Origin of the sequence: Occultella glacieicola (genome assembly GCF_004353825.1) — a bacterium.
Lineage (GTDB): Bacteria > Actinomycetota > Actinomycetes > Actinomycetales > Beutenbergiaceae > Occultella > Occultella glacieicola.
This window is the reverse complement of sequence record NZ_SMNA01000003.1, coordinates 1-112,039: the sequence shown is the minus strand read 5'-3', so window position 1 is coordinate 112,039 and position 112,039 is coordinate 1. Positions and strand designations below refer to the sequence as shown.

Annotated in this window: 105 protein-coding genes, 2 tRNA genes and 2 pseudogenes (1 of these 109 cut by a window edge); 59 read left to right on the top strand and 50 right to left on the bottom strand. The window is 72.2% G+C overall.

Translation table 11 applies throughout. The features are described from left to right. A protein-coding gene (locus EXU48_RS06115; protein WP_133106763.1) for a hypothetical protein crosses the window boundary here: on the top strand, positions 1 to 26 show its final stretch. Its footprint begins 367 nt before the window's first position; the window shows 26 of its 393 coding nt (coding positions 368-393); the start codon falls outside the window, past its left edge; it ends in the stop codon at positions 24 to 26. Positions 27 to 155: 129 nt separating this feature from the next. Next, the gene (locus EXU48_RS06110; protein ID WP_133106762.1) at positions 156 to 980 is read left to right on the top strand and encodes an aldo/keto reductase; all 825 of its coding nucleotides are present in this window, start codon (positions 156 to 158) and stop codon (positions 978 to 980) included. An 80-nt stretch (positions 981 to 1,060) separates the two neighbouring features. Here the strand turns inward: EXU48_RS06110 and EXU48_RS06105 are convergent, their stop codons facing one another. Beyond that, positions 1,061 to 1,396: an ArsR/SmtB family transcription factor gene (locus EXU48_RS06105; RefSeq protein WP_133106761.1), complete on the bottom strand. Its 336-nt coding sequence runs from the start codon at positions 1,394 to 1,396 to the stop codon at positions 1,061 to 1,063. Further along, positions 1,393 to 1,884, bottom strand: coding sequence for an SRPBCC domain-containing protein (locus EXU48_RS06100; protein WP_133106760.1), 492 nt, complete (start codon positions 1,882 to 1,884; stop codon positions 1,393 to 1,395). The genes EXU48_RS06105 and EXU48_RS06100 overlap by 4 nt, the downstream gene beginning before the upstream one ends. 191 nt (positions 1,885 to 2,075) lie before the next feature. On the opposite strand from EXU48_RS06100, the gene EXU48_RS06095 reads away from it, so the two are divergent. Further along, positions 2,076 to 2,486, top strand: coding sequence for a hypothetical protein (locus EXU48_RS06095; RefSeq protein WP_133106759.1), 411 nt, complete (start codon positions 2,076 to 2,078; stop codon positions 2,484 to 2,486). 24 nt (positions 2,487 to 2,510) lie between these two features. Here EXU48_RS06095 and EXU48_RS06090 read toward each other — a convergent pair whose 3' ends face one another. The 3 genes from EXU48_RS06090 to EXU48_RS06080 form a co-directional block, all read right to left on the bottom strand. After that, positions 2,511 to 5,291, bottom strand: a complete 2,781-nt coding sequence (locus EXU48_RS06090; protein WP_133106758.1) for a DUF222 domain-containing protein — start codon at positions 5,289 to 5,291, stop codon at positions 2,511 to 2,513. Between the two features lie 168 nt (positions 5,292 to 5,459). Further along, the gene (locus EXU48_RS06085) at positions 5,460 to 6,377 is read right to left on the bottom strand and encodes an acyl-CoA thioester hydrolase/BAAT C-terminal domain-containing protein (RefSeq protein ID WP_133106757.1); all 918 of its coding nucleotides are present in this window, start codon (positions 6,375 to 6,377) and stop codon (positions 5,460 to 5,462) included. A gap of 136 nt (positions 6,378 to 6,513) precedes the next feature. Next, positions 6,514 to 8,091 carry an ATP-dependent DNA ligase gene (locus EXU48_RS06080; RefSeq protein WP_133106756.1) on the bottom strand — a complete coding sequence of 526 codons (1,578 nt, stop codon included), beginning with the start codon at positions 8,089 to 8,091 and terminating at the stop codon, positions 6,514 to 6,516. A gap of 62 nt (positions 8,092 to 8,153) precedes the next feature. On the opposite strand from EXU48_RS06080, the gene EXU48_RS06075 reads away from it, so the two are divergent. After that, positions 8,154 to 8,981: an endonuclease/exonuclease/phosphatase family protein gene (locus EXU48_RS06075; protein WP_133106755.1), complete on the top strand. Its 828-nt coding sequence runs from the start codon at positions 8,154 to 8,156 to the stop codon at positions 8,979 to 8,981. 111 nt (positions 8,982 to 9,092) lie between these two features. After that, positions 9,093 to 9,533 carry a hypothetical protein gene (locus EXU48_RS06070; protein ID WP_133106754.1) on the top strand — a complete coding sequence of 147 codons (441 nt, stop codon included), beginning with the start codon at positions 9,093 to 9,095 and terminating at the stop codon, positions 9,531 to 9,533. On the opposite strand, the gene EXU48_RS06065 is transcribed toward EXU48_RS06070, so the two are convergent. From EXU48_RS06065 to EXU48_RS06025, 9 genes are all read right to left on the bottom strand, one after another. Beyond that, positions 9,519 to 9,911: an NUDIX hydrolase gene (locus tag EXU48_RS06065; RefSeq protein WP_207947641.1), complete on the bottom strand. Its 393-nt coding sequence runs from the start codon at positions 9,909 to 9,911 to the stop codon at positions 9,519 to 9,521. The two genes, EXU48_RS06070 and EXU48_RS06065, sit on opposite strands and share 15 nt — an antisense overlap. A gap of 35 nt (positions 9,912 to 9,946) precedes the next feature. Further along, positions 9,947 to 11,401, bottom strand: coding sequence for a hypothetical protein (locus tag EXU48_RS06060; RefSeq protein ID WP_133106753.1), 1,455 nt, complete (start codon positions 11,399 to 11,401; stop codon positions 9,947 to 9,949). Positions 11,402 to 11,464: 63 nt separating this feature from the next. Next, a complete protein-coding gene (locus tag EXU48_RS06055) occupies positions 11,465 to 12,181 on the bottom strand; it encodes an ABC transporter ATP-binding protein (protein WP_133106752.1) in 717 nt (238 codons plus the stop codon). Further along, on the bottom strand, positions 12,178 to 13,197 hold the full coding sequence (locus EXU48_RS06050) for an ABC transporter ATP-binding protein (RefSeq protein WP_133106751.1): 1,020 nt from the start codon (positions 13,195 to 13,197) through the stop codon (positions 12,178 to 12,180). Before EXU48_RS06050 ends, EXU48_RS06055 begins: the two co-directional genes overlap by 4 nt. Beyond that, on the bottom strand, positions 13,194 to 15,920 hold the full coding sequence (locus EXU48_RS06045) for an ABC transporter permease (RefSeq protein ID WP_133106750.1): 2,727 nt from the start codon (positions 15,918 to 15,920) through the stop codon (positions 13,194 to 13,196). Before EXU48_RS06045 ends, EXU48_RS06050 begins: the two co-directional genes overlap by 4 nt. Next, on the bottom strand, positions 15,917 to 19,123 hold the full coding sequence (locus tag EXU48_RS06040) for an FtsX-like permease family protein (protein WP_133106749.1): 3,207 nt from the start codon (positions 19,121 to 19,123) through the stop codon (positions 15,917 to 15,919). The genes EXU48_RS06045 and EXU48_RS06040 overlap by 4 nt, the downstream gene beginning before the upstream one ends. A gap of 74 nt (positions 19,124 to 19,197) precedes the next feature. Beyond that, positions 19,198 to 20,538 carry a M1 family metallopeptidase gene (locus EXU48_RS06035; protein ID WP_133106748.1) on the bottom strand — a complete coding sequence of 447 codons (1,341 nt, stop codon included), beginning with the start codon at positions 20,536 to 20,538 and terminating at the stop codon, positions 19,198 to 19,200. After that, positions 20,535 to 24,395, bottom strand: a complete 3,861-nt coding sequence (locus EXU48_RS06030) for a Pls/PosA family non-ribosomal peptide synthetase (protein WP_268958150.1) — start codon at positions 24,393 to 24,395, stop codon at positions 20,535 to 20,537. The genes EXU48_RS06035 and EXU48_RS06030 overlap by 4 nt, the downstream gene beginning before the upstream one ends. A gap of 75 nt (positions 24,396 to 24,470) precedes the next feature. Next, positions 24,471 to 25,031 (bottom strand): DNA-3-methyladenine glycosylase I, encoded by a 561-nt coding sequence (locus EXU48_RS06025; protein WP_133106746.1) that lies wholly within the window; start codon positions 25,029 to 25,031, stop codon positions 24,471 to 24,473. Positions 25,032 to 25,090: 59 nt separating this feature from the next. Between EXU48_RS06025 and EXU48_RS06020 the strand changes: the two genes are divergently transcribed. Continuing rightward, positions 25,091 to 25,636 (top strand): nitroreductase family protein, encoded by a 546-nt coding sequence (locus EXU48_RS06020; protein ID WP_133106745.1) that lies wholly within the window; start codon positions 25,091 to 25,093, stop codon positions 25,634 to 25,636. Positions 25,637 to 25,692: 56 nt separating this feature from the next. Here EXU48_RS06020 and EXU48_RS06015 read toward each other — a convergent pair whose 3' ends face one another. Together EXU48_RS06015 and EXU48_RS25295 are read right to left on the bottom strand one after the other, a co-directional pair. Then, entirely contained in the window at positions 25,693 to 26,598 is a 906-nt protein-coding gene (locus EXU48_RS06015) for a 3-methyladenine DNA glycosylase (protein ID WP_133106744.1), read from the bottom strand. Then, positions 26,595 to 28,040: a heparan-alpha-glucosaminide N-acetyltransferase domain-containing protein gene (locus EXU48_RS25295; protein ID WP_133106743.1), complete on the bottom strand. Its 1,446-nt coding sequence runs from the start codon at positions 28,038 to 28,040 to the stop codon at positions 26,595 to 26,597. Before EXU48_RS25295 ends, EXU48_RS06015 begins: the two co-directional genes overlap by 4 nt. A gap of 71 nt (positions 28,041 to 28,111) precedes the next feature. On the opposite strand from EXU48_RS25295, the gene EXU48_RS06005 reads away from it, so the two are divergent. From EXU48_RS06005 to EXU48_RS05985, 5 genes are all read left to right on the top strand, one after another. Beyond that, positions 28,112 to 28,918 carry a methyltransferase domain-containing protein gene (locus EXU48_RS06005; RefSeq protein ID WP_133106742.1) on the top strand — a complete coding sequence of 269 codons (807 nt, stop codon included), beginning with the start codon at positions 28,112 to 28,114 and terminating at the stop codon, positions 28,916 to 28,918. A gap of 48 nt (positions 28,919 to 28,966) precedes the next feature. Continuing rightward, positions 28,967 to 29,731 (top strand): fumarylacetoacetate hydrolase family protein, encoded by a 765-nt coding sequence (locus tag EXU48_RS06000; protein ID WP_133106741.1) that lies wholly within the window; start codon positions 28,967 to 28,969, stop codon positions 29,729 to 29,731. A 20-nt stretch (positions 29,732 to 29,751) separates the two neighbouring features. Continuing rightward, positions 29,752 to 30,099, top strand: a complete 348-nt coding sequence (locus EXU48_RS05995; protein WP_133106740.1) for a hypothetical protein — start codon at positions 29,752 to 29,754, stop codon at positions 30,097 to 30,099. 164 nt (positions 30,100 to 30,263) lie between these two features. Further along, positions 30,264 to 31,769 (top strand): glutamate--tRNA ligase, encoded by a 1,506-nt coding sequence (gene gltX, locus EXU48_RS05990; protein ID WP_133106739.1) that lies wholly within the window; start codon positions 30,264 to 30,266, stop codon positions 31,767 to 31,769. Continuing rightward, positions 31,769 to 32,542 (top strand): HAD family hydrolase, encoded by a 774-nt coding sequence (locus EXU48_RS05985; RefSeq protein ID WP_133106738.1) that lies wholly within the window; start codon positions 31,769 to 31,771, stop codon positions 32,540 to 32,542. Before gltX ends, EXU48_RS05985 begins: the two co-directional genes overlap by 1 nt. Before the next feature lie 33 nt (positions 32,543 to 32,575). Here the strand turns inward: EXU48_RS05985 and EXU48_RS05980 are convergent, their stop codons facing one another. Genes EXU48_RS05980 through EXU48_RS05970 form a run of 3 tightly spaced genes read right to left on the bottom strand, consistent with a single transcriptional unit; the run spans position 32,576 to position 33,459 of the window. Beyond that, positions 32,576 to 32,884, bottom strand: a complete 309-nt coding sequence (locus EXU48_RS05980; protein ID WP_133106737.1) for a hypothetical protein — start codon at positions 32,882 to 32,884, stop codon at positions 32,576 to 32,578. Positions 32,885 to 32,908: 24 nt separating this feature from the next. Then, positions 32,909 to 33,151: a hypothetical protein gene (locus EXU48_RS05975; protein WP_133106736.1), complete on the bottom strand. Its 243-nt coding sequence runs from the start codon at positions 33,149 to 33,151 to the stop codon at positions 32,909 to 32,911. A 59-nt stretch (positions 33,152 to 33,210) separates the two neighbouring features. Next, complete coding sequence (locus EXU48_RS05970) at positions 33,211 to 33,459, bottom strand: hypothetical protein (protein ID WP_133106735.1); 249 nt, start codon at positions 33,457 to 33,459, stop codon at positions 33,211 to 33,213. Between the two features lie 95 nt (positions 33,460 to 33,554). Here EXU48_RS05970 and EXU48_RS05965 point away from each other — a divergent pair, with 95 nt between their 5' ends. The 4 genes from EXU48_RS05965 to EXU48_RS05950 all read left to right on the top strand — a co-directional run bounded on the left by EXU48_RS05965 (position 33,555) and on the right by EXU48_RS05950 (position 36,775). After that, positions 33,555 to 34,550, top strand: coding sequence for a helix-turn-helix transcriptional regulator (locus tag EXU48_RS05965; RefSeq protein WP_133106734.1), 996 nt, complete (start codon positions 33,555 to 33,557; stop codon positions 34,548 to 34,550). A 46-nt stretch (positions 34,551 to 34,596) separates the two neighbouring features. After that, positions 34,597 to 35,049: a MarR family winged helix-turn-helix transcriptional regulator gene (locus tag EXU48_RS05960; protein WP_133106733.1), complete on the top strand. Its 453-nt coding sequence runs from the start codon at positions 34,597 to 34,599 to the stop codon at positions 35,047 to 35,049. A gap of 44 nt (positions 35,050 to 35,093) precedes the next feature. Further along, entirely contained in the window at positions 35,094 to 36,299 is a 1,206-nt protein-coding gene (locus tag EXU48_RS05955) for an MFS transporter (protein WP_133106732.1), read from the top strand. A gap of 86 nt (positions 36,300 to 36,385) precedes the next feature. Then, complete coding sequence (locus tag EXU48_RS05950) at positions 36,386 to 36,775, top strand: MmcQ/YjbR family DNA-binding protein (RefSeq protein WP_133106731.1); 390 nt, start codon at positions 36,386 to 36,388, stop codon at positions 36,773 to 36,775. Here the strand turns inward: EXU48_RS05950 and EXU48_RS05945 are convergent. From EXU48_RS05945 to EXU48_RS05930, 4 genes are all read right to left on the bottom strand, one after another. Further along, positions 36,762 to 37,037, bottom strand: coding sequence for an acylphosphatase (locus tag EXU48_RS05945; protein WP_133106730.1), 276 nt, complete (start codon positions 37,035 to 37,037; stop codon positions 36,762 to 36,764). The two genes, EXU48_RS05950 and EXU48_RS05945, sit on opposite strands and share 14 nt — an antisense overlap. A 34-nt stretch (positions 37,038 to 37,071) precedes the next feature. After that, the gene (locus EXU48_RS05940; protein WP_133106729.1) at positions 37,072 to 37,914 is read right to left on the bottom strand and encodes an ABC transporter permease; all 843 of its coding nucleotides are present in this window, start codon (positions 37,912 to 37,914) and stop codon (positions 37,072 to 37,074) included. After that, positions 37,911 to 38,639: an ABC transporter ATP-binding protein gene (locus EXU48_RS05935; protein ID WP_133106728.1), complete on the bottom strand. Its 729-nt coding sequence runs from the start codon at positions 38,637 to 38,639 to the stop codon at positions 37,911 to 37,913. Before EXU48_RS05935 ends, EXU48_RS05940 begins: the two co-directional genes overlap by 4 nt. 162 nt (positions 38,640 to 38,801) lie before the next feature. Beyond that, positions 38,802 to 41,162: an arylsulfatase gene (locus EXU48_RS05930; protein ID WP_133106727.1), complete on the bottom strand. Its 2,361-nt coding sequence runs from the start codon at positions 41,160 to 41,162 to the stop codon at positions 38,802 to 38,804. A gap of 147 nt (positions 41,163 to 41,309) precedes the next feature. Between EXU48_RS05930 and EXU48_RS05925 the strand changes: the two genes are divergently transcribed. The 7 genes from EXU48_RS05925 to EXU48_RS05895 all read left to right on the top strand — a co-directional run bounded on the left by EXU48_RS05925 (position 41,310) and on the right by EXU48_RS05895 (position 47,752). Continuing rightward, positions 41,310 to 42,422 (top strand): sensor histidine kinase, encoded by a 1,113-nt coding sequence (locus EXU48_RS05925; protein ID WP_165962698.1) that lies wholly within the window; start codon positions 41,310 to 41,312, stop codon positions 42,420 to 42,422. Then, a complete protein-coding gene (locus EXU48_RS05920; RefSeq protein ID WP_235856870.1) occupies positions 42,419 to 43,165 on the top strand; it encodes a response regulator in 747 nt (248 codons plus the stop codon). Before EXU48_RS05925 ends, EXU48_RS05920 begins: the two co-directional genes overlap by 4 nt. Further along, positions 43,162 to 44,154 (top strand): phosphotransferase, encoded by a 993-nt coding sequence (locus EXU48_RS05915; RefSeq protein ID WP_133106725.1) that lies wholly within the window; start codon positions 43,162 to 43,164, stop codon positions 44,152 to 44,154. The genes EXU48_RS05920 and EXU48_RS05915 overlap by 4 nt, the downstream gene beginning before the upstream one ends. Before the next feature lie 119 nt (positions 44,155 to 44,273). Then, positions 44,274 to 44,345: transfer RNA gene (locus EXU48_RS05910), tRNA-Gln, on the top strand. Between the two features lie 53 nt (positions 44,346 to 44,398). Beyond that, positions 44,399 to 44,471: transfer RNA gene (locus EXU48_RS05905), tRNA-Glu, on the top strand. Positions 44,472 to 44,597: 126 nt separating this feature from the next. Next, positions 44,598 to 46,667 (top strand): penicillin-binding transpeptidase domain-containing protein, encoded by a 2,070-nt coding sequence (locus tag EXU48_RS05900; protein WP_133106724.1) that lies wholly within the window; start codon positions 44,598 to 44,600, stop codon positions 46,665 to 46,667. An 89-nt stretch (positions 46,668 to 46,756) separates the two neighbouring features. Then, entirely contained in the window at positions 46,757 to 47,752 is a 996-nt protein-coding gene (locus tag EXU48_RS05895) for a phosphotransferase enzyme family protein (protein WP_133106723.1), read from the top strand. 57 nt (positions 47,753 to 47,809) lie between these two features. Here EXU48_RS05895 and EXU48_RS05890 read toward each other — a convergent pair whose 3' ends face one another. After that, entirely contained in the window at positions 47,810 to 48,532 is a 723-nt protein-coding gene (locus EXU48_RS05890; protein ID WP_133106722.1) for an IclR family transcriptional regulator, read from the bottom strand. Between the two features lie 95 nt (positions 48,533 to 48,627). On the opposite strand from EXU48_RS05890, the gene leuC reads away from it, so the two are divergent. Together leuC and leuD are read left to right on the top strand one after the other, a co-directional pair. Then, positions 48,628 to 50,109 (top strand): 3-isopropylmalate dehydratase large subunit, encoded by a 1,482-nt coding sequence (leuC, locus tag EXU48_RS05885; RefSeq protein ID WP_133106721.1) that lies wholly within the window; start codon positions 48,628 to 48,630, stop codon positions 50,107 to 50,109. 47 nt (positions 50,110 to 50,156) lie between these two features. Next, entirely contained in the window at positions 50,157 to 50,795 is a 639-nt protein-coding gene (gene leuD, locus EXU48_RS05880; RefSeq protein ID WP_133106720.1) for a 3-isopropylmalate dehydratase small subunit, read from the top strand. Between the two features lie 18 nt (positions 50,796 to 50,813). Here the strand turns inward: leuD and EXU48_RS05875 are convergent, their stop codons facing one another. Together EXU48_RS05875 and EXU48_RS05870 are read right to left on the bottom strand one after the other, a co-directional pair. Continuing rightward, positions 50,814 to 51,629, bottom strand: coding sequence for an ABC-2 family transporter permease (locus EXU48_RS05875; protein ID WP_133106719.1), 816 nt, complete (start codon positions 51,627 to 51,629; stop codon positions 50,814 to 50,816). After that, entirely contained in the window at positions 51,626 to 52,555 is a 930-nt protein-coding gene (locus tag EXU48_RS05870) for an ABC transporter ATP-binding protein (RefSeq protein WP_133106718.1), read from the bottom strand. The genes EXU48_RS05875 and EXU48_RS05870 overlap by 4 nt, the downstream gene beginning before the upstream one ends. Before the next feature lie 163 nt (positions 52,556 to 52,718). Between EXU48_RS05870 and EXU48_RS05865 the strand changes: the two genes are divergently transcribed. The 7 genes from EXU48_RS05865 to EXU48_RS05835 all read left to right on the top strand — a co-directional run bounded on the left by EXU48_RS05865 (position 52,719) and on the right by EXU48_RS05835 (position 60,252). Continuing rightward, the gene (locus EXU48_RS05865) at positions 52,719 to 54,104 is read left to right on the top strand and encodes a sensor histidine kinase (protein WP_133106717.1); all 1,386 of its coding nucleotides are present in this window, start codon (positions 52,719 to 52,721) and stop codon (positions 54,102 to 54,104) included. Continuing rightward, positions 54,101 to 54,793: a response regulator transcription factor gene (locus EXU48_RS05860; protein WP_328591627.1), complete on the top strand. Its 693-nt coding sequence runs from the start codon at positions 54,101 to 54,103 to the stop codon at positions 54,791 to 54,793. The genes EXU48_RS05865 and EXU48_RS05860 overlap by 4 nt, the downstream gene beginning before the upstream one ends. Before the next feature lie 97 nt (positions 54,794 to 54,890). Beyond that, positions 54,891 to 56,204 carry a UDP-N-acetylglucosamine 1-carboxyvinyltransferase gene (gene murA, locus EXU48_RS05855; RefSeq protein ID WP_133106716.1) on the top strand — a complete coding sequence of 438 codons (1,314 nt, stop codon included), beginning with the start codon at positions 54,891 to 54,893 and terminating at the stop codon, positions 56,202 to 56,204. Positions 56,205 to 56,526: 322 nt separating this feature from the next. After that, on the top strand, positions 56,527 to 57,483 hold the full coding sequence (locus EXU48_RS05850; RefSeq protein WP_133106715.1) for an ABC transporter ATP-binding protein: 957 nt from the start codon (positions 56,527 to 56,529) through the stop codon (positions 57,481 to 57,483). Then, entirely contained in the window at positions 57,480 to 58,310 is an 831-nt protein-coding gene (locus EXU48_RS05845) for an ABC transporter permease (protein WP_133106714.1), read from the top strand. The genes EXU48_RS05850 and EXU48_RS05845 overlap by 4 nt, the downstream gene beginning before the upstream one ends. A gap of 53 nt (positions 58,311 to 58,363) precedes the next feature. Next, positions 58,364 to 59,647: a sensor histidine kinase gene (locus tag EXU48_RS05840; protein WP_133106713.1), complete on the top strand. Its 1,284-nt coding sequence runs from the start codon at positions 58,364 to 58,366 to the stop codon at positions 59,645 to 59,647. After that, entirely contained in the window at positions 59,644 to 60,252 is a 609-nt protein-coding gene (locus tag EXU48_RS05835) for a response regulator transcription factor (protein ID WP_268958149.1), read from the top strand. The genes EXU48_RS05840 and EXU48_RS05835 overlap by 4 nt, the downstream gene beginning before the upstream one ends. A gap of 13 nt (positions 60,253 to 60,265) precedes the next feature. Here the strand turns inward: EXU48_RS05835 and EXU48_RS05830 are convergent, their stop codons facing one another. Beyond that, positions 60,266 to 60,649: an MmcQ/YjbR family DNA-binding protein gene (locus EXU48_RS05830; RefSeq protein ID WP_235856869.1), complete on the bottom strand. Its 384-nt coding sequence runs from the start codon at positions 60,647 to 60,649 to the stop codon at positions 60,266 to 60,268. A gap of 63 nt (positions 60,650 to 60,712) precedes the next feature. Here EXU48_RS05830 and EXU48_RS05825 point away from each other — a divergent pair, with 63 nt between their 5' ends. Then, positions 60,713 to 61,435, top strand: a complete 723-nt coding sequence (locus EXU48_RS05825; protein WP_235856868.1) for a lysophospholipid acyltransferase family protein — start codon at positions 60,713 to 60,715, stop codon at positions 61,433 to 61,435. 21 nt (positions 61,436 to 61,456) lie between these two features. Here EXU48_RS05825 and EXU48_RS05820 read toward each other — a convergent pair whose 3' ends face one another. Both EXU48_RS05820 and EXU48_RS05815 read right to left on the bottom strand, forming a co-directional pair. Next, positions 61,457 to 62,125 carry an AMIN-like domain-containing (lipo)protein gene (locus EXU48_RS05820; protein ID WP_133106710.1) on the bottom strand — a complete coding sequence of 223 codons (669 nt, stop codon included), beginning with the start codon at positions 62,123 to 62,125 and terminating at the stop codon, positions 61,457 to 61,459. 26 nt (positions 62,126 to 62,151) lie between these two features. After that, positions 62,152 to 63,432 (bottom strand): trans-sulfuration enzyme family protein, encoded by a 1,281-nt coding sequence (locus EXU48_RS05815; RefSeq protein ID WP_407938723.1) that lies wholly within the window; start codon positions 63,430 to 63,432, stop codon positions 62,152 to 62,154. A 147-nt stretch (positions 63,433 to 63,579) separates the two neighbouring features. Between EXU48_RS05815 and EXU48_RS05810 the strand changes: the two genes are divergently transcribed. Beyond that, a complete protein-coding gene (locus tag EXU48_RS05810; protein ID WP_407938722.1) occupies positions 63,580 to 64,710 on the top strand; it encodes a D-alanine--D-alanine ligase family protein in 1,131 nt (376 codons plus the stop codon). 19 nt (positions 64,711 to 64,729) lie between these two features. Here the strand turns inward: EXU48_RS05810 and EXU48_RS05805 are convergent, their stop codons facing one another. From EXU48_RS05805 to EXU48_RS05795, 3 genes are all read right to left on the bottom strand, one after another. Further along, the gene (locus EXU48_RS05805) at positions 64,730 to 64,924 is read right to left on the bottom strand and encodes a helix-turn-helix transcriptional regulator (protein ID WP_133106708.1); all 195 of its coding nucleotides are present in this window, start codon (positions 64,922 to 64,924) and stop codon (positions 64,730 to 64,732) included. A gap of 3 nt (positions 64,925 to 64,927) precedes the next feature. Further along, positions 64,928 to 65,329 (bottom strand): hypothetical protein, encoded by a 402-nt coding sequence (locus EXU48_RS05800; RefSeq protein ID WP_133106707.1) that lies wholly within the window; start codon positions 65,327 to 65,329, stop codon positions 64,928 to 64,930. Positions 65,330 to 65,437: 108 nt separating this feature from the next. Further along, positions 65,438 to 65,968, bottom strand: coding sequence for a DUF3515 domain-containing protein (locus EXU48_RS05795; protein WP_235856867.1), 531 nt, complete (start codon positions 65,966 to 65,968; stop codon positions 65,438 to 65,440). A gap of 55 nt (positions 65,969 to 66,023) precedes the next feature. Here EXU48_RS05795 and EXU48_RS05790 point away from each other — a divergent pair, with 55 nt between their 5' ends. The 3 genes from EXU48_RS05790 (at position 66,024) to EXU48_RS05780 (ending at position 68,529) form a co-directional block, all read left to right on the top strand. Continuing rightward, a complete protein-coding gene (locus tag EXU48_RS05790; protein ID WP_133106705.1) occupies positions 66,024 to 67,043 on the top strand; it encodes a thiamine-phosphate kinase in 1,020 nt (339 codons plus the stop codon). A gap of 65 nt (positions 67,044 to 67,108) precedes the next feature. Continuing rightward, on the top strand, positions 67,109 to 67,540 hold the full coding sequence (locus tag EXU48_RS05785; protein WP_133106704.1) for a CBS domain-containing protein: 432 nt from the start codon (positions 67,109 to 67,111) through the stop codon (positions 67,538 to 67,540). A gap of 23 nt (positions 67,541 to 67,563) precedes the next feature. Continuing rightward, on the top strand, positions 67,564 to 68,529 hold the full coding sequence (locus EXU48_RS05780) for a methyltransferase family protein (RefSeq protein WP_133106703.1): 966 nt from the start codon (positions 67,564 to 67,566) through the stop codon (positions 68,527 to 68,529). Here the strand turns inward: EXU48_RS05780 and EXU48_RS05775 are convergent. Beyond that, complete coding sequence (locus EXU48_RS05775) at positions 68,522 to 69,064, bottom strand: GNAT family N-acetyltransferase (RefSeq protein ID WP_133106702.1); 543 nt, start codon at positions 69,062 to 69,064, stop codon at positions 68,522 to 68,524. The two genes, EXU48_RS05780 and EXU48_RS05775, sit on opposite strands and share 8 nt — an antisense overlap. Before the next feature lie 47 nt (positions 69,065 to 69,111). On the opposite strand from EXU48_RS05775, the gene EXU48_RS05770 reads away from it, so the two are divergent. From EXU48_RS05770 to EXU48_RS05760, 3 genes are all read left to right on the top strand, one after another. Continuing rightward, positions 69,112 to 69,855, top strand: a complete 744-nt coding sequence (locus EXU48_RS05770) for an SDR family NAD(P)-dependent oxidoreductase (RefSeq protein ID WP_133106701.1) — start codon at positions 69,112 to 69,114, stop codon at positions 69,853 to 69,855. Further along, positions 69,852 to 70,364, top strand: coding sequence for a MarR family winged helix-turn-helix transcriptional regulator (locus EXU48_RS05765; RefSeq protein WP_133106700.1), 513 nt, complete (start codon positions 69,852 to 69,854; stop codon positions 70,362 to 70,364). Before EXU48_RS05770 ends, EXU48_RS05765 begins: the two co-directional genes overlap by 4 nt. A gap of 144 nt (positions 70,365 to 70,508) precedes the next feature. Further along, on the top strand, positions 70,509 to 71,453 hold the full coding sequence (locus tag EXU48_RS05760) for an NAD-dependent epimerase/dehydratase family protein (protein WP_133106699.1): 945 nt from the start codon (positions 70,509 to 70,511) through the stop codon (positions 71,451 to 71,453). Positions 71,454 to 71,536: 83 nt separating this feature from the next. Here the strand turns inward: EXU48_RS05760 and rpmB are convergent, their stop codons facing one another. After that, the gene (rpmB, locus tag EXU48_RS05755) at positions 71,537 to 71,728 is read right to left on the bottom strand and encodes a 50S ribosomal protein L28 (protein WP_133106698.1); all 192 of its coding nucleotides are present in this window, start codon (positions 71,726 to 71,728) and stop codon (positions 71,537 to 71,539) included. 576 nt (positions 71,729 to 72,304) lie between these two features. Here rpmB and EXU48_RS05750 point away from each other — a divergent pair. The 4 genes from EXU48_RS05750 to rsmD are packed head-to-tail and all read left to right on the top strand — an operon-like array spanning position 72,305 to position 77,444. After that, positions 72,305 to 74,506 carry an ATP-dependent DNA helicase RecG gene (locus EXU48_RS05750; protein ID WP_133106697.1) on the top strand — a complete coding sequence of 734 codons (2,202 nt, stop codon included), beginning with the start codon at positions 72,305 to 72,307 and terminating at the stop codon, positions 74,504 to 74,506. 45 nt (positions 74,507 to 74,551) lie between these two features. Continuing rightward, a complete protein-coding gene (locus tag EXU48_RS05745; protein WP_235856866.1) occupies positions 74,552 to 75,259 on the top strand; it encodes an ABC transporter ATP-binding protein in 708 nt (235 codons plus the stop codon). Continuing rightward, on the top strand, positions 75,256 to 76,881 hold the full coding sequence (locus tag EXU48_RS05740) for a DUF6297 family protein (protein ID WP_133106696.1): 1,626 nt from the start codon (positions 75,256 to 75,258) through the stop codon (positions 76,879 to 76,881). Before EXU48_RS05745 ends, EXU48_RS05740 begins: the two co-directional genes overlap by 4 nt. Further along, positions 76,878 to 77,444 carry a 16S rRNA (guanine(966)-N(2))-methyltransferase RsmD gene (rsmD, locus tag EXU48_RS05735; protein WP_133106695.1) on the top strand — a complete coding sequence of 189 codons (567 nt, stop codon included), beginning with the start codon at positions 76,878 to 76,880 and terminating at the stop codon, positions 77,442 to 77,444. Before EXU48_RS05740 ends, rsmD begins: the two co-directional genes overlap by 4 nt. A 59-nt stretch (positions 77,445 to 77,503) precedes the next feature. On the opposite strand, the gene EXU48_RS05730 is transcribed toward rsmD, so the two are convergent. The 3 genes from EXU48_RS05730 to EXU48_RS05720 form a co-directional block, all read right to left on the bottom strand. Continuing rightward, positions 77,504 to 78,697 carry an alanine--tRNA ligase-related protein gene (locus EXU48_RS05730; protein ID WP_207947640.1) on the bottom strand — a complete coding sequence of 398 codons (1,194 nt, stop codon included), beginning with the start codon at positions 78,695 to 78,697 and terminating at the stop codon, positions 77,504 to 77,506. 242 nt (positions 78,698 to 78,939) lie between these two features. After that, the gene (locus EXU48_RS05725; RefSeq protein WP_165962697.1) at positions 78,940 to 80,457 is read right to left on the bottom strand and encodes an MDR family MFS transporter; all 1,518 of its coding nucleotides are present in this window, start codon (positions 80,455 to 80,457) and stop codon (positions 78,940 to 78,942) included. A gap of 145 nt (positions 80,458 to 80,602) precedes the next feature. Then, positions 80,603 to 81,205, bottom strand: coding sequence for a helix-turn-helix domain-containing protein (locus tag EXU48_RS05720; protein ID WP_133106693.1), 603 nt, complete (start codon positions 81,203 to 81,205; stop codon positions 80,603 to 80,605). A gap of 124 nt (positions 81,206 to 81,329) precedes the next feature. On the opposite strand from EXU48_RS05720, the gene EXU48_RS05715 reads away from it, so the two are divergent. Next, the gene (locus EXU48_RS05715; protein WP_235856865.1) at positions 81,330 to 82,373 is read left to right on the top strand and encodes an NAD(P)/FAD-dependent oxidoreductase; all 1,044 of its coding nucleotides are present in this window, start codon (positions 81,330 to 81,332) and stop codon (positions 82,371 to 82,373) included. A 59-nt stretch (positions 82,374 to 82,432) separates the two neighbouring features. Here EXU48_RS05715 and EXU48_RS05710 read toward each other — a convergent pair whose 3' ends face one another. From EXU48_RS05710 to EXU48_RS05700, 3 genes are read right to left on the bottom strand one after another with little or no spacing between them, the layout of a single operon-like run. Then, positions 82,433 to 83,065: an HAD-IA family hydrolase gene (locus tag EXU48_RS05710; protein WP_207947639.1), complete on the bottom strand. Its 633-nt coding sequence runs from the start codon at positions 83,063 to 83,065 to the stop codon at positions 82,433 to 82,435. Continuing rightward, complete coding sequence (locus EXU48_RS05705) at positions 83,062 to 84,195, bottom strand: Gfo/Idh/MocA family protein (RefSeq protein WP_133106691.1); 1,134 nt, start codon at positions 84,193 to 84,195, stop codon at positions 83,062 to 83,064. The genes EXU48_RS05710 and EXU48_RS05705 overlap by 4 nt, the downstream gene beginning before the upstream one ends. Then, positions 84,192 to 85,022, bottom strand: coding sequence for a DUF6807 domain-containing protein (locus EXU48_RS05700; RefSeq protein ID WP_165962696.1), 831 nt, complete (start codon positions 85,020 to 85,022; stop codon positions 84,192 to 84,194). The genes EXU48_RS05705 and EXU48_RS05700 overlap by 4 nt, the downstream gene beginning before the upstream one ends. A gap of 117 nt (positions 85,023 to 85,139) precedes the next feature. On the opposite strand from EXU48_RS05700, the gene EXU48_RS05695 reads away from it, so the two are divergent. Continuing rightward, a complete protein-coding gene (locus tag EXU48_RS05695; protein WP_133106689.1) occupies positions 85,140 to 85,823 on the top strand; it encodes a ThuA domain-containing protein in 684 nt (227 codons plus the stop codon). Here the strand turns inward: EXU48_RS05695 and EXU48_RS05690 are convergent. Then, positions 85,816 to 87,363 (bottom strand): UxaA family hydrolase, encoded by a 1,548-nt coding sequence (locus EXU48_RS05690; RefSeq protein WP_133106688.1) that lies wholly within the window; start codon positions 87,361 to 87,363, stop codon positions 85,816 to 85,818. The genes EXU48_RS05695 and EXU48_RS05690 overlap by 8 nt on opposite strands. Positions 87,364 to 87,508: 145 nt before the next feature. Here EXU48_RS05690 and coaD point away from each other — a divergent pair, with 145 nt between their 5' ends. The 7 genes from coaD to EXU48_RS05655 all read left to right on the top strand — a co-directional run bounded on the left by coaD (position 87,509) and on the right by EXU48_RS05655 (position 91,555). Further along, entirely contained in the window at positions 87,509 to 88,045 is a 537-nt protein-coding gene (gene coaD / locus EXU48_RS05685; protein ID WP_328591626.1) for a pantetheine-phosphate adenylyltransferase, read from the top strand. Next, the gene (locus EXU48_RS05680; RefSeq protein WP_328591625.1) at positions 88,042 to 88,665 is read left to right on the top strand and encodes a hypothetical protein; all 624 of its coding nucleotides are present in this window, start codon (positions 88,042 to 88,044) and stop codon (positions 88,663 to 88,665) included. The genes coaD and EXU48_RS05680 overlap by 4 nt, the downstream gene beginning before the upstream one ends. Beyond that, on the top strand, positions 88,662 to 89,291 hold the full coding sequence (locus tag EXU48_RS05675) for a YceD family protein (protein ID WP_133106686.1): 630 nt from the start codon (positions 88,662 to 88,664) through the stop codon (positions 89,289 to 89,291). Before EXU48_RS05680 ends, EXU48_RS05675 begins: the two co-directional genes overlap by 4 nt. Next, a complete protein-coding gene (gene rnc / locus EXU48_RS05670; RefSeq protein WP_133106685.1) occupies positions 89,288 to 90,010 on the top strand; it encodes a ribonuclease III in 723 nt (240 codons plus the stop codon). Before EXU48_RS05675 ends, rnc begins: the two co-directional genes overlap by 4 nt. Before the next feature lies 1 nt (position 90,011). Then, positions 90,012 to 90,962 (top strand): bifunctional DNA-formamidopyrimidine glycosylase/DNA-(apurinic or apyrimidinic site) lyase, encoded by a 951-nt coding sequence (mutM, locus tag EXU48_RS05665; protein WP_133106684.1) that lies wholly within the window; start codon positions 90,012 to 90,014, stop codon positions 90,960 to 90,962. A 77-nt stretch (positions 90,963 to 91,039) separates the two neighbouring features. Continuing rightward, complete coding sequence (locus EXU48_RS05660; RefSeq protein WP_133106683.1) at positions 91,040 to 91,300, top strand: type II toxin-antitoxin system Phd/YefM family antitoxin; 261 nt, start codon at positions 91,040 to 91,042, stop codon at positions 91,298 to 91,300. Continuing rightward, a complete protein-coding gene (locus tag EXU48_RS05655; RefSeq protein ID WP_133106682.1) occupies positions 91,301 to 91,555 on the top strand; it encodes a Txe/YoeB family addiction module toxin in 255 nt (84 codons plus the stop codon). It abuts the gene before it with no gap. An 18-nt stretch (positions 91,556 to 91,573) separates the two neighbouring features. Here EXU48_RS05655 and EXU48_RS05650 read toward each other — a convergent pair whose 3' ends face one another. The 6 genes from EXU48_RS05650 to eda all read right to left on the bottom strand — a co-directional run bounded on the left by EXU48_RS05650 (position 91,574) and on the right by eda (position 97,614). Continuing rightward, positions 91,574 to 92,965 carry a hypothetical protein gene (locus EXU48_RS05650; protein WP_133106681.1) on the bottom strand — a complete coding sequence of 464 codons (1,392 nt, stop codon included), beginning with the start codon at positions 92,963 to 92,965 and terminating at the stop codon, positions 91,574 to 91,576. 9 nt (positions 92,966 to 92,974) lie between these two features. Beyond that, a complete protein-coding gene (locus EXU48_RS05645) occupies positions 92,975 to 93,988 on the bottom strand; it encodes a caspase family protein (RefSeq protein WP_235856864.1) in 1,014 nt (337 codons plus the stop codon). A 63-nt stretch (positions 93,989 to 94,051) separates the two neighbouring features. After that, entirely contained in the window at positions 94,052 to 94,669 is a 618-nt protein-coding gene (locus EXU48_RS05640) for a bifunctional 4-hydroxy-2-oxoglutarate aldolase/2-dehydro-3-deoxy-phosphogluconate aldolase (protein WP_235856863.1), read from the bottom strand. A gap of 107 nt (positions 94,670 to 94,776) precedes the next feature. Further along, the gene (locus EXU48_RS05635) at positions 94,777 to 95,778 is read right to left on the bottom strand and encodes a sugar kinase (RefSeq protein WP_133106680.1); all 1,002 of its coding nucleotides are present in this window, start codon (positions 95,776 to 95,778) and stop codon (positions 94,777 to 94,779) included. 59 nt (positions 95,779 to 95,837) lie between these two features. Continuing rightward, positions 95,838 to 96,938 (bottom strand): sugar kinase, encoded by a 1,101-nt coding sequence (locus EXU48_RS05630; protein WP_133106679.1) that lies wholly within the window; start codon positions 96,936 to 96,938, stop codon positions 95,838 to 95,840. Between the two features lie 49 nt (positions 96,939 to 96,987). Then, positions 96,988 to 97,614, bottom strand: coding sequence for a bifunctional 4-hydroxy-2-oxoglutarate aldolase/2-dehydro-3-deoxy-phosphogluconate aldolase (gene eda / locus EXU48_RS05625; RefSeq protein WP_133106678.1), 627 nt, complete (start codon positions 97,612 to 97,614; stop codon positions 96,988 to 96,990). A gap of 119 nt (positions 97,615 to 97,733) precedes the next feature. On the opposite strand from eda, the gene EXU48_RS05620 reads away from it, so the two are divergent. The 7 genes and pseudogenes from EXU48_RS05620 (at position 97,734) to EXU48_RS05590 (ending at position 107,745) form a co-directional block, all read left to right on the top strand. Then, on the top strand, positions 97,734 to 98,819 hold the full coding sequence (locus EXU48_RS05620) for a LacI family DNA-binding transcriptional regulator (protein ID WP_133106677.1): 1,086 nt from the start codon (positions 97,734 to 97,736) through the stop codon (positions 98,817 to 98,819). Between the two features lie 95 nt (positions 98,820 to 98,914). After that, positions 98,915 to 102,607, top strand: coding sequence for a DUF5979 domain-containing protein (locus EXU48_RS05615; protein WP_133106676.1), 3,693 nt, complete (start codon positions 98,915 to 98,917; stop codon positions 102,605 to 102,607). A gap of 83 nt (positions 102,608 to 102,690) precedes the next feature. After that, a complete protein-coding gene (locus tag EXU48_RS05610) occupies positions 102,691 to 103,344 on the top strand; it encodes a response regulator (protein ID WP_456238531.1) in 654 nt (217 codons plus the stop codon). Continuing rightward, positions 103,344 to 104,741, top strand: a complete 1,398-nt coding sequence (locus EXU48_RS05605; protein ID WP_133106675.1) for a dipeptidase — start codon at positions 103,344 to 103,346, stop codon at positions 104,739 to 104,741. The genes EXU48_RS05610 and EXU48_RS05605 overlap by 1 nt, the downstream gene beginning before the upstream one ends. A gap of 1,634 nt (positions 104,742 to 106,375) precedes the next feature. Beyond that, a pseudogene (locus tag EXU48_RS05600) lies at positions 106,376 to 106,906 on the top strand (IS1634 family transposase); the annotation flags it as partial. Between the two features lie 49 nt (positions 106,907 to 106,955). After that, positions 106,956 to 107,234 (top strand): annotated as a pseudogene (locus EXU48_RS05595) (transposase); the annotation flags it as partial. Between the two features lie 244 nt (positions 107,235 to 107,478). Next, positions 107,479 to 107,745, top strand: coding sequence for an IS110 family transposase (locus EXU48_RS05590; RefSeq protein WP_133106672.1), 267 nt, complete (start codon positions 107,479 to 107,481; stop codon positions 107,743 to 107,745). On the opposite strand, the gene EXU48_RS05585 is transcribed toward EXU48_RS05590, so the two are convergent. The 3 genes from EXU48_RS05585 to EXU48_RS05575 all read right to left on the bottom strand — a co-directional run. Continuing rightward, a complete protein-coding gene (locus tag EXU48_RS05585) occupies positions 107,738 to 108,940 on the bottom strand; it encodes an IS256 family transposase (protein WP_456238530.1) in 1,203 nt (400 codons plus the stop codon). The two genes, EXU48_RS05590 and EXU48_RS05585, sit on opposite strands and share 8 nt — an antisense overlap. Before the next feature lie 629 nt (positions 108,941 to 109,569). Continuing rightward, a complete protein-coding gene (locus EXU48_RS05580; protein ID WP_133106671.1) occupies positions 109,570 to 111,201 on the bottom strand; it encodes a sensor histidine kinase in 1,632 nt (543 codons plus the stop codon). Next, positions 111,198 to 112,039: ATP-binding cassette domain-containing protein (locus tag EXU48_RS05575; protein ID WP_133106670.1), on the bottom strand; the 842-nt coding region annotated here is incomplete at its 5' end. The genes EXU48_RS05580 and EXU48_RS05575, both read right to left, overlap by 4 nt.

Genomic DNA, 112,039 nt, shown 5'->3' with positions numbered 1-112,039 from the left:
TGGCCCTGCTGGCGCGGCGCCGCTGACGCGGTGCCGCTGCGTTCCGGCCGCGGCACCGGGCTGACGGCGGAGGTCGCCCGGCACCGGATCGGAGCGACGGGTCACGATGTGGTCCCACTGGTTCCGGTTCGCGTGAGGGTGACAGACTCGAACCCATGACTGCCCCCACGCTGACATTGACCTCCGGCACCACGATCCCCGCGCTCGGGCTGGGCACCTGGCCCATGGACGACGGCGACGTCGCCACCGCCGTCGAGTCGGCGATCGGGGCCGGCTACCGCCTGATCGACACCGCCGAGAACTATCGCAACGAGGCCGGCGTGGGGGAGGGCGTGCGCCGGTCCGGGATCGACCGCGGTGACGTGTTCCTGACCACGAAGTTCAACGAGCAGTGGCACTCCTACGACGGCGTCCGGCGCGCGTTCGAGGCGAGCACCGGACGACTTGGTGTCGACTACATCGACCTGTTCATGGCCCACTGGCCCCGGCCCGCGTTCGGGGGCTTCGTGGACGCCGTGAAGGGTCTGGTGGCATTGCGGGAGGAGGGGCTGATCCGCGCCGTCGGGGTCTCCAACTTCAAGCCGGCGCACCTGCAGGCCCTCCTCGATGCCGGCCTGGTGCCGGAGGTGAACCAGATCAAGCGCGACCCCCGCAATCCGCGCCGAGCCGAACTGGCCTTCCATGCCGAGCACGGCATCCTCACCGAGGCCTACACGCCCCTCGGCAAGGCCGGTGACCTGCTCGCCGAACCCGCGATCACCCGGGCCGCGCAGGCGCACGGGCGCACCCCGGCCCAGGTGGTGCTGCGCTGGCACACCCAGACCGGGGCCCTCCCGATCCCGAAGTCGGCGGATCCTGGCCGGATCGTCGAGAACATCTCGATCTTCGACTTCGAGCTGACCGACGAGGAGATCGCGGGGATCGACGCCCTGGACTCCGGCGACGCGGACGTGGCCGATTCGGACGTCGTCGGGCACTGACGTCGGCGGAAGGTCGCCGGGGCCTGAGGTTGCCGGGGCCACGTCGGGCGTGTGGTCGACGGGCCGACGCCAGGCCGCGGTCAGTCTTGGTCCAGCGCCTCCGCGACGTCCTTGAGCCGGGACAGGCGGGCATCCCAGCCACGGCCGATGGTCTCCAAACGGCTGGCGAGCTGGCCGAGTCGGGCCCCGAGCGCGCGGTAGCGGATGGCCCGGCCCGCCCGGATCGGCTCCACGAGCCCGACCGCCGCGAGCTGCTGCAGGTGCTTGGCGATCGCCTGCCGTGACACCGGGAGTTCCTCGGCGAGCTCGCTCGCGGAGGCATCCCGGTCGCCCAGCACGGCCAGGATCTCCCACCGGGTCGCGTCAGCCAATGCGGCACACAGCGGCACCGGGTCGAGCTCGGTGGGCGGAGTCATCCCTCGGACCGCAGGTCCGCAGGAGTGACCCGCCCCGTGCTGAAGTCGCGCAACGCGTCCAGCACGGTGTTCCAACCGCCGGTGTTCTCCTCCATCGCCGCGCGCCGCGCGGCGACGTCGAGCCGGTCGAAGCCGGTCTCGAGGACGGTGACGGTGGTGGAGCCGGCGTCCCCAGCGAGCGTGAACCGGACCGATGTCGCCGCCGCCGATCCCTCGAGCGTGGTGTCCAGGTCACCCCAGGTGAGCGCGAACGTGGCGGGTGGGTCGAGCTCGTCGATGCGGACCTCGAACCGGTGGTTCTCCCAGAGGAAGTGGCCGAGCGAGCCGACCCGCCAGCCGTCCGGGAACTCCGACGGGTGGCCCCACCAGGTGGCGATGTGCTCGGGCGAGGTGAGCGCGGTCCAGACGGTCGCGATCGGCGCTTCGATCCGGATCGTGCGGGTGATGGTGCCGGCGTCGAGATCGGCGACTGCGCGGTCGGTGCGCATGGGGCTCCTTCAGGTTTCGATGGGTCGAATCGTGGAGCGACATCTGTCCGGCTGGGCCTCGATCACGTGGATCGCACCAATCCGAGTATCTATCGCAATGATTCGGTTGCACCTAAGCCTACGTCGTGACGTGCGCGAACGCAACCGTTTGATTGCAGTAGATGGGTCCGGGAGATCGCTAAAGTCGAACCATGCCTACGATTCCGGCCGGTACCGGCAAGCGCGACGACGGTCGCCATCGCCGACCGCCGTTGACCCGTCGGTTCGCGCACAAGGTCGCGTTAGGGCTTGCCGTGGCCGCGTTCGTGGCCCTGGTCCTCGTGCCGATCTTCCTGGTCCCGGACCAGGGCACCGCTGACTCCCCGGCGGACATCGAGCGGATCAGTCTGATCGCCCTGAGCGGCCCGGGCGTGCTCGTCGCACTCGCGATCCCGGTGCTCTTGGCCGGGCTGCCCCTACTGCTCCGAGGTCGGATCACCGCGGTGCTCACGGCCGTGCTGCTGTTCGCGTTCGCCATCTTCACGCTGCTCGGGATCGGCGTCTTCTTCCTCCCGGCCGCGCTGGCCGCGGTCGTCGCCCTGTTCCTGCCCAGCGACAACTGAGCTCGGGAGTGCCCTGCTGCCGGCTCAGAAGGGTGCTGGTTCGTTGAGGTCGGGAGCGGTGCGGTAGGTGGGGCCTGGGGTGCTCGCGGGTCGGGTTCTGGGGAGTTCGGTGATGGTGCCGTCGGGGGTGCGCATGTAGACGTGACCGGTGGGGGTTCTCCAGAACCGGTTGCCGTGGTGGTCGACTTCGTCCTCGAAGTCGCCGTGGGTCTTCAGGACGTGGCAGCGCCGGCACTTGGGGTCGAGGTTGTCATCGCTGGTGTGCCCCAGCGGGAACGGGATGCGGTGGTCGAGTTCGGTCATCCGCGCGGTCGCAGTGCAGCCGGGGGCGGTGCAGTGGGGTTCGTTCTCCTTGATCCGGTCGATCATGTTCTGTGGGGGTTCGTAGCGGGTCGCGCCGTAGTCGGTGACCCGGTTGGTGGTGGGGTCGGTGACGAGGCGTCGCCAGGTGCCGCCGGCGGCGAATGCGCGGGCGACGTCGGCCGGGATCGGGCCCAGTCCTTCGATGTCGGCGGGTTCGTCCGCGCCCATCAGGGTGTTGAGGGTGACCCGGATGAGAATCTGGGCGCGGCGGCCGCCGAGGACCCCGACTGGCCAGACGCGGGGTAGTCCCTGACCTCGTGCCGGGGTGAAGACCCGTGGGTCGGTCCCGGTGCCCGCCCCGTGCCATGACCCCAGGAACCCACCCGGTGTCGTGCCGGGCTCAGCGGTGTCGGCGCCGGCGCCCGTCGGGCCGGCCGCGGACGCACCCGTCCCCTCGGACTCACCGGTCGGGGCGTCGCTGGGCGCACCGGTGGCCTCGGACTCACCGGTCGGGGCGTCGCTGGGCGCAGCGCTGTCCTCGGATAGGCCGGTCGGGCTGTCGCTGGGCGCACCGGTGGCCTCGGACTCACCGGTCGGGGCGTCGCTGGGCGCAGCGCTGTCCTCGGATAGGCCGGTCGGGCTGTCGCCGGGCGCACCGGTCCCCTCGGACTCGCCTGCCGGATGGCCGACGGGCGGGTCGGTGTCCTCGGATCCGCCGGTCGGTGTGCCGTCGGGTGTGCTCTCGCCCTGGGATGCGCTTTCGAGGAGACTGCGGGGCGCCGTGGTCGCCGTGGTCCCGGTCTCGGGTGCGCTCGTCGGGGCGGTGCCGGGCTCTGCGAGCCCGGCACCGATGGAAGTCTCAGTTCCCGGGCCCCGATCTGCGGACTCGGTTGTGGGTGTTTCCTCGGCCGGTCCGACGGCCGCATCCGCGGGCTCGCTGCCGTCGGTCTCGTCTCCGCTCGTGCTGGTGCCGGCGGCCTCGCCTTCGGTCGCGCCGCTGCGCTCGGGCTCGCTGCGGCCGGCCTCGTCTCCGGTTGCACCGCTGCGGTCGGCCTCGCCTCCGGTCGTGCCGCTGCCGGTGTGCTCGTCGCTTCGCGGCTCGAGCTGCTCAGGCCCGGCCGTCTCGCTGCGCCGGCCGCTGTCGCTGCGCCGGTCGCTGTCGCTGCGCCGGCCGCCGTCGCTGTGTCCGCTGCCGTCGCTGTGCCCGCTCGTGCCGCCGCGCTGGGGCTCGTCGGCGCTGTGGTGCTCGCCGGCACCGACCTCGCCGCCGGGCTCGATGTTGTTGTCGTGGTCGTGGTGGTGTCCGGGTTCGTGGGTGCAGGGTGCGGTTTGGAGTTGGAAGGTGAAGCCGGTCAGGTCGCCGATGTTGCCGGTGTTCAGGCCGTGCGCGGCGAGGTCGGCCAGGACGTCCGCGCGTAGTTGTTCCAGGGTTCGTTGGTCTCCGGCGGCCTTGGCCGAGGAGGCGGCACTGTCCAGGAGCAGGTCCAAGGCGAGGGCATCCGCGGCCGGCCAGTACATCGAGTGCGAGGCCATCCCGTCGACGTCGACCCGGGCCCGTCCCACGTACCGACGCCTACTGGCGCGCGTGGTCCGCTGGGTGAACTGGGCGGGGTCGGCGGCAGCGACGAGTTTCGCGACTTCCTGGGCGACCCGGTGCCGGGTCCATAGCCTGGCTTTCGGTAGCAGTTCGTCCTGAACCTTGAATGCCGCGTCGGCTTCCAGCACCGACACCGCGACCGCGATCACGTCGGCCTTGCCGGCGTCGATCTCACCACGGCGCAACGCGTCCCCGGTCGGGGCCGCGATCCCCTCCAGGAACCGGCCGACCTGGACCAGCCGGTTGGCTTCCTGCTTCGAACACCCCACCTTCGGGGCGATCTCATCGGCGGCCAGCGATTCCCGGAACACCAGTTCCTTACCCACCGCTCGCGGCCGGGCCATCACCATCGGCGCCCGTCCCGCGAGCTCGGCGGCGAGTTCCCGGACCCCGGCCGAGGCCACCGACTCCAACCGCCGGTAGCACCCCAACGCATCGACCAGTTCGTACTCCTGCATCCCCGACAGATCCGCCCGGGCCAGCTCATCGAGCAGGAACCCATCCACCGCCCGCGACGCCAACGCCTGCGCGTCCACCCGGGGCAGGTCGTCCCGGTCCCGAGACTCACGACCCGCACCCTCACCGGCAACGGTGACGGTGCCGGTGCGGGTGCGGGTGCGGGTGGTGCCGGGGTCCTCCTCGCCGACGACACAGCCCTCGTCGTAGACCAGACCCTCGTCCGGGTCGAGGAAATCGGCGAACCAGTCCTGATACTCCAGCTCCCGCTCGAACGCGGCCACCTCGGCCAGTTCCTGCTCCGACAGGCCCGCCAACGCGGCCTCGTCCAGCGCCGACAGATCGACCACCCGCACCGGCTCCCGACCGGCCCCGGCGCAATCCGCACAGCAGCCCCGCGCAGGCGCCACAGCCTGCGAGCCACCCTCCCCGCCGTCGGAATCGAACATGTGTACTATTCTATGCGAAGTCACCCACAAAGGGAAGAGGGGCCGAGGCACCGGGGGAAGGTCGATAGCGCTCCGGGTGTCGCGGGAGCGGGCCACGCGGAGACCCGAATGGCGCCGGCGACCTGGAGGGCCATGGATCCCCGGCGCGGCTGCAGCCGGCCGCTCAGTTCACCGTGGGTCCGGCGCCAGTTCTCGCCGGAAGAACTCGACCGTGCGACGCCACGCCTCCGAGCGCCCAGCGGTGTTCGCGCGTGGTGATCCACCCATCTCGAAGGTCACACCGGGGCCGGGCGACCTGGTGCTCGTGAACGGCTGCCCGGGTGGACCGGCGATCGGGTGGCCCACGCCGGCCAGTACCAGATGCTCGATGTCGCCGGCGCGGCCGTGCGCGGCCAGCCGGTCTACCGCAACTTGGGTGTATGGGCCGCTCGGCCACATCGCGTCGGCGTCGCCGCAGATCGAAAGCACCTTCCCGTTGATCCGCTCCACGGGGATGCTCACCCGGGCCAGTTCAGCGGGGTCGGTGGGCACCGGCGGGAATGCGACGCCGAGCGGCACTGGCTCGGCGTCGTCGACGAGCCGGTCGATCTCCTCCAGGTTCGCGTACGGGAGGTAGGGGAGTCGCTCGCCGCCGAGCGTCCAGGATGCGACCTCCCGACGCAGGATCTGGTGGAGGAATCCGGCGCCGTAGTCGATGCCCTGAGTCATCACCGCGCTGCCGGCGATACTCGCCACGGCGCCGACCCGCTCATCGTGCGCGGCGACCAGGAGGGCGGCCTCGCCGCCCCGGGATCCGCCGGTCATTCCGAGCGTGCGGCCCTCGCTCACCGATCCCAGGAGGTCCAATCCCCGGAAGAAGAGCTCGAGCGGGACGTCCACCAGGCCACGGCGAAGGCCGCGGTCCCCGAAGTAGGACAGCGCGAGGACGGTGAACCCTTCGGCGGCCAGGGCCGTGGCGTCCCGGTCGTGTCGGCCGCCCTCGGACCCGCCCACGAGCAGGACGCCGGGAGCCGGCGCGTCGGTGCGTGGCGTGCACAGCAACCCGACCAGGCCACGCTTGTGGATCGGGGTCCGGTCGACGTCCATGGGCAGGACGCTACTCGAGCGTCGCGGACGGTTCCGGTCCGCGACGTACCTGGGCTCGGTGCTTCCCCAGTCCGCGACATACGTAGGCTCGATGCTCCCGCGACGTCCGCCAGTTCGCCCGACTGTTGCCCTGGACTCAACCCTGGTACATGGCCCTCACGTCCTCGATCGTGTCGGCCTCGGCGGCACTCTTGTCGTCGCGGTAGCGCACCACCCGGGCGAACCGGAGCGCGACGCCACCGGGGTAGCGGGTGGACCGTTGGATCCCGTCGAAGGCGATCTCGACGACCTGCTCGGGCCGCACGTGCACCACCCAGTCGTCCCGGGAGGTGGCCAGTTCCTCGAACCGGGCGGTCTGCCAGGCGAGCATCTCGTCGGTCATCCCCTTGAACGTCTTGCCGAGCATCACGAAGCCGCCGGTGCTCGGATCCCGCGCACCGAGGTGGATGTTCGAGAGCCAGCCACGCCGTCGTCCGTTGCCGCGTTCGACGGCGAGGACCACCAGGTCCAGCGTGTGCACCGGCTTGACCTTCACCCAGGCCGATCCGCGCCGGCCCGCGGCGTACGGGGCGTCGGTGGACTTGACGACGACGCCCTCCTGGCCCGCTGCGAGGGCTTCGGCGAGGAACCCGGCCGCGGCGACGGCGTCGGCGGTCACCAGTCGGGGCACCCGGTGGGCTGCCGGCACGAGGTCCTCGAGGTGGCGCCAACGCTGCGCCGCCGGTGCGTCGAGGAGATCGAGGTCATCGCGCAGGAGGAGGTCGAAGAAGTAGGGCGTGATCACGGCGACCGGTACGGCGCCGGCTTCCGGGCCGGTGTCGGCACCGGCGGCGATGGTGGGGCCCGCGTCCACAGGGATCCCGGTGGAGGTGATCGACGCGGTCTCCTGGAACGGCCTGGGCCGTCCGTCCGGTCCGAGGGCGAGGGCCTCGCCGTCGAGCACGACCCGGTCGGCCGGCAGCGCCCGCACCACGGCGGCCACACCGGGCAGCCGGTCGGTGATGTCCTCCAGGGAGCGGGTCACGAGCAGCACCCGTTCGCCGTCCTTGTGAGCCTGGATCCGGATCCCGTCGAGCTTGTGGTCCACCGCGAGCGGAGCCTGCCCGCCGAGTTTCTCCCACGCCCCGGACAGGTCGGGGGCACTGGAGGCGAGCATCGGCAGAACCGGGCGGCCCACCTCGAGACGGAACTCCTCGAGAGCCGCGGAACCGCCGCTCAGGGCCGCGACGGCGACCGGCAGGGTGGCGCCCGCGAACATGGCGGCCCGGCGTACCTGCGCCACCGGAACGCCCGCCGCGGCCGCGACCGCGTCCTGCACGAGCGCATCGGAGGCGCCCTGCCGCACCTCACCGGTGATGGCGCCCCGTAGCCATGACTGCTCCTCCGCCGTCGCCCGTTCGAACAGGCCGGCGACGGCGGCGGCTCGAGCCGACTGGGAGCCGGCCCCGGTGAACCGCGAGATCTCATCGAGACGTTCGTGCACCTCGGTGACACCCAGGGACGGCGACCCGGCGGGCTCCGGCAGGTCCGCCAGCGACCGCCACCCCACGCCGACGCGCCGTTGCCGCAGGGTCCCGGACAGGTACGCGGTCACCGTCTCGAGCTCCTCCGGCTCGGCGCGCGCCAACGTCCCGGCGAGGGCGGCCACCTTCGCCTTCCGGGACCGGGTCGAGGCCACCGCGGCCGACGTGGACACCAGCTCAGCGAGTCGCATCACCCCATTGTGGCGCGAGCCCCTGACAGTCGGTGGTGGACCACTCACCTACGCTCGTGCGTATGCCCGACGAGTCCCTGCCCGCGGCGGCGCCCCTGCGGGTCATGACCTTCAACGTCAAGTTCGACGACGTGGACGATCCGCGGGCGGCGTGGGCCGGGCGCCGCGCCGCCGTCGCCGACCAGATCACGGCCTCGGGCGCGGGCGTCGTCGCCCTGCAGGAGGTGCTCGCCGGACAGCGTGACGACCTGGCCGCGGACCTACCCGACTACACGGTGCTGGGCGTCGGTCGTGACGACGGCGCTCGGGCCGGTGAGGCGGTGCCCCTGCTGGTCCGCTCGGATCTGACCGTCCTGGACGGCGGTACGTTCTGGCTCTCCGCGACCCCGGAGTCCCCGAGCGGCTTCAACGCGGGGGCGCTGCCCAGGATCTGCACCTGGGCGCACGTGCGACTGCCGGGCGACGAGGTGCCCGGCCGGGGCCTGCACGTCTGGAACGTCCACCTCGACCACCTGGACGAGTCCCTGCGTAGACGCCAGCTCGCCGTCGTGCACCGGCGGACGCGGGCCGTGGCAGCGCGAGGCGCCGGGCCCGCCCACGTCCTGCTCGGGGACTTCAACGCCGGTCCCCGCTCCACGACTCTGACGGACACCCGGCAGGCTGGGTGGCAGGAGGCCCGCAGCACGTCGCGCGCCCTGCCCACGGGCCCGGCGGGCACGTTCCACGACTGGACCCCCGGTGCGGCGCTCGAGGAGGCGAACGCCCGGATCGACCACGTCTTCGTCCGGGGCGGCGTCACCGTGCACGCCTACGAGACGGTCCGGCCCACCACCGCGGTAATCCCGAGTGACCACTTCCCCGTGGTTGTGGACGTGACCGTTCCGGCCTGATCGACGTCAGGGCTCCCGGTCCCGGTCCCTGGAACCGGGGGTGACCGGTGTCGGTCCCACCGGACATAATCGTCACCTCCCATCCGGCTCGGCATGAAACGGGGATCTCCCATGCAGGCGTGGCGCACCGACTCCGAACTGGCCGCGGCCCGCCGCGATCTGGCCGCCACCATCCCGGGGTACGTGGCTCCCGCGGCCTACGGGATCGCGCGCGTGGACTCCGGCGAGCTCACGTTCGGTGCCGTCAACGCCGTCGGAAGCTCCCATCGTCTACCGGCGGTCGTGCTGGCCTCGGTGTGCGGATACATCGACCGAACCGGCACCTACCCGCTGACCCGCGAGCAACTTGCTGCCGCCGCCGTGCTGCTCGCCCCGGCGGAGGCGGCCACGCATGTGGATCACCCGAACCTGTGGTCCTGGCGCGAACTGCTCGCCGACGCCGAGCCGTCGAGCGACTACCTGGCGTTCTTCGTCACGACCGACGGCGATGAGCCGGTGGACGCCCACGACGCCGAGTTCCGGGCGCTGCTGCGCCGGTCAGCGAGCGCGTAGCGCCGGCAACACGTGCCTGGCCAGCAGTGGGGCCAGGTCCGCGGGTGCCGCGGCGATCGGGGTCCAGCGGAGTTCGGCGATCTCACCGGTCGCGTCGGGGTCGCCGGTCAGCGCGGCGGTGAAGATCGTCGCATCCACGTGCGTGTCCGGCTCGTTCGCGGCCTCCTCGCGGAACGTCCCGAGCGGCACCAGGTCCGCCTCGTCGAGTTCGATGCCCAACTCCTCGGCGACCTCGCGGACCGCGGCCTGCGCAGGCGACTCCCCGCGGTCGAGCTTGCCGCCCGGCAGCATGAAGCGGGAGGTGCCGCGCTTGCGGACGGTCAGCAGGTGGTCGTCGGACGTGAAGCACACCGCGGAGATGGTGAGGGTGGTGGGCACCCGATCACGGTACGCCAGGGTCGCCGCCCTGGCGGTCAGGCGGCCGGATCGTGGCGGTGCGAGGTCTTCGCCCGGCGGCGTAGTGCGAGGCCCGCGGCCACGAGCCCGAGTGCGACCGCACCGAGAAGGGCTGCGGGGGAGCCGGTAGCCGCGAGGTCGTCGTCGCCGCCTGACCGAGCCTGAGGAGTGGCGCTTGGCCCCCCATTCGTCGCCGCCGCCTCGTTCGTCGCCGGTGGCGTGGCCGGCTCGGCGGTGGGTCCGGGATCCTCGAGCACGAGCCAGGTGGTGCAGGCCGCGCTCGTGGCACCGTCGGAGTCGGTCACCTCGACCCAAGCCGCATACGGGTCACCGGAGGTGAGCGTGAACTCCAGCTCCGCGGTGCCGGCAGTCGCGTCGAACTCGAGCGGGTTGGTGACGTCGGCGGGCCGGTCGGCGGGGTCGACGGGTGGTGAGCAGGTGGCCTGCAGGTCGGCGTACACACCCACGAGGGCGCCGAATCCCGCATCCCGGTCGGCGACGGAGGGGTCGTCGATGGTGACCGTGACGAGGAACGGCTCGTTCAGGCCCACCGTCGCCGGCGCGGAGACCGTGACTGTCGGTGCGACGTTGATGACGGTGACGTCCGCCGTGTCGGTGACGGTCAGGACGCCATCGGTGGCGGATACCGCGAACGTCGCGGTCGCCGGGCCGTCCGCGAGCCCGAGCCCCTCCAGGGCGGCCGCGTCCAGGGTCGGCGTAGCGCCAGTGGCGTCGTCGAAGCCGCCGTCGCCGTCCAGATCCCAGGTCAGCGTCGCGCCAGGCAGGTCCGTGGTCGCCGCGAGGGTCAGCGGGCTGCCCTCGTCGATCGCGTACGGCCCGCCGGCGTCGACGCTCGCCGTGGTGATGGTGAGGGACCAGCCCGCGAGGGAGCCGGAGTCGAACCCGGTGTCGTCGATCACGTACAGGCTCCACGACCCGTTCGGGTCTGTGCCGGCGAACGCGTCCGCGAACGTCGTGTGCTCCGACGGGTCCGGGCCCGGGGAGAAGATGTCCTCGACGGGCGGGATGACGTCCACGTCAGTGGGCAGGTAGGAGCCGGCAGGGTCGAGGATGTCGGGGACCGGTTCGGTGGCAGCGTCCGTCAGCGTGAACGTCAGGTCGTTCGCGTACCCGAGGGTGTCGGAGAGCACCACGAGGTTGTCGCCCGACGGGCTCTCGAGCAGCACATCCGCATCGCCGAAGAACTCATGGCTGATGCCCTGCAGCGTCACACTCACGTCGACGACCGGCCCATCCAGGCCGCTCACGGTGATCACGGACGGGAAGGGGGCCGCCGGCTGATAGTCGAGCTCAAGCTGCGCCGCCGGGACCAGGATCGGTCCGTCCGAGGACGTGAAAGTGGTCGGCCCGTCGGCGATCGCCGGATCCGCCGTGGCGGTCGCCCCGACCGCGGCCGCGAGAGCCCCCAGTACGAGCAGCTCGACCCGGGCACGTCGTCGCGATCCATGCATGGCATCTCCTCAGCCGGGCGCGCGCCGGGCGCACCACGGTGGCTCATCCTGCCACCGATCGGCTCATTCCGTCACGGCATCCGAGGTGTGCCGCCCGCGCCGTCGCAGTTGGCCGTCGTGCAGCTCGACCACCCGGTCCGCACGGGCCATCAGCAGCGGGTCATGGGTGGAGACCACGGCCGCTAACCCGCGGGCATGGGTGAGGTCGGAGAGCAGTTCCATGATGGTCGCCGCGGTGCCGGAGTCGAGCTGGCCGGTCGGCTCGTCCGCGATCAGGATCTGCGGCTCGGTCACCAGCGCGCGGGCGATCCCGACGCGTTGCTGCTGCCCGCCGGAGAGCTCGTACGGGCGCTGGTTAGCGTGCGCCCCGAGCCCCACGAGTTCGAGCGCGGCGGCGACTCGCTCATCGCGCTCCTTCGGCTCGGTCTCGAGCAGTCGCAATGGCACCTCGACGTTCTCGGCGGCGGACAGCACCGGGATCAGCCCGAAGGACTGGAAGATGTAGGACAGCTCCCGGCGACGTACGTCGAGGGCGTGCGCCTCCGCCATCGCGGTCAGTTCCCGCGTCCCCAGGTGCACGGTGCCGGCGGTCGGGGCGTCCAGGCCGCCGAGGATGTTCAGCAGCGTGGTCTTGCCCGAGCCCGAGGGTCCGCGGACCACCAGCAGTTCGCCGGTGTGCAGATCGAGGCTGACGTCCTCGAGGGCCTGCACGTCACCGGACGGGCTCGGGTAGACGCGGCTGATCCCGGTCGCCGTCAGGGCGGTGGTCGCCGTGGTCATCGGGTCCCCTCCGGCTCGGGTCGCTCGCTCGGCTCGGCGCGGTTCGCGTCGTCGCTCCCGTCGTTCGAGGCGCCCGACGGCGCAGCCTCACCCTGGTCGGTCGGCTTCGGGTCGTCCGTGGTGTCCCGCCAGACGCCCACGTGGTCCGGCTCGAGGGCGAGCCGCACCCGCTGCTTCAGTTCGAGGGCGTCGACGAAGTCGTGCGGCAGCTGCATCCGGCCCACCTTGTCCAGCACCGCGAACTCCTCGGCGATGTGCTGTTCCTGGCCATGCTCGTCGGTCTCCCGGCGGCGCAGCACCTCGGTGGAGGTGCGCCCGTCGCGGATCTGCACGGTGCGCCGGACGTGCTCGGAGACCGTCGGGTCGTGCGTCACGATCAGGACGGTCACGCCCAGTTCGGCGTTCACCGCCCGCATCGTCTCGAGGACCTCCACGCTCGTGGCCTCGTCGAGTTCGCCGGTGGGCTCGTCCGCGAGCAGCACCTTCGGGGAGTTCGCCACGGCGACCGCGATCGCGACCCGCTGCTGCTCACCGCCGGACATCTCGGTCGGCTTGCGGTCGCGGCAGTGCTCCACCCCGAGCAGGCGGAGCAGGTGCTCGGCGTGGGGGACCGACGCCGTGCCGGCCAGGGACATCGGCAGGCACACGTTCTCCAGGGCGGTGAGGTAGGGCAGCAGGTTCCGTGAGGTCTGCTGCCAGACGAACCCGACCGTGTGCCGCTGGTAGTTCACCCGGGCCCGCCCGCGCATGGTGAGCAGGTCGGTGCCGGCCACGCTCGCCTTCCCGGCCGTGGGGGTGTCCAGGCCGGAGAGGATGGTCAGCAGCGTGGACTTGCCGGAACCGGACGCGCCCACGATCGCGACCAGGTCGCCGGCCGCGACGTGCAGGTTGAGGCCCTGCAGCGCCTGTACCTCGATGCCGTCCGCGGAGAAGATCCGCACCACGTCCTCGCAGACGATCTCCCCGCCGCGCGGTGGCGCCTCGGCGGCGGGCGTCGTCGTGTCGGTGGTGGTCATTGGGCATCTCCGATCCGCAGCACGGACAAGGACAGTCGGCGGGCGATCCCGCTGGCGAGTACGACGCAACCGGTCAGGATCGCCACGACCCCGGCGATCACCCCGACCAGGAGCAGAGGGTCATAGATGATCGGCGGCTGCGCGTCGTCACCCGTGAAGGGTCGCAGATCCACCGTGGCGCCCACGAGCTGGGGCAGTGCCAGCCCGAGCGCGGCGCCGACCACGATCGCCACCACCGTCAGCGGCGCCGTCTCCCAGGCGACCAGGCTCCGAGCCAGACCGGGGCCGACCCCGAGGGTGCGCAGCACGGCCATCAAGCGGCCCCGCGCCGGTGCCGCGAGCACCAGGGTCATCACCAGCGCCACGATGCAGAGCAGCACCGAGACCACGAGGGCGATCACGAAGCCACGGATCATCGACCCGGCGCTGGGCGAGGCGAAGACATCGGCCGCATTCTGCGCCGGCGAGGTGACCTGACCCTCGCCGCTGACGACGTCGTGCAAGGCCCCGGCGACGAGCGCTGGGTCCGCGTCGTCGGCGACGTCGACCAGCAGCAGCCTGGGGGACAGGTTCTGCCCGGTGGCCTCGCGGAGCAGGTCGAGGTCCACGATCGCCCAGGACCTGCCCTCCGCCACGCCCGATGCGGCCTCCGCCTGCCCCACGACGCTCACCGGGACCGCGTCCGAGAAGACGAGTTCGAGGGGTACGTCGGTCTCCACCTCATGTCCGGTGGACACCACGATCGGCAGCGTATCGCCGTCGGGCGTGGCGAGTTCGGAGACGTCCAACGCGCCGGGGACATCCTCCTGGACCCGGGCGAGGGCGTCGGAGTCGACGGCGTACAGGTCGAGTCGGCGGATGGTGCCGTCCTCGCTGAGCGGCGTGTTCGGGATCGTGGTCACCGCCGCGACGTCCGTCACGCCCTCGGTGGCGGCGATCTGCGCGATCAACTCCTCGGAGTACACCGGGCCGGACATCCGGATGTCCGCACCCGCGTCCGCCAGGGCGCCACTGTCCGTCCCCGCACGCAGCGTCGTGATCATCGTGGTGGAGAACACCGCGATCGAGATCCCCACGATCAGAGCCAGCATCGGCACTACTCCCGCGGACCCCTCCCGGATCGCGCGAGCGGACCCGAGGAAGCCGCCGAGCCGCCGCCGGGACCGGGTCAGGGCATGCACCATCCGGAGCGGGACCGGGTACAGCCGCAGCGCGATCACACAAGCCGCAAGGGCCAGGAGCAGCGGCGTGGCGGTGGCGACCGGGTCCGCCTGCGCCGTCGCGTCCCCGATCCCGCGCTGGAGCATCAGGTAGAGCGCCGCGGCCGCCAGGGCAAGCACCACCACTTCCACGACCCACCGCCACTGGCTCGTGGACCTGGCGCTCAGATCCGGCCGGGATGCCCGCAGGCTCGGCACCGGCGTCGTGGCGAGGAACACGGCCGGCGCGAGAGCGGCTGCGGCGGGCAACAGGTAGTCGGTCCAGCTCGGCTGCGGACTGGGCACCGCGAGCGTCGCAACCGCGGCACCGAGCGCCGCTGCAGGTAGGCCGAGCACGAGACCCTCGACGGCGAGCATGCCCCGGACCTGGGCGCCGGAGCCGCCGCGCGCGCTGACCAGCGCCAGCGTGGTCCGGCGCCTTGACACGGCGAGCCGGGCCCCGAGCGCGAGGATCGCGAAGGTGACGCCCGCCGGCCCGGCCGCCACCATGGTCAGCACTGCCGCGGTGCCCTGCCAGCGGGCCGTCGCACCGGCGAGGACGTCGGTCAGGCCGCTGGCGAACCGGACTTCGACAGGTGGACCCTGGCTGGAGTACTCGAGATTCTGGGGCGTGCCGGTGAAGGAGCGCAGGTCCGCGATCAGTGCCGGGGTGTCCGTCGTGGTCGCCTCGATGGGGATCCAGAACTCCGCGCTCATCACCGCCAGCCCGGTGGCGTTCAGCCATCCGACCGTGTCCGGGTTCACGTATCCGGTCGCGGTCAGGTGCAGACCGGTGTTGGGATCGTCGATGATCAGCGGTCGCACCGTGTTCAGCTGGAACTCCCACTGGGGGTCGGCCGGGTCCGCCGGCTCGAAGATCCCGCTCAACCGCAGCGGGATCTCCGCGCCACCACTGAATCCCTGCGGCAGCGTGAGGATGTCCCCGACCGCGAGACCCATCCGCTGGGCACTCTCCACCGACAGCATGATGTCCGTGGCCGGGAAGCCGTCTGCCAGGACCGCCTCCCACCCCTCCTGCGTCTGCACGGCGTCGAGGAGGTCGTCCACCGGCGATGGGGCCGGGAGGTCTCCCTCGACCGGCCGGACATGCTCGGCGATGCCGGGATCCAACCGCAGCCGCAGACCGGCACCCACCAGATCCGTGGGCAGCCCGTTCGGCAGGGTCGGCAGGACCGGCTCGTCCGAGGTGACCGAATAGCGCGGCATGCCTGCGCTCGCGGCAAGCGCGGGGCCGCCCCCGGCCACGGCGTCGGCCAGCGACGCATCGAGCCGCGACCAGGAGTCCGGACCCTGGTCGAGGAACCAGCCGCTGTAGGCACCGGTCAGCGCGCGGACCGGTGCCGGAGTCTGCTCGATCTGATAGTTGATCTCGTCGTTGAACGTGGTCTGCTGCAGGCGCGGCCAGGCCGTGAACAGGCCGGCCGCGACCAGGACGATCAGCGCGAGCGCGATCGACGCACCGGGTGAACTGGCCGCCTGGCGGCGCATCAGGGAGAACCTCATCGGATCTCCTCCCGCCACGTCGTGTCGAGGGCCTGGGCTCGCACGCGGCGGCCGTACCAGAACGCCACGCCGGCCACGGTCGCGACGATCACGCCGAGCAGGGCGAGGCCGAGCGGCAGGTCGAATCGGAGCCCGAGCGGCACCGCCTCGGAGATCTGGGGCGTGGTCGAGCGGACCAGGTCCACCATGACGAGCCACGAGACGCCGACCCCGGCCGCGATGCCGGCCAGGACGGCGCCGAGTTCGAGTCCCAGCAGTTCCTGACGTCGTGACCTGGCTTGCTGACCCGACCCGACCCCGACGGCGCGCAGCACCACCACCTCACCCCGGCGAGCTGCGGCCTGGGTCAGCGCGACAGCTGCGACCGCCGGGATCGCCAGCAGCAGCGCGCACACCGCGGCCACCCAGTACACGGTGCGCGCGGGCGCGGCGATCGGATCGGCGGAGCCGTCGGAGCCCAGCTGCACCTCGGCGCGTGCGTCGGCGACCGCACCAGCCGCCGTCGCCACCTCGGCCGCCGCTCCGGGTTCCGCGTCCATCCAGATCTCGGTGATCGCCGGCACGTTCTCGGTGGACCGCAGCATCAAGCCCGTGAACGTGGGCAGGTCCGCCAGGGCCGCCGCCGGGTTCGAGTTGCCAGGCACGACAGCAACCTCGCCCGCGGCCTCCATGCGCACCGTGACGCCGTTCACCAGCACATCGGTGCCGCCGGGCAGGATCAGTCCCTCCCAGGTGGGCGTGGTGACGACCGGCAGGGTGGGCCGCTCGGTGACCGCCGGCATGAACCGGACCGGTTCGGCGCGCTGCGTGCGCCCGGCGAAGCCGATCTCGGGCCCGATGCTCAGCACCGAGGCGGACAGGACACCGTCGTCGCCGGGGGTGATCGTGGAGGTCGGATCAGCCAGCGGGAGGGTGTCCGGGGTCCAGTCCGCACCGACGTCGGCGAGCAGGTCGATGCCCTCCGCCGTGAGAGAGTCCACGGCGAGGTCGTAGTCGGTGACGACCCATCCGGAGTCGATGACGGCGTCGACGGCCACCAGACGCCAGGAGCCCGCCGGCACCACGAGGGTCGTGGTGGTGGTCACGGGATCGCCCTGTCCGGGGACCGTGACGATCTGTGCGCTCTGGTTCTCCTCGTTGAACTCGAAGGCACCCTCGGCGCGCGCGATCGTCACGTCGGACTGCAGGCGCACGAGTTCGACACCGTCGAACAGCCACAGGGCGAACTGGACCTGTCGGCTCGGTCGGTCGCTGAGGTCGCTGGACCGGGCCGCCACTGTGGTGGTCAGTGACAGTTCGGCGGCGCCCGCCGGCACCTCTGGTCCGCTCAGCACGTCGGGGTCCGCGCCGAGGAGGTCGGCCACGGCGGCCGGGTCCAGGACCGTGCTCGGGGCCGAGCCCACGCCGAGGTCGGCGGCCGGCATCACCGTGAGCTGCCCGTCGAGTTCCTCCTGACGCATCGAGGTCTGCAGCACCCCGGTCGCCCCGACGACGTCGGGCAGGTCCACGTAGGAGTTCACCCCCCGCGGGCTCGCCCCCGCCACCCGGGAGTCGTAGGTCACCCGGACGTCCGCGCCGTTGCCCACCTGGGCGGACATCGTTCGAAGTTGCGTCCAGGTGCCCGCGTACCCGGCCGCGAGGGTGGTGATCGCGGTAGCGAGCACCACGAGGATCACCGGGACCGCGTTCAGGGCGATCCGCCGGGCCGTCTGACGCAGCGGCATCGCGGGGGAGTAGGAGCGGCCGCGTGCCGCCCGGGAGGCGAGCCACGCCGTGACCGGCCCGGCCAGCGCCACCGCGATGAGCGCGACCGCGAGCAGTCCGAGCGCGGGGCCGACCACGGCGAGTGGATCCGGGACGGCCGTGCCCGGCACGAGCGGCGAACCGTTCAGGGTGAAGCGCCACAGCGTGAACGCCGCGGCGAGTACTACCAGCACCAGCGCGCCGCCGGCCATGATGGTCGAGGAACGGCCGCTCTCCGAGGTCGGCCGCAGGCCACGCAGGGCCGCAATGGTGCCCACCCCGGTCAGGATCAGCGCCGTGACCAGCGCGACCGCCGCTGCGATGGCCACGATCGCGAGCGGGCGTGCCCCCGCGCGAGGTCCGAAGGACAGCAGCACGATCACGGCGCCGAGCGCCGCGCCGGGCACGGCCAGGAGCGCGGCCTCGGCCGCGCTCATCCTGATCATCTGGTCGTTCGCCGCTCCACGCGAGCGCAGCACCCGGGTCTCGCGCTCACGCAGGGCGGCGAGGAGCCGGGCGATCTGCCAGACGGCCACGAGCGAGACGAGGGCGACGATCACCAGCGGGATCGTGGTCGCCGCGTCCACAGCGGCGAGGCCGGACGCGGCGTCGTCGAGCGTGCTCGCCAGCCCACCGGTCACCGTGAGCCCGCGGACGTCCACCCCCGCGTCGTTCATGGCCTGCTCGAGCCCGGCCAGACCCGTGCGCCACCCCGGCAGGTCCGCATCGGTCACGGTCGGGGGAGGCGTGATGGTCCACCGGACGTGTGGCACGGAGCCGAGCTGGTCGAGAGCCGGCGTCGTGACGATCAAGGGACCGAACTCACCGGTGATCGGGTCGGTGCCGCCGGCAGCGAGTGCCTCGCCGGACCAGTGCGGGTGCTCCGGATCGGTGGCCCGCCACGTTCCCACGAGCGTCAGGGAGGCCTGGGCATCCTCGACGCCGAGGCCGATCACGTCGCCGACCTCGAGACCGAGGACCTCGGCGGCGTCCGCCTGCAGCGCAGCCTCGGTGGGTTCGGTCGGCCACGCGCCCTCGGTCAGGTCCGCGAAATCGGTGATCGACTCGTCGACGCCCAGCACGAGGGTCGCTTCGGAACCGCCGGCCGGGTCGGCGTCCGCGCCGGTGCCGTCGGACGTCGCACCCGAGGCGACCGGAACCCCGACGGTACGCAGGGTGCGCCAGACGAGTGCGTCGTCGGGCAGTTCCGCCGCGATCACCGCACGTGCGGCCGTGTCCTGGTCGACCCCGTCGCCGTCGAGGCGCGTCTGCACCGTGGCGGTCGACCGGGCACCGCCGGCGTCGGCCAGGACGGTCCGGACCGCCGCAGCGGACGCGGTGTCGAGGTAGGTCACCGTTCCGGCCAGTGCCGCCGTGACCAGCGTGGCCATCAGGAGCAGGACCGCCACGATCGCGGACCGGGCACGTGTACGCCGCAGCGCGTAGGTGTAACGCTGCATCCGCCGCCCCTCGTGGCCCCGTAGTCACCGTGAAGGGTGCATCGTAGCGTCCCGCGCTGGGCGCTCGGCGCGGCTCAGGCAGGCCGGTCACCCTTGCGTCGGGCTCGGTCGGGTTCGTCGAGTCCTGGCAGCGGCTTGCTCCGGAGCCAGGCTGTGAAGAACTCCTCCAGGTCCACGCCAGCGAGCTCCTCGGCGAGGTCCGTGAACATCCGCGTGGTCACGCCGCCGTGCCGGTTGGCGGTGGCCCAGGTCCGCAGCAGGTCGAAGAACGGCCCGTCGCCGACACGTAGCCGCAGCGCGTGCAGGAGGAGTGCGCCGCGCTTGTAGATCCTGTCGTCGAACATCAGCTCCGGGCCCGGGTCGGCGAGCACCAGATCCTGGTCGAGGCCGGCGAGCCGCTTCGCCTGCCGGGCCGCGTGCTCGGCCGCCGTCGGGCCGCCGCCGGCCTCCGACCACAACCACTCGCTGTAGCAGGCGAAGCCCTCGTGGAGCCAGATGTCGCTCCAGTTCATCAGCGTGAGGCTGTTCCCGAACCACTGGTGCGACATCTCGTGGGCGACGAGGCGTTGAGTCTCCCAGTCGGTGCTCAGGTGGTTCGTGCCGAAGATGGACAGGCCCTGCGCCTCGAGCGGGATCTCCAGATCGTCCGGGGTGACCACCACGGTGTAGCCGCAGGAGAACGGGTAGGGGCCGTAGAGGCGCTCGAACAGCGCGAGCATCTCCCGCTGGCGCGCGAACGTTGCCTTCACCCGGCCGTTCGACCCGACCGGTTGCGCGACCCGCAGGGCCGGGGACCCGCCGTCGTCCTTGAGGGTGTACCGCCCGATCTGCACCGTGGCCAGGTACGTGGCCATCGGCTCCGGCGCCTCGAACGTCCAGGTGGTACGGCTGGACCGGCGGCGGTTGCCGGTCAGGGTGCCGTTGGCGACCACCACGTACTCGTTCGGCGCGGTCACCGTGATCGTGTAGCTCGCCTTGTCCGAGGGGCGGTCGTTGCACGGGAACCACGACGGCGCCCCGTGCGGCTGGGAGGCGACGATCGCTCCGTCCTCGAGCTCCTCGAAACCGGCCTCGCCGTCGATGCCCGGCACCGTCTCCGGTGGGCCGTCGTAGCAGACCGTCACCACGAAGGCGGTGCCCGCCGTGATCGGATCGCGCGGCTTGACGACGAGCCGGCCGCCGCGGTGGGTGTACTTCGCGCTGGTGCCGTCCAGACGCACCTTCGTGACCCGGAGAGCGTGCAGGTCGAGGGCGAACCTGGTCAGGTCCTGCTGGGCGACGGCGTTGATGACGGCGGTGCCGTCCAGGTGGTGCACGCCGGGCCGGTAGTCGATCTCGATCTGGTAGGCGTGCACCGAATAGGAGGTGTCGCCGTGCCCGGGTACGTAGGGGTCGGCGCCCGGTGGTGCGCTCACCCGGCCACCCGCACGTTCTCCTCGTCCCACGGCCCGATCGGGTTGCCGACCCAGCGGGTCTTGTCCGGCACCGACTCGCCGCGCATCACCAGAGACATCGGTCCCACGGTAGCGTGCCGGCCGAGCGTCGCCGACGGCAGGATCACGCTGTGGGTCCCGAGCGTGGCACCCGCGCGGAGGCTGACCTGCTCGAGGGAGAGCACCCGGTCGTGGAACAGGTGGGTCTGCACCACGCAGCCGGGGTTCACGGTGACCCCGTCACGCAGCTCGACCAGGTCCATCTCGGGCAGCCAGTAGCTCTCGCACCAGACGCCGCGGCCCACCTTCGCGCCGAGCAGCCGCAGCCAGAGGTTCAGCACCGGGGTGCCCAGGGTGGCCCGGGCGAACCACGGTGCGGCGACCACCTCGGTGAACGTGTCGGCGAGCTCGTTGCGCCACACGAACGTGCTCCACAGCGGATGGTCGCCCACCCGGACCCGACCGATCAGCAACCACTTGGCGGCCACGGTCACGCCGGCGGCCACGGCGCCGCCGAGGATCAGGACCACCCCGGTTCCGGCCGCCGGCAGCCACCGGACGGACAACGCGAGGGCCTGCACGGCCACCACCACACCCAGCCCGATCGCGGCCGCGACCATCACCGGGACCACCCGGCACACCTCCACCAGGGCCCGCGCCACCCGCAGTCGCGTCGGCGGGGCGTACGTGCGTTCCTCGCCGCCCTCGGCAGCGGCCCGGCGCAGCTTCGTGGGCGGGCTGCCCAGCCAGGACGTGCCGGACTTGGCCTTGGTGCGGCGCGGTGCGGCGGACAGCACCGCGACCAGACCCCGCTTGGGGACCTTCCGGCCGGGCGCCGTCATCCCGGAGTTCCCGACGAACGCGCGTTTGCCGATCTTCACGTGCTCCGCGCGCAGCCACCCGCCGCCGAGCTCGTAACCGCCGAGCAGCGTGTCATCGGCGAGGAACGCGCCGTCGGCCACGGTGGTCAGCGACGGGACCAGCAACACCGTGGAGGCCTCCACGTCCTTGCCGATCCGGGCCCCCAGGAGTCGCAGCCAGGTGGGCGTCAGCCAGCTCGCATACAGTGGAAACAGCCAGGTGCGTGCCTCGTCCAACACCCGCAGCGTGCTCCACACCTGCCACGCGACCCGCCCATGGACGGGGTGCGGGCCGGGGTCGAGCCGGATCGAGAATGCCCGGACCGCGACCAGCACCAGCAGGGCGAGCGAGACCAGGCCGGCGAGCGTGGCCGGCGGCAGCCAGGCCAGCGCGGTCAGGGCGGCCTCGGCGAGGGTCGGTGCACCGCGCAACGCGGGGGCGACGACCGCGATCGCGACGCCGACGGCGGCCATCGGCAGGGCGGCGAGCAGGACGGCGGTGAGGCCGTACGCGAACTGCCAGCCCCGGTGCCGGCGGGGCTGCTGGTCCCCCCAGGGGCCGCGCGCCTTCCGGCGGTGGGTGGCGGGGGAGCCGGACCACTCCTCGCCAGCCGGGACCTCGCCGGAGACCAGTGAGCCGGCGCCGATCTCCGCACGGGCGCCGACCACGGTGCCCGGCAGCAGCATGCTCCGGGCCCCGATCCGGGCCTGGGGCCCCACCTCGATCCGGCCCAGGTGCAGGGTGTGACCGTCGAGCCAGTACCCGTTCAGGTCAACCTCGGCCTCGACCGAGGACTCCCTGCGCAGCGTCAGCATCCCGGTGATCGGCGGGATCGTGTGCAGGTCCACGCCCCGCTCGACGGTGGCGCCCAGGGTCCGGGCGTACCACGTCATCAGCGGGGCGCCGGAGAGGTTGAGCACGCCGATCTCCTCCGCCACCCGCTCGGCGAGCCAGAGCCGCAGGTGCACCTTGCCACCACGTGGATAGGTGCCCGGGGTGAGGCCGCGCAGGATGATCCGGGCGAGCGCGGCGGTGAGCAGGATCCGACCGGGCGGGCTCAGGAACAGGACCCATCCGGCCAGCACCCACCACCAGGACAGCGTCGGCAGCCAGGCCAGGTCCAGGGCGGTCGCGGCGAGGTTGTTGGCGGCCGCGATCCAGGTGAGCCAGCGCATCCCGCCGAGGGTGCGCAGCGCGAACGTGGCCAGCACCTGCCCCACCTGGGTCTTCACCGGCACCGGGTGCACCGGTTCGTTCGTGCGGGAGGTGGGGGCCGCCAGGTCGTCGAGGTAGGCGGCCAGCGCACCGATGGTCGGCTGCTCGTAGACGTCCGCAACGGTCACCTCGGGGTAGCGATCGCGCAGCCGGGCGACGAGCTGGGCGGCGGTGAGGCTGGCGCCGCCGAGGTCGAAGAAGTCGTCGCCCGGGCCGGAGGCTTCGACGGCGAGGATCTCCGCCCAGAGCCCGGCGACCCACGCACCGGTGCCGGCCAGTGCGGACCGTTCGGCCGCCGTCGGGGTTGCGGTCGGGACCGGCCACGGCAGGGCGTCCCGGTCGATCTTGCCGGAGGTGCGGGTGGGCAGGGTCTCCACCGGGGCGAGCCGCGGGACCAGGGCGGCCGGCATGCTCTCGCGGAGCCGGGCCAGCGCCGCCTGAACGTCGAAGCCAGGGTCGACGGTGAGGTAGCCGACGAGCAACTGGTTCCCTGACGAGGTGGAGCGCACGGCCGCGGCGGCCCCGTTCACGCCGGGCAGGTCCAGCAGCGCCGCATCGATCTCGCCGAGTTCGATGCGCCGTCCACCGAGCTTGATCTGGTCGTCGATGCGGCCCGCGAACAGCAGGCCCTCCTCCTCGTGGGTGACCAGGTCGCCGCTGCGGTAGGCCCGTTCCCACCCGAGCGTGGGCATCGGGGCGTACTTCTCGGCGTCCTTGGCCTCGTCGAGGTAGCGCGCCAGGCCGACCCCGCCGATGATGAGCTCCCCGGTGCCGCCCGCGGGCACCGGCATCCCCCGGTCGTCGACCACGGCGAGGTCCCAGCCCGCGAGCGGCAGTCCGATCCGCACCGGCGGCTGCCCGGTCAGCCGCGCGGCGCACGAGACCACGGTCGCCTCCGTCGGCCCGTACGTGTTCCAGACCTCCCGGGTGGCGGTCGCGTACCGGGCCCCGAGCTCGGGCGGGCACGCCTCGCCGCCGAGGATGAGGAGCCGGACGTCGTCGAGCGCCTGCGGCGGCCACAGCGAGACCAGGGTCGGCACCGTGGACACCACGGTGATCCGGTTCGCCACCAGCCACGGCCCGAGGTCCATGCCGCTGCGGACCAGGGACCGTGGCGCCGGTACCAGGCAGGCGCCGTACCGCCAGGCGAGCCACATCTCCTCGCACGAGGCATCGAACGCGACGGACAGCCCGGCCATCACCCGGTCGCCGGGGCGCAGGGGGTCGGCCCGCAGGAACAGGTCCGCCTCGGCATCCACGAACGCGGCGGCGCTGCGGTGCGAGACGGCCACGCCCTTCGGGGTGCCGGTGGACCCGGACGTGAAGATGATCCAGGCGTCGTCGGTCAGCTCGGGGCCCGAGACCTCGACCGGCCCGTCGCCGGTTCGCTGCGCGGTCACGACGAGGTCGTCGCCGATCACCGCGGCCACGCCGGCCTCGGTGAAGACGGTCCGGGCCCGCTCCTCCGGGTCGTCGGCGTCGACCGGCACGTACGCGGCGCCGGCGAACAGGATCCCCAGGATCGCGGCGTACAGGTCGGTGGTGCCGGACGTGATCCGCACGCCGACGCGGTCCCCCCGGCCGACGCCCGCCTGGGCGAGGACCTCGGCGATCGTCGCGGCCTCGTCACTGAGATCGGCGTAGGTGAGCATCTCGGCGCCGTTGTCGATCGCGGGCGCGTCCGGGTGCCGGGCGACGACGTCGCTGAAGATGTCCACCAGGGTGCGTGGCAGGGGCGCCCGGTCGGCGGCCAACAGGGTCAAGGCAGGGTCCAACTGGGCATGGCGCGATTATCTCCGCCCCGGGTGAACGGGCGGTGAACCCACGCCGAGCGGCCTTCACGCCGCGCTGAGGCAGCCCTCCAGGTGGTCGTCGACGTACCCGAGCGCCTGCATCGCTGCGTAGGCGGTGGTGGGCCCGACGAACCGGAAGCCGCGCTTCTTGAGGTCCTTCGCCAGCGCGGTCGATTCCGGGGTACTCGCCGGCACCTGGTCGAACCGCGACACCCGCCGTGCGCGGGTGGGCGGGCGGTGCGCCTCGAACACGTCCGCCAGCGTGTGACCGCGCTCGTGCAGATCCAGCAGGGCGCGGGCGTTCGCGATCGTCGAGGCGATCTTCGCCCGGTTCCGCACGATGCCCACGTCCGCCATGAGGCGGGCGACGTCGCCCTCGTCGAACGCCGCGACCGCGGCCGGGTCGAAACCCGCGAACGCCGCCCGGAAGCCCTCCCGCTTGCGCAGGATCGTGATCCAGGCCAGCCCGGACTGGAACGCCTCCAGGCTCACCCGTTCGAACAGTTCGTGCTCGTCCGGACTGTTCGACGGCGGCACTCCCCACTCGTTGTCGTGGTACGCCTCGTAGAGGGCATCGCCGGTCCCGAAGCAGCGGAACGTCTCCATGGGCGAGATCGTAGGCGCCGCCCCTGACAGCGGCGCCCGGCCTGGCCCAGGATGGGGTCGTGAGCACCCACGAGAACTCCCAGTCCGAAGCCGTCCTCACCTCGCTGCGCAGCCTGCGTCAGTCCCGCCAGTTCCTCCCGGACCCGATCGGCCGCGGTGACCTCGAACAACTGCTCGAGGTCGCCCGCTGGACCGGCAGCGCCAAGAACACCCAGCCCTGGCACCTGGTCGTCGTGACCGATCCGGACGTCAACGCCCGGCTCGCCGCGGCCGGCGCGTTCGCCGGCTTCCTCGAGGGCGTCACCGCCTCGATCGTGATCGCGGTCAGGGGCGAGGGCCGGTCGGTCGCCTATGACGACGGCCGGCTCTCCGAGCGGGTCATGCTGGCGGCCCAGGCCCTCGGGATCGGCAGCGGCACTGCCTGGTTCAGCACCCCGGAGAACCGGCAGCAGGTCCGCGACCTGCTCGGCATCCCGGCCGACCTCGAGCCCTGGTCCGCGATCGGGCTCGGCTACACGGACGCCACGCAGGCTCAGGCCGCGCCGAGCCTGTCCGGCCGCAAGCCGATCTCCGAGGTCGTCAGCTGGGAGCGCTACGGCGCCTGACGGCGAGGTGGGTTCGATCGACGTTTCGGGTCAGGGGAGCGCCAGCGGCGCGTGGATCACGCGCCGTGCAGGACGGCCCCCGTCACCTCGAGCAGGCGCACCCGCAGCGCGTCCGACCGCTGCGCGAACGCCCGTTGTGCCGCCACGTAGGTCGCCTTGCCCGCGGACGTCTCGATCGGAACCGGGTCGTAGCCCCAGTCGGTCAGGTCGTACGGCGAGGCACGCATGTCCAGCTCGCGGATGTCCCAGGCCAGCTCGAACGTGTCCAGGAGCAGGTCGCCGGGCACCACGGGGCCGAGTTTCGTGGCCCACTTGTAGCAGTCCATCCCCGCGTGCAGGCAGCCCGGCTGCTCGCTCGCCGGCTGCTCGGCGCGGCTCAGCGGCTGGGCGTTGCGGTCGACGGCCCCGGGCGTGAAGAACCGGTACGCGTCGAAGTGGGTGCACCGCAACTGGTGTGACTCGACCACGGCGTCGGTGCCCTCGCCGCCCAGGCGGAGCGGGGCGCCGCGGTGGCGCACCTGCGCCCGATCCTGGCGGTAGACCATGGCCCATTCGTGCAGCCCGAAGCACCCGTACTGACCGGGCCGGGACCGGGTCGCGCCGAGCAGGTCATGCACGTACACCACCGTGTCGCGCCGTTGCTCCAGGTAGCCGCCCACGTCCACCGTGGCCGACCCGGGGACACGCCCGCGGGTGTACCAGCGGGCGCTCGCCCGGTCCGGCGCGTCCAGGAGCGTCACTCCGGCCCCAGGGTGCCAGCGTCGCAACTGGGCCGGTTTGGTCGGGTAGTACGTGAACAGGAAGTCGTGCACCGGGTGCGCCTCGTGACGGGACCGCCGACGGCGGTGTCCGGCCGTGTGGGCGTCCGCACGTTCCGCATGGCTCGCCTCGAGCGCCCGCCACTGCAGCGGCGCCAGGACCGTCGTGTCCGGTGCCGACCTGGTCGGGCTGGTTGCGCTCATCGGGGTGGGGGAGCGGCCGGGTAGGGCGGCACCGCGGGCTGTTCGGGTGGAAGCCGTCGGTCGAAGGGGGCCGGCGGCTCGGCGGGTCCGGCAGGTCCGGTTTGCCCGGCAGGTCCCGGTTGGCCGTACCGCTGATGGCCCGGCTGCACGAACCGTGGTGGGGCAGGTTGGCCGTACGGCTGCACGGGAGGGTGGGGCGCACCGTAGTTCGCGCCCGGTCCGTACGGTCCGGGCGGTGGTGGCGGGAGCGGGCCGCCCGCCGGGACCGGGGCGTACCCGGGCTGTCCCGAGCCGGCCGGTCCCACCGAGCCGGCCGGTCCACCCGAGTCGGCCGGTCCACCCGGGCCGGGCGGGGCGCCCTGCCAGGCAGGTCCGCCGGGTCCCGTCGGCGGCCACTGGTGCGGTGCCGTCGGCTGTGGCGGGCGGATCATCCGGTGGATCAGGCGTTCCAGCGGACCCTGCCCGAGGGTCAGTTGCCAGAGGGTGGCGAACACGAAGGTGCCGATGATCAGCCAGATCAGCGGCCAGTTCGACTGAGCGTTCCAGACCGCCTCGTTGCCGAGGATGCGGATGTAGACGATGTGCAGGCTGTAGACGGTCAGGGACATCGCACCGGTCGCCGAGATCGGGGTGAGGACCACCCGCAGCGCCGTGACGTGGGTGGTCAGCAGCAGGCACAGCCCCAGCACGGCCAGCCCCACACCGATGTTCCCGCCCATCTCGAACGTGCTGCCCGAGTGCGGTTCGACGCTGGTCAGACTCGCCGCCACCCCGAACTGGTCGGGCAGGCCCGACCACAGCAGGTACCCCGCGCCGTAGAAGAGCGCGGCGATCGCGATACCGGCGCCGAGCAGCCCGACCTGGACCCGGACCTTCTGCATCGGCAGCCGGCCGACCGCAAGGCCGACCAGCAGGTAGGCCGTCCAGCTCAGCGCCGGGTAGTAGCCGGTGAGCAACTCGAAGAACGGCGGGAGGCTGAGCGTGGGTTCCGGGCTGTCGAACACCGCCCACCGGGTCAGCAGCACGACCTGCGGCATGACCAGCACGGCGCCGAGCGCCCAGGCGAGCACCGCCGTCGGGCGTAGTCGTAGGAACGGCAGGGCGAGGACGAACAGGAACGCGTAGGAGTCGAGGATGACCGCGACCGGGGTACCCAGGAACCAGAGCAGCCACCCGAACACGAACAGGATCGCCGAGCGCTTGATGATGCGGGTGCGCTGCACCCGCAGGCCGTGCAGGTCGTCGGGATAGGCACGGCGGGTCATGAAGGCCAGCCCGATCCCCGCGAGGAGCGCGAACAGCGCCGACGGACGGCCGTCCGCGACGAAGAACCAGCCGGTCGGCGAGAGGATCTCGGCGTCACGCTCCAGGCCCAGGTGCGCCACGAACATGCCGAGCACCGCCAGGCCCCGAGCGGTATCGACTCCTACGATGCGCTTCACCCGCTCAGGCTAACGAACGTGCCCTGCCCACTTACCGGGCCGGACGGGCAGTTCGCCCCTAAACTCGGTCCATGGAGCGCGCCGACACCTACACCCACGGGCATCACGAGAGCGTGCTGCGGTCACACCGGTGGCGCACGGCGGAGAACTCGGCCGGCTACCTCCTCCCGTACCTCGAGGAGGGCAACGACGTGCTCGACGTCGGCTGCGGTCCCGGGACCATCACGGTCGGCCTGGCCAGGCACGTCCGCCCCGGCCGGGTGCTCGGGGTCGACCGGGCCACCGACGTCCTCATGAAGGCGTCCGAACTCGCCGAGGCCAGCGATGTCGACAACGTCCTCTTCGAGCAGGCCGACGTCTACAACCTGCCGTATGCGCGCGGCGCGTTCGACGTGGTGCACGCCCACCAGGTGCTGCAGCACCTCAGCGACCCGATCGCGGCACTCAAGGAGATGGCACGGGTCACCCGCCACGGCGGACTGATCGCCGTCCGGGACGCGGACTACGCGGCGATGGCCTGGTACCCCGCCAGCGCGGGCCTGGACCGGTGGCAGGAGCTCTACCACCAGGTCACCGAGAAGAACAACGCCCAGGCCGATGCCGGACGGCGCCTGCTCGCCTGGGCGCGCGAGGCCGGTTTCGAGGACATCACCGCCTCGACCGGGTCCTGGTGCTACGCCGACGACGACGCGCGCACCTGGTGGTCGAACCTGTGGGCCGACCGGCTCGAGCAGTCCTCGCTCGGCCGGCAGATCCTGGGTGCCGGCATCGGGACCGAGACGGACATCACCGAGGTGGCGCAGGCCTGGCGGGACTGGGGCCAGGAGGAGGACGGCTGGTTCGTGGTGGTGCACGGGGAGCTGGTGATCCGGGTCTGACCCGGTCCTGGTGCGCCGCGGCCCCGGCCCGGCACTAGGTTTGCCGTTATGCAGATCGCGCGCTTCACCACCGGAGACGACCCGCACTACGCCCTGGTGGAGGGCTCGGAGCTGGTGGTCCTCACCGGTGACCCCCTCTACACCCCGCTCACCCCGACGGGTCAGCGGGTGCCGATCGAGACGACGCGGCTGCTCGCGCCGGTGATCCCGCGCTCGAAGGTGGTGGCGTTCGGTCGCAACTACGCCGAGCACGCAGCCGAGCTCGGCAACGAGATCCCCGAACTGCCGCTCGTGTTCATCAAGCCGAACACCACCGTCGTGGGCCCGGACGACCCGATCGTGCTGCCCTCCTACTCCCAGGACGTGCACCACGAGGCCGAGCTGGCCGTGGTGATCTCCCGGATCTGCAAGGACCTGCCGGCCGAGCGCGCGAACGAGGTGATCCTCGGCTACACGGCTGCGAACGACATCACGGCCCGGGACGCCCAGCGGGCGGACAAGACCTGGACCCGCGGCAAGATGTTCGACACCTCCTGCCCGCTCGGGCCGGTGCTGGTCACCGACCTCGACGTGTCCGACCTGCGGATCCGGGCGAGGGTCGACGGCGAGGTTCGTCAGGACGGCTCCACGGCGCAGATGATCCACTCGGTGCCGGACCTGATCGCCTACGCCTCCACCCTGTTCACGTTGCTGCCGGGTGACGTCATCCTCACCGGCACCCCGGCCGGGGTCGGCCCGATCCGCGAGGGGCAGCGCGTCGAGGTGGAGATCGAGGGGATCGGGGTGCTCGGCAACCCGGTGGTGCGCCGCTAGGACCCGCTAACCTCGCCACCATGGGCGTCATGATCATGGTCCACCGGGTCCCCGAGGGCATCGCGGACCCGTACACGGAGATGCTGTACGAGGAAGCCGGCCACTACCTGCCGATGGGGGAACCGGACGCCCTCGCGGGCACGCTCAACGAGGCGCTCGCGGCCACCGGGGCCGAGGGGTCCATCGACGCGGGCACCGGGGTGCTCGTACCGCACGGCGTCGACAGCATCAGTTTCACCGTCCACGCCGGTCAGGTCCGGATGATCTTCGTCAATGGACCGACCGGAGAGGTCTTCGACGCCCTGGCCGCCGTCGGCGCGCCCGACTGGGCCGTGCTCGACGCCGGAACGGGCGAGCGCTACAACTGATGGCGGTAGTGGGCCCGGTCGGTCGTCGAGAGTGCTGAGTCGGCCGCCGGAACAGCACTCTCGACGGACGGCGGACCTGGCCGATCGCCCCAGAGTGCTGAGTCGGCTGCCGGAACAGCACTCTCGAAGGCGTGCCCGTTCGCGCGGCTAGGCTGGGCGCCATCATGACTACCGCTGCCACGCCCACGGGTTCCGACATCCGCGTCCGCTTCTGCCCCTCGCCCACCGGTACCCCGCACGTCGGGTTGATCCGAACCGCGCTGTTCAACTGGGCCTACGCCCGGCACACCGGCGGCACGTTCGTGTTCCGGATCGAGGACACCGATGTGGCCCGGGACAGCGAGGAGTCGTACCTGCAGCTGCTGGATGCGCTGCGGTGGCTCGGGCTGGACTGGGACGAGGGCGTGGAGGTCGGCGGCCCGCACGAGCCGTACCGGCAGTCGCAGCGGATGGACCTGTACGCCGACGTCGCTCGGCGCCTCCTGGAGGCGGGCCATGCGTACGAGTCGTTCTCCACCCCGGAGGAGGTCGAGGCCCGGCACCGTGCGGCCGGGCGGGACCCCAAGCTCGGCTACGACGGCTTCGATCGCGACCTCACCCCGGAGCAGGTCGCGGCGTTCAAGGCCGAGGGTCGCGAGCCCGTGCTGCGGATCCGGATGCCGCAGGACGAGGTGACGTTCACGGACCTGGTCCGCGGGGATGTCACGTTCAAGGCCGGCTCGGTGCCGGATTTCGTGATCGTGCGCGGCAACGGCCAGCCCCTGTACACCCTCGTCAACCCCGTCGACGACGCCCTGATGGGCATCACCCACGTGCTCCGCGGCGAGGACCTGCTCTCCTCCACACCTCGCCAGGTGGTGCTCTACCGGGCGCTGCTGGACATCGGGGTGGCAGGCGTGATGCCGGCGTTCGGGCACCTGCCCTACGTGATGGGGGAGGGCAACAAGAAGCTCTCCAAGCGTGACCCCGAGTCGAACCTGTTCCTGCACCGGGAGCGGGGGTTCACCCCGGAGGGTCTGCTGAACTACCTCGCCCTGCTCGGCTGGGGGATCTCGCCCGACAACGACATCTTCTCCCGCGAGGAGATGGTCGCCGCGTTCGACATCGCCGACGTCAACCCGAACCCGGCCCGGTTCGACCTGAAGAAGGCCGAGGCGATCAACGCCGCCCACCTGCGCCTGCTCGCACCGGAGGACTTCCGGGACCGGCTGGTGCCGCACCTGCACGCCGCCGGCCTGGTGCCCGCGGGGTCGTACGCGGACCTGGCACCCGAGCACCGCGACCTGCTCGACGCTGCCGCCCCGCTGGTCCAGGAGCGGATGACCCTGCTCGGTGAGGCACCCGGGATGCTCGGTTTCCTGTTCACGGCCGACGAGGCGGTCGTGGTCGAGGACGACGCGCGCGGCGCCCTGCGGGACGAGGCCCCCGCGGTCCTGGACGCCGCCATCGAGGTCCTGACGAATCTCGCCGATTTCTCCCCGGAGTCCCAGCAGGAGGCGCTCAAGGCGGCGCTCGTGGAGGGCATGGGCATCAAGGCCCGGTTCGCGTTCGCCCCGCTGCGCGTGGCCGTCACCGGGCGCCGGGTGTCCCCGCCGCTGTTCGAGTCCATGGAGATCCTCGGCCGGGACGCCTCGCTCGCGCGGTTGCGGGCGCTGCGCGCCACGCTCTGATGCCCGACGGCGGAGCTGACGTCTCGAGGCGCGTGGTCCGTGGTGTCCTGTTCGACATCGACGACACCCTCGTGGACACCCGCTCCGCGTTCGCCGCGGCGCTCGCGGAGGTCGCGGCCGAGTTCCTGCCCGGCGTGCCCGCGGCCGACTACCCCCGACTGCTCGCGACCTGGCGCGCCGACACCGGCCGCTACTACCGGGCCTTCACCCGCGGTGAGATCGGCCACCTCGATCAGCGGCGCGCCCGCGTGGACCAGTTGCACGAGGTCTACGACGGGTCGGTGCTCGACGACGCGACGTTCCTGCGCTGGAACGAGCGCTACGACGCGGCGTTCGAACGCGCCTGGACCGCGTTCGACGACGCTGTCCCCGCCGTTACCGCGGCCCGCGAGGCCGGGCTGCGCACCGGCAGCCTGACGAACGCACTGGCCGCCATGCAGCGGGTCAAGCTCGTGGCCACCGGGCTCGACGACCTCGCGCCGCTGCTGGTCTCGCTGGACAATTTCGGGGTCGGCAAGCCGGACCGACGGGTCTTCCTCGAGGCCTGCCGGCTGCTCGGCACCGCACCCGAGGAGACCATCTACGTCGGCGACGAACTCGACACCGACGCCCGCGGAGCCCAGCACGCCGGCCTGCACGGCGTGTGGCTCGACCGACCCGGCCGGCGCCGCGGCGCGCCTCATGACGAGGACCCGGCCGCCGCGGCCGCCGACGGCATCGCGGTGATCGGGGGCCTCGACGCACTGGCGTCGGTCAGGTTGGCCCTGGGCTGACCCACGGAGATCGGGCCCGGCGAGCCGCGGAGGTCACGCCCGGCAGGCTGCGCCGGCGCACTCTTCGGCGCCGGCAGCGCTCGCGGCGCCACTGCGGGTCGCGGCCGCGGTCGCCGTGCGGGTCTCGGTGCGTGCGCCGCCGGCGCCCACGCCCCGCGCCCCACGGCGCTCGAGCCCGGTCCGGACCGCCGCCGTGAGCCGGCGCAGCGTGACGAGCCACCGCGGCGGGACCACCTGGTCGGGGTGCGCGGCCAGGTGGCGTCGACGCTCGGCCGCGGTCACGGCCTCGTCGTGGTGGATGCGGGCGATCAGGGCCAAGGGGTGTTCCGGTCGGTGTCCCATGGGTCTGTCCTCCTCTGCGGTTCTTCACCCGGCCGTGGTGAACAGGTCCTGCTCACATGTGGCCATGGCGGACTGTTCGCCGACGGGAGCGGCGTTCCTCGAGGCACGGGGCAGCCGGCGCCTGAAGGCCGCCGCGATCCGGCGGACCGTCACGCGCCAAGGGGCGGGGACTTCGCGGTCGGGGTTCTCGGCCAGGAGCCGCCGGCGCGCGACGTCGGCGAGCAGTTCGTCGTGGCGGGTCGCGGCGATCGGGGCGAAGGGGTGCATGTGGCTCGGTGTCCTCTCAGTGTCCGCTCGGGTCCACTCGGCGGTGTCGGTGTGCCGCTTCAGAGCGGCGGGATGCCGGACGCCCTCAGTGCGGCCAGGGTGCCGATCCGCTCCTCGGCGGCATCCAGGTGGAGCCGGCGCTGGGCCTGGCCGCGCCGGCCGGTACCCAGGCGCACAAGGGCCCGTCCGAACCGGACCGCCAGGGTGTTGCGTGGCCCGCGTGCGACGGCGTCGGCCCGGTTGGCCTCGACGCGCGACGGCCAGAACGCCTGAGTTTGGAAGCCCGTGTACTGCGTCATCTCGGTCATCTTCTTCCTGCCTGTCCGACTGGATCCTGCTGCCCTGCAAGTGTCCCTCCGATCACGGACAGTTCCCGTCCTAGATCCCCGTCTACGATGGCCGCATGATGTCCTCGACCGCGCGGTTGCTGCAGCTGCTCTCGCTGCTGCAGATCCGGCGCGAGTGGACCGGCGCCGCACTGGCCGAGCGGATGGGGGTCACGGACCGGACCGTGCGCCGCGACATCGACAAGCTGCGCGAGCTCGGCTACCCGATCCGGGCCACCGCCGGGGTGGCCGGCGGGTACCAGCTCGGGCCCGGCGCACAGTTGCCACCGTTGTTGCTGGACAACGACGAGGCGCTCGCGGTGGCCCTCGGGCTGGCCGCCGTGGCCGCCAGCCCGGTGGCCGGCGTCGCCGAGGGCTCGGTGCGGGCCCTGACCAAGTTGGAGCAGGTGCTCCCGGCCCGGTTGCGCAGCCGGTTCACGTCTCTGAAGGCGGCGGTGACCCGACTCGGTGGGGCGACCGACGCCGTCGACCCGTCGTACCTGACCGAGATCTCGGGTGCCATCGCCTCGCGCCGGCAACTCGCCTTCGAGTACGAGCGGGCCGACGAGCAACGGATCCGGCGGCTGGTCGAGCCGTACCAGCTCGTCGACGCCGGGCAGCGCTGGTACCTGGTCGCGTGGGACACGGTCCGCACCGACTGGCGGACGTTCCGCGTGGACCGGATCCGCACCAGGCCCAGCGAGCGCGCCCGGTACACGCCGCGCCCGCTCCCGGCCGCCGACGCCGCCGCCTACGTGCAGGAAGCCATCACCCGGTCGCCCTACCGGTACGACGTGACCGTCCGGCTGCGTGGGGGCCCGGCGGCGCTGGCCGGCCGGGTCGCGCCGACCGCCGGGCAGCTCGAGGTCGACCCCGACCCGCCGGACGGCGCGGCGGGCGGGTGGAGCATCCTGCGCGCCGGTTGGGACGACGTGGAGGGCTTCCTCGGCTACCTGCTCGGCCTGGAGACCGAGTTCCACATCCTCGGCCCGCCCGAGTTCCTGGACCGGTGCCGCGCCATCATCGGCCGACTCGAGGGGGCCGTGGGCACACGCTCCGACGTCGACCGATGACTCGGGCGGTGGACATACATAGGATGCCTATGTATGTTGGTGGCACGTGAGCACGAATCTCGGACCCGACCTGCTGGCCGCGGTGGCGTTGCTGAACCGCTGGGCCACCGCCCGCGCGGAGTTCGACGTCCCGGCCGCACAGGCCCGGCTGCTCGCCCTCGTCGAACGCACCGGCCCGGCCCGGATCAGCGACCTGGCCCGCGCCGACCGGTGCAGCCAGCCGACGATGACGGCGCAGGTGCAGCGGGTCGAGGAACTCGGCTGGGTCACGCGGACCGCGGACCCGACCGACGGTCGCGCCGCGCTCGTCGAACTCAGCGAGCAGGGTCGCGTCGCCCTGCGCGAGGTGCGCCGGGCCCGTGAACGGGCCCTCGAGCCGTCCCTGGCCGAGCTCAGCGAAAGCGAACGGGCCGCGCTCGAGGCGGGCGTCGCCGTCATGCGTCGGCTCGTCGAACTGCCGGCGGTCACGCCGGCGCACGCACCCACCGACCCCGCCTGAGGCCGGCACGATCCCGCGGACGCCGCGGGCGAGCAAGGAGAACCATGCTGCGTCAACCCAGATCCGTCCTGGCGATCGCATTCGCGAGCGTGATCGCGTTCATGGGCATCGGGCTCGTGGACCCGATCCTCAAGCCGATCGCCGACGAGCTCGGTGCCACCCCGTCGCAGGTGTCGCTGCTGTTCACCAGCTACATGGCCGTGATGGGCCTGGCGATGCTGGTCACCGGCGCAGTCTCGAGCCGGCTGGGTGCCAAGACCACGATGCTGATCGGCCTGGCCATCATCATCGTCGGCGCCGGGATGGCCGGCTCCCAGGACTCCGTGAGCGGGATCATCGCCTGGCGCGCCGTGTGGGGCCTGGGCAACGCCCTGTTCGTCGCGACCGCGCTCGCCGCCATCGTCAGGTCCGCGAAGGGATCGGTCGGGCAGGCGATCATCCTCTACGAGGCCGCTCTCGGCGTCGGCATCGCGATCGGACCGCTCATCGGTGGCCTGCTCGGGCACATCTCGTGGCGCGGACCCTTCTACGGCGTGTCCGTGCTGATGGCGATCGCCCTGATCGCCACCTTCCTCCTGGTGCCCGCCACCCCGAAGGCAGAGCGGACGACCTCGGTGCTCGAACCGCTCAGGGCGCTGCGTCACCGGGGGCTGCTGATCACCGGACTGACCGCCCTGCTGTACAACTTCGGGTTCTTCACGCTGCTCGCGTTCACCCCGTTCCCGCTCGACCTCGGCGCCTTCCAGATCGGCCTGATCTTCTTCGGCTGGGGTGCGTTCCTGGCGATCACCTCGGTGCTCGTCGCGCCGCGACTGCAAGCCCGGTTCGGCACGCTCCGCCCGATCACGTGGGCGCTCGGCGCGTTCGCAGTGATCCTCGCCATGATGGCGATCCTCACGGACTCCAAACTGGCCCTGGCGATCGGCGTGATCCTCGCCGGCGCCTGCCTCGGCGTCAACAACACCCTGATCACCGAGACCGTGATGAAGGCGGCGCCCGTGGAGCGCGGCGTGGCCTCGGCCGCCTACAGCTTCGTCCGGTTCGCCGGGGGAGCCGTGGCACCGTGGCTCGCCGGCTACCTGGGCGAGAACCTCAGCGTGCACCTGCCGTTCTGGGTCGGTGCCGTGGCGGTCACCGCCGCAGCCGTGCTCATCACCGCGGGCCGCCGGACGCTCGCCCACGTCGACGACGAGGCCGAACGGCCGCACAGCGTGGCCGAAGCGACCGAGCTCACCGCCGCCGACGCCTGACGGACCCCGGCCCGGCGCGTTCGCGCGGTCCCGATGAGTCCGGTCCCCCGCCACGGTCCATCCAGGTACACCAGGCGAGGAGTGAGATGGCTGAGGTCGAGGATGTTCGTCCACTGGGCACCGAACTGGAGCGCTCGTACGAGGTCCACGTCCGGGGACGGCTGAAGTTCCGAGTCGGGCAGATCGTCTACGTGGCGTTCTCGCTCGACGAGGTCGTGATGGAGTTCGCGTTCCCCCGGGATGAGCGGGCAGCCCTCGTCGGCGGAGAGCCAGACAAGTTCGCGTTGCCGTCCGCCTCGGACATGCGGTTCCACTGGGTCCACGCCCGCCTCGCCGAGCTGGACCCGACGGAGGCTCGCGAGTTGGTGGTCGATGCCTGGCGCATGGTCGTCCCGCAGAAGGTCTCCCGCGCCTACGACCTGACCCATCCCGACGGCCCGGGGCCACCACCGGCCGCGCCCGTCACCGGACCGTGAACTCGCGGTGGCCCTCCGGAGCGACCGCACGGACCTCGACCGCGTCCACCCGGGCCGGGCCGGGCCCGACCCGAGCCCAGGCGAGCACGTTCTCGACGGCGGCCGTCGGGCCCTCGACGTGGGCCTCGACCGAGCCGTCGGTGCGATTGCGGACCCAGCCGGTGGCGCCTGCCTCCGTGGCCGCACGCACGCACCGGTAGCGGAACCCGACGCCCTGAACCAGGCCGCGGATCACTAGGCGTCGCGCGACCGGTGCGTCCATCGGCCCATTGTGCACCGGCTCGCGCGATGCCCCCTCAGCCCCTGGCCGTGACCGCCTCTCGGCGGGCCGCGATCAGGGCGGCCGCGCCGAGGACCACGGCGCTGCCGAACACCCAGAGCAGGTGCACCCAGGCCGGGCTGGTGGCGACCCCGGTCCAGTACGTGATGTCCTCGGCCGGCATCACCACGGCGTAGGCGAGCTGACCGTAGTGGAACGTCGGCAGGTACCGGGCGATGTCGCCGAGCACCTCCGGCAGTTCGGACAGCGGCATGAAGAAGCCGGACGCGAACGCCAGCGGCAGGAAGATCAGGTTCGAGATCACGGCCGCCGCCCGCGGTCGCACCAGGAACGCGATCGCGAACCCGAGCGGAGCGAACAGGAGCACGCCGGCGATCATCAGGGCCGCGAGCGCGACCCAGGTTCCCGCATCCAGGCGCACGCCCCCGGCGGTCGCCGCGAGCACACCGATGGCCGCGACGATCAGCGCGGCCAGGACCACCGCGCTGGCGACCTTGCCGACCAGGTAGGTCCAGACCGGCACGGGCGTGGCCCGCAGCGTGCGCAGCCAGCCCTGACCGCGGTCCTTGGCGACGTCCTCGCCGAACGTGAAGATCGCGAGCGAGATCACACCGTACGCGGCCATGGAGACCACGAACGCCGTCCGCACGGTGGTCCCACCGGGGAGCACGCCGGCGTTCGGTAGCCCGAACATGGCGTAGAGCAGCACCGGGATCGCGATGGCCCCGACGGCGAACTCGGGGGTGCGCAGCTTCGAGCGCACCTCGGTGACCGCGCTCACGGCGATCAGTCCCAGGGCGCCGCCCTGGCGGACCTGCCCGACGGCGGAGGCCGCCTTGGTCTCTCGGGTGGCGGTCATCGGTCGTCTCCTTCTCCGGCGGCGGTGGAACTCTCGTTGGTCAGGGCGAGGAAGACCTCCTCGAGGTCGTCGTCGCCGTGGTGGGTGAGGGCGTCCGGGGTGGTGTCGGCGACCACGCGACCGTCCGCGACGACCACGACCCGGTCGGCGACGGCGGCCGCCTCGGTCAGGTCATGGGTGGCGAACAGGATGGTGGCACCGCCGGCGACGCTGGCCCGGGCCTGGTCCCAGAAGGTGCGGCGGGAGGCCACGTCCATGGCCGCCGTCGGCTCGTCGAGCAGCAGCAGTTCGGGGGTGCCGACCAGCGCGAGCGCGAGCAGCAGCCGCTGCCGCTCGCCGCCGGAGAGCGACTTCACGGCCCGGGTGGCCCGCTTCGTCAGCGAGGTTCGGGAGAGGACCTCCGCCACCGGCAGCGCGCTCGGGTAGCCGCGTCCCACGAGCCGGACGAGCTCGCGTACCTGCAGCTGGTCCGGGAGTCCGGCGGCCTGCAGCATGGCCCCGATCCGGGTCCGGACCCGCCCACCCGGTTCCTGGCCGAACACGCGCACGGTCCCGGACGTGGGCCGGACCAGACCGAGCAACAGTTCGAACGTCGTGGTCTTGCCGGCCCCGTTCGGCCCGAGCAGCGCCACGATCTCTCCCCGGGCGACGCCCACGTCGAGCCCGGCCAGGGCATCCACCCCGGGGTAGGTCTTGCGCACGTCGCGCATCTCCAGCACGGTCATGATCAGTCTCCTTTCGACCGATCACCACGCTAGGAATCGACGGCAGCGGGCGGATGTGCCGGACGGCACCGATCCGACCCATGACCAATGGCACGGGGTGCGCACAGGCCCCCCACCGGGCGAGCGGAGATCACCCGCTCCGTGCGGGACCGGCCTCCGGGATCAGTCCATCGCGATGTGCTGCTGGACCTTCTCCTCCGGAGGGATGTCCGCGGCTGCGGACGTGAACTCGATGTCGACCCGGTCGATCTGGCCGGTGAACGGGAAGCCGCGTCGATCCCGGTAGGACTCGACCACGGGGGACCCGCTGTTGATGCCCACCGTCATGCTCTCCACCCCGAACCTGGCGCGGACCTGTTGGGGGATGTTCAGGTGGCCGACGATCGCGCCATCGATGGTCAGGTCCAGCTCCGCCGGCCCGCCCGGCACGGCCTGCAGGGAGCGGAAGGTGAAGCCGAGGGTGGTCCGGCCCCGCGGCACGTCGACGTCGGAGACCACCTCGTACCGCTCGAGGTTGAAGAAGTTGTAGTGGTAGACGAGCTTGCCGTCGCGCACGAACAGCGCCCAGCCGGCCGTGTCGCCGCCCACGTGGAACAGGACGCCCTCCGCGCCGTCGTCGGGGATCGTGACCGGAACGGTGACCGTGTGGTCCACGTTGTTGAGCTTCGGCCCGCTGCCCTCGGGCAACCTGGGCATCCCGGGCGGGAAACTCACGTGGGTGCGCCCGAAGAAGTAACTGGGTCGCAGGCGCACGTCCAGCCGTTCGGCGAACCGGTCGTCGAGCGGGAGCACGTCGTGCTTGGCGGCCTCGACGGTGAACAGGGTCTGCAGCTCCGCCAACTTCTCCGGGTGCTCGGTGGCCAGGTCATGGGCCTGCGAGAAGTCGTCGGCGATGTTGTAGAGCTCCCAGGTGTCGTCGTCCCAGGAGAACGATCCCGCGTTGATCCAGGGCAGCCGGCCGTGTCGGCAGGATGCCATCCACCCGTCGTGGTAGATGCCGCGGTTGCCGTACATCTCGAAGTACTGCGTCCGGTGCCGGCTCTGCGCCGGGTCGCCGGCGAAGGTGTAGGCGAAGGAGGTGCCGTCCATCGGCTTCTGCGGGATGCCGTTCAGCATCGAGGGCTCACTGATGCCGATGGCTTCAAGGATCGTCGGGGCCACGTCGATCACATGGTGGAACTGATACCGGGTGGCCCGCCGCTCGGCGAGCCGGGCGGGCCAGTGCACGACCATGCCGTTCCGGGTGCCCCCGAAGTGGGAGGCGATCTGCTTCGTCCACTGGAACGGTGTGTCGCCGGCGTGGGCCCACCCGACCGCCATGTGCGGGGACGACCCGGGCAGCCCCCATTCGTCGATGTGGGGGAGCAGGTCCTCGATCCGCTCCTGGTAGCCGTTGAGCGTGTGGATCTCGTTGAAGGTGCCGATCAGGGTGCCTTCGGCGGAGGTGCCGTTGTCGCCCATGATGTAGAGGAAGAGCGTGTTGTCGAGTTCGCCCATGGCCTCCAGTTCGTCGACGAGCCGGCCGATCTGGTGGTCGGTGGCCGCCAGGTAGTCCGCGTAGTTCTCGAACTGGCGCCGGAACAGGCGTTTCTCGTCCTCGGTATGGTCGTCCCAGGCGGGGATCTCGGCGTGCCGCTCGGTCAGGTCGGTCCCGGGCGGGATCACGCCCAGTTCCAGTTGGCGCTGGTAGACGCGGGCCCGGTAGGAGTCCCAGCCGAAGTCGAACTTGCCCTCGTGCCGGCCGCGCCAGTCCAGCGGCGGGTGGTGCGGCGCGTGCATGGCGCCGGGGGCGAAGTAGGTCAGGAACGGGCGGTCGGGGGCGATCGCCTTCTGCGTCCGCATCCAGCCGATGCAGTCGTCGGCGAGATCCTCGGTGAGGTGGTAGCCCTCCTCCGGCGACTTCGGCGGCTCCACGGGTGTGGTGTTGCGGGTGAGCTGCGGATAGAACTGGTCGGTCTCACCGGCGATGAAGCCGTAGAAGTAGTCGAAGCCCATGTTCGTCGGCCAGTTGTCGAAGGGGCCGGCGGAGCTGGTCATGTTGTCCGGGACGTTGTGGTTCTTGCCCCACCAGCCGGTCGCGTAGCCGTTCTGGGAGAGGATCTCGGCGAACGTCCCGCAACTCCTCGGGATGATCCCCGTGTAGCCCGGGAAGCCGGTCGCCTGCTCCCCGATGACCCCACTGGCCGCCGTGTGGTGGTTGCGGCCGGTGAGCAGGGCGGCCCGGGTCGGAGCGCACAGCGCAGTGGTGTGGAACTGGCAGTAGCGCAACCCGTCGTCGGCGAGCCGGTCGAACGTCGGCGTCTCGATCAGCCCACCGAACGTGCTGGCCAGCCCGTAGCCGACGTCGTCCATCAGCACGATGACGATGTTCGGTGCGCCCTCGGGTGCGCCCTGCGGCGGCGGGAAGTCGGCCGTCGAGTCCTGCGCGTAGGTCCCGATGTCCACGTTCGGGAACCGGTACTCCGGACGGGGATAGGTGTCCCGGTCCACCTTGAGTTCGAATGGGGTGTCTTGGCCGGACATCGGTGTGCTCCCTCGGGTCGACACGCTGGGCAATCACCCACCATCCGACCGTGCCCCCGGGGTGCGGAGCATCACCCGCGCGGGATGAGCGCACCCATGACTCATGGCACATCCGCCCTGTGGTCGCTGCTGGCTAGAGTTCGGGGCATGGTCCCTGGCACGGCGGAACGGATGAGCGCCGGCGCGGGGCTGCTCGCGACGCTCGCCGTCGGGGTCACGACGTTCGCCGCCGGCTCGCTCGAGGGCCCCTCGGCCGTCGTCTGGTGGGTCGCCTACGCCGTGTTCGCGCTCACGTTCGCCCTGGACACCGAGATGTTCTTCCGCGCGCTGCTGCCCGAGCGGCCGGTGGTCGCGATCCTGATGGTCAGTGGGATCACGGTCTGGCTGGCCGAACCTCAGCTCGGGTGGAGTTCGGTGCTGCTCGTGGTCACCGCGGCAACCGCCGCCTACGGGCTCGAGCCCCGGTGGGTCGCGGCCGTGGTCGTGGCGCAGACCCTCGCCGTGTCCATCGGCAGCGCCCTGAGCGGGGCGAGCGTTCCGGACGTCGTTCTCACCACGGTCACCTATTTCGCGTTCCAGGCGTTCGCGGCGCTGGTGATCGGGTCGGCACGCAAGGAGGCACGGTCCCGCGAGGAACTCGCCGTGGCCCACGCCGAACTGCGCGCCACGGCGGCCGTGTTGGAGACGACCAGCAGGTCCGCCGAGCGGCTCCGGATCGCCCGGGAGCTGCACGACCTGCTCGGCCATCAGCTGACCGCACTGGCGCTCGAGCTTGAGGTGGCCGCTCACCGGAGTACCGGTGAGAGCCTGGAGCACGTTGCGCGAGCGCGCGGCATCGCCAAGGACCTGCTCACCGACGTGCGGGCGACGGTCGGCGAGCTGCGGGACGCACCGATCGGGCTCGAGCCGACCCTACGTGCCATCGTCTCCGACGTGCCGGGCCTGTCGGTCGGCCTGTCCGTGGCAGAGGTGCGCCCGCTCGACGAGGAACGTGCCCTGGTCGTGGTGCGCTGCGTCCAGGAGATCCTCACGAACACCCTGCGGCACGCGCGCGCCACCCGGCTGTGGATCGACGTCCGCTCCGATGAGGACGGGCTCAGGCTGTCGGCGGAGGACGACGGCTCCGGTACCGGGGCGATCGAGCGGGGCAACGGTCTACGCGGGATGGCCGAGCGGGCCGAGGCGATCGGTGGGTCGCTCGCCCTGGCCTCCGAGCCCGGCGCGGGGTTCCGGGTGCTGCTGACGGCGGGACCGGCGTGACGGGCCGGCCCGACGGCGCGGGCGCCGATCCCGCGAGCCGGCACCCCGACGGGACGCGTGACGGCGGCGGCGTCGGTCGCGGAGTGCCGATCCGGGTGGCGGTCGTCGACGACCAGACGCTCGTGCGCCAGGGCATCCTGAGCCTGCTCTCGCTCACTGACGAGGTCACCGTGGTCGGTGAGGCGGGCGACGGCGACGAGGCCCTCGAGCTGCTCGGCGGCACCGACGTGGACGTGCTGCTGCTCGACCTGCGGATGCCGCGTCGGGACGGCCTCGCCACCCTGGAGGCACTCGCCGAACTCGGCTCGGACGTCCCGGTCCTCGTGCTGACCACGTTCGACGACGACGAGCTCGTGCTCCGGGCCCTGCGCGCCGGTGCGAAGGGCTATCTCCTCAAGGACGTCACCCTGGACCAACTCGTCGACGCCATCGGTACCCTCGCCGGCGGCGGCACCCTCCTCCAGCCCGGCCTGACCGACCGGCTGTTCCGCGCGGCCGCCGCTCGAGCCGGCACCGTCACCGGGATCGAGCGTCCGGAGTCGCTCACGGCGCGGGAGCTGGACGTCCTGCGACTGGCCGCGGCCGGGTACTCCAACGCCGAGATCGGCACCGCCCTGCACCTGGCCGCGGGCACCGTCAAGAACCACCTGTCCAGCGTGTTCGCGAAGCTCGGCGTCCGGGACCGCACCCGCGCGGTGCTGCGGGCTCTCGATCTCGGCCTGCTCGAGGGAGGGGACCGGTGAACGACACACCGAACCCCGGGGTGCCGATGCTGACCTGGGCGGACGCGGCCACGATCGCGCAGCGGTACCGGCTCGGCCCGGTCGCGTCCCTGACCGGTCCCACGGCCACCGGCATGCAGGGCGCCGTGTGGCGGCTGCGCACCAGCGATGGTGACTACGCGGTCAAGGTGCCACTGCGCCCCCAGGACGAGGGTGAGATGCGTGCCAACGCCGCGTTCACCCGGGCCGCGATCGACGTGGGCGTGCTCGCCCCGGCGGCGCTGCGGACGACGGCGGGGGACCTGCTCACCGATCTGGCTGCCGGACGCCCCGCGGACGCGCCCACCCAGGTCCGCGTCTACGCCTGGGTGGACCTCGACGACGCCGACCTCGGCATCGACCCGGGCGCCGTCGGGCGCGTGCTCGGCCTCGTGCACCGCGTCGGTGCGCCCACCACGGAGGCGGTGGACCCGTGGTACACCGAGACCGTCGGGGAGCGAGCCTGGGCCGCGCTCGCCCGGGCGGCCAGCGACGGCGGGGCGCCGTTCGCCGCCGACCTCACCGCCGTGACCGCGTCGGTGAGCGACCTCGAGGACCTGGTGCGGCCGCCGTCGGGCCTTCGGATCTGCCACCGGGACCTGTGGGCGGACAACGTGCGCACCACACCGGGCGGGCGGTTGTGCGTGATCGACTGGGACAACGCCGGCCCGGCCGACCCGGCCGGCGAGCTCGCGATGGTGCTCACCGAGTTCGCGACCGACGCCGCCGGGCGCGTGGACCCGGGCCGCGCCCGGCGCCTTCTCGACGCCTACGCCGACGCCGGTGGGCCGGCCCGGCTGCGCGAGCCGGGGGACTTCTCGATGGTGGTGTGTGTGCTCGGTCACATCCTGGAACTACACGTGCGCTCGTGGCTGCGGGGCGAGGAGCGGAACCGCAGCGAGGCCGGCGTGGCGGAGTTCCTCGACCGGCGGGTGACCCGATCCACCATCGAAGGGCTGCTCGCCGTGTGACGTTGCCCACGGCCCCGGGTTTTGGCCTACAGGCCCGGCTCGGGTAGAGTTCCTCGCCGGTACGACGTTCACGTTTCGGGTGCGGCACGCCTGCATCCGGGCCGGACGTTATACCCCCATGGGGTATGGTGTAATTGGCAGCACGACTGGTTCTGGTCCAGTTAGTCTAGGTTCGAGTCCTGGTACCCCAGCGGTTGGCATGGCAAGCGCTCCTGTGAGTGTCCGCTATGATCTTCCAGTGCACGGCCCCGTCGTCTAGTGGCCTAGGACGCCGCCCTCTCACGGCGGTAGCGCCGGTTCGAATCCGGTCGGGGCTACAAACCGAAGGCCCCCGCTCATCGAGCGGGGGCCTTCGTCATGTCCGCTCTCGCGCCCGCGTCACTGCGCCTGATCTCGGTATGGGCCGGGTTACGCTCGTGCCGGCCCACAACGAGGAGAGCGACATGGCGGCAGGTTCGGTTCGGTTCGACCGGCGGATCGGGATCGGGCTGACCCTCGCCCTGGTCGCCGGGGGCCTTGCTGCCTGCACCGACGCCGACCCGGACGGCGGGGACGACTCGCTCCCGCCGCAGGAGGTCGCCGCACTGGCCGTCGCCGACGCGCTGACCGCCGGGACCTACGACGACGCCCCACTGACCACCGAGGACCGCGCCCTCGCGGTCGCCGACACCGAGGCCGTGCTCGGCGCGCTGGCGGGCATCCCGCGCGCGGTCGAGGTGTCCTGGGTGAGCAGCGTCTACGACGAGGGCGAGGGCCGGGCCGCCGACGCCGCGCTCAGCTGGACCTGGGACATCGAGGGGACCGAGGACGACTGGTCCTACCCCGTCTCGGTGCACCTGGTCGAGTCCGACGAGACCTGGTCGGCCACCTGGGCGCGCGACCTGCTCGGCGCCGAGCTCGGCGAGACCGGCGTGTACGACGTGGCCCGCACCCAGCCCGCCCGCGGAGAGGTGCTCGGTGGCGGTGACGCGGTGATCGTCACGAACCGGAACGTGTTCCGGATCGGGATCGACAAGACCTTCATCGGCGCGGACGAGTGGGAGCCGGCCGCGCTCGCGCTCGCCGAGGCGGTGGGGCTCTCCGACCCGCAGGCCTACGCCGACCGGGTCCTCGCGGCCGGCCCGCGCGCGTACCTGGAGGCCGTGGTCGTGGCCCAGGAGGACCCCGGCACCATCGACCTGAGCGCCGTGCGCGCCCTGCCCGGGGTGAACATGCTCTCCGACGAGCGCCAGCTCGGCCCGACCGAGGGCTTCGCCGGGCCGATCCTCGGCCGGGTGGGGGAGGCCACCGCCGAGATCATCGAGGAGTCCGACGGCCTCGTCGTCGAGGGCGACATGGTCGGCCGGTCCGGCCTGCAGCGCGCCTACGACGACCAGTTGCGCGGCATCCGCGGCACCGTCGTCTCCCTCGTCGACGGCGAGACCGTCACCGAGGTGTACGCGGCGGACGCGGTCCAGGGCACGGCCCTGGCCACGACCCTCGACATCGACCTGCAGATCCTCGCCGAGTCGATCGTCGCCCCGATCGTCCCGGCCAGCGCACTCGTGGCGATCCGGCCCTCCACCGGCGAGATCCTGGCCGCCGCCAGCGGCCCGGGCGGGGAAGGACTGTCGACGGCGACCGTCGGCCAGTACGCGCCCGGCTCCACGTTCAAGATCGTCACGCTGCTCGCGCTGTTGCGCTCGGGCCTGGAACTCGACGACACGGTCTCCTGCACCGAGACCGTCACGGTGGACGGGCGGGAGTTCTCCAACTACCCCGGCTACCCGGCCGCCGGGCTCGGCGACATCACGCTCGAGACGGCGATCGCCCACTCGTGCAACACGGCCCTGATCGCCGAGGCGGACCGGATCGGGACCGCCGACCTCGCGGCCGCGGCGGCCTCCCTCGGCCTCGGCGCGACCCCCGAGCTGGGCTTCCCGAGCTTCCTCGGGTCGGTGCCGACCGAGGCCGCCGGGACCCTGCACGCCGCCGATCTGATCGGTCAGGGTCAGGTACTCGCCTCGCCGCTGGCGATGGCCACGGTCGCGGCCTCCGTGGCGGCCGGTTCGACCGTGCAGCCGTTCCTGCTCAACCTCCCGGAGGGGGAGCCGTCCGCCGAGGGCGAGGACGCGAGCGCCCCGGGCGACGAAGCGGCGACGGACGGCGCCGCGGCGACCGACGAGCAGGGGGCCACCGACGAGGACGCGGCGACCGACGACGCGACCGACGCGACCGGCGACGGCACCGCGGACGAGATCGTGCCCCTCACGAACGAGGAGGCGGCCCAGCTACGCGCGGCGATGCGCGCCGTCGTCTCCTACGGCACGGCGACCCAGTTGAGCGGCCTGCCCGGCGAGGAGGTCGGCGCCAAGAGCGGCACCGCCGAGTTCGGCGACGCCGACCAGACCCACGCCTGGATGATCGCCTACCAGGGCGATCTCGCCGTCGCCGCGTTCGTGGAGGTGGGCGCGTACGGGTCGGCCACTTCCGGGCCGCTGATCTCGGCCTTCCTCCAGGGCGCGCAGGGCTGACCGAGGGCTGAGCCGCCGTCCCGGCCCGTCGGTCGCGGCCGGGGAAATCACGTCGACGCGCGGCCCGGTCACGCCACAGACTCGGGCCCATGATGAGACTCGGCGAGATCGCCGCGATGAGGGCCACGGTCGACGAGGCTTGGCGCTCGGAGATCGCCGACCGGGTGGGCGGGCGCTGGGCGCTCGACCCCGGGTCGCTGCGCTGGTGGCGATCCTCGGCCAGCCACGTGTTCGTGCTGCCCGATGGCGTGGACGAGCGCGGCGTCCTGTACGTGCGGTTCGCGCCGGCGTCCGATCCGGCCGGAGCCAGGCTCGCCCAGGGCGCTGCCCTCCAGGAACGGCTTCGAGAACGGTCCGCCGCGGTGGCCGGTCCGGTGGTCTCACGCGCCGGTCGGGTCGTCGAGCGGGTGCCGACCGCCGCCGGCGAGATGGTGGCGGCGGCGGTGCTGCGGGTCGAGGGCGAGGAGTATGACGTGGACGACCTCGACGAGGCCCGGGCGTTCGCCTGGGGTACGGCCCTGGCGGGGTTCCATCGCGCGGCAGGACCGGCAGGAGCGGCAGGAGCGGCACAATCGCCTCGACACGACGCCGACCTCGAGGCGCTCGGCGCGGACCCCGACCCTCGGGTGGCCGCCGCCGCGCGGACCGTCCGAACCGCCTCCCGGGCTCTGGCGACCGGGCCGACGGTCGTCGGGCACGGTGACTTCGAGCTCGACAACCTCCGGTGGCGTTCCGAGCGCGTGGTGTGTTTCGACCTCGACGAGTCGGGCCCGATGCCGGCGGTGGCCGACGTGGCCGCGGCGACCCGCGACGTCTTCGACGACTGGGCGTCGAACCCGGGGGCGCCCGGCCTCCTGCGCTCGTTCCTGAGCGGCTACGAGGACGCCTCCGGCGTCGCGGTCGACCACCGGGCCCTGATCGTGCACCGCGCAGCGGTCGCCGCCGGAAGCGCGGCCGCGGTGGCGCGGGCCGTCGGCGAACCCGGCCCGCCGCCGGAGGACCTGGCCGAACTCGCCGACCGGCTGCGCGAGCACGAGGCCCGGGAGCGCCAGGTGCTGGTCACCGCCGCGGCACTGCTGGGTTGAGCCGTGCCGCCCACGAGCGCCATGGCACAGTGGTGAGTGTGGCCGGGCCGGGAGGGCTCAGCTGTCCTCGGTGGCGCGCAGCACGTCGGTGAGCCGGTTCGCGGCAGCCATCACGGCATTCGCGTGCACGCGGCCGGGCTGGCGGGTCATCCGCTCGATCGGCCCGGACACCGACACCGCGGCGATCACCCGGCCGGACGGGCCCCGCACGGGCGCCGACACCGAGGCGACGCCGACCTCGCGCTCGCTGACGCTCTGCGCCCAGCCGCGCCGGCGCACACCGGACAGGATCGTGGCCGTGAACTTCGCGCCGTGCAGGCCGCGGTGCAGACGGTCGGGCTCCTCCCAGGCGAGCAGGATCTGCGCCGCCGAGCCGGCCAGCATCGAGAGCGTGGCGCCGACCGGGATCGAGTCGCGCAGGCCCATCTGCTTCTCCGCGGCAGCGACGCAGATGCGCTGATCGCCCTGGCGACGGAACAACTGCGCGCTCTCCCCGGTGTGGTCGCGCAGGGCCAGCAGCACCGACCCTGCCGCGGCGAGCAGGCGGTCCTCGCCGGCCGCCGACGCGAGCTCGGCCAGGCGTGGGCCGAGCACGAACCGGCCCTGCATGTCGCGGGAGACGAGGCGGTGGTGTTCGAGCGCGACCGCGAGGCGGTGCGCCGTGGGGCGGGCGAGATGGGTCGCCGCCACCAACTGGGCCAGGGTCGCGGGGCCCGCCTCGAGAGCACCCAGGACGATGGCCGCCTTGTCAAGAACGCCGACTCCGCTAGAGTTGTCCATAGGTCGATATTGCCGTCTCGCACCGTGAGACGCAAGTCCGGATGGCAACACAGCCCCGACACCCACGGGGTTCAGAACGAAGAAGGTGACGTGACATGGCCGGAACTCTGGCTGAGAAGGTGTGGCAGGACCACGTGGTCCGCAAGGGAGCGGACGGTGTTCCGGACCTGCTCTACATCGACCTCCACCTGGTCCACGAGGTGACCAGCCCGCAGGCGTTCGAGGGCCTTCGCCTCGCCGGCCGGACGGTCCGCCGCCCGGACCTGACCCTCGCCACCGAGGACCACAACACCCCCACCCTGGACATCGACCTGCCGATCGCGGACCTGACCAGCCGGACCCAGATCGACACCCTGCGGGCCAACGCCAAGGAGTTCGGCATCCGGCTGCACTCGCTCGGCGACGCCGACCAGGGCATCGTGCACCAGGTGGGCCCGCAGCTCGGGCTGACCATGCCCGGCCTCACGGTCGTGTGCGGCGACTCCCACACCTCCACCCACGGCGCGTTCGGAGCGCTCGCCTTCGGGATCGGCACCAGCGAGGTCGAGCACGTCCTCGCCACCCAGACGCTGCCGCTGGCCCCGTTCAGGACGATGGCGATCACGGTCGACGGCGAACTGCCGCCCGGCGCGACGTCCAAGGACATCATCCTGGCGATCATCGCCAAGATCGGCACCGGCGGCGGTCAGGGCTACGTGCTCGAGTACCGGGGCGAGGCGATCCGCAAGCTCTCCATGGAGGCGCGGATGACGATCTGCAACATGTCGATCGAGGCGGGCGCGCGGGCCGGCATGATCGCGCCGGACCAGACCACGTTCGACTATCTCAAGGGCCGCCCGCACGCCCCCGAGGGGGCCGACTGGGACGCCGCCGTCGAGTACTGGCGGACGCTGCGCTCCGACGACGACGCGACCTTCGACGCCGAGGTGGTGCTGAAGGCCGCCGACCTGGAGCCGTTCATCACGTGGGGCACGAACCCGGGCCAGGGGCTGCCGCTGTCGGCGAACGTGCCGGTGCCCGAGGAGATCGGCGACGACAACGAGCGCACCACCGCCGAGCGGGCCATCGAGTACATGGGCCTGGTGCCCGGGACGCCGCTGCGCGACATCCACGTGGACACCGTCTTCATCGGCTCCTGCACGAACGGGCGGATCGAGGACCTGCGCTCGGTCGCCAAGGTCGTCAAGGGCCGCAAGAAGGCCGACGACGTCCGCGTCCTGGTGGTGCCCGCCTCCGCGCGGGTGCGGCTACAGGCCGAGGCCGAGGGCCTGGACCGGATCTTCCTCGACTTCGGGGCCGAGTGGCGCAACGCCGGCTGTTCGATGTGCCTGGGCATGAACCCCGACCAGCTCAAGCCGGGGGAGCGGGCCGCGTCCACCTCGAACCGCAACTTCGAGGGCCGCCAGGGCAAGGGTGGCCGCACCCACCTGGTGTCCCCGCTGGTGGCCGCCGCCACCGCGATCCGCGGCACCCTGTCCTCGCTGGCCGACCTCGACCTCGGTGAGGAGACGGACCTGACCACGTTCGACGGAACGCCGCTGGCCCCGCTGGACCCGCGCCTGCAGGTCCAGGTCTGAGCCGCAGCACCGAGAACTGCCGAGAACGAAGGACGTAGGAACCAGTCATGGAGAAGTTCACCACCCACACCGGCGTCGGGGTGCCGCTGCGCCGCAGCAACGTCGACACCGACCAGATCATCCCCGCCGTCTACCTGAAGCGGGTCACCCGCACGGGGTTCGAGGACGCGCTGTTCGCGGCCTGGCGCGGCGATCCGTCGTTCGTGCTGAACCAGGAGGCTTACGGCTCCGGGTCCGTGCTCGTGGCCGGGCCGGACTTCGGCACCGGGTCCTCGCGGGAACACGCCGTCTGGGCCCTCAAGGACTACGGGTTCAAGGCCGTACTCGCGCCGCGGTTCGCGGACATCTTCCGCGGGAACTCCGGCAAGCAGGGCCTGCTCGCCGCCCAGGTCGCCCAGGAGGACATCGAACTCATCTGGAAGATCCTGGAGTCCGAGCCGGGCACCGAGGTGACCGTCGACCTCGAGGCGCGCACCGTGATCTGCGGGGATGTCGTCGCGTCCTTCCAGATCGACGACTACACCCGCTGGCGCCTGATGGAGGGCCTGGACGACATCGGCCTGACCCTCGAGCACGAGGGCGAGATCTCGGCCTTCGAGACCGGGCGCCAGCCCTGGCGCCCGAAGACCCTCCCGGCCAAGCACCTGCCGACCGTCGAGATCGAGGCGGCTCGGCCCGTCGTCTGAGCGAACTGCCGGGCCGGGTCAGGTGTCGCGGCTGCGCAGCGCAAGATAGCCGGCGGACAGGCCCGCCACCGCCCACCCGGCGAGCACGGCCAGAGCGGCCGCCGGGCCGTAGGGTTCCGAGGCGTTCGTGACCAGGGCCCCGGCGGCCGACCCGGGCAGGTACGCGACCAGGTCGGTGAGCCAGGCCTGGCCGAAGATCGGCAGCACGCTGCTCAGGGCGAACAGGATCACGACCAGCGTCAGGATGGTCCCGGCCGTGTTGCGCAAGGTCGTTCCGATACCGAGTGCCAGGATGCTGGTCAGCGCCAGCGAGATCGCGGTGCCGAGCACGGCATGGCCGAGCTGGGCGCCCGTGTACGTGCCGTACTCGGCCGCGACGGCCGCGGCGCTGACCGTTCCCAACAGCACGAGTGCGGCACCGGTGACGGCCGAGCCGCCAGCCAGGACGGCCGCCTTCGCGAGCAGCACGCTGCCCCGGCTCGGGACGCTCAGGAGCGTGGTCCGGATCGAGCCGCTCGCGTACTCGCTGGTGACGGCGAACACGGCCACGAGCAAGATCGCCACCTGGGTGAACGAGATGTTCTGTGCCGCGATCCAGGGTGCCGGCGTCGCGGTGTCGTATCCGTTCACGCCGCTCGCCCGTGCGGAGGCACCGATCAGGAGGGCACCGGCCACGGTCAGCAGGGTGCCGGTCGCCAGGAGCCACAGCGTCGAGCGCACCCCCGCCAGCTTCGTCCATTCGAAGGCGATGGCGCAGCCCAGGCGACGCCACCGCCCTCGGTCGGACACGGGTGTGAGCGGGCTTCGCGGGCCGGGCGCCGTCGGCGTGCTCACGCTGCCACCACCGCCGTGCGGATGGGTCTGCCCGTGTACTCCAGCTCCGCCCCGGTGAGGTCGAAGTAGACCTCCTCGAGCGACGGACGGCGGAAGGTGAGCTCGTCCACCCGGTGACCGTGGTCGAAGGCGAGGGTCCCGATCACGTCGAGGTCGGCCCCGGTGACCTGCAGGACGGAGTCCGCGCCGATCGTGACCGACATCCCGGCGTTCTCGAGCACCGTGGCGAGCGCCGGTCCGTGTGGGCTGCGGACGGTGGCCGCGCCGGCACTGCGCCTGGCGAGCAGTGCGGACATCGACTCGTCCGCCACCAGGCGGCCCCGGCTGATGATGACCAGATGATCGGCCGTGTCCTGCATCTCCGAGAGCAGGTGACTGGAGACGAGCACGGTGCGCCCCTCGGCCGCCAGCGTGCGCATCACACCACGGATCCAGAGCACGCCGTCCGGGTCGAGGCCGTTGACCGGCTCGTCCAGGAGGAGCACTGACGGGTCACCGAGGAGCGCGCGAGCGATGCCGAGCCGCTGGGTCATGCCGAGGGAGAACGTCCCGATCCGCTTGGCCGCCACGTCCTCGAGCCCGACGGTCTCGAGGACGTCGGTCACCCGGTTCCGGGCCAGCCCGTTGCTCCTGGCGACGCCGAGCAGGTGGCTCCGGGCCGACTGGCCGGGGTGGCCCGCCCGAGCGTCGAGAACGGCACCGACGGTCCGCAACGGGTCTGCGAGTTCCTCGTACCGGTGTCCGTCGATGTGGGCCCGGCCGGCGCTCGGCCGGTCCAGGCCGAGGATCATTCTCATCGTCGTCGACTTTCCGGCACCATTCGGCCCGAGGAATCCCGTGACCAGTCCCGGCCTGATCGTCACCGTCAGATCATCGACCGCACGAGCCTTTCCGAAGCATTTGCTGAGCCCGTCTATTTCGATCATGTGTGAATTCCGATCCTCATGGGTCGAGAATATGGAGGGTCCTCGGCAGAGCACCACCCGCGAAGGTGAGGAAGAGGACCTGACGAAGGTCAGTGGCCGTCCGCACGAGGCTCCGACCTTCGTCGGATGGGAGGCAGGTTCCCGCCGCTGCTAGCCTTGACGTATGAGCACCCGCGGACGGGATCGCCTCCTCGGGCTCGCACTCGTGGCCGCGACCGTGGCACTACCGGTCGGCAGCGGCAACCTGGCTCTCCTGCTCGTGCCGGCTGTGGTCGCCGGAGCATTCCTCGTCGGGCGCAGAATGCGGTCGTTCAGAATCGCGCTCGTGGCCTTCGGTGCCGGCGCCCTTGTCAATCTATTCCTGGTGTGGCTACGGAACCCGGATTCTTTTCTTTCCGACTGGCTGGTATCCCTGCTCGGGCAATTCCTGGGCGTGATCCTGCCGTGGTGGGTCGGGAGGTACCTGTGGCTGCGCGAGGAGCAGCGGCTGCGGTTGCAGGAGATCGTCTCGGACCAGGCGCGGCTGCGCGAGCGCGCTCGGATCGCCCAGGAGGTGCATGACACGATCGGGCACGACCTGGCCATGATCGCCCTCGGCAGCGGCGCCCTGGAACTCGCCCCGGACGCGCCCGAGCGGATCCGGGCGGCTGCGGCCGAGGTCCGTTCCCGGGCGGTGGCTGCCACGGACCGCCTGCACACGGTCGTCGAGCTCCTTCGCGACGACGCGAGCCCGGCGTCCCGGGTGCCGGGGACGGAGGGGGTGGACGACCTTGTCGCCCGCGCCCACGACGCCGGCGTCGCGGTACGGTTGCGCAGTTCCGGTGACCTACCGCCGTCGGTTGCGCCGGTGGCGCACCGGGTGGTCCAGGAGGCGCTCACGAATGCCGCGCGGCACGCGCCCGGCGCGGACGTCTCGGTCACGGTCGACGCCACCGAGGATCCGGTCGTGGTCCTGGTCGTCAACGACGCCGCGCAGCACCGCGGTGACGATCCGCGGGCCCCGCGGGCGGGCCTCGGTCTGATCGGCCTGAGCGAGCGGGTGCGGCTCGCGGGAGGCCGCCTCGATGCCGGGCCCCGGGCCGGCGGCGGCTTCGAGGTCGTCGCCCATGTTCCGCGGACGCCGGACCCGTCGGCATCGGCGCAGGGCGAGGATGCGGCCACGCAGCGGCTCGTCATCCACGCCCGCCGCCAGTCCCGGCGCCGTCAGTGGCAGCCGGCCATGATCCCGCTCGCGCTCGCGTGCATCCTGGGCGCGGTACTCCTCGGGCTGCAGGTGCTCACCGTCCGCACCACCGGGCTGGCCCCCGAGGCGTTCCAGCAGATCGAGACCGGCGTGGAACGGGCCGAGATCGCCGACCTGCTCCCGCCGCGCAGCATTCCGGCCGACGGTGTTCCGGTTCCCATCCCACCGGCACCCGAGCCGAGCCGGTGCGAGTTCTACCTCGCCCGCAGCGGCGCGCTCGACTTCGGTTCGGACTTCTTCCGGATCTGTTTCGACCGGGGTGTGGTGGTCGCCACGGACCGGCTCACCCCGGACCGCGACCGATGACGGCGGCGGAGCCGGCCGGCGGCGATGCCGGAGTGGTTCGGGTGCTGATCGTCGACGACGAGGCGATGATCCGAGCGGGGGTACGGGCGGTGCTGGCCTCCGACCCCACGATCGAGGTGGTCGGCGAGGCCGGTGACGGGCACGCCGCGGTGGACCTGGTCCGGCGCACCAGGCCGGACGTGGTGCTGTTGGACGTCCGGATGCCGGGGCTGGACGGGCTCGGCGCCTGCCGGGAGATCGTCGGGCTCGGTCTCGGGGTCCGGGTGGTGATGCTGACAACGTTCGGGGAGGACTCCTACATCGCCGAGGCCCTCGAGGGTGGTGCGTCGGGGTTCCTGCTGAAGGCGTCCGACCCTCGCGAACTGGTGGCCGCGGTGAGGGCGGTCGGGGACGGCGCCGCGTACCTCTCACCGCGGGTGGCTCAGCGCGTGATCGACAACCTCCGCGCCGGACGTGCGCCGCGGGCCGCCGACGACCGCGCCCGGCTGGCCGTGCTCACCGAACGTGAGGTCGAGGTACTCGGTCTCGTCGCCGCCGGTGCCTCCAACGCACGGATCGGCCGCGAGCTGCATCTCACCGAGGGGACGGTCAAGGGCTACGTCAGTGCCATCCTGGTGAAACTCGGCGTCGAGAACCGGGTGCAGGCGGCGATCCTCGCGCACCGCGCCGGACTCGTGCGCCCCGCCTGACGGGCGCTTCCACGGCCGCGTCGTACCCTTGATCGGTTGCCCGCCGTTCGGCGGTAGGTGTGAGCGAGGTCGGGAACGCCGGCGTGAGGATGAGTGGATGAATCAGCTTCGGGTGCATGGCGGGTCGCCGCTGTCGGGCGAGATCACGGTCCGCGGGGCGAAGAACTTCGTCTCCAAGGCGATGGTGGCGGCGCTGCTCGGCGAGGAGCCGAGCGAACTGCGCAACGTCCCGGACATCAGCGACGTCAACGTGGTCAGTGGCCTGCTCAAACTGCACGGGGTGATCGTCGAACGGGACGTCTCCGGCGGCGTGATCCGCCTCGACCCCCGCAACGTCGAGTCCGCGCACAAGGCGGACATCGACACCCACGCCGGTTCCAGCCGGATCCCGATCCTGCTCTGCGGCCCGCTCGTGCACCGGCTCGGCGAGGCCTTCATCCCCGACCTCGGCGGCTGCCGGATCGGCGACCGCCCGATCGACTACCACCTCGACATCCTGCGCCAGTTCGGCGCCAAGGTGGACAAGCTGGACACCGGGATCCTGATCACCGCCCCACGCGGGCTGCAGGGCACCAAGGTGGAGCTGCCGTACCCGAGCGTGGGCGCCACCGAGCAGCTCCTGCTGACCGCGGTCCGCGCCAGCGGCCTCACCGAGCTGCGCAACGCCGCCATCGAGCCGGAGATCACCGACCTGATCGCGGTGCTGCAGCGGATGGGCGCGATCATCTCCGTGGACACCGACCGGACCATCCGGGTGGAGGGGGTGGACCGCCTCGGCGGGTTCACCCATACCGCGCTCCCGGACCGTATCGAGGCGGCCTCGTGGGCGTCCGCGGCGCTGGCGACCCGCGGTGACGTGTACGTGCGCGGCGCCCGGCAGGCGGACATGATGACGTTCCTGAACACGTTCCGGAAGGTCGGCGGCGCGTTCGACATCGACGACGGCGGCATCCGGTTCCGCCACCCGGGCACCGACCTGAACTCGATCGTCCTGGAGACGGACGTGCACCCCGGGTTCATGACGGACTGGCAGCAGCCCCTGGTGGTCGCACTCACGCAGGCCGCCGGCCTGTCGATCGTGCACGAGACCGTGTACGAGAACCGGTTCGGGTTCACCGACGCGCTAGTGCGGATGGGCGCCACCATCCAGGTCTACCGGGAGTGCCTGGGCGGACTCCAGTGCCGGTTCGGGCAGCGGAACTTCTTCCACTCCGCCGTGGTCTCCGGCCCGACGCCGCTGCGGGCCGCTGACATCGAGGTGCCCGATCTGCGCGGTGGGTTCTCGCACCTCATCGCGGCCCTGGCCGCCGAAGGCACCTCCCGGGTGCGCGGGATCGGGCTGATCAACCGCGGATACGAGAACTTCAGTTCGAAGCTCGAGGCCCTCGGCGCGAAGATCGAGACGGACTGACACACCGCCGGGAACTGGCAGGTCCGTCCCAGGGCTTTCCCAGGGATCTCCCAGCCGCGCCGCGCACACTGGGTGATGTGACATCCACGGATGTCCCCCGGGGTCGCCTGGACAACGACCCCGCGAGATCGTCGTCCGGGACGTGATGCCCGGGCGGCTGCGCGGCGCGCTTTCCCCCCGTGCCCCGCGCGGGGCGCCGGATCCCTCCCCTGGACCCGGCGCCCCACCCATGACATTCCTCATGCCCGATCGGTGCACCGGGGCGCCGAGGCGGTGACGTCACGCACTGTGGTGGACCCGGATCCGGCGGGAGTCTGGATCCATGGACTCCACCATCATCACCATCGACGGGCTGCGACGCAGGTACCGTCCCAGCACTCCGGGTGCCACCGCGTTCGAGGCGGTGCGCGGGGTCGACCTGCACATCCGACGCGGCGAACTGTTCGCCCTGCTCGGCACGAACGGGGCCGGGAAGACCTCCCTGATGGAGGTCGTGGAGGGCATCGCACCCGCGACCGAGGGGCAGGTCCGGGTGCTCGGGCACGACCCGTACCGTTCCAGGGCGAAGGTGCGCCCGCACATCGGCATCATGCTCCAGGAGGCGGGCTTCCCGACCGACCTGCGGGTCGCCGAGATGGCCCGCACCTGGGCGGCCACCCTGCCGGCAGCGCTGCCGGCGGAGCACGTGCTCGGCGCCGTCGGGCTCGATCACCGGGCCGGGGTGGCTGTCAAGAGCCTGTCCGGCGGTGAGCGCCGCCGCCTGGACCTGGCCCTGGCCATCATGGGCCGCCCGCAGGTGCTGTTCCTGGACGAGCCCACCACCGGCCTCGACCCGGAGAGTCGCCGGGACGCCTGGGACCTGGTCCGGTCCCTGCTCGCCGACGGCGTGACCGTGGTCCTGACCACGCACTACCTGGAGGAGGCCGAGGACCTCGCCGACCGGATCGCCATCATGCACGGGGGCGTCGTGGTTGCCGAGGGCACCCCCGCCGAGATCGGTGCGGGTGCACCGGCCACGATCTCCTTCACCCTCGCCGCGAGGCGGCCACTGCCGCCCCTGCACGGCACGGACTCGTCCGGTGACTCCGCCCGTGGCATCCGGCACCTGATCCGCACCCAGCGGCTCGAGGCCGACCTTCGGATCCTGCTCGACTGGGCCCAGGCGCAGGACGTCACCCTCGACGGCCTGGACGCCCGCGCCGCCTCGCTCGAGCAGGCATTCCTGACGATTGCCGCCGGCGGTCGTCCCAGCCACGATCTCTCGGAGGTCCCCGCATGAGCGCCACGACGACGTCCACCACCACCACCCGGCCGGCCGGTTCCCTCGCCCGGACCCGGGCCCTGACCCGGATGGAACTCACCCTGCTCGGACGCAACAGGACCACGCTCTTCAACGCGATCGCACTCGCCCCGCTGATGGCGCTCGTGCTCATGCAGTTGATCGGCGACCGTACCGAGGGCGCCGGCGCGGGCGTCTTCGGGGGCACCCTGCTCACCGCGCTGATCTCGTTCGGCCTGCTGTTCGTGGCCTATTACAACCTCACCACCACCGCCGTCGCGCGCCGCGAGGAACTCACCCTCAAGCGGCTGACCTCCGGTACCTCCAGCCGCGCCGAGGTCCTGGCCGCGATGAGCATGCCGGCCCTGCTCATCGTGCTCGCCCAGGCGGTGCTCGGCCTGGCCGCCGTCGCCGGCGGCATCGAGGTGCCGCCGCTGACGAACCCGGTCCTGGTGGTCCTCGCCCTCGGCTTCGGGTTCGTCATGTTCGCTGGACTGGCCTACGCGAGCTCCGGACTGACCAAGACCGTCGAGGCCGCGCAGTTGACCACCCTGCCGGTGCTGATGGTGACCATGCTGTTCAGTGGGCTGACCGTGCCGTTCTCGGTCCTCCCGGAACCGGCACAGGTGCTCGCCCAGCTGACCCCACTCGCGCCGGTCGTCACCCTGCTGAACCTGGGCCTGACCGGCATCACGCCCGACGGCGCCCAGGTCACCTTCGCGGGTTCGCTCGCCGAGGCACTGGTGCCGTTGGTCGTCCTGCTCGGCTGGACGGCGCTCGGCGTCCTCGCCACCCGTAGGTGGATGCGCTGGGAGCCGCGCCGGTGACAGCGGTCGGCCCCGAGGTCGCGACCCGGGTGGCCGCCGGTAGGTTGGGGGCCGTGAACCCTGCCCGTACCTCAGCCGGCGCCATCGGGCTGGCCGGCTGGTCCCGGGCGAGCAACCCGCAACGGTTCGAGACCTACAACCGGTGGACGTTGTACTTCCTGCTCGCGTTCGAACCGGTCTTCGCCCTGATGCTGTTCTCCGGGTCCACCGAGTACACCGGTGCCGGGGCACTCGCGTTCCTGGTCGCCTCGACCGTGCACTGCGCGTTGGCGATCATGGCCACGCGGGCCTGCCTCGGTGTCTACCTCGGCCGGGCCGGCTCCGCGCGCCGGGAGCTGTGGCTGCTCGCCGTCGGGACCCCGCTGACGGTGGGGGCCGCGATCTTCTGGGCGGGGAGTTCCGCGAACCCCAGCCCGATCGCGACGGGCTTCGCCGCGGCGATCGCGCCGGTGATCGCGGTGCTCGCGGTCTCGCCGTTGCTGTCGGCCGGCCGACTGGTGCTGGTGTCCGTGATCGTCGGGCCGGTGGCCGCGGTGCTCGCCACGATGATCGCGCTGGGCCCGGCCACGGCGGCCGGCGGGGTCATCCCCCTGGTGATCAGCACCGGCCTGGTGGCCGTCGGTGCGGCCCTGTCGTTCCGGATCTCGGTCTGGATGATCGGCGTGGTCTGGGAGCAGGAGCAGCGCCGCGCCGTGGACGCCCGGCTGGCGGTCGCGGAGGAACGCCTGCGATTCTCCCGGGACCTGCACGACGTGTTCGGGCGGACCCTGTCCACCGTGGCGGTCAAGAGCGAGCTCGCCGCCGAACTCGCCCGCCGCGGCGACGACCGGGCGCCGGACCAGATGCTCGAGGTGCGCCGGATCGCCCAGGACGCCCTCCGGGAGGTCCGCGCCGTCGTGGACGGCTACCGTGCCGCCGACCTGCCCACCGAGGTGGCGGGAGCCCGGGAGATCCTGCGGTCGGCCGGCGTGGACGTGCTCGTCGCAGGGGAGGGCACCGACCTCCCACCGCGCTCACAGGAGGCCCTCGCCTGGGTGGTGCGGGAGGCCGTCACGAACGTCGTGCGACACGCCGACGCCGACCGGTGCGTGATCGAGCTGCGCGCCTCCCCGGACGCCGCGACCCTGAGGATCAGCAACGACGGTGCCCGGCCGGCCGACGCGGCCCGTGTGGGCGCCGGGCTGAACGGGCTGCGGGAGCGGCTCGCGACCCTCGGTGGCACGCTCGACGTGCACCGCAACGACACGGAGTTCACGCTCATTGCCGTGGTGCCCCTCGTCGGCGGTCCACCCGTGCCGCCGACAACCGCGGACCCGACCCCTGGAGCCACCCCGTGACCATCCGGCTCCTGCTCGCCGACGACGAGAACCTCATCCGCGACGCCCTGGCCATGATGCTCGGCCTCGAGGACGACCTCGAGGTGCTCGCGCAGGCAGCCTCCGGCCCGGAGGCGGTGGCCGCCGCGACCCGGTTCACCCCGGACGTGGCGGTCCTGGACCTGCAGATGCCCGGCCTCGACGGCATCGAGGTGGCGCAGCGCCTCGCCGCCGACGTGCCCGGCTGCCGGTGCATCATCGTCACCAGCCACGGCCGGCCCGGCTACCTGAAGAAGGCCCTCGAGGCGGGGGTGCGCGGCTTCCTGCCGAAGACGGCGTCCGCGAAGGTGCTTGCCGACGTGATCCGGCAGGTGCACGACGGCGGCCGGTACGTCGACCCGGAACTGGCCGCCGACGCGATCGCGGCCGGGGCGAGCCCGCTCACCGCGCGGGAGGCGGACGTGCTCGAGCTCGCCGCCGACGGCGCCCCGGTGGAGGAGATCGCTTCCCGGGCCTCGTTGTCCCCGGGCACCGTGCGCAACTACCTGTCCAGCGCCGCCACCAAGCTCGGCGTGGGCAACCGGCACGAGGCCGCACGCCTGGCCCGGGCACGCGGCTGGATCTAGGAGCCGGGGCGGGTCAGGACCGGATCCCGGGCGCCGGGACCTGCTCGGCCAGCCGGGCCGGCGCCTGGAGCCGGTAGGAGTCGGTGAGCAGCTCACCGAGCTCCTCCCAGTCGGTGCCCTCGTCGACGATCAGCCCGACGACGTTCGCACCCCAGTCGGCCCGGAAGTACGGCGGCCCCATGTGCTCCATCGCGAAGACCTCCTCGGGCTCCGCCCGGAACGTGATCCGCAGCAGCCCGTCCTCGCCGCCGAACACGTGGGCGACGGTCGCGCCACCGACCCGCCAACGCCGGCCGATCCAGGCATCCTCGGCATGCACCCGGGGCAGCGCGGTGAGGAGCGCATCGAGCCGGGCGAGCATCTGCTCGGGTACGTCGGGTCGGTCAGCGGAAGCCACGGGTCAAGCGTGCCACCGGCCTCTGACAACGCGCCATCTGCCACCGTCTCCTACCATCGATGCGTGAGCAGACCACGCCCGCCGAGGTCCTATCGGGCCGCCGTCGCCATCGCCCGCCCGCCGGTGCGCCTGTTGACCAGACCCACCCACCACGGCGCCGAGCACCTGCCGGGCGGCGGGTTCATCGCCGCGGCGAACCACGTCACGAACTTCGACCCGCTGACCCTCCTGGACTTCCTCACGAAGGCCGGCTGCTACCCGAAGATGCTCGCGAAGGCGTCCCTGTTCCGGGTGCCGCTGCTCGGTCCGCTGCTGCGCTCGGTCGGGTACATCCCGGTGCAGCGCGGGACCGGGTCCGCGGCCGCCTCGCTGACCGCGGCAGCGTCCGCACTCGGCGCGGGGGAGTGCGTGTCCGTGTTCCCCGAGGGCACCCTCACCCGGGACCCCGACCTGTGGCCGATGCGCGCGAAGACGGGCGCGGCGCGGATGGCGCTGGCCACCGGGATGCCGGTGGTCCCGATCGCGCAGTGGGGCGCGCACGAGGTGATGGCCCGGCACGCCTCGATGATCCGCCCGGTGCTGCGCCGGCCGGTGCAGGTGGTGGCCGGGCCGCCCGTCGACCTCGGTGACCTGGCCGGGCGCGGCGAGGACCCCGGCGCGGTGCGCGAGGCCACGGACCGGATCATGACCGCGATCACCGCGCAGCTCGCGGGGATCCGCGGCGAACGACCGCCCGCGGAGCCGTTCGAGTGGCGGCCGGATCCCACGGCCGGCTACGCGCAGTGAGCCCGAGGGCCCGAGCCGGGATCAGTCCTCGACGTGCTGCACGTCGAGGACCACCCGCACCGGGTCGGTGAGCGCGAACACCCGGAACGGGGCGCCGTCGGTGTCGATCCCGACCACCACCTGGGTCAGACCCTCGAACGTCCCCGCTACGTGGACCTCCTCGATCTCATCGCCCTCGGCCTCGAACTGTCGCGGCCCGTCGTAGTAGCCGGCCTCGCCCTCGTTCGGGTACCGGGTGTTCGAGACCGAGATCTGCAGGTCGGCCTCACCCTCGAGGTCGATCGGCTCGCCGCTGCCGTCCTCGGTGGCCCCGTCGACGTAGTCCGCGACCCACCCGGGCGTGCCCGTGCCCACGAACTCCAGCACCACGCGGTCGAAGTCCTCGTGCTCGGCGGCCCGGACGTCGGCGAGCATCAGGTCCGGCTCGCCGGCGGCCTCGCCGACGTCCTCGGACGCGTCGGCCGGGAACGGTGGCGCGTCGTCGATGTCGTCGTCGGTCCGTCCCGGGTCGGTCGATCCGGTCTCGCTCGGGCTCGGCTCGCTCGGGGTCTCGGTGGCCGACGGCGTCCCGGTCGCCGTGGTGGCATCGCCGGTGGGCTCGTCGTCGCCGGAGCCCGAGGTGCAGCCGGCCAGGAGGGCCAGGGCGGCGCCGGCCGCCGCGAGGGTCAACAGGTGGCGGGATCTCGTCATCGTGGCCTCCAGGTCTGGGCTCGGTCTCACCCAGCGTACGTGGCGGCGACCGCCAGAGCCTGTTCCAGGTCGGCGAACAGATCGTCGGCGTGTTCGATGCCGACGGAGAGCCGGAGCAGGTCCTCGGGCACCGTGGGCGCCTCGGCCCCGAGCCGACGGCGGCGCTCCAGTGAGGACTCCACGCCACCCAGGCTCGTGGCCGGGACCCAGAGCCGCACGGCCCGGGTGAGGGCGTCCGCCCCGGCCGCGCCACCGACCGGGCGCAGCGTCAGGATCGAGCCGAAACCGGTCATCTGGATCGAGGCCCGCTCGTGCTGGGGGTGGGTGGTCAGGCCCGGGTAGGAGACCTCGACGACGTTCGGGTGCCCGGACAACCGCTCGGCCAGGTCCGCGGCCGTGCGCTGCGAGCGTTCCACCCGCAGCGCCAGGGTGCGCAGCCCGCGCAACGCCAGCCACGCCTCGAACGGGCCCGCGACGGCGCCGCCGAGGCTGCGCCGGTCCAGGAGAGCCGCGCGCAGGTCCGGGCTGTCGGTGACCACCGCGCCGAGGACCACGTCGGAGTGCCCGGCGAGGTACTTCGTCACCGAGTGCACCACGACGTCCGCACCGTGGCTCAGCGGCCGCTGGCCGAGCGGGGTCGCGAACGTGTTGTCCACGAGGACCAGCCCGTCGACGTCGTGCGTGGCCGCCACGAGGGCCGGCAGGTCCGCGACCTCGAGCATCGGGTTCGTGGGGGTCTCGACCCACAGGACCGGGCCGTTCGGGATGGGCCCGTTCGGGGTGCCCACGGACGTGGCGGCCGGCGTGTCGCTGCCGGTCAGACGCCTGGCGGCGGCGCGGACGGCCGCGACCACGGCACCGGTGTCCTCGATCGCGACCTCGGTGACCCGTACCCCGGACCGGACGGTCAGGTCGTGGGCGGCCACGAGTGAGGCGTGATAACCGTGCCGCGGGATGATCAGTTCCCCGCCGACCGGTACCAGGTCCAGCGCCGCCGCGATCGCCGCCATCCCGGATCCGAACAGCAGACCCGGCAGCCGGGCACCCTCCAGGTCCGCCAGGGCCCGCTCGAACGGCAGCCAGGTCTCGGTACCCGAGCGCGCGTAGATGAGGTCGCCGGGCGCCGGCTCGCCGGTGCTCACGTAGGTCGAGGAGAGCACCACCGGCGGGTTGACCGGGGCCTGCTCGGTCCGCGCCGGTCGGCCGGCCGAGACGGCGATCGTCTCGGGATGCAGGGCGTCCGGGTGGGCGGCGGGCTCGGCCCGGTGGGTGGCGGGATCGGTCGGGGGCGTGGGTGTGTCGGTCACGGCTTCAGCGTAGGACCGGCGCGCCGGCCGGACCGTGCGGGCGGGCGCCCCGACCGGTCCGTGGACGCCCGACCACGGACCGGCCGGGGGCCGTGCACCCACGGCGCGCTCCGCCGTCGGGCCCCTGGTGCCGCTGTACCCTCGACGATGATGAACGAGCCGACCTCCCGCGTCCGCGTCGCCGTCGTCTTCGGCGGCCGCAGCGACGAACACTCCATCAGTTGCGCGACCGCGGCCGGCGTCCTCGCGGCGATCGACCACGACCGGTTCGAGGTGGTCCCGATCGGGATCACCCGGACCGGGCGGTGGGTGGTCGCGGCGGACGACCCGCAGCGGTGGGCGATCGCCGAAGGGGGCGCCGTGCCGGAGGTGACCGTCGGGGAGTCCGCGGCGGTCGCGATCCCGCTCGGCGACTCCCCGCGCGACCTGGTGGTCTCCACGGCCGGGGAGGTGCCCGTCGCGCTCGGCGCCGTCGACGTGGTGCTGCCGCTGCTGCACGGGCCGTTCGGCGAGGACGGCACCGTGCAGGGCCTGTTCGAGCTGGCCGGGCTGCCGTACGTGGGCTCCGGGGTGCTCGCCTCCGCCGCCGGGATGGACAAGCACTACATGAAGGTGGTACTCGCCGCCGCCGGGCTGCCGGTGGGCCCGTACGAGGTGATCACCCCCCGGCAGTGGCGGGTGGACCGGGCCGACGCCCTCGAGCGCGTCGCCGGGCTCGGCTGGCCGGTGTTCGTCAAGCCGGCCCGGGCCGGATCCAGCATCGGAATCACCCGGGTCGAGGGGCCGGACGGGCTCGAGGCCGCCGTCGAACAGGCCCAACGGCACGACCCGAAGGTGATCGTGGAGGCCGCGATCGCCGGCCGTGAGCTCGAGTGCGCCGTCCTCGAGGGGCACGGCGACGACCCGCCCAGAACCACGCTGCCGGGCGAGATCGTGGTCACCGACACCGGTCACGGCTTCTACGACTACGAGGCGAAGTACTTCGACGCCGACGGCGTGACGCTGGCCTGGCCCGCATCGGTGCCGGCCGAGGTGGCCTCGGAACTGCGTGAGCTGGCCGCGGCCACGTTCGACGCGCTCGGCTGCGAGGGCCTGGGCCGGGTCGACTTCTTCTACACCCCCGCCGGGGAGCTGATCGTCAACGAGATCAACACCATGCCCGGGTTCACCCCGTTCTCGATGTACCCGATGATGTGGCAGCGCTCCGGCCTGGCCTACCCGGACCTGATCACGGAGCTGATCGAACTGGCCCTGGAGCGGCCGACCGGCCTGCGCTGAGCCGCCCGTTCCGGGACCGTCAGGGTTCGGGGTCGAACAGGTCCTCGATCGTCACGCGGAACTCGCGGGCGAGGCGGAACGCGAGCGGCAGGCTCGGGTCGAAGCGGCCCTTCTCGATCGAGATGACCGTCTGTCGGGAGACGCCGAGGCGCTGGGCGAGCTCGGCCTGGGACCAGCCACGCTCGGCGCGCCGCTGGGGGAGGGAGTTGCGCACCGTTCAGCGCTCCCGGCGCGCGGCGATCACGTAGCGGATCGCGACGTCGCCCATCGCGACCACGACGGCCCCGAGGAGCAGGAGCTGCGGGTCCGGGGACCGACCGGACACCGAGACCGCGGTCAGCGCGAGGGAGAGCAGCACGAGCAGGTCGACGAACGCCGCGGCGGCGGCCTTCTCCAGCCAGGTGTTCTCGACGTTGTCCTCGGCGTTCGGGTCCGGCGCCGCGGTCTTCGGGCTGACGAACAGGAACCAGCCGAGTGCCCCTGCCGGGCCGAGGGTGGCCGCGGCGAAGACGACGCCGGTCAGGAGCGGCGCGTCCGGGTTGAACACGGCGGCGACGGCACCGACGGCGGCCGCGACGACGAGCGCGAAGGCGACGGTGAGGGTCCAGCGGACGAGCATGATGTCTCCCGGGATTGATGTTAAGGAAGCTTGACGTCAAGTTAACTTCACGTGCGAGAGCAATGTCAAGCGTGCTTCACCAGGGTCCGGCGGGCAGACGCGGCGCCCTCAGAGGCAGGCGCGCTCCTGTGGGATCACCGAGACCGCGCCGTTCAGCGAGATGAGCACGGACGTGGCGTCCTCGCCGGCGTACTCGACGGGCACCACGACCTCGATCGCCGGGGTGCGCCCGTAGGTGGTGAACGTCCAGGATCCCGACTCCGAACCGGTGTCGTCGTCGGCGAGGTCGGCGACCACCCAGTCCACGGTCGACCCGTCGTCGGCCTCGGCCGTGATGCACCGGTCGGTGGTGGGCCCCGGGGGTGTGACACCGCAGCGGAGCGTGATCGGCGGGTCGCCCCAGGCGCGGGAGGCCTGCGAGGTGGTGGAGCGGCGGTCCGCCCCGGCGAGGGTGTCCGGGAGCGCGATCAGCACATCGGCGCAGACCGGCTCGCTCGCGGTCGGGGCCGGCTCGAGGGTCACCGGGGTGGCGCAGCCGGCGACGGACCAGACCAGGGCGACGGCCGCCGTCGTCGCGGCCGCACGCACGCCGCGTCGGCCGGTCGGACGGGTGCCGGGGCGAGGGCGAAGCGAACTCACCCCCTCACGGTAGCCGCGTTCCGGACGGCCGCCCGCACCGGCTAGCCTCGTGCCCATGCGCGTGGGTGGGTTGTCCGAGGAGCAGCTGCTCGCCCGGATCCTCCCGCGGCTCCCCGCCGGGACCGACACGCTGCTGGGCCCCGGCGACGACGCGGCCGTCGTCCGCGCGCCCGACGGCCGGTTCGTGGTCAGCACCGACGTGCTCGTCGAGGGCCGCCACTTCGTCCGCGCCTGGAGTTCCGGAGCGGACGTCGGCTGGCGGGCCGCGATGCAGAACCTCGCCGATGTGGCCGCGATGGGCGCGCGGCCGACGTCCCTGACGGTCTCGCTCGTACTGCCCGACGACGTCGAGGTGGACTGGGTGCTCGGCGTCGCGGACGGTCTGGCGCAGGCGTGCGGTCCGCATGGCGTCGGGGTCGTCGGCGGCGACCTCTCCGGCGGGCCGGCGATCGTGGCGGCGGTGACCGTGCACGGCGACCTGGCCGGCCGGGCGCCGGTGCGGCGCTCGGGCGCACGGCCTGGGGACGTCGTCGTGCACTCCGGGCTGCTGGGGCACTCGGCCGCCGGCCTCGCACTGCTGCGGGCGCACGGTCCGACGGCGGCCGGCCCGCCGGTCCCGGACGCGGACTTCGTGCGGGCGTTCCGACGCCCCGACCCGCCGCTCACCGACGGTCCCGCCGCGGCCGACGCCGGGGCCACCGCGATGATGGACGTCAGCGACGGGCTCCTGAAGGACCTCGGCCGGATCGCCCGCGCCTCGGGCGTGTCGGTCGACCTGAGTTCGCGCGACCTCGGCCCCGCCGTCGACGAGCTCGACGTGGTGGCGCAGGCGTGCGAGGCAAGCGCGCTCGGCTGGGTGCTCACCGGGGGAGAGGATCACGGCCTGGTCGCGACGTTCCCGCCCGGTGCGGCGTATCCGGCGGGATTCCGCCGTATCGGAGTGATCGGGCCGGCCCCGGACCGCTCCGGCGAGCAGGCAGAGGGCACGGTGCCCGACGGCGGCACCCGGGTCACGCTCGACGGTGAACCGCCGGCCGTGGGCGGCTCCGGGTGGGACCACTTCGGGTCCTCCTGACGCCCGTTCGGGGCCGGCGTGGCCCTGCCTGGTGTGAGCGGGGTCACAACGGGCTATCGTGGAGTATGCGTATCTCAGAGGTGATTCGACGCAAGGGCGCGGCCGTGGTCACGATCGAGCCGGATGCCACCGTGGCGGAGCTGCTGGCGCAGCTCGACGAGCACCACATCGGTGCCCTGGTGGTCTCCGAGGACGGCGGGCGGACGGTGGCGGGCATCGTCACCGAGCGCGACGTGGTCCGCGAGCTCCACCACCGCGGGCCCGCGGTGCTGACGGTCCGGGTCGCCGAGGTGATGACCGTCGAGGTGCAGACCTGTCTGCCCGAGGATCACCTGGAGGACCTGGCCCGCCGGATGACCGACCTGCGGATCCGGCACCTGCCCGTCGTGGTCGAGGGCGAGCTCAAGGCGATCGTCTCCATCGGCGACATCGTGAAGAACCGCATCGACGAGCTCCAGGCCGAACGGGACCACCTGGTCGACTACGTGCGCCGCTGACGTCGCCCGATAGCCTGATCCGCGTGCGAGCGGATGACGTTGCGATCCGCCCCGCGACCGTGGCCCGGAGTTACCTCGCGGCTCAGGCGGTCGCTGGTGTGCTGTGGTGGGTCGCGGTGTTGGGCTCCGACACGGTGCGGGTGTGGACGCTCGGCAGCTGGGATCCGTGGCTGCTCGTCGGACCGGACCTGCTCCTGTTCGTCGGCGGCTCCGCGCTCGGGGCGGCCCGCGGCAGTTGGCGGGTGGCGGCCGTCACCGCGGCCTGGTCCGCGCTGCTCACCATCGCACTGCTCGGCCAAGGCCTGCTCGAGGGTGCCGCCGGGTGGGGCGTGCTGCTCATGCTGGCCGCGACGAGCGGGTCCGTGACCGCTGCCGGGGCACTGCGGTTCGGCCGGATCCCGACGAGCTGGTACTTCGTCGGGCCGTTCCGGTTCCGGGAGGCCCGGGCGCGATCCCGGTGGCGTCACGTGGCCGCGAGTTTGACCCAACTGGTCGTGTTCTGGGTCGGCTTCTTCGTGGTCGTCCCACTGCTGCTCGTCGCGTTCGAGCGCCGACTTCGGGTGGACTGGTCCGCACTGGCCGCGCAACCGTGGCCCACGGTGGGCGCGGTGCTGTTCCTGGCGGCCAGCCCCCTCGGCTTCGCCTCGTGCCTCACGATGGCGATCGCCGGCGAAGGGACACCCCTGCCGGCGCAGACCGCCCGGCAGTTGGTCGTGGCCGGGCCCTACCGATGGCTCCGCAACCCGATGGCCACCGCCGGCGTGCTCCAGAGCATCGGAGCCGGACTCTGGTTCGGCTCCTGGACGATGATGGTCGCGGCCATGCTCGGTGCGCTGGCGTGGCACTTCGGCATCCGAGGCGCGGAAGAAGCGGACCTGGCGGCCCGTTTCGGTGACCCGTACGAGCGGTATCGGGCGTCGGTGCCCGTGTGGGTACCGCGGCCGCCTGTGCCGACCGTGCCGTCCGGGCCGCGGGCGCCGGTCAGGTGACCGGGTCGCGCCGGTAGCGGATCTCGGGGATCGCGGCCCCGGCGATCTCGAACACGTTCGTTGCGCCGTCGGGGCGCAATCCCATCCGCTCGTAGAACCTGCGCGCGTTCGAGTTCGCCTCGAGGACCCAGAGTGCGACCGTCCGGTCGGCGTCGAGGGTCCCGAGCGCGGCGTCGAACAAGGCTCGGCCGGCCCCGCGGGTCCAGTGGCCGGGGTGCACGTAGATCGCGTAGATCTCGCCCCAGCCGGGGCCGTCCGCCGGCACGTCGTCGTCCCGGTAGGGCCCGGCGTTCACGAAGCCCAGCACGGTGCCCTCGGCGCCGGTCGCCACCAGCGTCGGCACGGTCCCCGCCACCGCGTCCGGTCCGAACCGGCGAGCGAGCTGCTCGGCCCGCACGCCCGGGTCCAGGGAGTCCAGGTAGGCGGCCGGGACGATCCCGGCGTAGGCGCGCTGCCACGCCCGCACGTGCACCTCGGCGATGCCCGGCACGTCGGCGGCGGTGGCGGGACGGACGGACGGCGGTGTGGTCGGCACCCGGCCATGCTAGACAAGGCCCGATCTCTTAGCGCTAAGATATCTGCATGACGATCGCAGTGATCACGGGAGCGGGCAGCGGGATCGGCGCCGAGACGGCCGCACGGCTGGCCGGCGCGGGCTACACGGTGGCCCTGTGCGGGCGCCGGGCCGATCGGCTCGAGCGCACCCGCCAGGGGCTGCCGGGCACGGCGCACTCGGTCCATCCGGGTGACCTGACCGACGTCACCGCGGTGCGGCGGGTGGCCGCGCAGATCACCGGCACGCACGACGGCGTCGACGTCCTCGTGCATGCCGCCGGTGGTCTCGCGCACGTCGAGTCGGTCGACGACGACGGCGACGGGCTGTCCGCGGTGGCCGCGGACCTGGGTGCCTCGTTCGCCGCGAACGTGCTCTCGACGGCGTTGCTCACCCACGCGTTGGGCCCGTCCCTGCGGGACGGGCGTGGCCGGGTGATCGCGGTCTCCTCGATCGCCGGGCAGCGAGGTGGCGGCCTCGGCTACGCGAGCGCCAAGGCCGCGGTGCACGGGTGGGCCTACGACCGCGCACGCGCCGTCGGCCCGCGGGGCATCACGGTCAACGTGGTCGCGCCCGGCTACACGGCCGGCACGGAGTTCTTCGGCGACGCGATGACACCGGCTCGGCACGAGCGACTCGTCGCCGAGACCCTGACGAAGCGGGCCGGCCGGCCGGGCGACGTCGCCGCCACGATCGAGTTCCTCGCCTCCGCAGAGGCCGGGCATCTGACCGCCCAGGTGATCGGCGTCAACGGCGGGGCGCTACCGGGATGAGCGCGGGCGGGAGGCCCGTCGACGCGGTGGACGCGATCGAACGGGAGTGGCGGTCCGAACGGCCGGACCTGGACGTCTCCTCGGTCGCCGTCATCACCAGGATCCGGCGGGCCGCGAAGCTGCTGCGGGCCCGCCGGTCCCGGCTCCTGAGCAGCCTCGGCACCGACGACGCCACCCTGGACCTGTTGAGCACCATCCGCCGGTCCGGGCCGCCGTACGAGCTCACCCCGGGGCAGCTCGGCGAGCGCACCCTGGTGACCACCGGAGCCGTGTCCCAGCGCCTGGCTCGCGCCGAGGCCGCCGGTCTGGTCGCCCGCCGGAGGTCCGACCGGGACACCCGCTCGGTGCTGGTCACCCTCACCCCGGCCGGCTGGGAACTCCTCGACGCCACCGTCGCCGCACTGTTCGCCGACGAGGAGGCGACCCTCGCCGGGTTCGAGGAGGCGGAGCGGGCCACGCTCGTCGACCTGCTGCGCCGCTACCTCGACACCCTCGGCTCCGGCGGTTGATCTCGGCGGCGCTTCCGCGGAAGCGTCCGAGCCCCGTCGGCGCACGCCTCGGCGACAGGCCGACGGCCGGAACCTGTCACGGGCCTGTCACAACCGGATCGGCTGTCTCGTCAGAGGGGTGAACGAGCGATGAGGAGCGCAACCATGAGGATCTTCCTGGCCGGTGCGACCGGTGCGATCGGTCGGCCCCTGGTGCCGATGCTGGTCGCGGACGGGCACACGGTGATCGGTACCAGCCGGGGCCACGCCCACGACGACACCCTGCGTGCCCGGGGCGCCGAACCGGTGACGATGGACGGGCTGGACCGCGCCGAGGTGCTGGCCGTGGTCGGGGCGGCGGAGCCGGACGTGGTCATCCACCAGATGAGCGGCCTGGCCGGCAGCAGCGGCGACCTCAGGCGTTTCGACGAGGACTTCGCCGCCACGAACGACCTCAGGCTCGCGGGCACCGACAACCTGCTCGAAGCGGCCCGGGAGGCAGGCGCGAAGCGGTTCATCGCGGCCAGCTACACCGGCTGGCCGCAGGCACGCACCGGGGCGCCGGTGCACGACGAGTCCGCGCCCCTGGACGCCGATCCCGCGCCGGAGTCCCACCGGACCCTGGCCGCCATCAAGCACACCGAGGCCGCCGTGACCGGCGCGCGGGACATCGACGCTCTGGTGCTGCGCTACGGCATGTTCTACGGGCCCGGCACCGGCCTCGCCCGCGACGGCGACCTGCTCGCGATGATCAGGGCGCGCAAGCTGCCGGTGGTCGGCGGGGGAGGCGGGGTCTGGTCGTTCGTGCACATCGCCGATGCCGCGCGGGCGACCGCGCTCGCGGTCGGTCGGGGCCGACCGGGGATCTACCACGTCACCGACTCCGACCCGGCGCCGGTCGCCGTCTGGCTGCCCTACCTGCACCGGCTCCTCGGGGTGCGCCCGCCGCGTCGGGTCCCCGCCTGGCTGGCCCGGCCGATCCTCGGCCGGCACGGGCTGAACATGATGACGTCGACCCGCGGTGCGGACAACACCCTGGCCCGCACCGAACTCGGCTGGGTGCCGGACCACCCGAGCTGGCGCGACGGCTTCCGCACCCTGACGGACTGACCCACGTTCCGCCGTCGGGCCCGGTCCCGAACGCACGAGAGCCGCCCACCTCGACGGTGGACGGCTCTCGGAGTCTGTCGGCCTCAGCTGGCGCGGACGACCTTGCCCGCCTTGAGGCAGGAGGTGCACACGTTCACGCGCTTGGGCGTGCCGTTCACGACGGTGCGGACCTTCTGGATGTTCGGGTTCCAGCGACGCTTGGTGCGTCGGTGGGAGTGCGAGATGCTGTGGCCGAAGCTGGGGGCCTTGGCGCAGACGTCACACGTAGCAGCCACGGTGTGTCTCCTCTTAGGTTCGGGTGCTCGCCACAGGGTGGAGCGGCGCAGTTCGTGGGGGTCGGCCGTGGCGCAAACCGCCCGCCGGACCGTGCCCATGGTTGGGCAACCGGTCCAGAGTACTCCACGCCGGGCCCGTGGCCCAAACCCTGGGGCCCGACGGCGGTGCGTGGGCTTGGCCACATCCTCTCACCTCGAGGCGGGGCCGGGTTCCGGCCCGGTCGGTGTGCGTGGGGCCCTGTGTGGGTGTGCGTCATGGATGTGGTGTCAGCGCGTTGGTGCGGGTCAGCGAGTGTCTCTGGCGTGCTGTGCACGATCAGACCCGTTGTGGGCGCTGGGTGCGTTCGGCCCGATAGGGGGGTGTGGTGCGCGCTCGCAGCGCCACACCCCGCTTCATCCTCGGCCGGTGCCCGCCCGTTCGGGTCCCTTGTGGTGTGATCGCGACGTGTCGGGCGCGTCGTTGTCGCACCGTTACGGTGTCGCGGTCCTGGGGCGAGCGAGGAGGAGGGTGGGCCTGGGGTGCGCCGTCGCGGCGCTGTCGGCCGGTCCCGATACCATCGCGGCGGAGGGATGTAGATGGCCGAGAAGCCGACGCCGACCAAGGAGTTCAGCCGCCTGGTCGGTCCGGGTGCTGCCAAGGCGCTGCTCACCCTCGGCATCACCGACCAGCGCGGCCTCCTCTTCCACTTCCCGAGGCGCTACCTCAAGCGCGGCGAGTACACGAAACTGTCCGAGCTGCGAGTGGGGGAGAACGTCACGGTCGCCGCAGAGGTCGTGGACTTCACCTCACGCCGCGCCCGGAACGGGACGATGACGCTCGTGGACGTGACCGTCAGCGACGGCCGCACCCGGCTGCCGATGCGCTTCTTCGCCCGCCACCAGGGCACCGTGCACGGCCTGGCCCACGCGCTGACGGTCGGCACCTCGGCGATATTCTCCGGGCAGGTCGAGAACTTCAACGGCACGATCCAGCTCAAGCACCCCGAGTTCGAGCCGTTCGACGAGGCCGATCCGCTCGACGATCTGCGCGCCGCCCACGAGGCGGAGCGGCCCGTGCCCGTCTACCCGGCCACGGCGAAGGTCAGTTCCCTGCTGATCCGCCGGGCCATGCGGATGGTCGTGGACCCGCTGCACGACGGTGAGGTCAGCGACCCGGTGCCGGCCGAGATCGTCGAGCGGCGCGGCATGCTGGACGCGACCCAGGCGATGCGGATGATCCACCGGCCGCACTCCGAGGCCGACTACCGGCGGGCCCAGCACCGGTTCCGCTACACCGAGGCGTTCCTGTTGCAGACCGCCCTGGCCCGCCGGCGGGCGGACATCGCCGCCTATGAGGCGACGCCGAGACCGCCGCGCCCCGGCGCCCTGCTGGACGCGCTGGACGTGCAGCTCCCGTTCGCGCTCACCGCCGGTCAGCTGGAGGTGAGCGCGGAGATCTCCGCGGACCTCGCGGCGCCGAACCCGATGCAGCGGCTCCTGCAGGGCGAGGTCGGATCGGGTAAGACGGTGGTGGCGCTGCGCGCCATGATGCAGGTCATCGACGCCGGCGGCCAGGCCGCCCTGCTCGCCCCCACCGAGGTCCTCGCCCAGCAGCACGCCCGCTCGATACGCAACCTGCTCGGCCCGCTCGGGGAGGCCGGCATGCTCGGCGGCGCCACCGACGGCACCCGGATCGCGCTGCTGACCGGGTCGCTGAGCGCGTCCCAACGGCGGCAGGCGCTCGCGGACGCGGCCTCCGGGGCGGCCGGGATCGTCATCGGCACGCACTCCCTGCTGAACGAGAAGGTCCAGTTCGCCGACCTCGCCCTCACTGTGATCGACGAGCAGCACCGGTTCGGGGTGGAGCAGCGGGACGCGCTGCGGGCCAAGGGCCGGACCATGCCGCACCAGCTGTACATGACCGCCACGCCGATCCCACGGTCGGTGGCCATGACGTTCTTCGGGGACGTGGAGGTGTCCACGCTGCGGGAGGTGCCGGCCGGGCGGTCACCGATCACCACCCACCTGGTGCCGGTGGACCGGCCCACGTGGATCGCCCGCGCCTGGCACCTGGTCGCCGAGGCCGTCGCCCGCGGGGAGCGGGCCTACGTGGTGGCGCCCCGGATCACCACGAACGGAGGGGACGACGGCGCCGACCTGCTCGACGCGCCGGACGACAAGCGGCCGCTGGCCACGGTCGAGGAGGTCGCCGAGCTGCTCGAGGCCGAGCCTGTGCTGGCCGGGATCGCCGTCGGCGTGATGCACGGCCGGCTGCCGAGCGAGGAGAAGGACGCCGTCATGGACGCGTTCGCCGCGGGCCGCACGCCGGTGCTGGTCACCACCACCGTGATCGAGGTCGGGGTGGACGTGCCCGAGGCGTCCGTGATGGTGGTCATGGACGCGGACCGGTTCGGCCTGTCCCAGTTGCACCAGCTCCGCGGCCGGGTGGGCCGGGGACGCGCTCCGGGCACCTGTCTGCTGGTCACCGGAGCCGGCGAGGACACCCCGGCGCTGGCGCGACTGAAGATCCTGACCGAGACCACCGACGGGTTCGTGCTCGCCGAGAAGGATCTCGAGCAGCGCCGCGAGGGGGACGTCCTCGGCGCGGCCCAGTCCGGTCGCGGCAACTCGCTCAAGCTGCTCCGGGTACTCACCGACAGGGCGGTCATCTCCGAGGCCCGCGAGGACGCGCGTAGGCTCATCGCCGAGGATCCGAACCTGGTGCACCATCCGGACCTGCTGGTCGCGATCACCCAGCTGGTCGACCCGGACCACGAGGAGTTCCTCGATCGCGCCTGACCGCCCGACCACCCGAGTGCCCGAAACCCCTGGAGTCTCCCGAACGTGGCTAAGAAGCAGACGACCGCCCCCATGATCCGTGCGGACAAGGTCAGCGTCGGCTACGGCTCGGACATCGCCAGCGCCGTGTGCCCGCCGATCACGGTGAACATGAAGCCAGGCGAGGGCCTGGCCGTGGTGGGCGCGAACGGCACCGGCAAGTCGACGTTCCTGCGCGCCGTCGCCGGCCTCCTCGACGTCCTCGGCGGCCAGATCGACGTTTTCGGGCGGCCCGTCGACGAGCGGGCCCGCCGGTTCCGGGCGGACGTCGCGATCGTGCTCGACGAGGACTCCTACCTGCCGGCCCTCACCGTCCGCGAGCACCTCCTGCTGACCGCCCGAGGGCACGGCATGGAACGCGTGTCCGAGCTGGTCACCGAGATCATCGAGGAGTTCGGCCTCACCGCCCGCCAGCAGGCCGCCCCGACCGCACTGTCCTCGGGCCAGCGGCGCCGGCTGCTGCTCGCCTCGGCGTTCGTGCGGCCGCGGCGGCTGATGGTCCTGGACGAACCCGAGCAGCGGCTGGACTCCGGGATGCGGGACCGGCTGGCGGAGCGGCTCGCCGCCGAGCGCAAGAGTGGCGGTGGCGTGGTCATGGCCACCCACGACCCGGTGCTGGTCCGGGTGGTGGCCACCCGAGCGGTGCTGCTCGGCGAGGACGAGGTCCGGGTGGTCAGCCCCGAGGTGGCAGCCCAGGCGATCGAGGCGATGTGAGCACCACGGACGCCGACGAGACCCGGCCGGTCGAGGACCCTCGGGGCGACGACGACGCCTGGCCGAATGGCCGGCAGCTGCGCTCGCTGACCCGGGACGCGACCGACGCGCACACCGGTGGGAGCTACTTCGAGGTCATCTCGGAGGTCTACTCGGTGGTGTTCAGCGCCGCCATCGCCCTGGCGATCGCGCTCGGTGCGGTGCAGGGCCTGAACGCCACCCTCACCCCCGGCCCGGAGGTGCACACGCTCGATCCGACCTGGCTCGCCGTGGTCACCACCCTCATCGTGGCCGGGGCGATCGTGGGGCTCGCGGGTCGGATCGGCCCGGTCGGAATGGGCGGCGGTCAGGCCGTCTGGTGGCTACCGACGCCGGCGGACCGCCGGGGACTGCTGCGCCCCCGGTCGGTGCTGGTGCCGATCATGGGCGCCGCGGTCGGCGCCGCCGGTGGGCTCCTGATCGGGTTCCTGGCGCTCGGGGAGCCGGGACCGGCGCTCGGTTCGATCGTCGTCCTCAGCACCCTGGGTGGAGCCGCGCTCGCGCTCGCCGCCGCGGCCGGGCAGGTACAGCTCGGCAACAAGCGGGCCCGGCGGGTGCGCCCGGCCGCGCTGATCGGCGACATCCTGATGGCCGCCGGGCCGGTCCTCGGACTGGCCGTGGTGTTCGTGCGTCCGCCGCCGCTGATGATGCCGACCGGCACGGTGGCCGTGGTCGCGATCGCCGTGCTTGCCGTTCTGGTGGTGGCCCTGTTGGTCCGGGTGGACACCGGCCTGAACGCGATCTCCGGCCGGGAACTGCGGGCCCGGGGCGCGGTCTCGGCCTACGCCGCCGGTGCGGTGACCTCGATGGACACCCGGGAACTCGGCCGGGCGCTGAGCGGGAGCACCGCTCCGGACCAGCGCCGCCGGTCGGCTCGTATGGCCTGGGTCCGTGGCCCCGTGAGTGCGATCGTCACCGGCGACGCCCTGGTGCTGTCCCGGTCACCGCGTCACCTCATCCAGATCGTGGTCGCGGCTTCCCTGGCCCTGATGGCGCTGCTCGCCGGCTGGCCGACCTGGGTCAACGTGACGACCCTGCTCCTCGGCGGGTACCTGGCCGCGATGGCCACCGCCGAGAGCGCCCGCCGCGCCGAGATGGCGCCGGTGCTGGACCGGTTCTTCCCGATCTCCGCGTTCGACGTGCGCCGGGTCCGGATCATTCTGCCGGGCGTCATCATGGTGCTCTGGTCCGCCGGGGTGTTCGCAGTCTGGGGCGCCACCCATGGCAACCTGCCCGGCTGGATCGCGCTCGGCGTGATCGCCGCCCCCACCTTCGCCGCCGGTGTGGTCCGGGCGGCGTACCGGAAGCCGCCGGACTGGACCAAGCCACTGGTGACGGGCCCGATGGGTCCGGTGCCGCCCGGGGTGCTGCTGGCCTTCGCCCGCGGCCCCGACCTCGTGGTGATCTGCCTGATCCCGACCCTCATCGCCTTGATCGCGTTCGGCCCCACGTTCGTGCTCGTGTGGCTGCAGGCCGCAACCTCGGCCATCGCGTTCGCGATCGCGACCCATGTCAAGGACGAGAAGAAGCCCTCGATGATGGAGCGGGCGACCGAGGCGCAGAAGGCCGCGGGACCGCGGTGACCAGGATCGTCGCCGGCTCCGCGGGCGGCCGGACCCTCAAGGTGCCGCCGGCCGGGACCCGGCCCACCAGCGAACGGGTCAGGGAGGCCCTGTTCTCCCGGCTCGACCATCTCGGCGTGGTCCGCGGGGCCCGGGTGCTCGACCTGTACGCCGGCTCCGGTGCGCTCGGGCTGGAGGCCGCGAGCCGCGGCGCCGCCGAGGTGGTCGCGGTCGAGGCGGCGAAGGCCGCCGCCGCACTGTGCCGGGCCAATGCCGCGCAGGTGGGCCTCGCGGACCGGGTCCGGGTGGTCGCGACCCGAGCGGAGCGTTACCTCGGCGGCGACCCGCCCGGCGGCCCCTTCGACCTCGTGCTGGCGGACCCTCCCTACGACCTCGGCGGCCTCGACGAGGTGCTGGCTGCGCTGGTGCTTCCGGGTTGGCTCGCTCCGGGCGCCGTGGTCGTGGTCGAACGGGCCGGCCGGTCAGGGGAGCCCGTCTGGCCGGACGGGCTGACCCCGGACGGCGAGAAGACCTACGGCGACACGACGCTGTGGTTCGCGACCACCGCCGGCGACCCCCGGTGAGATCGCACCTGCGTGGCTGATCTCGCCCCTGCGCGTGGGCGAGATCAGCCCGCCGGGTACTAGATCAGCGAGAGAGGAGCGTCCGACGCTCCACTCTCTTGCGCGATCAGCGATCGGACGAGTTCCCGCGGGAGTCCGTGGGTCTGGTGCAGATACTCGAAGTCCTCTTCGTCGAGGGTCTTCCGGAAGCGGTCGCTGCCGAGGATCCGCCTGCCCCGCTGGAGCAGGTCGGTGAACCGGACCTCCTCGTCGACCAGCACCTGCTGCACCAGCGTCATGCCCTCATCCTGGTGGAAGTGTCGCAGCGTGTGCTCGACCACCTCCAGCGGCAGATCGACGAGCGTCCTGGACCGATCGACCTGCCACAGCAGGGTCAGCACCCGCCGGATCAGCCGGCGCAGCACGTAGCCGCGTCCGGTGTTCGACGGCCGGACGCCGTCGCCGATGATGACGATGCTCGAGCGGAGGTGGTCGATCACGATCCGCTCGGACTCCTCGTCCAGCCTCCACAGTTCGGGCAGGAGCCGCATCCATGGCTCGAACAGTTCGGTCTCGTAGACGGACCGCTTGCCCTCGAGCAGCATGCTGAGCCGCTCCAGGCCGAGGCCGGTGTCGATGTTGTGTTGCGGCAGCGGTTCCAGCGACCCGTCCTGGTGCCGACGGAAGCGCACCATGACGTGGTTCCACACCTCGATCCAGCGGTCGTCGCTGGTCGGCGTGCCCTCCGGTGAGCCATCGCCGGTCCACAGGAAGATCTCCGAGTCCGGGCCGCACGGACCGGCCGGGCCGTTCGACCACCAGTTGTCCTCGGTGGTCAGCTCGACCGGGACGCCGAGGCTGCGCCAGGTGTCCAGCGACTCCAGGTCGAGCTCGACCTCGTCGTTGCCACCGAAGACGGTGGCGTGCATCCGGTCGGGGTCGACGCCCAGCCTGTCGCGGAGCACCTCGTATCCCCAGCGCAGGCTCTGCTCGCTGCCGTAGTCGCCGAGCGACCAGGAGCCGAGCATCTCGAACACGGTGAGGTGGGTCGGGTCGCCGATCTCGTCGAGGTCGGTGGTGCGCAGGCATCGCTGGACCCCGACGAGCCGTCGCCCGAGTGGATGCGGCTCACCCTCCAGGAAGGGCGTCAGCGGATGCATGCCGGCGGTCGTGAAGAGCACAGGGTCGCCGGGGCGCGGGATCAGCGAGGATCCCGTGGTCGGGATGTGACCGTGCTGGACGAAGAAGTCGATGAAGGTCTGGTCGAGGCTCAAGGGAGTGGTCCTTTCGGGAGACGACCGGAAAGGAGCCCGATGGCACTGCCTGAACAGCATGACACCGGCGGACCGTTTCCGGTCGCCGGTGTGCGTGGGTGGACGTCAGGCAGCGGCAGCCGGCGAGCGGATAGCTCGCGCGGCCGCGGCGGAACGCGACGTCTGGTACATGTCAGGCACCTTACCCGGACTGTCACGTCGAATTCCTGCACCCGGAACGCGGAGGTCGCCCCGGGTCGTCGTCAACGACTCGGTGGCGCACTCGTCGGATTCGGGTCCTCGGCCACGGTCGGGAATCGGCGTGGCACCACGAACACGAGCGCCAACACCGTCAGGACCGCCGCGACCAGCAGCCCGAGGAAGACCGCGTGGGTGGCATCGTGTACGGCCAGTCGCAGGAACTCGGCGACCTCCGGCCGGGGGTGCGCCTCGGCAAGATAGGCACTGACGCCGTCCACGTCGGTCGGGAGATCCTCGGCCAGACCGGCCGGCGCCGTCGCGAGCCGGTCCAGGAGCACGGCATTGGTCAGCGCGCCGAAGACCGCTGCCCCGACACTCTGACCGAGGAACCTGGCGAACACCGCGCCACCGGTCACCACGCCCCGCTCACCCCATCCCACCGTGGACTGCAGCCCGACCATCAGCGGGGACGTGATCAGGCCCATCCCGGCTCCGAGCAGCGCGGCCCCGAGTACCGGCTGCCAGACCGGGGCACCGGGGCCGAGCAGGGCGAACACCACGCCGGCGAGCAGCGCGAAGACCGCGCCGACCAGGGCCGTGTCGCGGAATCCGATCCGCAGGTACAGGCGGGCGGACAGCCCCGAGGCGGTCGGCCAGGTGATCGACATCGCCGCCAGCACGAAGCCGGCCGACACCGGGGGCAGGCCGAGCACGATCTGGCCCCAGTTCGGCAGGAACACCGATAGCCCGATCACCATCAGTCCCGCGGTCAGGGTGGCGAGGTAGGACCCTGCCGTGACGCGGGTGCGCCACAGCCAGGGCGGCATCATCGGCTCCGCGGCCCGGTGCTCCACCAGCACGTAGGCGGCGCCGGCGCCGATCGCGAGGGCGAACACGACCACGCTCGTGACGGAGTCCCAGGCCCACGCGGTCCCGCCCTGCAGCAGGCCCAGGATGAGCAGGCTCGCCGCGATCAGCAGCAGCACGGTGCCGGCGTAGTCGATCCGGTGCCGCCGCCTGATCACGTCCTCGTGCAGGCCGCGCACGATCAGGGTGAGGGCGAGCGCCCCGAGGGGCAGGTTGACCAGGAAGATCCAGCGCCAGCTCAGATACTGCGCGAACAGACCACCGAGGGTTGGCGCGGCGACGGCGGAGATGCCCCACACGCTGGCGAGCCAGCCCTGTACCCGGCCCCGCTCGGCGACGCTGTAGAGGTCGCCGGCGATCGTGTTCACGGTGGCACCGATGGCCCCGGCGCCGACCCCCTGCAGGGCCCGGAACAGGATCAGCGTGAGCATGTCCGGCGACGCGGCGGACAGCAGCGAGCCGAGCAGGAAGATCGAGACCCCGACCACGAGGACCGGCTTGCGCCCGTAGAGGTCGGCGAGCTTGCCGTAGACCGGGATCGTCACCGTCTGCGCCAGCAGGTAGACGGAGAACACCCAGCCGACGGCGGAGAACCCACCCAGGTCCGCGACCACCTGGGGGATCGCGGTGGCCACGATCGTGGTGTCCATCGCCACCAGCGCCATCGTCAGGATCAGGGCGATGAGCACGGGGGTTCTGCGGTCGCGGGTCATCGTCTCACCGTCGGCGGGTCGGACCTCACCCGGAACACCCTACGGCGGACGGTGTGACCGGCCGGAGCAGGGGCTTCAGGCGGTCGGCTGGAACCGGCTCGGTCGGCCGGACGTCCGCGTGCGACTCCCACGAGGGGCGGTGTGCCTACCGTGTCCTCGGGCGGGCGCGCACGTGGATGCGCTCCCCTTGGGGGCCGAAGATGCTCAGCAGTTCCGTCGGGCCGGGTCCGGGGTTGCCGAACCAGTGCGGGGTGGTGCGGCAGTTGAACTCGGCCACCTCGCCCTCGGTCAGCACGACGTCATGCTCGCCGAGGATCAACCGCAGCCGCCCGCTCAGCACGTACAGCCATTCGTAGCCGTCGTGGGTCTGCAGGTCCGGCGGCGTGACGACCTCGACCGGCGGCAGGATGAGCTTCGCCGCGAGCTGACCGCCGACCCGGCGGGTGAGCGGCACGTGCGCCACGCCGTGGTGGATCACGGGGCGGATGTGCACGCGCGGGTCCGCGGTCTCGGGCGCGCCGACGAGGTCGTCGAGGGTCACCTGATAGGCGCGGGCGAGTGGCAGCAGGAGCTCCAGCGTCGGACGGCGCCGTCCGGTCTCCAGACGGGACAGCGTGCTCACCGAGATCCCGGTGGTCTCCGACAGATCGGTGAGGCTGGTGCCTCGGCGGGTACGCAGGGAACGTAACCGCGGGCCGACGGCGTCCAGTACGTCGCCGAGTTCGGTCGCTTGCTCCGTGGTCGTCATGGGGTCGAGTTTGCCAGACCGGCAAAGATCGTTGGCGATCCTGGCGGCGTGGTGTCCAATACTAACGAGATCAATTCTCAACAGAGCCCGGCCGTCCAGGCCGACCGAACGCCAGGAGCCCACCGTGCAGACGAACCCGAACCCGAACCCGAACCCGAACCCGAACCCGAACCCGAACCCGAACCCCGCACCCGACGCCGCCGGACTACGCGACCGCTACGACGTGGTGGTGATCGGCGGCGCGGCGGCGGGTCTGAGCGCCGCGCTGACCCTCGCGCGCGCCCGGCGCAGCGTCCTCGTCGTGGATGCCGGGCAACCGCGCAACACCCCGGCGGACGGCGTCCACAACTACCTGGGTCGCGAGGGCACCCCGCCGGCGGACCTGGTCGCCATCGGCCGCAGGGAGGTGGGCGGTTACGGCGGCGAGGTGACCGCGGGACTGGTCACCGCCGTCGACCGGGGTGCCGACGGTGGGTTCGAGGTGAGGCTCGACGACGGCCGCCGCACCGGGGCCCGGCACGTGCTGCTCGCCACCGGCGCCCGCGACGAGCTCCCCGACCTCCCGGGCCTGGCGGAGCGCTTCGGACGGGACGTGCTGCACTGCCCGTACTGCCACGGCTGGGAGGTCCGCGATCAGGCGGTCGGGGTCCTCGCATCCACGCCGATGGCCATGCACCAGGTGCTGCTGCTGCGCCAGTGGAGCGCCGACGTGACGCTGTTCCTCAACGACGTTCTCGAGCCGACCGAGGCCGAGTGGGAGCAATTGTCCGCCCGCGGGATCGCCGTCGTCGACGGGGCCGTCGCGGCCGTCGAGAGCGCCGACGACCGGCTCACCGGGGTCCGTCTGGCGTCGGGTTCGTTCGTGCCACGGGCCGCCCTCGCGGTGCAGACCCGCGTGTTCGCACAGGTGGGGCCGTTGGAGGGGTTGGGCCTGCGGGCCGAGGACTTCGAGGTCGGCGGGACCGTGTTCGGGACCTACCTGCCCACCGACGCGAAGGGGGAGACGTCGGTGCCGGGGCTCTGGGCCGCTGGGAACGTCGCCGATGTGAGCACGCAGGTCATCACGGCGGCCGCGGCCGGCATGCGGGCGGGTGCGCAGATCAACGCCGCCCTGGTGACGCAGGACACCGCGGCCGCGGTCGAGACGGGGCGGCTCGCGCCGGCCTGACTGCGGCTCGACGGCAGCCGGTCGGGTCGGTCGGCGGCGACGGGTCGGGAGGGACCGCCCTAATCGGCCGCCGGCAGTGCTGCGTGCCTACGCAGGTGGCCACGCAACACGTCGTGGCCCTCGGCGATCGACCATTGCTCCGCCCGCAGCCCGAGCTCGCGGGCCGCGGCCACGTTGCGTGCCGTGTCGTCGATGAACAGTGCCTGTTCCGGGTCCAGCCCGAGATCGTCGAGCACGAGCCGGAAGTAGGCAGGATCCGGTTTCGCCACGCCGAGGTCACAGGAGTAGTACGTGGCGTCGAAGAGCGTGGCGTAGTCGAACTCGGCCTGCATCACCTCGGCGCGGGCGGCGTCCTGGTTCGTGGCGAGGGCGCAGCGCGGGCCCGCCGCCCGGACCTGCGTGACGAGCGAGACCGACTCGGCCGAGGCCTCCATCCGGTGCCAGACCCCCAGGATGCCGTCGTAGTGGTGCACCAGATCCCAGCGGGCCAGCACCTCCCCGAGGAGGTCCGGCCACCGACCCTGGCCGGAGATGGTCGGGCGTTCGGTGCGCCAGGCGTCGGCGAGGAATTCCTGCGTCTGCTCCGGCACGAACTCGGCCATCGCGGCCACCCAGCCGCCGGGCAGGTCCTGCAGCACGCCGTCGGCGTCCCAGAGCACGGCGCCCGGTTCGGGCGAACCGAGCCCGGTCACGGCCGGGGCCGGGTGGCCCACGGTGCCCCGAGTTCGGAGAACGTGGCGTACTCGGCGGCGACCCGTTCGCACCACGCCTCGACGTCGGTCACCACCGGGTGGCGACCGTGCTCGTCGTCGCGCCACTGCACGTACTCGGCCGGGATCGGCGTCGGGTCCGGTGCCGTGCGGACCGCCTCGAGCACCCGGATGAACGCGCCGGTGTCCCGGGCGTCCGCGAGCAGAGGGGTGCCGGTGGTGACGTGGTCGACGAGGTTGCGCTGCAGGCTGGTCCGCTCGAACTTCTCGGTGCGCACTCCGTCAGGGGTGCGGACGGTCAGGACGTCGTCGGTGTAGCTCAGCTCGGCCGTTCCGCGGGTGCCGCGCACGATCAGCCTCGGCGCGCTCTGTGTCGCGGACGTCAGGGAGAGACCGAGCGCCACCGGAATGCCACTCGTGGTGCGCAGCCGCACGGCCGAGGTGTCGTCCGCCTCGATGTCGTGCGCGTGGTACAGGTCGACGACCACCTCGGCGACGTCCGTCGTGGTGGTCGCGCCCGCGATCCGCAGCGCCGTGGCCACGGCGTGCGCGAGCGGGTTCGTGACGGCGCCGTCGACCACCGCGACGCCGTCCAGGGTGCGGCGCCCGGCCCAGCGGGAGCGGGCGTAGTACCGGGTGTCCCGCAGCCACGTGCCGACGCCACCGACGCCGACGAGTTCGCCAATCTCCCCACCGGCGACGAGCTCGTCGATGGCCGGCAGTGCGTGCGACCCGAAGCTCTGGAACCCGACCTGCACCGACCGGCCGGTCTCGGCCGAGACCGCGATCAGTTGTTCGAGCTCGGCGAGGGACGCCGTCGTCGGCTTCTCCAGGAGCACGTGGGAGCCTGCCCGCAGCGCCTCGACCGCGAGCGGCAGATGCGTGTGGATCGGTGTCGCGATGATCACGACGTCAGGGCTCTCGGCGGCGAGGAGCGCGGTCAGGTCCTCATACGCACGGGCCGTCGAGGGCACGTTGTCGGCACCCTCGGCGCCGCGCGGGTCGGCGACGGCGATCACCTCGGCGAGGCCGTCCGCGCTGAGCTCGACGAGTTCGCGCAGGTGGTGGCTGCCGAACCCGTGGATGCCGACGACGGCGAACGTGGTGGTCATCGCAACTGCTCCAGGAGGTCGTAGTGGGTGCGGGCGGACTCGGGTGAGAGGTCGCCGTCCACGAGGAGCGCCCAGAGGTGCAGGTCCAGGCTGGTCCCGGCGGCGACGGTCCGGGGCGCATCCCAGGCGACGGCGGGTCCGGCGCCGACGTACCCCTGCGTGCGCACGAACCACGGCAGCACCTGCTCGCGCGGCTGCGCCAGCAGCAGCGCGACCGGACCGGTCTCCCGCGCCTGGGTGAGCAGCAGCCAGGGTGACGTCGAGCCCAGGGGAGGGCCGCCGTCGGCCGTGGTTGCCGTGGTGGGGATCGATGCCGACGAGAGCCGCCAGAACAGGCCTCCGTACCCGGCGCCGACGCGCCCGCGGGTGGCCGGCGAGCCGAGCTCGAGGTCGCCGCCGTCGGCGTGCAGCGTGCTACGCCAGCGCAGCGCCCAGGCGGATCGCTCCGGGAGCAGATCGGCCGTGATCTCGCGGTCCTCGGTGAGCACGTGCGAGCCGTCGCTACCGAGCCACTCGAGGGTCTGGGTGATGCGGTGGTCGGTGAGGTCGGCGCTGCGCGGCACCTGACGACCGTGGTTGGTGAGCATCTCGTAGCCGGTCGGGTGCACGTAGGACGCGCCGCCCCAGAACATGTGCCCGTTCACCTCGACGACGGCGTTGCTCACCCCGTAGTGGTGGCGGTGGTCCTCCGGTCCGGTCTCCGTGAGCACGCTGCCCTCGAGCGTCGTCACCGGGTGCAGGTAGGGCCGGGGGGAGAGGTGCGCGGCCAGGTCCTGGCCGTCGTGATGGGTGGCGACGGCGCGCGCACCGATGCGCAGTGCGGTCACGGTACTCCTTCGGTTGCCTCGGGTCCGCGCTCCGCGGGCCGGGGCCATGCTATCGGAAACCGCTTACCGGCGGGCGCCGTGGGGGCCGCGCCCCGCCGGATGCGCTAGACATGGGCGATGCCCTCGACGCAGAACCAGCCCAACGCCGTCGTGCTCTCCGGTGCCGGCCGGTACGCCGACCCCTGGCACGATTTCGACGGCACCTCCGCCGCCCTGGCCGAGTTGCTCGACGGGCTCGGTGTTCGGGCCCGGGTGCTCCGAACGGACGAGGTGACGTCCTCCTTCGAGGGCATCGCCCTGCTCGTGGTCAATGCTGGTGGCGGCAGCACACCGGCGCCGGAGCTTGCCCCGGGGGGAGCGCGCGAGGCGGTGCTCGAACACGCCGACTCCGGCGGTCCGGTCCTGGCCACCCATACGGCGTCGAACACGTTCTTCGAGACGCCGGACTGGGCGCACGTCCTCGGCGGCCGCTGGGTGCCGGGGCTATCGATGCACCCGCCCCTGGACACCACGGTGGTGCGGGTCGCCGGGACGCACCCGGTCACCGACGGCCTGAGCGACTTCGAGGCCACCGACGAGCGGTACTCCTACCTCGAGACCTCCCCGGACGTGACCGTCCTGGTCACGCACGCCCACGACGAGCGGGCGCACCCGCTGGTCTGGGCGCGGGAGCGTTCGGGCGCCCGCGTGATATACGACGCGTTCGGTCACGACCGCCCCGCGTACGCCCAGCCGGGACGCGTCGACCTCCTGCGCCGCGAGGTGGACTGGCTGCTCGGCAGGACCGACAGGCTCAGGTGACGGCACCGACATGCCAGGGGATGAACTCCTCCTGGCCGATGTCGAGGTCCTCGCTGACCGTCTGCTCCCCGGAGGCCACCGCGATGATCTTCTCGAAGATCTCCCGGCCGACCTCCTCGAGGCTCGCGGTGCCGTCGACGATCCGCCCTGCGTTGATGTCCATGTCCTCGGACATCCGCTCGTACATCTCGGTGTTCGTGGCGAGTTTGATCGACGGTGTCGGCTTGCACCCGAACACCGAGCCCCGGCCGGTGGTGAAGCAGACCACGGTGGACCCACCGGCGACCAGGCCGGTCACCGAGACCGGGTCGTAGCCGGGGGTGTCCATGAACGTGAAGCCCTTGTCCGTGATGGGCTCGGCATACTCGTAGACCGCCGTCATCTCCGCGGTGCCGCCCTTGGCGACCGCACCGAGGGACTTCTCCAGGATCGTGGTGAGTCCGCCGGCCTTGTTGCCCGGGGACGGATTGTTGTCGAGGGTGCCCTCGCCGGCCTCGGTGTAGGCCTTCCACCACTCGATCCGGTCCAGCAGCTTCTGGCCCACCTCGGCGGACACGGCGCGGCGGGTGAGCAGGTGCTCGGCGCCGTACACCTCGGGTGTCTCGGCCAGTACCGACGTAGCGCCGGCCGCGACCAGCATGTCCGAGGCCACCCCGAGAGCCGGATTGGCGGTGATCCCGGAGTAACCGTCGGATCCGCCGCAGTTCAGGCCGAGGACCAGGTGGGAGATGTCCGCCGGGGCCCGGGTGGCCTCGTTGACCCGGGGCAGCATCTCCTTGATCTTCTCGACGCCGGCCCGGACCGTGGCGCGCACCCCGCCGGCGTCCTGGATGTTCATGGTCTCCACGAGCAGCCCCTCGGGCAGGCCCAGGCCGCCCGCGAGGGATTCGACCGGGATCATCTCGCAGCCGAGGCCGAGGACCAGCAGGCCGCCGAAGTTCGGGTGCTGGGCGTACCCGCGCAGGGTCCGCAGCAGCAACTGCCCGCCCTCGGAGGCCGGCACCAGTCCGCAGCCGCTCTGGTGGGTGATGGCCATGACGCCGTCGACGTTCGGGTAGGAGTCCAGGGCCATACCCCGGAACTGGTCCGCGATCATCTTCGCCGAGCTGGCCGAGCAGTTCACGGAGGTGATCACGCCGATGAAGTTACGGGTGGCCACCCGGCCGTCGGCCCGGTGGTAGCCGAGGAACGTCCGGGGCAGATCCGCCGGGAGGTCCGGTGTGACCCGCGCGGTCCCGAACTCGTGCTCGCGCTCGGTGGCGTCCATGCCCAGGTTGTGGGAGTGCACGTGCTGCCCGGGCCCGATCGGCGTGGTCGCACGGCCGATGGACTGCCCGTACTTGAGCACCTGCCCGCCCGCCTCGACCGCCCGGAGGGCGACCTTGTGACCGCGGGGGATGTCGGCGACCACGGGGAGTGCGCCGCCGTCGGCGAGGGTCAGCACCGTTCCGGAGGCGAGATCGCGGGTGGCGACCGCCACGGAGTCGTCGGGGCGCAGCACCAGGGCGACGTCGCGCAGGGGCAGGGACAGACCGGTCATCAGGGGGAACCTTCGTAGACGGGGATGGCAATCGTGCCGCAACCGTTCCCACCCTAACTCAGAAACCGCTTCCCGAAGAATGTCGGACGGCCCGGGGCGGGTCGGCAGAAGTGGCCTGGGTGGGCCGTGGCGGTACGTTATCGGGGTGACGTCTCGAATCGCCGTGTGTCCGGGCTCCTACGACCCGGTGACCCTGGGACACCTCGACATCGTGCGCCGCGCCCTCACGCTGTTCGACGAGGTCGTGGTGGTCATCGGTATCAACGCCGCGAAGTCCACCCTGCTCACGCCGCACCAGCGCCGGGACCTGTTCACCGACGCCGTCGCGGACCTGCCCGGCGCCCGGGTGCTCGCCGCCCCCGGCCTGATCGTGGACGTGTGCCGCGACGTCGGCGCGTCGGCGATCGTCAAGGGACTGCGGGGCGGCGCGGACTTCGACGCGGAGCAGCCGATGACCCTGATGAACCGCTACCTGGCCGGGGTCGAGACCGTCTACCTGAGCAGCGAGGCCACGCTCGCCCACATCTCCTCCTCGATGGTGAAGGAGGTGGCCCGCTACGGCGGCGACATCACCGACCTGGTCCCACCCGGCGTGGCCGACGCCGTGTACACCGCGCTGGGCACCGCACCGGGCCTCGGCCCCAGCGCCCGCCGCACCGAGAGCAAGGATGACCCCAGATGAGTACAGCAGCCGAACACGGGGAGTCGCTGGTCGCGATCCTCGACGAGCTCTCCGACCTGGTCGCGTCCGCACGATCGATGCCGATGTCCGCGTCCGCGCTGGTGAACCGGGCCGAGGTCCTCGAGCTGATCGAGTCCGCCAAGGCCGTCCTGCCGAGCCAGATCTCCCAGGCGGACACCGTGGTGGCGGACGCCGACGCCGTCCTCGAGCGCGCCCGCAAGGAGGCCGGACGGATCGTCGAGAAGGCCAAGGAGCGCGCCGCGGACCTCGTCTCCAACGAGGCGGTCGTCCGGGCCGCGAACGCCCGGGCCGAGCAGATCGTCGCCGACGCCACGGCCGACGCGGAGAAGCTCTCCCGCGAGGCGGACGACTACTGCGACCGCCAGCTCGCCCAGTTCGAGATCGACCTGAACGCGGTCGGCACCCAGGTCGCGGCCGGCCGGGCGCGGCTCATGGAGCGCAACCGGAGCCGCGCCGCTCGCGATGAGGACCGGACCGACCGTGCTGATGGTGCCGGCGGTGCTGAGGGTCAGGGCCCGAGCCGCCCACCGAACCGGGTCGCGACGAAGGACCGCGCGGGAAACCACGAGGGCCCGCGCGGCGGTCGGGAGAAGCCATGAGCCACACCCCGCACGGACCGTTCGTGATCAGCACCCACGATCTCGGCCGCCGCCCCGGCTCGATGCGCGAGCTCGCCCTGACCGTCCCGGCGCCGGCCCTGATGGGGACTGAGGTGATCGGGGTCCAGGCCGGCAACGCGATCGACCTCGACCTGCGCCTGGAGGCGGTCATGGAGGGCGTCCTGGTCACTGGGACCGCGCAGACCGAGGCGACCGGCGAGTGCGTGCGCTGTCTTCGCGACATCGTCCACGACGTCGAGGTGGACCTCACCGAACTGTTCGCCTACCCCGGCGGACGCCACCCCAAGGTCGAGGAGACCGGCGACGAGGCCGAGCCGCTCAAGGAGATGAACGGCGAACTGATCGACCTCGAGGAGACCGTGACGGACGCCGTCGTGCTGTCCCTGCCGTTCCAGCCGCTGTGCCGCCCGGACTGCCCCGGGCTGTGCCCGGAGTGCGGGATCCGTCTCGAGGACGCCGAACCCGGGCACTCCCACGAGATCCTGGACCCGCGCTGGGCCGCCCTGAGCGGACTCGCCGGGAGCGAGGACACGGGGGATGGCGTGGATCCCGCACCCGAACGGACCGACCGGCCCGACCCCGGCGGCCCGGGGACGAGCCGATGACTGCGCCGGACGCGCCGCCGGCGGACACCTCCGCGCCGAGCGCCACCCGGTTGCAGCAGTCCCTCGGCGTCGATGTCGACCCCGAACTCCTCGTGCTCGCCCTGACCCACCGCTCGTTCGCCCACGAGGCCGGCGGCATCCCCACGAACGAGCGACTGGAGTTCCTCGGGGACGCCGTCCTGGGCGTCGTGGTCACCGAGCACCTCTACCGCACCCACCCGGACCTGTCCGAGGGTGACCTGGCCAAGATGCGGGCCGCCACGGTGTCCCAGCGCGCGCTCGCCGCGACCGCCCGCGGCATCCGGCTCGGCGACTACCTGCTGCTCGGCAAGGGCGAGACCGGTACCGGCGGCCGGGACAAGGACTCGATCCTGTCCGACACCCTCGAGGCCGTGATCGGCGCCGTCTACCTGTGCCACGGTCTCGAGCCGACGCGCGCGATGGTGCAGCACCTCGTCGGGCCCACGCTGCAGGCCGCCGCCGACCTCGGCGCAGGCCTGGACTGGAAGACCAGCGTCCAGGAACTGGCCGCCACCCGGGGCCTCGGCGCGCCCGTGTACGACGTGTCCGGCACCGGGCCGGACCACGAGCGTTCGTTCAACGCCCGGCTGCTCCTCGGGGACGTCTCCTGGGGCGAGGGCGAGGGGTCCTCGAAGAAGATCGCCGAGCAGCACGCGGCGGAGCAGGCCTACCGCGCGCTGGCCGCCGAGCCGGGCTGAGGTGCCCGAGCTCCCCGAGGTCGAGACCGTCCGGGCCGGCCTCGCCGACCACGTGCTCGGCCGCCGCATCGCCGCCGTCGAGGTGTCCCGCGATCGCGCCGTGCGACACCAGGAGGGTGGCGCAGCCGAGCTCGCCGCACTGCTCGTCGACCGGACCCCGACGGCCGCCGTCCGCCGCGGCAAGTTCCTCTGGCTCACGCTCGACGGACCGGATGGTGCCCCGGAGGACCACGCGCTGCTGGCCCATCTCGGCATGAGCGGGCAGTTGCTCGTCACCGGGCCCGGTGACCCGGCCCTGCCGGAAACGGGGCGCAACCCGCACCTGCGCGTTCGGATCGGCTTCGCCGATGCCACCGAGCTGCACTTCGTGGACCAGCGCACGTTCGGGCATCTCACCGTCGTGCCGCTGGTGCCGACGCCCGACGGCGGCCCCGGCGGCTTCGCAGGCACGTCGCCCGATCGGGCGTACCTGCCGGCGCCCGTGGCGCATATCGCCCGGGACCTCCTCGACCCACTGCTGGCCGCGCCGGGGGCACCCGCCCGGGTGGCCCTGAACCGGCGGATCCGTGCCGGCTCCCGCGGCATCAAGCGGGTGCTGCTGGACCAGGAGGTGGTCTCCGGCGTCGGCAACATCTACGCCGACGAGGCGCTCTGGCGCGCGCGCCTGCACTACGCCCGGCCCACCGACCGGCTCCGGGCCCGCCAGGTCGCCGACCTCCTCGACGCCGCCACCGAGGTGATGAGCGAGGCCCTCGTGGCCGGTGGCACCAGCTTCGACGCCCTCTACGTCAACGTGAACGGGGCGAGTGGGTACTTCGATCGGTCCCTCAACGTCTACGGGCAGGAGGGTGAGCCGTGCCCGCGGTGCGGCACCCCGATCGTGCGGGAGGCCTTCATGAACCGGTCGTCGTACTTCTGCCCCAGCTGCCAGCGGCCGCCCCGGGGTATCTGAACCCGGTCGGTGGAGTGGCTCGGGGTCGAGTGGTACCGTGTTGCTGTACCACTTGCGTGAACCAGAGGAGTGCCACCATGTCGATCAGTGCCAGCGAGGCGCGGAAGACCCTGTTCCCGCTCATCGAGCGTGTGAACGAGGACCGCGAGGCCGTCGAGATCGTCTCCCGCAAGGGGAATGCCGTCCTCATGGCGGCCGACGAGTACGCCGCCTGGCAGGAGACCGCGTACCTGTTCCGCTCGCCGGCCAACGCCCGGCGACTGCTCGACTCCTACGAACGCGCCCGTGCGGGGCGGACCGAGACCCATGACCTCGACCGCGCGGGCGAGGATGACTGAATGCGTCTGGTCTGGGACGCATCCGCCTGGGAGGACTACACGCATTGGCAGGCCGCGGACCGGCGGGCACTCAAGCGGATCAACTCACTCATCGACGCCTGCCTCCGGGAGCCGTTCGAGGGGATCGGCAAGCCGGAGCAACTCAAGTACGGAGCGCACGGGTCATGGTCGCGACGGATCACCGATGAGCACCGGCTGGTGTATCTCGTCGACGGTGACGACCTCGTCATCCTCCAGGCGCGCTACCACTACTGAGCAGTGAACGGGGCGGCCTCAACCCGGTCGGGTCCTCGTACTTGCGCCCGCGCTGCCGGCGGCCGCCCCGGCGTACCTGAACCCGGTCGGCGGGGTGTCCCAGGCCACTCGGGCCCGGCGGGTACCCGTGCCCTCGTTCGGGGAACCGGCCGCCATCGCGGACCAGGCCGCACGGAGTTGGGCGGTCAGGAACGGCTGATCGCTGTGGGGCTCGGCGAGGAACAGGACGCGGTCCACCGGGAAGCCGTCGACGACCCGCTGCAGTTCGAACCGGGTGCCGATGTTCTCGGGCCGGTACCCGCTCAGGTCGAGGACCACCAGGTCCATCCGGTCGAGCATCAGGTCGACCGCCCGCCGCCAGAAGGAGCCGTGGCACAGCAGGCCGCGGACCGGGTAGCGACCCCGTTCGGGGTCCCGGAGCCAACGGATCCTGGCCAGGACGCCGTGCGGGGTGGCCGGGTCGTGCCGCTGACTCGGCAGTTCGGCGAGCACCGCGCTCAACTGCTCCGGGGACCTGATGAACAGGGTGGCCACCGAACCACGGGCCCGCGCCGCCCGCAGTTCGTCGGCCTCGACCTGGTCGGAGCCGCGCAGCAGGTGCACCAGGCCGACCGTCCGCCACGGGCTGCCCAGGAACGCCGCCGTGCCGTCGACGTTGTCGAACAGCCGCAGATACAGGATCTGTAGCGGCCCGCTGACCCGGCGGCCGGCCCGGCGGGTGAGCCGGCCCGGATCCGGACCCCAGGCTCCGAACGAGACCTCCAGGGTGGGGATCCGCTCGGCACGGTCCGCGGCGACCTCTGCCGTGGCACGGGGGGCGGCGGTGTCCCCCGAGAGCCGTTCGACGGTGCGGGCTCGCAGGCGGCGGCCGGCCAGGCGGACCCGGGCGACCCACCCGACCGCGACCAGAGCCAGTACGCCCAGCACGGGTGTCGCCCAGCCGTCGATCATCTCGTCCGTGGGTCGAGGCACGAGCCCGAGCGCGGCCAGACCCGCGTACACCAGGGCCCCGGCCAGCACCAGTCCGCCCAGGAGCACCCACCGCAGCCAACTCGACCACGAGGTCAGCGACCGGGTGTGCGAGGCGAGGGGAGGCACCAGGTGGGCACGCTCGGGGTCGTCGAACTGCTGCTCCCAGCGGACCGCCCGCACCCACCGGAGCAGGTGCCGACCGGATCTGGCCAGGTGGAACACCACCAGGCCGAGGGCGACAACGGCGGCGATGGTGGCGACCCGCTGCAGGTCGGCGAACTCGACCAGGCCGGCGTCCGCCACGACCTGCTGGAGCGGGGGCCAGGCCGGCCCGAGCCAGCAGACGGCGGCGATGGCGCCGGGAACCAGGGCACTGCGCAGGCAGGCCAGGGCGGCGTTCCGCTCGGTGGTCCGGTTCGGACGTGTCTGCGGCGTCATCGTGACCCCTCAGACCCGACCGGACCGCGCCATCCGCCAGTAGTGCCGCCCCAGCGGGGTAAGCCGGCAGGTCCCGGAGTGCATGGCCACGTAGTAGAGGTGCTCCTCGTCGACGGGTTCGACCAGCCGAGCGTCCCGGCACCGTTGGAGCAGGGCGAAGTCGTGTTCCTTCTCCGGGATGGCGAGCCCTGAGGTCGGCTCGTACCCGGGGTCGAGCCGCAGCGGCGCGTCCTCGGTCTCGAACAACGTCGGCAGCCGGCGCAGCTCGGCCGGGTCCACCCAGGGCCGGCAGGTCCGGATGGCGCGGAGCCGGTCGATGTTCGCCTTGAGCATCGGGCGCGCGTCGAACGCCCCGAACGACTCCGTGAGGTAGGCGTACAGGCCCGCGGCCGTCACCTGACCGAGCACGTCCGCCGCGCCGCCGTCCAGCCCACCACACAGCATCACCGAGAACCGTCCCCGGCCGGAGGTCTCGGTGGAGACCTGATCGGGTCGGCTCGCGGTCAGGATCGCCACGCCGGAGCGCAGGGTCGCCGCCGCGGAGCCGAGTTGCGGCACCGCGCCCGCCGCACCCGAGAAGCAGCAGTCCAGGATCACGTGGATCTCCGGCACCGGGGAACCCATGACCAGGCCCATGACCTCCGCGAAGCCGACGCCCCAGGCGTGCTCGGTGCCCTCGGTCGTGACGAGGGTGACGTCCTCACCGCCGGACCGGCCGTGCCCGGCGAAGTAGAACAGGGCCACGTCCGCCCCCGGGGCGCACAGCCCGGCGAGCGCGGTGAGCACGGTCGGGCGGGTGACCCGGTCCGGTGGCCCGACGAGCGTGCGGCACTCGAAGTTCGGGCTGTCGTCGACGTTGCGGGCCAGGAGCGGGCGGAGCGCCTCGACGTCGTTCACGCAGCCGGTCAGTGCCGGGCTGTGGTCGTAGGCGTCGATGCCGACCAGGAGCGCGCGCTTCACCTGGCCGCCGGTCGGCACCATGGTCGGCGGCTGGTCGAGTCGGAGCCCACGCGGGGCGGCCATGGCACCAGTATGGAACCGGCGGCCCTGCCGTGGGGCCCGAATCTCGGTCCGCCGCCCGGTCGCCTAGGCCAGCAGCGCGGCCACCCGGTCCAGCTGGCTCGGGTCCTCCAGCGCGGATCCGAGGGCGACCACCCGTGCACCGGCGTCCAGGTACTCGGACGCGTTCGTGGCGTTGATCCCTCCGGTGGCCACGATCCTGGCGCCCGGGAACGGGGCCAGGACCGCCCGGATCCAGGCCGGGCCGAGCACGGACGCGGGGAACGCCTTCACCCAGGTCAGGCCGAGCCGGGCGGCCCGCTGGATCTCGGACGGCGTGGACACCCCGGGCACGTGCGGCACCCCGCGCTCGACGCTGTGGGCGATGACCTCCGGGTCGAATCCGGGCGCCACCGTGAACACCGCACCCACCCGGTGCGCGAGATCGACCTGGTCGGTGGTCGTGACCGTCCCGGCGCCGACCTCGGTGCCCCGCTCGCGCGCTGCCGCGACGGCCGCCTCGAGCGAGGGGACGGCGTCGGGCGTCTGGATCGGGACCTCCACCTGCGTCAGGCCCAGATCCCAGGCGCGCGTGCACAACTCGACGGTCCGCTCCGGTGAGTAGCCGCGCAGGATCGCCATCACCGGCACCCGCGCGTAGGCGTCGTCGAAGTACGTGGTGAACGGGTGCGGCTCGGTGGTCACGGCTTGCTCCTGGGGCGGTTCGCAGGGATGGTCGACGGCGGGGGGGGGGGCGGTGCGGTGGTCGGGTGCGGTGGGTCCGTGGCTGGTTCGGGCGGACCCGTTGCGGCTCACCGGGCCACGTCCTCGGCCGCGGCGAACGCGGTCAGCTCGTGCCGGTAGGGAAGGTGCTCGCAGTCGCCGGGCACGGTGACGGCGTAGGCGCCGGTGCGGGCTGCCGTGGTCAGGCACTGCCCGGGGTCGGCACCCGCGAGCAGGTCGGCGAGGTAGCCGCCCACGAACGCGTCGCCCGCCCCGACGGGATCCACGGCCTGCACCGGCACCGGCGGCGCGAGGTGCTCGCCGCCCTCGACGACGGCGACGGCGCCGCGCGGACCGTCCTTGATGACCACCGTGGCCGGGCCGAGGGCGGCCACGGCGTGCGCCAGCGCGAGCGACGACCGGGCCCGGTCCGCGCCGTTGTCGGCCTCCGGGGCCACCGTGCGGTCGTCCTCGGTGGCCGGGTGGAGGACGAGCCGGGCCTCCTCGGGCCCCGCGAACACGAGGTCCGCGAGGCGGACGAGGTCCCGCAGCACCGGCGCCGCCTCCTGCGCCGACCACAGCTTCGCGCGATGGTTGATGTCCAAGGAGACCGTCACCCCGGCGGCCCGCGCGACCTCGACGGCGTAGAAGGTCGCCTCCCGTGCGCCCGCGCTCAGGGCCGGCGTGATGCCGGTGACGTGCAGCACGCCGGCGCCGGCGATCAGGTCCCGGGGCAGGTCCGACGGCCGCAGCCGGGACCCGGCGCTGCCGGCCCGGTGGTAGTCCACCCGCACCCCCGCGCTGGTGCGCCGCGAGGAGATCATCAGGCCGGTGAACGCGGCGTCGCGCAGCGCCCGCGTCCGTACCCCCTCGCCACGAAGGCGTCGCTCGATGAGGTCACCGACGCCGTCGGGCCCCACCCGGCCGACCCAGGTGACGTCCGCACCGAGGCGGGCGGCGGCGATCGCGACGTTGCTCTCGGCGCCGGCGAGTTTCAGGGAGAGGGGACGGACGCCGTCGAGCAGGCCGATGCCGTCGGCATCGAGGCGGCCCATCGTCTCGCCGAACGTGACCAGGGTGCGGCTGTGCATGGATCCTGAGAGTACTGGTGGATCCGATGCCGGCCGCACCCCGGTCAGGTGCTGGAACGTCAGCGGTCGACGCGCGCGCTCCCGCCGCCGGCGAGCTTGAGCACCTCGGCCTTGGTGACCATGGTGGTGTCGCCGGGCGTCGTCATGGCCAGCGCCCCGTGGGCGGCGCCGTACTCGACGGCCGTGCTCAGCGGCTCGCCCTCGAGCAGGCCGAAGATCAGGCCGGAGGCGAAGGAGTCCCCGCCGCCGACGCGGTCGAGGATCTCCAGGTGCGGGCGGTGGGTGGCCTGGGCGAAGCCGGAGTCCTTGCTCCACGCGATCGCGCCCCAGTCGTTGTCCGAGGCGGTGTGCACCGTGCGCAGTGTGTTCCCGATGACCTCGAAGTTCGGGTACGCAGCCGAGGCCGTGGAGATCATCGACTGGAACTTCGAGATGTCCAGGTCGGAGAGGTTGTCATCGACGCCCTCGACCTCGAAGCCGAGGGAGGCGGTGAAGTCCTCCTCGTTCCCGATCATCACGTCGATGTACGGGGCGATCGCCTTGTTGACCTCCTGGGCCTTCGCCTGGCCGCCGATGGACTTCCACAGGCTCGGGCGGTAGTTGAGGTCGTAGGAGACGACCGTGCCGTGCTTCTTGGCGGCGGTGACGGCCTCGACGACCACCTCGGCCGTGGACTCGCTCAGGGCGGCGAAGATCCCGCCGGTGTGCAGCCAGCGGACGCCGAGGTCACCGAAGAGGTGGTCCCAGTCGATGTCGCCGAGCCCCAGCTGGCTGGTGGCGGTGTTGCCGCGGTCGGAGACCCCGACGGCGCCGCGCACGCCGAAGCCGCGCTCGGTGAAGTTCAGGCCGTTGCGGACCTCGCGGCCGATGCCGTCGTAGGGAACCCACCGGATGAACTGGGTGTCGACGCCGCCCTGCAGGATGAAGTCCTCCACGAGGCGGCCCACCTCGTTCTCGGCGAGGGCCGTGACGACGGCGGCGCGCTGCCCGAATGCGCGTCGCAGGCCCCGGGCGACGTTGTACTCGCCGCCGCCCTCCCAGACGCGGAACTGGCGGGTGGTGCGGATGCGACCCTCGCCCGGGTCGAGGCGCAGCATCACCTCACCGAGGGAGACGATGTCGTAGCGGCAGTCGGCGGCGGGGCGGATGCTCAGGCTCATGTCGGGTGTCCTCCGTGGACGGGTGCTCGGGGTGTGGTGTTCGGGGTGGTCAGCCGCGCACGAGGGCGACGGCCTCGGCGGTGAGGGTGGTGATCGCGTCGAAGTCGCCGGCGGCGACCTTGTCCCGGGGGACCATCCAGCTGCCGCCGATGGCCAGCACCGCCGAGACGGCCGTGTACTCGGCGACGTTCTTCGGGCCGATGCCGCCGGTGGGCACGAACCTCAGTCCCGCGAACGGGGCGGACAGCGCCTTGATCGCGGCGGCGCCGCCGGAAGTCTCGGCCGGGAAGAACTTGACGGCCTCCAGGCCCTCGGCGAGCGCGGCCTGCACCTCGGTCGCGGTGACCGCGCCGGGCAGCGCGAGCACGCCCCGCTCCCTCGCGCGGCGGACCACGGCCACGGACAGGCCGGGGGAGACGATATAACTGGCGCCGGCGTCCACGGCGGCGTCGACCTGCTCGGGGGTGAGCACGGTGCCGGCCCCGACGAGCATCCCGTCGATGGCGGACATCGCCCTGATCGACTCCACGGCGGCGTCGGTGCGGAACGTCACCTCGGCCACCGGGAGGCCGCCGGCGGTCAGCGCCCGCGCGAGCGGGGCGGCGTCCTTGGCGTCGTCAAGGACGACGACCGGCACGAGCCGTGCGGCGCCGATCTGGTCGAGAAGTTCGGACATGGCAGACGCCTCCAGGGGATCGGGAGAGGGAATCTAAACGTTTTCAGAACGCTCTTGACTGGTGACGCTAGCACGGTAAGGATGGGCGGACAAGAGCCGATGTAAACGTTTGTGAAGCGATGTCGGGCGCCCGATCGGGTTCCCGAGTCCGCGACCGGGAGGGGGTGGAGCGGGTGCCCGAGGGTGTGGTGACGATCCACGACGTCGCGCGGGAGGCCGGGGTCTCCATCGCGACAGTCTCGCGGGCGCTCGCCGGCTCCGCCACGGTTGCCCCGGCCACCGCCGGCCGGGTCCGCCGGGCCGCCGCGGCACTCGGGTACGAGCCGAACCGGGCGGCCCGTCAGCTCGTCACCGGCCGGGGCCAGTCCGTCGGGCTGGTGATCCCGGACCTGGAGAACCCGTTCTACTCCTCGGTCGCCAAGGGCATGCAGAACCGGGTCCGGGCCGCCGGCCTGACCGCGATCATCGCCGACACCGACGAGGACGTCGCCCGGGAGCGGGAGGTGCTCGCCCAACTGGCCACGGACGTGGACCGGCTGATCCTGGCCTCCCCGCGCGCGGCCGACACCGACCTGCTCGCCCTCGCCGCGCGTAGCCGGGTGGTGCTGATCAACCGGTCCCTGGCCGGCGTTCCGGCGGTGACCGGCGACAACGCCGACGGCATCCGGCAGGCGCTCGGCCACCTGCTTGCGCTCGGGCACACTCGGATCGGCTACGCCGGTGGACCGGTGACCTCGTGGTCGGACGCCGAACGACGCGCCGGCCTGACCGCCGCCGTGGACGCCGCGCACGACCAGGGCCGCGGCGTCACCATCGTGGACCTCGGCGCGTTTCGACCGGGTCCGGCCGGGGGACTGGCGGCCGCGGACCTGGCCATCTCCGAACGGGTGAGCGCGGTCCTGGCGTTCAACGACCAGCTCGCCCTCGGGCTGCTCGGCCGGCTCGCCGAACGGGGCGTCGCGGTGCCGGAGGCGATGAGCGTGGTCGGCTTCGACGACGTACCGGTGGCGCGGCTGCTCGCTCCCGCCCTGACCACGGTCGTGGTGCCCGCGCAACGGATGGGCGCGGCCGCCGTCGACCTGCTGCTCGCCGGGACGCCGGCCGCACGTCCCGAGGACGGGCCGGGAGCCCTGCTTCGCGTGCTGCCGGTGGAACTCCAGGTGCGGCGCTCGACGGCGCAGGCCGCGGGGCGCCGGGAGCGCTGATCCGTCCTGCTCCGTCGGCGCGGGTGCGGATGGGTGGCGGACCGCGCCCGCTTGACGTGGGTGCTTGACTGGCGGCGACATCGTCTGGGGAGAACATGCCTGATACTCGCCGCCGCCTCGGCGCCGCCTTGATCGCGGCCGTGCTGGCCGCTTCGGGCGCCGTCGCGCTCGAGACCGGGACCGCACCGACGGCGGTCGCCGCCTACCCCGAGACGTTCAACCCGTTCGCGATCGGCGGCGGCTTCACGATCTATGCCCGGGAGGACGCCACCCTCGGCAACACCGAGACCGAGGGGAGCGTCGCGGTCGGTGGTGAACTGACCAAGCCCGGTGACGGGCAGTTCAGCCTCGTACATGTGGTGGCCGGGACCGGCGCGTACACGCTCCCCACCGTGGACGGGGACCCGACCAGGTTGCTGATCGGGTCCTTCTCGACGGAAAGCGGCGGCATCACGGCGATCACGAGCGCGGGAACCTCGGACCCCTCGCTGCTGGGCGACCTGAAGATGGTCGAACGGGGCGGTCCGTTCCAGCCGTTCTCGCGGGCGGACTGGCTGCGGCTGAACACGAACCCGCAGAATCCCGACCAGACCCCGCTGATGGACGCAACCCACCAGCAGTACCCGGCGGACGCCGCGCCACCTCAAGGGGCGACCGGAGCGGGCAGCATCTACACCGCCGACACCTCCGCGGACGCGGTGACGTCCTACGTCGAGGCGAACCGCGAGGCGTCCTGGACCGAGTCGGCCCAGTGCCTCGCGGACGTCGCCGACCCGCTGCAGGAGACCGGGTACCAGGTCGCGGTCGCGCAGGACTTCGGTGACCGGGTCGTCCTCGCACCCCTCAGTCCGGACCGGCCGAACGTGGTCGACTACGCCGACATCGCCGGTACCGCGCTCATCCAGTTCTCACCCGGGCCGGAGCCCGGTGTGGCCAACCCCCTCATCATCCGTGTCCCGACCGGGACCGATGAGGTGATCGGGGCTCATACGGACCCACAGGGTGCGTTCTCGCCCTACATCCTCTGGGACCTGTCCGCACTCAGCGGTCCCGTGGACGTCACGGCCGCGCAGGGACGGATCGACGGCTCCATCTACGCACCCGAGGCCGACGTCACCGTGACCGCGGCGCCACTCGACGGACAGATCATCGGGCGCACCGTGTCGACGCTCGGTGGCGAGGTGCACTCCTTCATGTTCGCCGGTGAGATCGCGTGCACCAGCGACACCGGCTCGTTCCGGCTCCGCAAGACCACACCGGGACTCGACCCGGCCGACCCCGCGGTGGCGGACCTGGCGTTCACGGTGAACTACACCGCGACGGACCCGGACGGAGACGTGTCGGTGGGGTCGTTGGAGCTCCCCGCATCCGGCGAGTGGGTGGATCCCGGCGAACGGTTCGTCGAGGGCACCGTCGTATCGTTCACCGAGGTCACTCCACCGACGGTCCCGGGCTACTCCTGGGGCACCACGACCATCACCCCGAACCCGCTCACGATCACCGCGGGTGAGACGGTCGACGTCACCGTCGAGAACATCGCCACCGCGAACCAGGGGACCTTCTCCGTGCGCAAGGTGGTGACCATCGCCGACGGCTCGAGCCCGGCCCTCGCCGGCACCGTGACCGTCGCCTGGACGGCGCTCCACCGTGGCGCGGAGTCCGGATCAGGGCTGCTCTCGGTCCCCCTCGACGGCACCGCCGTCTCCCCGCCCGGCGACTTCCCGATCGGCACGGTCGTCACGCTCGTCGAGGACCTCTCCACCGTGACCACGCCACCGGGTTACGAGTGGGTGGCTTCCGGCTGGAGCCCCGGACAGGTCATCCGGATCACGGACGCGACCACGCCGGTGGAGGTGACGCTGACCAATGTGCTCGCACCGGCGGGAACGAGCACCGTCACGGTGCTGAAGGAGGCCGGCGGCGAGGCCGCCGATCCGAGGTACGAGTACTCGATCAGCTACAACATCGACCCCCCGTCGCCGGGCGAGCAGGCCCGCCGGACCCGGCCGATCGCCGTCGGTGAGCCGATCACGCTGTCCGACCTCGAGACGGGTGCCAACACGCTCGAGTTGGCCGAACCGGTGCCCCTGTTCGACTCCCAGCCCGTGGATGTCGCGCAGTGGGAGGCTCCGGTGTTCCGGGTCACGACCGCCGAGGGCACCACCGACTATCCGACGGCCGGATTCGAGGGCGCCGTGCCGCTCGAGGACGCGATCGCGTCGATCCCGATGCCCGAGGACGGCGGCACGGTCGAGATCTCCGTGGTCAACGTGCAGCGAACCGGCACGTTCACGGTCGCCAAGGACCTCACCGGGATCGAGCCGGACGATCTCCCACCGGGGACCGAGTTCACCGTGTCCTGGACGGCCACCACGCCTTTGGGCGATGTCGTGACCGGGACGCTGCGGCTGCCCGCGGACGGTACTGCGGTCTCTCCCGTCGACGTGGACGGTGTGGCTCTCCAGTTCCCGTTCGGCACGACGGTGACGTTCCAGGAGGAAACCCCGCCGCAATTCCGCGGGGTCGTGTGGGGACCAGGGTCCGTCGCCCCCGATCCGCTGATCATCGGCGTCGGTGGCGCGACCTCCGTGGCGGCAACGGTGACCAACACGGCCATCCAGGTGACCGGCACCTTCCTGGTCGCGAAGGACCTCGTCGGGATCGATGCGGCCGAGCTGACAGCCACCAGCTTCACCGTGAACTTCCTCGCCGTACCGCCCGGAGGAGGAGTCCGGACCGGGTCCTTCGACCTGCCCGTGGACGGCACCGCCGCCGGTCCAGTCGATGCCCAGGGTGCGCCGGTGCAGTTCCCGCTGGGCACCCACATCCTGCTCGCCGAATCGATTCCCCCGGACGAGGCGCTGCCCGAGCACTACGTCTGGGCTCAACCCGTGTGGACCCCGTCCCGCACGCTGCGGATCGCCGACCCGGTGGAACCAGCGACCATCACGGTGACCAACACGGCCGTGGAGCACGCGCAGATCGCGCTGACGAAGGTCGTCGTCGGCGAGGCGCAGTCGTTGCCCGATGACGCGGTCTTCACCGTCGACTGGTGGCTCGACGGCGAACCCCAGCCCCCGCTGGCGCTGGCCGCGGGTGAGACCGTCTCATCCGACCGATTCGTGGTCGGGTCGATCATCGAAGCCACGGAGGCGGTGCCACCGGAGATCGCGGGTGTCACCTGGGCCACGCCCGTATGGACGCTCGACGGGCAGCGACTGTCCATCGAGGACAACGGCCGCACGGTGCTACCGGTCTCCTCGACCCGGGAGCGCCCGATCGAACTCCAGCTCACGAACGCCATGACCAACGGCACCTCGGCTGGATTCGCCGTGGCGAAGGCCGTGACCGGACCGGCCGCGGGCAGCGTGCCACCGGGTCTGCTCTATGGCGTGGAGTACCGGATCGACGGGGGCGACGCCATCGAGTGCTCCGTGGCGCCCGGGGATCCCTGCCTCGTGGACGGGCTGGAGCCCGGCGCCCTCGTCCAGGTCCGCGAGACCGTTCCGCCGGCGATCGAGGGCCTCCAGTGGCAATCACCCGTGTGGAGCGTTGCGGGCACCACGCTCACCGCCGACGAGCAGGGGTGGGTCACCGTCCCGCTGACCGGTGGCGCGATCGTCGACCTGACCCTGGCGAACGTCGCGGCCGCCGATCGGCCCACCGCCGGTGACCTGCCCGCGACCGGCAGCGGAGGGCACCCGTGGACGCTGCTGGTGTCGGCCGGCGCGATCCTGGTCGGGCTGATGCTCGTACGTGCGCGCCGCCTGCTGATCAATCGCGCATAGGCCCGCCGCCGAGAGTGTCGAGGGGCCACCCTCGACACTCCCGAGTGGAGCGTCCGGGCGGGCCGGGCCGATAGTCTCGGGCCATGACGGATCCCGTGCGCGTGATGATTGTCGATGATCACGAGGTGGTGCGGCGTGGCATCGCCGAGGTGATCGAGCGCTCGGACGGGCTGACCGTGGTCGGCGAGGCGTCCTCGGTGGCCGAGGCGCACCGCCGGGTGCCGCTGGTCCGCCCGGACGTGCTGCTCGTGGACCTGCAGCTGCCGGACGGCACCGGGCTGGACATCATCACCGAGGCGGCCCGGGTGCTCCCCGAGGCGCGCGCCGTGGTGCTGACCTCCTTCGACGACGACGACGCGGTGGCCGCGGCGCTGGCCGCCGGCGCCAAGGCGTTCGTCCTCAAGACCGTGCGCGGGGCCGAGATCGCAGACGTGGTCCGAGCGGTCGCGGCGGGCCGGACCCTTCTGGACGACCGGACCGTGACCCGTCGCCAGGACGCCCACCCGGACCCGACGGCGGACCTGACCCCGAGCGAGCTGAGGGTGCTCGACCTGATCGGGGAGGGCCTGTCCAACCGCGAGATCGCGGACCGGCTCGGCGTGGCCGAGAAGACCGTCAAGAACCACATCACGTCGCTGCTGGCGAAGATGGGCCTGCAGCGACGCACCCAGGTGGCCGCCTGGGTGGCCGCCCACCGCGGCGGCCGGTGGCGGGTGCCGAGCGAGGGACAGCACTGATGAGCGCCGACGAGACCACCACCCCGCCGCGAACCGACGCCGACCTGCGCACCCGGGTGGCCGCGCTGATGCCGCAGGCCCTGACCGACCTGGCCGACCTGGTCGCCTATCGCTCGGTCGCCGACCCCGCCGTCGAGGACCCACAGCAGTGCCGGCTGGCCGCGCAGTGGGTCGCCGACGCCTTCGCCGAGATCGGTCTGGCCGACGCCGCGCTCGTGCGGACCCCGGACGGCACCGACGCCGTCATCGCCCACCACGAAGGCCCCGCCGGCGCACCCCGGGTGCTGCTCTACGCCCATTACGACGTGCAGCCCGCCTCCAACACCGAGGCCTGGGCCACGGACCCGTTCACCCTCACCGAGCGCGGCGGCCGGTACTACGGTCGCGGCGCCGCGGACTGCAAGGGCAGCATCGTCGCCCACCTGACCGCGTTGCGCGCGCTCCGGCCCGACGGCGACTATCCGGTCTCCCTGACCGTGGTGGTCGAGGGGTCGGAGGAGCAGGGCACGGGCGGTCTGGAGCAGTACGTGCAGGCCCACCCCGAGGAGTTCGCCGCGGACGTCATCCTGATCCAGGACACCGGCAACGTCGCGGTCGGGCAGCCCACGCTGACCGTGTCGCTGCGCGGGGTCGTGGACGTGGTGGTCCGGGTCGAGGCCCTCGCCGGGGAACTGCACTCCGGCGCGTTCGGAGGCGCCGCCCCGGATGCGCTGGCCGCCCTCATCGCGATCCTGGCCACCCTGCGTGACGCCGACGGCAACACCACGGTGCGCGGCTTGGCTGCCGACGGTGTCTGGGACGGGGCCGGGTACGAGGAGGAGACGTTCCGCGCGGAGGCCGGCATCCTGCCGGGCGGGCGCCGCCTCGGCTCGGGCACCGTGGCCGACCAGGTCTGGTCCCGTCCCGCCGTCACCGTGATCGGCCTGGACGCCCCCGCCGTGGTCGGATCGGTCGCGGCCATCCAGCCGACCGCGGCCGCGCGGCTGAACCTGCGGATCCCGCCCGGCGTGGACCCGGACGACGCCGAACGGCTGCTACGGGCCCACCTGGTCGACGTCGCACCGTGGGGCGTGCGGGTCACGACCGAGGGTCAGGGCAACGGGCGGCCCTACCGTGCCGACACCGACACGCCCACGTTCGCGGCGCTGCACGAGGCCCTTGGTGACTCGTTCGGTAGGCCCACGGTCACCTCGGGCCAGGGCGGCTCGATCCCGCTGACCCCGGCGCTGGCAGCCGCGCAGCCGGACGCATCCATCGTGATGCTCGGCCTCGCCGAACCGGCGAGCCAGATGCACGCCCCGAACGAGAGCGTGCATCCCGGAGAGATCGAGCACATCGCGCTCGGCGTGGCGATGTTCCTGCGCCGCCTCGGCGCCGCCGGTGGCGAGGCGCGCTAAGCGGTCTGGGCGCCGGTCAGGACTCCGCCGGCTCGCTGTGCTCGGCGTGGAAGTCGCGTCAGCAGCGGTGGCTCGTCATTGCCGTCGTCGCCCCAGCTGCCACCGGCGTGAACCTGGCGCCGCCGCGCGGCGTGTGACTTCGCGGGAGACGTACCTGAGAGGGCGACATCCTCCTGGAGTTCGACGACGTGGCTGTCCCTTGTCGAAGCGCTCGTGCGGATCGGTCTTTTCGGGCGCCCTCGACGAGTGGTCGATCGGACGCCCGGCGTGTGAGGTGTACTGACCTCGGGCGCGTCGTCCACGACACCGGGCGAGAGGCCAGAGGTGTCGGAACACCCGCAGGTGGCTGACCCTTATTTGACTTTGACCCCGTTTGGAGGGTTGACCAACCACATCCAGCCAGGTGTAGTGTTAGAGGACAGTCATTCGTTCAGAGGGGAACATGATTAAACTTTGGCGGCGAGCAAGCGGTGTCGCAATTCTAATGGCAGCAGCGTTAGCCTTAAGCCCGGCCGCTCCAGCGACAGCGGCCACCTCGACCTGGTTCAACGCAACCACAGCCCAGGGAATATATCGAGTCGAGCCTTCCCACCAGCAGTACATCAGTCGAACTGGTGTCTACGCAGAGATCGACGGATTTACGGGTCAGTTCGTTAACGTGACGGCCTGGCTCGGCGCACATTACAATATCGGGGGCGCCTCGGCGAGTGTAAACGGTCCGAACGGCTACGAGAAGACGAAGGCGAAATGGGTGTACAACCCGGACCCCAACGCCGAACCCAGTCCAGGAAACAAGTTCTTGATCCAACTGACTGGCGCCATCTGGGCCGAGTCATTCCGGCGCTTGGATCTGCCACGGCGTCCGGTACCTCGTCTATTTATCCCGGAGTGAGCATATCGGCTTTCGATCGACCTGGCGAACGTTGCCTAGAAACCGTAGTCGGCGAGTACTCGGCCGTCGCCTGCAGCGACGTGGCGGCGATTCAATCGTATGGTCTCGTTAGCACTTTTGGCTCCAGCAATGGATTGTTTCACCAATTCGTGCTTGTCCCTGACGGTGTGCAGAGTGCAGATCTCGCAGGTCAGGGTTTAGTGCAAGTCGCCCCAAGCATCTTGGAGAACATCTCACCTACGTCGGGGGAACGTCAGGTGGTACTTGACACAAGCGGCTTTAGTGACCTTTCGCACTCTGTCGTCATCCACCTCCCAGGAATAGACGCCGGGAACGGATAGGACTGAATCTTGGAGCAGGGTAATAATCTCGACCGTGAGGACCGAGAACGCCGTCTCGCTCTGGAGAGCGCACGGACCTTCGCGCTGAATCCAAACGAGGCAGCGCCGATCCCGTCCGAGCGACGCGCAACACGGATGTCGAAGCCAGCTCTCGTTGCAGCGATAGTTGGCGCCGCTCTCGCCGCAGTAATAGTCGGTGCACTCATCATCGTCGCGCTGATGTAACGGCTCATGACGAGATTGAATTCGGTTACGTGTTGACCGAGCGTCGAGAAGTCAGTCTCGTGCTCTGGCCTGACTCGTGCCACTTTCGGGGTCGGGGTGGTGCGCGGGGCTGTGACCTGCGGTGATGGTCGGGCTGGGGGTCGTTCGGGGTGACTAATTCGGGGTTGTAGCCTCGGCTGGTGGCTTCGTTCGTGCGGAAGGTGCCCACGGCCTCGGGGGCGCGGGCGGTCCAGATCGTGCATAAGCAGGGCCGGCAGGTCACGGGCATCGAGCACATCGGCTCGGCTCACGATGAGGCCCAACTCGCGCTGTAGATGGAGATCGCCCGGCAGCGGCTGCGTCCGGGGCAGGGGGTCCTTGACCTTGGCCCGGATCCCGGCGGCAGCTCGGGGGTGGGTGCTCGTGTGGCGGCGACTCGAAGCCGCTTGCTCTGGGAAGTGCTGACGGACGCGTACGTGCATCTGGGTTTCGATGCCCTGGGTGATGAGGCGTTCGCGGCGATGGCGCTCGCGCGGATCATTGAGCCGACCTCGAAGGCTGACACGGTCCGGGTGCTGGCCGAGATCGGTGCCCCGTGTCCGAGTCTTCGGACGTTGTTCCGGTCGTTGAAGCGCTGCCATGAGCGTGACTACCGCGACACGCTCGCGACGGCAAGTTTGGCGCACTCGGCCCGCACCTGCGGCAAAGCGGCTCTGATCATGTATGAAGCGCCCCAGGTTTGATGCCGCTCCTGTTTGAGTCCAGGAGGATGAGCACATGCCGAAGAAGATTGATCCCGAGTTGCGGGCTCGAGCCGTCAGGTTGGTGCGTGAGCACCAGCAGGAGTATCCGTCGGTGACCGAGGCGATGGTCGCAGTGTCGAAGCAGTTGGGCGTCTCGCGGGAGTCGGTGCGCCGATGGGTCACCCAGACAGAGGTCGACGCCGGACGCCGCGAGGGAGTCAGCAGCCAGGAGCACGAGGAAATCAAGCGGCTGAAGGCCGAGAACCGTCGGTTGCGCGAGGACGTGGCCGTACTGAAGGCCGCAACAACTTTCTTCGCGTCAATGCCACAGTGAGTGGTACCCGGCCGGGGTTCGCTCGTTTCTTCGCTGCCTCGGCGCGCGCTGGTGCTCGGTGGCTTGTCCCCGATGTGCGGCCTCGGCCGGGTGCCCTGGCGCCAGCGGGTGCGTGGCTTGATAGGAGCCTGCTTGCGACGGAGGTCGTGCTGGATTGAGGCGTGCTCGTCTCGCTGGCGCCAGGGTGCCCGAGTTCCCGAGACGAGATCTGGAGGTTGCCCGCATGGTCATGATCGGCACCGACTCCCACAAGCGCACACACACCGTGGTGGCGCTGGACGAGGTCGGCAGACGGTTGGCCACCAAGACCGTTCGCACCAACGCCGAGGGACATCTGGCCCTGGTGCAGTGGTCGGCACAATTCCGCGACCACGACGAGCACGGGGTGCGGTTCGCCCTGGAGGACTGCCGGCACCTGACCCGCAGGCGAGCCTGTCAAGTCTTCTGTGTAAGTGATTTCCACTTGCTTGGTTTCTTTGGTGTCAGATGAGGTAGCCGGCGAGGCGTTCGGGGTGAGCGATCGCGAGGGCGTTCAGGGCGGCGGTCCAGCCGGTGACGGTCTGGCCCTCGACGAGGCGGCCGGGTGCTTTGCGCTTGTTCGCGGGCTTGCCGCGTTCCTTCGCGCGTTCTCGGGCCCGTTTGTCCTCGATGTTCATGATCGCCAGCCAGAGCAGCTTGGTGGCGGCCTCGTCGGAGGGAAAGTGGCCGCGGTTCTTGATGATCTTGCGCAGTTGGAAGTTCAGCGACTCGGCCGAGTTCGTGGTGTAGATGATCTTGCGCACCGCGGGCGGGAACGCCAGGAAGGGGATGAACCGTTCCCAGGCGTTGGTCCAGGTCGCGACCGCCGCGGGGTACTTCTTGCCCCAGTTGGAGTCGGCGAAGGTGACCAGCTCGGTCTCGGCGACATCGGCGCTGGAGGCGGTGTAGATCGGGCGCAGCGCGGCCGCAACGGCCTTGCGGTCGTTGTAGGACACGAACCGCATCGCGGCCCGGATCAGGTGCACCACGCAGGTCTGCACGGTCGTCTGGGGCCAGGTCGCCTCGATCGCCTCGGGGAACCCGCTCAGCCCGTCGCAGCACACGATCAGGACGTCCTTGACGCCCCGGTTGGCCAGTTTGACGCAGACCCGGCCCAGACCTTCGCGCCCTCGTGGGCCTGGATCCAGATCCCCAGGACGTGCTTGACGCCGTCCAGGTCGACGCCGACGGCGATGTGCGCGGCCCGGTTGCTCACGTGCGCGCCGTCGCGGATCTCCCGCCACGATCGCGTCCATGTAGATGATCGGGTAGATCGCCTCCAACGGCCGGTTCTGCCACGCGATGACTTCCGCGGTGACGGTGTCGGTGATGTTGCTGATCGTGTCCGGGGAGAGCTCGGTCCCGAGCGTCGCGGCGAGGTGATGGCCGATGTCGCGGACCGTCATCCCACCCGCGTAGAGGCTGATGATCATCTCGTCCAGACCACCGACCCGGCGGGCGCCCTTGGGCACCAGGCGCGGGGTGAACGTCCTGGCCCGATCCCGCGGGGTCGCCAGCGCCACGTCGCCGACCTCGGTCGCGACCGTCTTCGGGGTGGATCCGTTCCTGGAGTTCGGCGACCCCCGACCGGCCGGGTCGCCCTTCTCATCACCGAGGTGATCACTCAGTTCGGTCGCCAGACCGGCCTCCAGGACCGCTCGGACCATCTCCGGCAGGAACCCCCCGGACCCGTCAGCGTGAGCTCGCCATCGGCAGCACGAGCGATCACGTGATCGAACAGGCCAGCACCGACCATCGCGTTCACCGTCTCCCGCGCCGTCGCCGGCCCAGACGAGACCGCACCGAACGACGACTCACTCTCCTGCTTCTGCTCCATCGCAGTCATGTCCATGCTCCAGTTCACTCCCGGAACCGCTTACACAGACCATCTGACACGCCCCGCTCGATTGCCCGCAGCCCGCTGCAGGCCGAGCAACGCCTGCGGTGCTCCTCCGGCACCGACGCTCCCTCTGGCCGTGGCACCGCGAGCGCGAGTTTCAGCGCGCTCCCGGCGCGGGAGGGAGCCCGAGCGGACGCCGTCCCCGTGCTCGCCCCGCCGGACCACTCGTGCCTGCTCATCGGCCTCACACTCCTCCCGACGCTTCCGAGACTACGTCCGCCGGGGCCATGGCCTGGTGTCCGATCAGGCCGCTGACGGGGCGGCGGACGGTCAGCCGGTCACAAGTTGGCGAGTCCCCAAGCGGCCCCGACGGCCGAGTCGCCCGCGCAGAGATCGGCGCTCGAACCAGATCCGCACGTGACCCACCCGAAGCCACAGACCTGAACCGGGCGACCTTCAGCCCAACCGCGCCGTCCAGACCACAGAACTTCCGCCGTCGGGCCCCGGCTCCAGCCGGAACTCGCCCCGGTGGCGGCGGGCCCGGGCGGCGAGGTTGCTCAGCCCGGACGAGCGGGTCTGGTCGGGGTCGATCCCGACGCCGTCGTCGGTGACCACCACCTCGATGTCCTCCGGCCCGAGCGCCAGACGCACGTGCACCGACGCGGCCTGGGCGTGCCGGGCCGCGTTCGCGAGCCCCTCCCGGACCACGGCGACCACGTCGTCGGCGAGGTCGGCGTCCACGCGCGCGTCCAGGTCCTCGCCCGCCTCCTGTGAGGCCCGCGGCACGCCCGTCACGGGGTCCACGGCCTCCAGTACCAGCGATGGTGCGAACCCGAGACCGGTGCGAGCGAGCGAGGCCTCCCGGCGCAGCCGCTCCAGCAGTGGGGCGTTCTCGTCCGGGGAGCGCAGGTTGTGCACGATCGCGCGGATCTGGCGCACCGAGTCGTCGACGCCGTCGAGCGCGGTGGCGAGCACGCGGCGCAGGTCCTCGTCGTCGGCGGGCACCTGCTCGCGCGCCCGGGACAGCTGCAGCCCGGTCGCGAACAGCTGCTGGATCGCCATGTCGTGCAGGTCCCGCGCGATCCGCCCGCGTTCCTCGATCAGCCCGGCGAGGTCCTGCGCCTGGCGGGCCTCGGCGAGCTTGAGCGCCAGCGCAGCCTGCCGGGCGATCGACTCGGCCACACTCAGGTCGCTCGGGGTGAACTCCGGGGCGTGCTTGTTCCGCAGCAGGATGATCACGCCCATGCTCTGACCCTCCGCGATGAGCGGCGCGTACAGGGAGGGCCCGTACCGGCCGAACTCCGGCACCCGGAGGTTGCGCGCCCGGGCGAAGGAGTCGACGATGATCCCCTCCTTCTCCGCCAGCACGGTCATGGCCCGCCCGTCCGGCGGCATCACGATCCCGACCAGGTCCCCGACCGGGTCGCCGTCCGCGAACTCGATCAGCCAGGAGTCGCCGACGCCGGGCAGCACGACCACGGCGGTGTCGGCGTCCGCGGCCTTGCGGACCTCCCGGGCGATCAGGGCGAGCGCGTCCTCGACGTCGAGCCCGGACAGCAGCGCCGTCGTGATCTCCTGCCCGACGGCGAGCCACCGTTGCCGGGTCTGCGCCTCCTTGTACAGGCGGGAGTTCTGCACCGCGATCGCGGCCGCCGCGGCGAGCATCCGGATGTTCTCGGCGTCGGCCTCGGTGAAGTGGGAGCCGCCGGCCTTCTCGGACAGGTAGAGCCGCCCGTAGACCTGGTCGGCCACCCGCACCGGGACCCCGAGGAACGTCCGCATCATCGGGTGCCCCTCGGGGAACCCCTGGAACCGCGGGTGGGTGGTCAGGTCGGAGAGCAGCAGCACCCCGTCCGTGGGGATCGCGGCGAGAATCCCGCGTCCGTGCGGGTGCTCGAGCGCCGCCTGGGTGACCGGGTCGACCCCGTACTGGACGAAGGTCTCGGTCTCGCCGGTCGCATCGAGCACACCGATCGCCGCGTACCTGGCGTCGGTCAGGTCCGCGGCGGCCCGGACGAAGTTCGCGAGGATGTCGTCGAGGTGCAGCCGCGAGGTGACCGAGAGGACGGCGTCGAGGAACTGCTTCATGACCGGTGGCCGAGCACGAGGGTGTCCATGCCTCCAGTCTGGCCGGTGGGCCGTGGTTCGGGCGAGGGACGGATGTCCCGGCCGAGGTCGATCACCCGATCGGCCCGGTCCAGACCGGTGAGCCGGTGGGTGACCACGAGCACGCCGCGCTCGCGGCCGACGTCGAGGATGTCGGCGAGGAGCGCGTCCGCGGTGGCCGGGTCGAGGTGTTCGCCCGGCTCGTCGAGCAGCATCAGCGGGGCCGGGTGCAGGAGGGCGCGGGCGAGCAGGAGCCGACGGCGTTCCCCGCCGGAGAGCGTGGTGGCGTCCGGCCCGAGCATGGTGCCCAAGCCGTCCGGCAGCCGATCGAGCAGGTCGCCGAGACCGGCCCGGGTGAGGGCGTCGGTGGCCTCCTGCACGGTGACGTCGCCGCGGGCCACGCGCAGGTTCTCCAGGACCGTGGTCGCGAACACGTGGGCGTTCTCGGCCGTGAGGGCGACGGTCGCCGACGGCGGGGCCGCGGCGCCGCCGCCGATCCGGACCTCGCCGGCTACGGGGTCGAGCAGGCCGGCGAGGGTGAGCAGCAGGGTCGTCTTGCCGACCCCGCTCGGCCCGACCACCACGACGGCGCGGCCCGGTTCGATGCTCAGGTCGAGCCCGGTCAGCACCGGTGGGCGGCCCGGGTGGCCGCAGGCGAGGCCGGTCGCGACGACCGTGGGGGCGACCGCGGAGGTCACCCGCCCCGGGACGCCCGGCCGGACGGGGCTCGTGCGGCTGGTCGCGCCGTCGACGGCGGCACTCGCCCGGGCGGCGGGCGCCGCCACCATCGTGGCCGCGTCGGCGTCGGCGGCACCGGCGG

Excerpts from the sequence above, each read along its gene's own strand:
- EXU48_RS05965 (WP_133106734.1), top strand. The coding sequence starts at position 33,555 with ATGATGTCCTCGACCGCGCGGTTGCTGCAGCTGCTCTCGCTGCTGCAG.
- murA (WP_133106716.1), top strand. The coding sequence starts at position 54,891 with ATGAATCAGCTTCGGGTGCATGGCGGGTCGCCGCTGTCGGGCGAGATC.
- EXU48_RS05940 (WP_133106729.1), bottom strand. The coding sequence starts at position 37,914 with ATGACCGCCACCCGAGAGACCAAGGCGGCCTCCGCCGTCGGGCAGGTC.
- EXU48_RS06110 (WP_133106762.1), top strand. The coding sequence starts at position 156 with ATGACTGCCCCCACGCTGACATTGACCTCCGGCACCACGATCCCCGCG.
- EXU48_RS05720 (WP_133106693.1), bottom strand. The coding sequence starts at position 81,205 with ATGACGACCACGGAGCAAGCGACCGAACTCGGCGACGTACTGGACGCC.
- EXU48_RS05655 (WP_133106682.1), top strand. The coding sequence starts at position 91,301 with ATGCGTCTGGTCTGGGACGCATCCGCCTGGGAGGACTACACGCATTGG.
- EXU48_RS05675 (WP_133106686.1), top strand. The coding sequence starts at position 88,662 with ATGAGCCACACCCCGCACGGACCGTTCGTGATCAGCACCCACGATCTC.
- EXU48_RS05860 (WP_328591627.1), top strand. The coding sequence starts at position 54,101 with ATGACGGCGGCGGAGCCGGCCGGCGGCGATGCCGGAGTGGTTCGGGTG.
- EXU48_RS05865 (WP_133106717.1), top strand. The coding sequence starts at position 52,719 with ATGAGCACCCGCGGACGGGATCGCCTCCTCGGGCTCGCACTCGTGGCC.
- EXU48_RS05950 (WP_133106731.1), top strand. The coding sequence starts at position 36,386 with ATGGCTGAGGTCGAGGATGTTCGTCCACTGGGCACCGAACTGGAGCGC.
- rnc (WP_133106685.1), top strand. The coding sequence starts at position 89,288 with ATGACTGCGCCGGACGCGCCGCCGGCGGACACCTCCGCGCCGAGCGCC.
- EXU48_RS05810 (WP_407938722.1), top strand. The coding sequence starts at position 63,580 with ATGATGAACGAGCCGACCTCCCGCGTCCGCGTCGCCGTCGTCTTCGGC.
- EXU48_RS05605 (WP_133106675.1), top strand. The coding sequence starts at position 103,344 with ATGAGCGCCGACGAGACCACCACCCCGCCGCGAACCGACGCCGACCTG.
- EXU48_RS05760 (WP_133106699.1), top strand. The coding sequence starts at position 70,509 with ATGAGGATCTTCCTGGCCGGTGCGACCGGTGCGATCGGTCGGCCCCTG.
- EXU48_RS05985 (WP_133106738.1), top strand. The coding sequence starts at position 31,769 with ATGCCCGACGGCGGAGCTGACGTCTCGAGGCGCGTGGTCCGTGGTGTC.
- EXU48_RS05750 (WP_133106697.1), top strand. The coding sequence starts at position 72,305 with ATGGCCGAGAAGCCGACGCCGACCAAGGAGTTCAGCCGCCTGGTCGGT.
- EXU48_RS05945 (WP_133106730.1), bottom strand. The coding sequence starts at position 37,037 with ATGGACGCACCGGTCGCGCGACGCCTAGTGATCCGCGGCCTGGTTCAG.
- EXU48_RS06060 (WP_133106753.1), bottom strand. The coding sequence starts at position 11,401 with ATGCATGGATCGCGACGACGTGCCCGGGTCGAGCTGCTCGTACTGGGG.
- EXU48_RS06080 (WP_133106756.1), bottom strand. The coding sequence starts at position 8,091 with ATGCGACTCGCTGAGCTGGTGTCCACGTCGGCCGCGGTGGCCTCGACC.
- EXU48_RS06050 (WP_133106751.1), bottom strand. The coding sequence starts at position 13,197 with ATGACCACCACCGACACGACGACGCCCGCCGCCGAGGCGCCACCGCGC.
- EXU48_RS05900 (WP_133106724.1), top strand. The coding sequence starts at position 44,598 with ATGGCGGCAGGTTCGGTTCGGTTCGACCGGCGGATCGGGATCGGGCTG.
- EXU48_RS05650 (WP_133106681.1), bottom strand. The coding sequence starts at position 92,965 with ATGACGCCGCAGACACGTCCGAACCGGACCACCGAGCGGAACGCCGCC.
- EXU48_RS05725 (WP_165962697.1), bottom strand. The coding sequence starts at position 80,457 with ATGACCCGCGACCGCAGAACCCCCGTGCTCATCGCCCTGATCCTGACG.
- EXU48_RS05610 (WP_456238531.1), top strand. The coding sequence starts at position 102,691 with ATGACGGATCCCGTGCGCGTGATGATTGTCGATGATCACGAGGTGGTG.
- EXU48_RS05635 (WP_133106680.1), bottom strand. The coding sequence starts at position 95,778 with ATGCACAGCCGCACCCTGGTCACGTTCGGCGAGACGATGGGCCGCCTC.
- EXU48_RS05935 (WP_133106728.1), bottom strand. The coding sequence starts at position 38,639 with ATGACCGTGCTGGAGATGCGCGACGTGCGCAAGACCTACCCCGGGGTG.
- EXU48_RS06005 (WP_133106742.1), top strand. The coding sequence starts at position 28,112 with ATGGAGCGCGCCGACACCTACACCCACGGGCATCACGAGAGCGTGCTG.
- EXU48_RS05845 (WP_133106714.1), top strand. The coding sequence starts at position 57,480 with ATGAGCGCCACGACGACGTCCACCACCACCACCCGGCCGGCCGGTTCC.
- EXU48_RS05980 (WP_133106737.1), bottom strand. The coding sequence starts at position 32,884 with ATGGGACACCGACCGGAACACCCCTTGGCCCTGATCGCCCGCATCCAC.
- EXU48_RS05970 (WP_133106735.1), bottom strand. The coding sequence starts at position 33,459 with ATGACCGAGATGACGCAGTACACGGGCTTCCAAACTCAGGCGTTCTGG.
- EXU48_RS06045 (WP_133106750.1), bottom strand. The coding sequence starts at position 15,920 with ATGAGGTTCTCCCTGATGCGCCGCCAGGCGGCCAGTTCACCCGGTGCG.
- EXU48_RS05770 (WP_133106701.1), top strand. The coding sequence starts at position 69,112 with ATGACGATCGCAGTGATCACGGGAGCGGGCAGCGGGATCGGCGCCGAG.
- EXU48_RS05800 (WP_133106707.1), bottom strand. The coding sequence starts at position 65,329 with ATGCTCGTCCGCTGGACCCTCACCGTCGCCTTCGCGCTCGTCGTCGCG.
- EXU48_RS05850 (WP_133106715.1), top strand. The coding sequence starts at position 56,527 with ATGGACTCCACCATCATCACCATCGACGGGCTGCGACGCAGGTACCGT.
- gltX (WP_133106739.1), top strand. The coding sequence starts at position 30,264 with ATGACTACCGCTGCCACGCCCACGGGTTCCGACATCCGCGTCCGCTTC.
- EXU48_RS05630 (WP_133106679.1), bottom strand. The coding sequence starts at position 96,938 with ATGAGCCTGAGCATCCGCCCCGCCGCCGACTGCCGCTACGACATCGTC.
- EXU48_RS06085 (WP_133106757.1), bottom strand. The coding sequence starts at position 6,377 with ATGGACGTCGACCGGACCCCGATCCACAAGCGTGGCCTGGTCGGGTTG.
- EXU48_RS05930 (WP_133106727.1), bottom strand. The coding sequence starts at position 41,162 with ATGTCCGGCCAAGACACCCCATTCGAACTCAAGGTGGACCGGGACACC.
- EXU48_RS06040 (WP_133106749.1), bottom strand. The coding sequence starts at position 19,123 with ATGCAGCGTTACACCTACGCGCTGCGGCGTACACGTGCCCGGTCCGCG.
- EXU48_RS05660 (WP_133106683.1), top strand. The coding sequence starts at position 91,040 with ATGTCGATCAGTGCCAGCGAGGCGCGGAAGACCCTGTTCCCGCTCATC.
- EXU48_RS05870 (WP_133106718.1), bottom strand. The coding sequence starts at position 52,555 with ATGATCGAAATAGACGGGCTCAGCAAATGCTTCGGAAAGGCTCGTGCG.
- EXU48_RS06090 (WP_133106758.1), bottom strand. The coding sequence starts at position 5,291 with ATGTTCGATTCCGACGGCGGGGAGGGTGGCTCGCAGGCTGTGGCGCCT.
- EXU48_RS05615 (WP_133106676.1), top strand. The coding sequence starts at position 98,915 with ATGCCTGATACTCGCCGCCGCCTCGGCGCCGCCTTGATCGCGGCCGTG.
- EXU48_RS06100 (WP_133106760.1), bottom strand. The coding sequence starts at position 1,884 with ATGCGCACCGACCGCGCAGTCGCCGATCTCGACGCCGGCACCATCACC.
- EXU48_RS05955 (WP_133106732.1), top strand. The coding sequence starts at position 35,094 with ATGCTGCGTCAACCCAGATCCGTCCTGGCGATCGCATTCGCGAGCGTG.
- EXU48_RS05590 (WP_133106672.1), top strand. The coding sequence starts at position 107,479 with ATGGTCATGATCGGCACCGACTCCCACAAGCGCACACACACCGTGGTG.
- leuD (WP_133106720.1), top strand. The coding sequence starts at position 50,157 with ATGGAGAAGTTCACCACCCACACCGGCGTCGGGGTGCCGCTGCGCCGC.
- EXU48_RS05895 (WP_133106723.1), top strand. The coding sequence starts at position 46,757 with ATGATGAGACTCGGCGAGATCGCCGCGATGAGGGCCACGGTCGACGAG.
- EXU48_RS05820 (WP_133106710.1), bottom strand. The coding sequence starts at position 62,125 with ATGACGAGATCCCGCCACCTGTTGACCCTCGCGGCGGCCGGCGCCGCC.
- EXU48_RS05690 (WP_133106688.1), bottom strand. The coding sequence starts at position 87,363 with ATGACCGGTCTGTCCCTGCCCCTGCGCGACGTCGCCCTGGTGCTGCGC.
- EXU48_RS05585 (WP_456238530.1), bottom strand. The coding sequence starts at position 108,940 with ATGGTCCGAGCGGTCCTGGAGGCCGGTCTGGCGACCGAACTGAGTGAT.
- EXU48_RS05995 (WP_133106740.1), top strand. The coding sequence starts at position 29,752 with ATGGGCGTCATGATCATGGTCCACCGGGTCCCCGAGGGCATCGCGGAC.
- EXU48_RS06075 (WP_133106755.1), top strand. The coding sequence starts at position 8,154 with ATGCCCGACGAGTCCCTGCCCGCGGCGGCGCCCCTGCGGGTCATGACC.
- EXU48_RS05785 (WP_133106704.1), top strand. The coding sequence starts at position 67,109 with ATGCGTATCTCAGAGGTGATTCGACGCAAGGGCGCGGCCGTGGTCACG.
- EXU48_RS05705 (WP_133106691.1), bottom strand. The coding sequence starts at position 84,195 with ATGACCACCACGTTCGCCGTCGTCGGCATCCACGGGTTCGGCAGCCAC.
- EXU48_RS05925 (WP_165962698.1), top strand. The coding sequence starts at position 41,310 with ATGGTCCCTGGCACGGCGGAACGGATGAGCGCCGGCGCGGGGCTGCTC.
- EXU48_RS06070 (WP_133106754.1), top strand. The coding sequence starts at position 9,093 with ATGCAGGCGTGGCGCACCGACTCCGAACTGGCCGCGGCCCGCCGCGAT.
- eda (WP_133106678.1), bottom strand. The coding sequence starts at position 97,614 with ATGTCCGAACTTCTCGACCAGATCGGCGCCGCACGGCTCGTGCCGGTC.
- EXU48_RS05790 (WP_133106705.1), top strand. The coding sequence starts at position 66,024 with ATGCGCGTGGGTGGGTTGTCCGAGGAGCAGCTGCTCGCCCGGATCCTC.
- EXU48_RS06095 (WP_133106759.1), top strand. The coding sequence starts at position 2,076 with ATGCCTACGATTCCGGCCGGTACCGGCAAGCGCGACGACGGTCGCCAT.
- EXU48_RS06105 (WP_133106761.1), bottom strand. The coding sequence starts at position 1,396 with ATGACTCCGCCCACCGAGCTCGACCCGGTGCCGCTGTGTGCCGCATTG.
- EXU48_RS06000 (WP_133106741.1), top strand. The coding sequence starts at position 28,967 with ATGCAGATCGCGCGCTTCACCACCGGAGACGACCCGCACTACGCCCTG.
- EXU48_RS05765 (WP_133106700.1), top strand. The coding sequence starts at position 69,852 with ATGAGCGCGGGCGGGAGGCCCGTCGACGCGGTGGACGCGATCGAACGG.
- EXU48_RS05695 (WP_133106689.1), top strand. The coding sequence starts at position 85,140 with ATGCCCTCGACGCAGAACCAGCCCAACGCCGTCGTGCTCTCCGGTGCC.
- EXU48_RS05620 (WP_133106677.1), top strand. The coding sequence starts at position 97,734 with ATGTCGGGCGCCCGATCGGGTTCCCGAGTCCGCGACCGGGAGGGGGTG.
- leuC (WP_133106721.1), top strand. The coding sequence starts at position 48,628 with ATGGCCGGAACTCTGGCTGAGAAGGTGTGGCAGGACCACGTGGTCCGC.
- EXU48_RS05680 (WP_328591625.1), top strand. The coding sequence starts at position 88,042 with ATGAGTACAGCAGCCGAACACGGGGAGTCGCTGGTCGCGATCCTCGAC.
- EXU48_RS05580 (WP_133106671.1), bottom strand. The coding sequence starts at position 111,201 with ATGAAGCAGTTCCTCGACGCCGTCCTCTCGGTCACCTCGCGGCTGCAC.
- EXU48_RS05975 (WP_133106736.1), bottom strand. The coding sequence starts at position 33,151 with ATGCACCCCTTCGCCCCGATCGCCGCGACCCGCCACGACGAACTGCTC.
- EXU48_RS05890 (WP_133106722.1), bottom strand. The coding sequence starts at position 48,532 with ATGGACAACTCTAGCGGAGTCGGCGTTCTTGACAAGGCGGCCATCGTC.
- EXU48_RS06025 (WP_133106746.1), bottom strand. The coding sequence starts at position 25,031 with ATGGAGACGTTCCGCTGCTTCGGGACCGGCGATGCCCTCTACGAGGCG.
- EXU48_RS06055 (WP_133106752.1), bottom strand. The coding sequence starts at position 12,181 with ATGACCACGGCGACCACCGCCCTGACGGCGACCGGGATCAGCCGCGTC.
- EXU48_RS06015 (WP_133106744.1), bottom strand. The coding sequence starts at position 26,598 with ATGAGCGCAACCAGCCCGACCAGGTCGGCACCGGACACGACGGTCCTG.
- EXU48_RS05645 (WP_235856864.1), bottom strand. The coding sequence starts at position 93,988 with ATGGCCGCCCCGCGTGGGCTCCGACTCGACCAGCCGCCGACCATGGTG.